Source organism: Streptomyces sp. Z423-1 (assembly GCF_013009255.1).
Taxonomy (GTDB): domain Bacteria; phylum Actinomycetota; class Actinomycetes; order Streptomycetales; family Streptomycetaceae; genus Streptomyces; species Streptomyces gossypiisoli.
The window spans coordinates 2,614,391-2,729,733 of record NZ_CP053109.1 but is presented as its reverse complement, the minus strand read 5'-3'; the positions used below and the strand labels follow the sequence as shown (position 1 = coordinate 2,729,733).

95 protein-coding genes and 1 pseudogene (2 of these 96 running past the window's edge) are annotated in these 115,343 nt (G+C 70.9%); 53 read left to right on the top strand and 43 right to left on the bottom strand.

Going from position 1 to position 115,343, the window contains the following annotated elements; translation table 11 throughout:
- Nucleotides 1-33, top strand: the 3' portion of a protein-coding gene (locus HJD23_RS12185) for a DUF2550 domain-containing protein (RefSeq protein ID WP_171118070.1). It extends 414 nt beyond the left edge of the window; 33 of the gene's 447 nt are visible here — the last part of the coding sequence; the start codon falls outside the window, past its left edge; its stop codon occupies nt 31-33.
- Between the two features lie 17 nt (nt 34-50).
- Here the strand turns inward: HJD23_RS12185 and HJD23_RS12180 are convergent, their stop codons facing one another.
- The 3 genes from HJD23_RS12180 to HJD23_RS12170 form a co-directional block, all read right to left on the bottom strand.
- Nucleotides 51-1,877: a glycoside hydrolase family 18 chitinase gene (locus HJD23_RS12180; RefSeq protein WP_171118068.1), complete on the bottom strand. Its 1,827-nt coding sequence runs from the start codon at nt 1,875-1,877 to the stop codon at nt 51-53.
- A 132-nt stretch (nt 1,878-2,009) separates the two neighbouring features.
- On the bottom strand, nt 2,010-2,651 hold the full coding sequence (locus HJD23_RS12175) for a response regulator transcription factor (protein WP_171118066.1): 642 nt from the start codon (nt 2,649-2,651) through the stop codon (nt 2,010-2,012).
- Nucleotides 2,648-3,835, bottom strand: a complete 1,188-nt coding sequence (locus HJD23_RS12170) for a histidine kinase (RefSeq protein ID WP_171118064.1) — start codon at nt 3,833-3,835, stop codon at nt 2,648-2,650. Before HJD23_RS12170 ends, HJD23_RS12175 begins: the two co-directional genes overlap by 4 nt.
- A gap of 152 nt (nt 3,836-3,987) precedes the next feature.
- Between HJD23_RS12170 and HJD23_RS12165 the strand changes: the two genes are divergently transcribed.
- Complete coding sequence (locus tag HJD23_RS12165) at nt 3,988-4,614, top strand: hypothetical protein (RefSeq protein WP_171118063.1); 627 nt, start codon at nt 3,988-3,990, stop codon at nt 4,612-4,614.
- On the opposite strand, the gene HJD23_RS12160 is transcribed toward HJD23_RS12165, so the two are convergent.
- On the bottom strand, nt 4,531-5,103 hold the full coding sequence (locus HJD23_RS12160; RefSeq protein WP_171118061.1) for a cob(I)yrinic acid a,c-diamide adenosyltransferase: 573 nt from the start codon (nt 5,101-5,103) through the stop codon (nt 4,531-4,533). The genes HJD23_RS12165 and HJD23_RS12160 overlap by 84 nt on opposite strands.
- 206 nt (nt 5,104-5,309) lie before the next feature.
- On the opposite strand from HJD23_RS12160, the gene HJD23_RS12155 reads away from it, so the two are divergent.
- From HJD23_RS12155 to HJD23_RS12145, 3 genes are all read left to right on the top strand, one after another.
- Nucleotides 5,310-6,158 (top strand): 3-hydroxyacyl-CoA dehydrogenase family protein, encoded by an 849-nt coding sequence (locus tag HJD23_RS12155; RefSeq protein ID WP_171118059.1) that lies wholly within the window; start codon nt 5,310-5,312, stop codon nt 6,156-6,158.
- Nucleotides 6,159-6,305: 147 nt separating this feature from the next.
- Nucleotides 6,306-6,629 (top strand): STAS domain-containing protein, encoded by a 324-nt coding sequence (locus tag HJD23_RS12150; protein ID WP_141313208.1) that lies wholly within the window; start codon nt 6,306-6,308, stop codon nt 6,627-6,629.
- 263 nt (nt 6,630-6,892) lie between these two features.
- Complete coding sequence (locus HJD23_RS12145; protein ID WP_171118057.1) at nt 6,893-9,460, top strand: ATP-binding protein; 2,568 nt, start codon at nt 6,893-6,895, stop codon at nt 9,458-9,460.
- A 63-nt stretch (nt 9,461-9,523) separates the two neighbouring features.
- On the opposite strand, the gene nucS is transcribed toward HJD23_RS12145, so the two are convergent.
- Nucleotides 9,524-10,195, bottom strand: coding sequence for an endonuclease NucS (gene nucS, locus HJD23_RS12140; protein WP_171118055.1), 672 nt, complete (start codon nt 10,193-10,195; stop codon nt 9,524-9,526).
- Between the two features lie 298 nt (nt 10,196-10,493).
- Here nucS and HJD23_RS12135 point away from each other — a divergent pair, with 298 nt between their 5' ends.
- Complete coding sequence (locus HJD23_RS12135) at nt 10,494-10,886, top strand: SCO5389 family protein (RefSeq protein WP_171118053.1); 393 nt, start codon at nt 10,494-10,496, stop codon at nt 10,884-10,886.
- An 84-nt stretch (nt 10,887-10,970) separates the two neighbouring features.
- Here HJD23_RS12135 and HJD23_RS12130 read toward each other — a convergent pair whose 3' ends face one another.
- Entirely contained in the window at nt 10,971-11,999 is a 1,029-nt protein-coding gene (locus HJD23_RS12130; RefSeq protein ID WP_171118051.1) for an LLM class flavin-dependent oxidoreductase, read from the bottom strand.
- 220 nt (nt 12,000-12,219) lie between these two features.
- Here HJD23_RS12130 and HJD23_RS12125 point away from each other — a divergent pair, with 220 nt between their 5' ends.
- The gene (locus HJD23_RS12125; RefSeq protein WP_171118049.1) at nt 12,220-12,561 is read left to right on the top strand and encodes an ATP/GTP-binding protein; all 342 of its coding nucleotides are present in this window, start codon (nt 12,220-12,222) and stop codon (nt 12,559-12,561) included.
- Nucleotides 12,562-12,579: 18 nt separating this feature from the next.
- Here the strand turns inward: HJD23_RS12125 and HJD23_RS12120 are convergent, their stop codons facing one another.
- The 7 genes from HJD23_RS12120 to mce form a co-directional block, all read right to left on the bottom strand.
- Entirely contained in the window at nt 12,580-13,428 is an 849-nt protein-coding gene (locus HJD23_RS12120; RefSeq protein WP_171118047.1) for an ABC transporter permease, read from the bottom strand.
- The gene (locus HJD23_RS12115) at nt 13,425-14,744 is read right to left on the bottom strand and encodes an ABC transporter ATP-binding protein (protein WP_171118045.1); all 1,320 of its coding nucleotides are present in this window, start codon (nt 14,742-14,744) and stop codon (nt 13,425-13,427) included. Before HJD23_RS12115 ends, HJD23_RS12120 begins: the two co-directional genes overlap by 4 nt.
- A gap of 124 nt (nt 14,745-14,868) precedes the next feature.
- On the bottom strand, nt 14,869-15,639 hold the full coding sequence (locus HJD23_RS12110) for an ABC transporter permease (protein ID WP_171118043.1): 771 nt from the start codon (nt 15,637-15,639) through the stop codon (nt 14,869-14,871).
- 1 nt (nt 15,640) lies between these two features.
- The gene (locus HJD23_RS12105; RefSeq protein WP_171118041.1) at nt 15,641-16,594 is read right to left on the bottom strand and encodes an ABC transporter ATP-binding protein; all 954 of its coding nucleotides are present in this window, start codon (nt 16,592-16,594) and stop codon (nt 15,641-15,643) included.
- An 85-nt stretch (nt 16,595-16,679) separates the two neighbouring features.
- Nucleotides 16,680-17,615: a cellulose-binding protein gene (locus HJD23_RS12100; RefSeq protein WP_171118039.1), complete on the bottom strand. Its 936-nt coding sequence runs from the start codon at nt 17,613-17,615 to the stop codon at nt 16,680-16,682.
- A 371-nt stretch (nt 17,616-17,986) separates the two neighbouring features.
- Nucleotides 17,987-21,835 carry a polarized growth protein Scy gene (scy, locus tag HJD23_RS12095; protein WP_171118038.1) on the bottom strand — a complete coding sequence of 1,283 codons (3,849 nt, stop codon included), beginning with the start codon at nt 21,833-21,835 and terminating at the stop codon, nt 17,987-17,989.
- Nucleotides 21,836-22,046: 211 nt separating this feature from the next.
- Entirely contained in the window at nt 22,047-22,487 is a 441-nt protein-coding gene (mce, locus tag HJD23_RS12090) for a methylmalonyl-CoA epimerase (protein ID WP_171118036.1), read from the bottom strand.
- Nucleotides 22,488-22,636: 149 nt separating this feature from the next.
- Here mce and HJD23_RS12085 point away from each other — a divergent pair, with 149 nt between their 5' ends.
- Complete coding sequence (locus HJD23_RS12085; protein WP_171118034.1) at nt 22,637-23,842, top strand: acetyl-CoA C-acetyltransferase; 1,206 nt, start codon at nt 22,637-22,639, stop codon at nt 23,840-23,842.
- 43 nt (nt 23,843-23,885) lie between these two features.
- Nucleotides 23,886-24,860, top strand: coding sequence for a methylmalonyl Co-A mutase-associated GTPase MeaB (meaB, locus tag HJD23_RS12080; protein WP_171118032.1), 975 nt, complete (start codon nt 23,886-23,888; stop codon nt 24,858-24,860).
- Nucleotides 24,861-24,936: 76 nt separating this feature from the next.
- Here the strand turns inward: meaB and HJD23_RS12075 are convergent, their stop codons facing one another.
- Nucleotides 24,937-25,638, bottom strand: a complete 702-nt coding sequence (locus HJD23_RS12075) for a PepSY domain-containing protein (protein ID WP_171118030.1) — start codon at nt 25,636-25,638, stop codon at nt 24,937-24,939.
- Between the two features lie 117 nt (nt 25,639-25,755).
- Here HJD23_RS12075 and HJD23_RS12070 point away from each other — a divergent pair, with 117 nt between their 5' ends.
- Nucleotides 25,756-26,421 (top strand): response regulator transcription factor, encoded by a 666-nt coding sequence (locus HJD23_RS12070; RefSeq protein ID WP_171118028.1) that lies wholly within the window; start codon nt 25,756-25,758, stop codon nt 26,419-26,421.
- Nucleotides 26,418-27,899, top strand: coding sequence for a HAMP domain-containing sensor histidine kinase (locus HJD23_RS12065; protein ID WP_171118026.1), 1,482 nt, complete (start codon nt 26,418-26,420; stop codon nt 27,897-27,899). The genes HJD23_RS12070 and HJD23_RS12065 overlap by 4 nt, the downstream gene beginning before the upstream one ends.
- Nucleotides 27,900-27,920: 21 nt before the next feature.
- Here the strand turns inward: HJD23_RS12065 and HJD23_RS12060 are convergent, their stop codons facing one another.
- From HJD23_RS12060 to HJD23_RS12045, 4 genes are all read right to left on the bottom strand, one after another.
- Complete coding sequence (locus HJD23_RS12060; RefSeq protein ID WP_171118024.1) at nt 27,921-28,397, bottom strand: MarR family transcriptional regulator; 477 nt, start codon at nt 28,395-28,397, stop codon at nt 27,921-27,923.
- Between the two features lie 92 nt (nt 28,398-28,489).
- Complete coding sequence (locus HJD23_RS12055; RefSeq protein ID WP_171118022.1) at nt 28,490-29,290, bottom strand: AIM24 family protein; 801 nt, start codon at nt 29,288-29,290, stop codon at nt 28,490-28,492.
- On the bottom strand, nt 29,287-29,937 hold the full coding sequence (locus HJD23_RS12050) for an AIM24 family protein (RefSeq protein WP_171118021.1): 651 nt from the start codon (nt 29,935-29,937) through the stop codon (nt 29,287-29,289). Before HJD23_RS12050 ends, HJD23_RS12055 begins: the two co-directional genes overlap by 4 nt.
- A 1-nt stretch (nt 29,938) precedes the next feature.
- Nucleotides 29,939-30,571, bottom strand: a complete 633-nt coding sequence (locus HJD23_RS12045; RefSeq protein WP_141313188.1) for an AIM24 family protein — start codon at nt 30,569-30,571, stop codon at nt 29,939-29,941.
- Nucleotides 30,572-30,800: 229 nt separating this feature from the next.
- On the opposite strand from HJD23_RS12045, the gene HJD23_RS12040 reads away from it, so the two are divergent.
- The 8 genes from HJD23_RS12040 (at nt 30,801) to HJD23_RS12005 (ending at nt 36,670) form a co-directional block, all read left to right on the top strand.
- A complete protein-coding gene (locus tag HJD23_RS12040) occupies nt 30,801-31,145 on the top strand; it encodes a DUF3817 domain-containing protein (protein ID WP_171118018.1) in 345 nt (114 codons plus the stop codon).
- Nucleotides 31,142-31,435: an MTH1187 family thiamine-binding protein gene (locus HJD23_RS12035; protein ID WP_171118016.1), complete on the top strand. Its 294-nt coding sequence runs from the start codon at nt 31,142-31,144 to the stop codon at nt 31,433-31,435. Before HJD23_RS12040 ends, HJD23_RS12035 begins: the two co-directional genes overlap by 4 nt.
- 155 nt (nt 31,436-31,590) lie before the next feature.
- Nucleotides 31,591-32,352 carry a hypothetical protein gene (locus HJD23_RS12030; protein WP_171118014.1) on the top strand — a complete coding sequence of 254 codons (762 nt, stop codon included), beginning with the start codon at nt 31,591-31,593 and terminating at the stop codon, nt 32,350-32,352.
- The gene (locus tag HJD23_RS12025; protein WP_171118012.1) at nt 32,349-33,029 is read left to right on the top strand and encodes a DUF4166 domain-containing protein; all 681 of its coding nucleotides are present in this window, start codon (nt 32,349-32,351) and stop codon (nt 33,027-33,029) included. The genes HJD23_RS12030 and HJD23_RS12025 overlap by 4 nt, the downstream gene beginning before the upstream one ends.
- Nucleotides 33,026-33,676 (top strand): TetR/AcrR family transcriptional regulator, encoded by a 651-nt coding sequence (locus HJD23_RS12020; protein ID WP_171118010.1) that lies wholly within the window; start codon nt 33,026-33,028, stop codon nt 33,674-33,676. The genes HJD23_RS12025 and HJD23_RS12020 overlap by 4 nt, the downstream gene beginning before the upstream one ends.
- Before the next feature lie 214 nt (nt 33,677-33,890).
- A complete protein-coding gene (locus HJD23_RS12015; protein ID WP_141316621.1) occupies nt 33,891-34,400 on the top strand; it encodes a MarR family transcriptional regulator in 510 nt (169 codons plus the stop codon).
- Between the two features lie 43 nt (nt 34,401-34,443).
- A complete protein-coding gene (locus HJD23_RS12010) occupies nt 34,444-34,782 on the top strand; it encodes a DUF3817 domain-containing protein (protein ID WP_171118008.1) in 339 nt (112 codons plus the stop codon).
- A 187-nt stretch (nt 34,783-34,969) separates the two neighbouring features.
- Nucleotides 34,970-36,670 carry a methylmalonyl-CoA mutase family protein gene (locus HJD23_RS12005; RefSeq protein WP_171118006.1) on the top strand — a complete coding sequence of 567 codons (1,701 nt, stop codon included), beginning with the start codon at nt 34,970-34,972 and terminating at the stop codon, nt 36,668-36,670.
- Between the two features lie 155 nt (nt 36,671-36,825).
- Here the strand turns inward: HJD23_RS12005 and HJD23_RS12000 are convergent, their stop codons facing one another.
- The gene (locus tag HJD23_RS12000; RefSeq protein ID WP_171118004.1) at nt 36,826-37,497 is read right to left on the bottom strand and encodes a TetR/AcrR family transcriptional regulator; all 672 of its coding nucleotides are present in this window, start codon (nt 37,495-37,497) and stop codon (nt 36,826-36,828) included.
- Nucleotides 37,498-37,741: 244 nt separating this feature from the next.
- Here HJD23_RS12000 and HJD23_RS11995 point away from each other — a divergent pair, with 244 nt between their 5' ends.
- From HJD23_RS11995 to HJD23_RS11980, 4 genes are all read left to right on the top strand, one after another.
- Nucleotides 37,742-38,716 (top strand): tetratricopeptide repeat protein, encoded by a 975-nt coding sequence (locus HJD23_RS11995; protein WP_171118002.1) that lies wholly within the window; start codon nt 37,742-37,744, stop codon nt 38,714-38,716.
- A gap of 647 nt (nt 38,717-39,363) precedes the next feature.
- A complete protein-coding gene (locus HJD23_RS11990) occupies nt 39,364-40,023 on the top strand; it encodes a DUF6230 family protein (protein WP_171118001.1) in 660 nt (219 codons plus the stop codon).
- Between the two features lie 125 nt (nt 40,024-40,148).
- On the top strand, nt 40,149-40,697 hold the full coding sequence (locus HJD23_RS11985) for a DUF6114 domain-containing protein (protein WP_171117999.1): 549 nt from the start codon (nt 40,149-40,151) through the stop codon (nt 40,695-40,697).
- Entirely contained in the window at nt 40,687-42,081 is a 1,395-nt protein-coding gene (locus HJD23_RS11980) for a hypothetical protein (RefSeq protein WP_171117996.1), read from the top strand. Before HJD23_RS11985 ends, HJD23_RS11980 begins: the two co-directional genes overlap by 11 nt.
- 95 nt (nt 42,082-42,176) lie before the next feature.
- Here HJD23_RS11980 and pyk read toward each other — a convergent pair whose 3' ends face one another.
- The 3 genes from pyk to pta all read right to left on the bottom strand — a co-directional run bounded on the left by pyk (nt 42,177) and on the right by pta (nt 47,007).
- Nucleotides 42,177-43,607, bottom strand: coding sequence for a pyruvate kinase (pyk, locus tag HJD23_RS11975; RefSeq protein ID WP_171117995.1), 1,431 nt, complete (start codon nt 43,605-43,607; stop codon nt 42,177-42,179).
- A gap of 107 nt (nt 43,608-43,714) precedes the next feature.
- On the bottom strand, nt 43,715-44,920 hold the full coding sequence (locus HJD23_RS11970; protein WP_171117993.1) for an acetate kinase: 1,206 nt from the start codon (nt 44,918-44,920) through the stop codon (nt 43,715-43,717).
- Nucleotides 44,917-47,007, bottom strand: coding sequence for a phosphate acetyltransferase (gene pta, locus HJD23_RS11965; RefSeq protein WP_171117991.1), 2,091 nt, complete (start codon nt 47,005-47,007; stop codon nt 44,917-44,919). The genes HJD23_RS11970 and pta overlap by 4 nt, the downstream gene beginning before the upstream one ends.
- A gap of 207 nt (nt 47,008-47,214) precedes the next feature.
- Here pta and HJD23_RS11960 point away from each other — a divergent pair, with 207 nt between their 5' ends.
- Nucleotides 47,215-48,240, top strand: coding sequence for an ATP-dependent 6-phosphofructokinase (locus tag HJD23_RS11960; protein WP_171117989.1), 1,026 nt, complete (start codon nt 47,215-47,217; stop codon nt 48,238-48,240).
- Here the strand turns inward: HJD23_RS11960 and HJD23_RS11955 are convergent.
- On the bottom strand, nt 48,237-48,968 hold the full coding sequence (locus HJD23_RS11955; RefSeq protein WP_171117988.1) for a helix-turn-helix transcriptional regulator: 732 nt from the start codon (nt 48,966-48,968) through the stop codon (nt 48,237-48,239). The genes HJD23_RS11960 and HJD23_RS11955 overlap by 4 nt on opposite strands.
- A gap of 111 nt (nt 48,969-49,079) precedes the next feature.
- Between HJD23_RS11955 and HJD23_RS11950 the strand changes: the two genes are divergently transcribed.
- On the top strand, nt 49,080-49,529 hold the full coding sequence (locus HJD23_RS11950; RefSeq protein WP_171117986.1) for a PPOX class F420-dependent oxidoreductase: 450 nt from the start codon (nt 49,080-49,082) through the stop codon (nt 49,527-49,529).
- A gap of 193 nt (nt 49,530-49,722) precedes the next feature.
- Nucleotides 49,723-51,726 carry a tetratricopeptide repeat protein gene (locus HJD23_RS11945; protein ID WP_240980690.1) on the top strand — a complete coding sequence of 668 codons (2,004 nt, stop codon included), beginning with the start codon at nt 49,723-49,725 and terminating at the stop codon, nt 51,724-51,726.
- Here HJD23_RS11945 and HJD23_RS11940 read toward each other — a convergent pair.
- Both HJD23_RS11940 and HJD23_RS11935 read right to left on the bottom strand, forming a co-directional pair.
- Nucleotides 51,716-53,731 (bottom strand): tetratricopeptide repeat protein, encoded by a 2,016-nt coding sequence (locus HJD23_RS11940; RefSeq protein ID WP_240980689.1) that lies wholly within the window; start codon nt 53,729-53,731, stop codon nt 51,716-51,718. The genes HJD23_RS11945 and HJD23_RS11940 overlap by 11 nt on opposite strands.
- Nucleotides 53,732-53,759: 28 nt before the next feature.
- A complete protein-coding gene (locus tag HJD23_RS11935; RefSeq protein WP_180687774.1) occupies nt 53,760-54,629 on the bottom strand; it encodes a 5'-methylthioadenosine/S-adenosylhomocysteine nucleosidase in 870 nt (289 codons plus the stop codon).
- A 66-nt stretch (nt 54,630-54,695) separates the two neighbouring features.
- On the opposite strand from HJD23_RS11935, the gene HJD23_RS11930 reads away from it, so the two are divergent.
- Entirely contained in the window at nt 54,696-55,229 is a 534-nt protein-coding gene (locus HJD23_RS11930) for a hypothetical protein (RefSeq protein WP_171117984.1), read from the top strand.
- Nucleotides 55,230-55,241: 12 nt separating this feature from the next.
- Here HJD23_RS11930 and HJD23_RS11925 read toward each other — a convergent pair whose 3' ends face one another.
- Nucleotides 55,242-55,928 carry a response regulator gene (locus HJD23_RS11925; protein WP_171117982.1) on the bottom strand — a complete coding sequence of 229 codons (687 nt, stop codon included), beginning with the start codon at nt 55,926-55,928 and terminating at the stop codon, nt 55,242-55,244.
- Nucleotides 55,925-57,568 carry a sensor histidine kinase gene (locus HJD23_RS11920; protein WP_171117980.1) on the bottom strand — a complete coding sequence of 548 codons (1,644 nt, stop codon included), beginning with the start codon at nt 57,566-57,568 and terminating at the stop codon, nt 55,925-55,927. The genes HJD23_RS11925 and HJD23_RS11920 overlap by 4 nt, the downstream gene beginning before the upstream one ends.
- Before the next feature lie 255 nt (nt 57,569-57,823).
- Here HJD23_RS11920 and HJD23_RS11915 point away from each other — a divergent pair, with 255 nt between their 5' ends.
- The 4 genes from HJD23_RS11915 (at nt 57,824) to HJD23_RS11900 (ending at nt 62,509) form a co-directional block, all read left to right on the top strand.
- Nucleotides 57,824-59,242: a cation:dicarboxylase symporter family transporter gene (locus HJD23_RS11915; RefSeq protein WP_171117978.1), complete on the top strand. Its 1,419-nt coding sequence runs from the start codon at nt 57,824-57,826 to the stop codon at nt 59,240-59,242.
- 164 nt (nt 59,243-59,406) lie between these two features.
- On the top strand, nt 59,407-59,787 hold the full coding sequence (locus HJD23_RS11910; RefSeq protein ID WP_171117976.1) for a MerR family transcriptional regulator: 381 nt from the start codon (nt 59,407-59,409) through the stop codon (nt 59,785-59,787).
- Entirely contained in the window at nt 59,784-60,098 is a 315-nt protein-coding gene (trxA, locus tag HJD23_RS11905) for a thioredoxin (protein ID WP_171117973.1), read from the top strand. Before HJD23_RS11910 ends, trxA begins: the two co-directional genes overlap by 4 nt.
- A 179-nt stretch (nt 60,099-60,277) precedes the next feature.
- Entirely contained in the window at nt 60,278-62,509 is a 2,232-nt protein-coding gene (locus tag HJD23_RS11900) for a UvrD-helicase domain-containing protein (RefSeq protein WP_171117971.1), read from the top strand.
- A 4-nt stretch (nt 62,510-62,513) separates the two neighbouring features.
- Here HJD23_RS11900 and HJD23_RS11895 read toward each other — a convergent pair whose 3' ends face one another.
- A complete protein-coding gene (locus HJD23_RS11895; RefSeq protein WP_171117969.1) occupies nt 62,514-65,132 on the bottom strand; it encodes a glycosyltransferase family 1 protein in 2,619 nt (872 codons plus the stop codon).
- Nucleotides 65,133-65,400: 268 nt separating this feature from the next.
- Between HJD23_RS11895 and HJD23_RS11890 the strand changes: the two genes are divergently transcribed.
- From HJD23_RS11890 to glgB, 5 genes are all read left to right on the top strand, one after another.
- A complete protein-coding gene (locus tag HJD23_RS11890; RefSeq protein WP_171117967.1) occupies nt 65,401-66,603 on the top strand; it encodes a S8 family peptidase in 1,203 nt (400 codons plus the stop codon).
- A 216-nt stretch (nt 66,604-66,819) separates the two neighbouring features.
- Nucleotides 66,820-68,910 (top strand): alpha-1,4-glucan--maltose-1-phosphate maltosyltransferase, encoded by a 2,091-nt coding sequence (locus HJD23_RS11885; protein ID WP_171134019.1) that lies wholly within the window; start codon nt 66,820-66,822, stop codon nt 68,908-68,910.
- Nucleotides 68,907-70,607 (top strand): maltose alpha-D-glucosyltransferase, encoded by a 1,701-nt coding sequence (gene treS / locus HJD23_RS11880; RefSeq protein ID WP_171134018.1) that lies wholly within the window; start codon nt 68,907-68,909, stop codon nt 70,605-70,607. The genes HJD23_RS11885 and treS overlap by 4 nt, the downstream gene beginning before the upstream one ends.
- A 133-nt stretch (nt 70,608-70,740) precedes the next feature.
- On the top strand, nt 70,741-72,150 hold the full coding sequence (locus tag HJD23_RS11875) for a maltokinase (RefSeq protein WP_171110972.1): 1,410 nt from the start codon (nt 70,741-70,743) through the stop codon (nt 72,148-72,150).
- Nucleotides 72,151-72,171: 21 nt separating this feature from the next.
- Nucleotides 72,172-74,919 (top strand): 1,4-alpha-glucan branching enzyme, encoded by a 2,748-nt coding sequence (glgB, locus tag HJD23_RS11870; RefSeq protein ID WP_171110974.1) that lies wholly within the window; start codon nt 72,172-72,174, stop codon nt 74,917-74,919.
- Between the two features lie 23 nt (nt 74,920-74,942).
- Here glgB and HJD23_RS11865 read toward each other — a convergent pair whose 3' ends face one another.
- The 3 genes and pseudogenes from HJD23_RS11865 to HJD23_RS43735 form a co-directional block, all read right to left on the bottom strand.
- Nucleotides 74,943-77,246, bottom strand: a complete 2,304-nt coding sequence (locus HJD23_RS11865) for a hypothetical protein (protein ID WP_171110976.1) — start codon at nt 77,244-77,246, stop codon at nt 74,943-74,945.
- A gap of 145 nt (nt 77,247-77,391) precedes the next feature.
- On the bottom strand, nt 77,392-77,592 hold the full coding sequence (locus HJD23_RS11860; RefSeq protein ID WP_171110978.1) for a hypothetical protein: 201 nt from the start codon (nt 77,590-77,592) through the stop codon (nt 77,392-77,394).
- A 380-nt stretch (nt 77,593-77,972) separates the two neighbouring features.
- Nucleotides 77,973-78,278: pseudogene (locus HJD23_RS43735) on the bottom strand (ATP-binding domain-containing protein); the annotation flags it as partial.
- Between the two features lie 29 nt (nt 78,279-78,307).
- Here HJD23_RS43735 and HJD23_RS11850 point away from each other — a divergent pair.
- Nucleotides 78,308-78,604 carry a hypothetical protein gene (locus HJD23_RS11850; protein ID WP_171114359.1) on the top strand — a complete coding sequence of 99 codons (297 nt, stop codon included), beginning with the start codon at nt 78,308-78,310 and terminating at the stop codon, nt 78,602-78,604.
- Between the two features lie 131 nt (nt 78,605-78,735).
- Here the strand turns inward: HJD23_RS11850 and HJD23_RS11845 are convergent, their stop codons facing one another.
- Entirely contained in the window at nt 78,736-80,076 is a 1,341-nt protein-coding gene (locus HJD23_RS11845) for a tetratricopeptide repeat protein (RefSeq protein WP_197972648.1), read from the bottom strand.
- An 851-nt stretch (nt 80,077-80,927) separates the two neighbouring features.
- On the opposite strand from HJD23_RS11845, the gene HJD23_RS11840 reads away from it, so the two are divergent.
- On the top strand, nt 80,928-82,400 hold the full coding sequence (locus HJD23_RS11840) for an asparagine synthase-related protein (protein ID WP_171114360.1): 1,473 nt from the start codon (nt 80,928-80,930) through the stop codon (nt 82,398-82,400).
- Nucleotides 82,397-83,143: a class I SAM-dependent methyltransferase gene (locus HJD23_RS11835; RefSeq protein WP_171114361.1), complete on the top strand. Its 747-nt coding sequence runs from the start codon at nt 82,397-82,399 to the stop codon at nt 83,141-83,143. The genes HJD23_RS11840 and HJD23_RS11835 overlap by 4 nt, the downstream gene beginning before the upstream one ends.
- A gap of 5 nt (nt 83,144-83,148) precedes the next feature.
- Here the strand turns inward: HJD23_RS11835 and HJD23_RS11830 are convergent, their stop codons facing one another.
- The 7 genes from HJD23_RS11830 to glgX all read right to left on the bottom strand — a co-directional run bounded on the left by HJD23_RS11830 (nt 83,149) and on the right by glgX (nt 95,634).
- The gene (locus tag HJD23_RS11830; protein WP_171114362.1) at nt 83,149-83,655 is read right to left on the bottom strand and encodes a DUF1990 domain-containing protein; all 507 of its coding nucleotides are present in this window, start codon (nt 83,653-83,655) and stop codon (nt 83,149-83,151) included.
- A gap of 63 nt (nt 83,656-83,718) precedes the next feature.
- Nucleotides 83,719-85,767 carry a M4 family metallopeptidase gene (locus tag HJD23_RS11825; RefSeq protein ID WP_171114363.1) on the bottom strand — a complete coding sequence of 683 codons (2,049 nt, stop codon included), beginning with the start codon at nt 85,765-85,767 and terminating at the stop codon, nt 83,719-83,721.
- A 254-nt stretch (nt 85,768-86,021) separates the two neighbouring features.
- Nucleotides 86,022-87,797: an ABC transporter ATP-binding protein gene (locus HJD23_RS11820; protein WP_171114364.1), complete on the bottom strand. Its 1,776-nt coding sequence runs from the start codon at nt 87,795-87,797 to the stop codon at nt 86,022-86,024.
- Nucleotides 87,794-89,539: an ABC transporter ATP-binding protein gene (locus HJD23_RS11815; RefSeq protein WP_171114365.1), complete on the bottom strand. Its 1,746-nt coding sequence runs from the start codon at nt 89,537-89,539 to the stop codon at nt 87,794-87,796. The genes HJD23_RS11820 and HJD23_RS11815 overlap by 4 nt, the downstream gene beginning before the upstream one ends.
- A gap of 55 nt (nt 89,540-89,594) precedes the next feature.
- A complete protein-coding gene (locus tag HJD23_RS11810; protein WP_171114366.1) occupies nt 89,595-91,469 on the bottom strand; it encodes an ABC transporter ATP-binding protein in 1,875 nt (624 codons plus the stop codon).
- On the bottom strand, nt 91,466-93,250 hold the full coding sequence (locus HJD23_RS11805) for an ABC transporter ATP-binding protein (protein WP_171114367.1): 1,785 nt from the start codon (nt 93,248-93,250) through the stop codon (nt 91,466-91,468). The genes HJD23_RS11810 and HJD23_RS11805 overlap by 4 nt, the downstream gene beginning before the upstream one ends.
- Before the next feature lie 134 nt (nt 93,251-93,384).
- Entirely contained in the window at nt 93,385-95,634 is a 2,250-nt protein-coding gene (glgX, locus tag HJD23_RS11800; protein ID WP_171114368.1) for a glycogen debranching protein GlgX, read from the bottom strand.
- Between the two features lie 151 nt (nt 95,635-95,785).
- Here glgX and HJD23_RS11795 point away from each other — a divergent pair, with 151 nt between their 5' ends.
- The 5 genes from HJD23_RS11795 (at nt 95,786) to HJD23_RS11775 (ending at nt 101,188) form a co-directional block, all read left to right on the top strand.
- Nucleotides 95,786-97,012 carry an Ig-like domain-containing protein gene (locus tag HJD23_RS11795; protein ID WP_171114369.1) on the top strand — a complete coding sequence of 409 codons (1,227 nt, stop codon included), beginning with the start codon at nt 95,786-95,788 and terminating at the stop codon, nt 97,010-97,012.
- A gap of 190 nt (nt 97,013-97,202) precedes the next feature.
- Complete coding sequence (locus HJD23_RS11790; protein WP_240980983.1) at nt 97,203-98,465, top strand: Ig-like domain-containing protein; 1,263 nt, start codon at nt 97,203-97,205, stop codon at nt 98,463-98,465.
- 111 nt (nt 98,466-98,576) lie between these two features.
- On the top strand, nt 98,577-99,344 hold the full coding sequence (locus HJD23_RS11785) for an enoyl-CoA hydratase-related protein (protein ID WP_171114371.1): 768 nt from the start codon (nt 98,577-98,579) through the stop codon (nt 99,342-99,344).
- Between the two features lie 270 nt (nt 99,345-99,614).
- Nucleotides 99,615-100,118, top strand: a complete 504-nt coding sequence (locus HJD23_RS11780) for an ATP-binding protein (protein ID WP_171114372.1) — start codon at nt 99,615-99,617, stop codon at nt 100,116-100,118.
- 116 nt (nt 100,119-100,234) lie between these two features.
- The gene (locus HJD23_RS11775; RefSeq protein ID WP_171134016.1) at nt 100,235-101,188 is read left to right on the top strand and encodes an IS481 family transposase; all 954 of its coding nucleotides are present in this window, start codon (nt 100,235-100,237) and stop codon (nt 101,186-101,188) included.
- An 87-nt stretch (nt 101,189-101,275) separates the two neighbouring features.
- Here the strand turns inward: HJD23_RS11775 and HJD23_RS11770 are convergent, their stop codons facing one another.
- Entirely contained in the window at nt 101,276-101,926 is a 651-nt protein-coding gene (locus HJD23_RS11770; protein WP_171112704.1) for a GNAT family N-acetyltransferase, read from the bottom strand.
- A 67-nt stretch (nt 101,927-101,993) separates the two neighbouring features.
- Here HJD23_RS11770 and HJD23_RS43730 point away from each other — a divergent pair, with 67 nt between their 5' ends.
- Nucleotides 101,994-102,227, top strand: coding sequence for a hypothetical protein (locus HJD23_RS43730; RefSeq protein ID WP_232107782.1), 234 nt, complete (start codon nt 101,994-101,996; stop codon nt 102,225-102,227).
- A 50-nt stretch (nt 102,228-102,277) separates the two neighbouring features.
- Complete coding sequence (locus HJD23_RS11755; RefSeq protein WP_171118600.1) at nt 102,278-102,490, top strand: EF-hand domain-containing protein; 213 nt, start codon at nt 102,278-102,280, stop codon at nt 102,488-102,490.
- A gap of 58 nt (nt 102,491-102,548) precedes the next feature.
- On the opposite strand, the gene HJD23_RS11750 is transcribed toward HJD23_RS11755, so the two are convergent.
- Entirely contained in the window at nt 102,549-103,469 is a 921-nt protein-coding gene (locus HJD23_RS11750) for an AraC family transcriptional regulator (RefSeq protein ID WP_171112706.1), read from the bottom strand.
- 102 nt (nt 103,470-103,571) lie between these two features.
- On the opposite strand from HJD23_RS11750, the gene HJD23_RS11745 reads away from it, so the two are divergent.
- Nucleotides 103,572-104,570: a zinc-dependent alcohol dehydrogenase family protein gene (locus HJD23_RS11745; RefSeq protein WP_171112708.1), complete on the top strand. Its 999-nt coding sequence runs from the start codon at nt 103,572-103,574 to the stop codon at nt 104,568-104,570.
- Here HJD23_RS11745 and HJD23_RS11740 read toward each other — a convergent pair.
- On the bottom strand, nt 104,567-106,474 hold the full coding sequence (locus HJD23_RS11740) for a beta-N-acetylglucosaminidase domain-containing protein (RefSeq protein WP_171112711.1): 1,908 nt from the start codon (nt 106,472-106,474) through the stop codon (nt 104,567-104,569). The two genes, HJD23_RS11745 and HJD23_RS11740, sit on opposite strands and share 4 nt — an antisense overlap.
- A 268-nt stretch (nt 106,475-106,742) precedes the next feature.
- On the opposite strand from HJD23_RS11740, the gene HJD23_RS11735 reads away from it, so the two are divergent.
- From HJD23_RS11735 to HJD23_RS43040, 6 genes are all read left to right on the top strand, one after another.
- Nucleotides 106,743-107,630, top strand: coding sequence for an adenylate/guanylate cyclase domain-containing protein (locus HJD23_RS11735; protein ID WP_171112713.1), 888 nt, complete (start codon nt 106,743-106,745; stop codon nt 107,628-107,630).
- Nucleotides 107,627-109,918 (top strand): hypothetical protein, encoded by a 2,292-nt coding sequence (locus tag HJD23_RS11730; RefSeq protein ID WP_171112715.1) that lies wholly within the window; start codon nt 107,627-107,629, stop codon nt 109,916-109,918. The genes HJD23_RS11735 and HJD23_RS11730 overlap by 4 nt, the downstream gene beginning before the upstream one ends.
- Entirely contained in the window at nt 109,915-111,672 is a 1,758-nt protein-coding gene (locus HJD23_RS11725; protein ID WP_171112717.1) for a hypothetical protein, read from the top strand. Before HJD23_RS11730 ends, HJD23_RS11725 begins: the two co-directional genes overlap by 4 nt.
- A 64-nt stretch (nt 111,673-111,736) precedes the next feature.
- A complete protein-coding gene (locus tag HJD23_RS11720; RefSeq protein ID WP_171112718.1) occupies nt 111,737-112,417 on the top strand; it encodes a hypothetical protein in 681 nt (226 codons plus the stop codon).
- A 1-nt stretch (nt 112,418) separates the two neighbouring features.
- Nucleotides 112,419-113,543, top strand: a complete 1,125-nt coding sequence (locus HJD23_RS11715; protein WP_171112720.1) for a protein phosphatase 2C domain-containing protein — start codon at nt 112,419-112,421, stop codon at nt 113,541-113,543.
- Entirely contained in the window at nt 113,540-115,297 is a 1,758-nt protein-coding gene (locus HJD23_RS43040) for a lipopolysaccharide kinase InaA family protein (protein WP_206326255.1), read from the top strand. The genes HJD23_RS11715 and HJD23_RS43040 overlap by 4 nt, the downstream gene beginning before the upstream one ends.
- Before the next feature lie 7 nt (nt 115,298-115,304).
- Here HJD23_RS43040 and HJD23_RS11705 read toward each other — a convergent pair whose 3' ends face one another.
- Nucleotides 115,305-115,343, bottom strand: the 3' portion of a protein-coding gene (locus HJD23_RS11705) for a Crp/Fnr family transcriptional regulator (RefSeq protein ID WP_171112722.1). The gene runs 639 nt beyond the window's last position; only the last 39 of its 678 coding nucleotides appear in the window; the start codon falls outside the window, past its right edge; the stop codon is at nt 115,305-115,307.

Below are 115,343 nucleotides of genomic sequence, written 5' to 3'. Positions count from 1 at the left end.
GCCCCGCCCGGTCAGCGCGTCAATGTCGCCTAGGACCTACTCGAAAAGGGCTAGTTCAGCCCGTTTCTGATGGCGTTCACCAGTTCACCGTTGCTGGTGTCACCGCTGAACTCCCAGAAGAACGCGCCGCCCAGGCCCTGGTTCTTGGCCCAGGTCATCTTCCCGGCGATCGTCGACGGGGTGTCGTACGACCACCAGTTGCTGCCGCAGTGCGCGTACGCCGTACCGGCGACGGTGCCGGTGACCGGGCAGGAGTTCTTGAGCACCTTGTAGTCCTCGATGCCCGCCTCGTAGGTGCCGGGTGCCGCGCCGGTCGCCGTGCCGCCGGGGGCGGACTGGGTGACGCCGGTCCAGCCGCGGCCGTAGAAGCCGATGCCGAGCAGCAGCTTGGCGGACGGGACTCCCTTGGCCTTGAGCTTGGCGATCGCGTCCGCGGAGTTGAAGCCCGCGGTCGGGATGCCGGGGTAGGAGGTGAGCGGCGAGTGCGGGGCGGTCGGGCCGGTGGTGGCCCAGGCGCCGAAGTAGTCGTACGTCATCACGTTGTACCAGTCGAGGTACTGGGCGGCGCCGCCGTAGTCGGCCGCGTCGAGCTTGCCGCCGGAGGAGCCGTCGGCGGTGATGGCCGCGGTGACCAGGTAATTCGAGCCAAATTCGGTACGCAGGGCCTGCATGAGGTTCCGGAACGCCGCCGGGCCCGAGGTGTCGCAGGTCAGGCCGCAGGCGTTCGGGTACTCCCAGTCGATGTCGATGCCGTCGAAGATGTCGGCCCAGCGCGGGTCCTCCACGACGGCCTTGCAGGACTTGGCGAACGCGGCCGGGTTCTGCGCGGCCTGGCCGAAGCCGCCGGAGTAGGTCCAGCCGCCGAACGACCACAGCACCTTGATGTGCGGGTACTTGGCCTTCAGCTGGCGCAGCTGGTTGAAGTTGCCGCGCAGCGGCTGGTCCCAGGTGTCGGCGACACCGCTGACGGACTGGTCGGCGGTGTAGGCCTTGTCGGTGGCGGCGTAGGCGTCGTCGAGGACGCACTGGCCGTTCTTGACGTTGCCGAACGCGTAGTTGATGTGGGTGATCTTGGATGCGGAGCCCGACGTCACCAGGTTCTTGACGTGGTAGTTACGGCCGTAGACGCCCCACTCGGTGAAGTAGCCGAGGTTGATCTTCTCGCCGGGCTGCGGGCCGGGGTCGGTGCCGCCGCCGGTGGTGCGGACCGCGCGGGCGCCGGAGACCGGACCGGTCTGGTTGGCGGTGTCACGGGCCTGGACGGTGTACGAGTAGTCGGTGCCGGCGGTCAGGCCGGTGTCCGTGTAGGTCGTGCCGGTGACGGTGGCGACCTTGGTGCCGCCGCGCAGGACGTCGTAGTTCTTGATGCCCTTGTCGTCGGTGGCGGCGCTCCAGGTGAGCTTCACCGAGGTGTTGGTGATGTCGGAGGCGGAGGGGGTGCCCGGGGCGCTCGGCGGGTTGTCGCCGGGGACCGAGCCGCCGTCACAGCTGCCGCCGTTCAGCTTGCAGTTGGCCGGGGCGCCGGAGCCGGTGCCGTTGAAGCCGAAGGAGACGGAGGCGCCGGGGGCGAGGGTGCCGTTCCAGGACTTGTTCTTGGCGGTCCAGTGGGTGCCGGACGAGGTGACGTCGGCGTCCCAGGCGGAGGTGACCGAAGTACCGGAGGGGAAGTCCCACTCCACGGTCCAGGAGTTGATGGTGGTGGTGCCGGTGTTCTTGACGGTCCACTTGCCTTCGAAGCCGGTGCCCCAGTCCTGGGTTTTGGCGTAGGTGGCGGTGGCTTCGGTGGCCGCCTGGGCGGGACTGGCGAGACCGACCAGACCGGCCAGCGGGAGCAGCAGGGTCGCGAATCCTGCCGCGGCTCTGTGTCTGAAGCGCATGCTGCGCCTCCTTATGGGATTGTCGGGGGCATGACTGAGCCATCAGGCCCACAGTGCCGCGAGAATAGAAAGGTCTGGACCACAGGTCAATAGGTCTGGACCACTACTCCCTATGTGCGCTGGTTCAGCGCGCTAGATCCCCAACTCCTGCGCCAGTACGGCGGCTTGCACCCGGCTGCGCAGCTCCAGCTTCCCCAGCAACCGGCTGACGTGCGTCTTCACCGTCGCCTCCGCCATGTCGAGGCGGGCCGCGACATCGGCGTTGGACAGCCCCTCGCCGAGACAGGACAGCACCTCGCGCTCACGCCGGGTGAGGGTGTCCAGCACCGAGGGGTCGGCCTTCGGCTCCCGTACCGGCTTGGCGGCGAACTCGGCGATCAGCCGGCGCGTGACCGCCGGTGAGATCAGGCCCTCGCCGCGCGCCACCGTCCGTACCGCCTCCAGCAGATCCTTCGCGTCCGTGTTCTTCAGCAGGAACCCGGACGCGCCCGCGCGCAGCGCGCCGAACACATACTCGTCGAGGTCGAAGGTGGTCAGCACGAGAACGTCGGCCAGCCCCTCGGCCACCACCTGCCGGGTCGCCGACACCCCGTCCAGACGCGGCATCTGAATGTCCATCAACACCAGGTCCGGCCGCAGTTCGCGGGCCAGTGCCACCGCCTGCTCGCCGTCGGACGCCTCGCCGACCACCTCGATGTCGGGCGCGCTGCGCAGGATGAGCACGAGCCCGGCGCGCACGGCGGACTGGTCCTCGGCGACGAGCACGCGGATCATTCGGTCTCTCCTTCGGTGATGGGGAGGGTGGCCCGTACGGCCCAGATCTTGCCCTCGGGCGAGTCCTCCGGCGCCGCCTCGAAACGGCCGTCCAGCAGGGCGGCCCGCTCCCGCATCCCGACCAGCCCCGCCCCGGAGCCGGGTGCCCGGGGCCCGTCCCGGTCGCCGTACGGGCTGGTCACCGTGATGTCCAGCGAGCCGTCCCGCTGCCGCAGAGCGACCGTGACGGGGCCGGGACCGGCGTGCTTGAGGGCGTTGGTGAGGGACTCCTGCACGATCCGGTACGCCGCGAGCTCCACCGGCGCCGGCAGCCCCTCGCCGCGCTCGGCGGCGAGGGCGACGTCGAGGCCGTTGGCGCGCGCGGTGTCGACGAGGGCGCCGAGGCCGTCGAGGGTGGGGGCGACGGCCGGTGCGGTGTCGCCGCTGGAGTCCCGCAGCAGCCCGATCAGCCGGCGCATCTCCGCGAGCCCCTCGACGCTGTTCTCACGGATGACGCCGAGGGCCTCCCTGGAGGTCGCGGGGTTGTCCAGGGAGAGCGCGGCCGTGGAGTGGATGGCGATCGCGGAGAGATGGTTGGCGACCATGTCGTGCAACTCGCGTGCCATCCGGGCGCGTTCCGCGGTGACGGCCTGGACGCGGTCCATCTCGGCGAGCAGCGCGGTCTGCTCGGCGCGCAGCCGTGCGGTGTCGGCGGCCTCACGGTGGTTGCGCACGATCAGGCCGGTGCAGGCGGGCGCGACGGCGACGACGCCGACGGCCACGCCGATCAGCAACGCCTCCGGCGCCCGCCACAGCGCGAACGGCACGATCGTCCCGGCCACCGCCACCAGACCGGTGATCCAGGGGATACGGCGGGCCGAGCCGGGGGTGCCGTACAGGACGGCCGCGTACATCACGTCGGTGTACATCACGATGGTGACCAGGTTGCCCTGCGTGATGGTGTCCGCGGTCAGCGTGACCGTGGCGGTGAGCAGCGCGGTGCGCGGGGCGGCCCGGCGCAGCACCTCGCAGCCCGCCATCACGGCGAGCGGCACCAGCAGGGGCCAGCGCCCGGACCACAGCACGATGGGGTCGTCGGCCGGGCGGACGCCGAGGCCGATGCCCCACACCAGCAGCCCGCCGAGCAGGCCGGCCAGCCCGACGTACACGTCGAAGCGGTGCGGGCGGGGGAGTCGTACGGCCATGGCACCATCCAACACGGCGGATCCGCCCCGCGCCTGATCCTGCGGCACGGTCCGCGAGTACATCGAAGGATGCAGTGGCGGTTCGTCACAAGCGACGACGATTCCGGCCGGTCCGGACGGGAGCCTTGAGGGGTGACCGAGAGGAGTGTGCCGTGATCGTCACGCTGATCATCGTCTGCGAGGTCGGCTTCTGGGTGCTGCTGGCCGCGGGGCTGTTCTTCCGCTACGTGCTGCGGATGCGCCGCACGGGGCTGGGCCTGCTGCTGCTCGAACCGCTGCTGGAGGTCGTCCTGCTGGTCGCCACCGCGATCGACCTCAAGAACGGCGCCGACCCCAGCTGGAAGCACGGCCTGGCCGCCCTCTACATCGGGTACACCGTCGGTCACGGCCACCGCACGGTGAAGTGGCTCGACGGCCACGCCGCCCACCGCTTCGGCGGCGCCGCGCCGCCCGTGGAGCCGCCCCGCTACGGGATGGCCCGGGCCCGGCACGAGGGCAGGGTCTGGCTCGGTTCGGCCGTCGGCGCGGCGGTGGCGAGCGTGCTGCTGCTGATCGCCGGGTGGTACGTGGACGACCCGAGCCGCACCGGCTCCCTGGAGAGCTGGATCCTCACCGCCTGGCGCGCGGCCGGCATCCACGGCCTGGTCGCCCTGTCGTATGCCGTCTGGCCGAAGAAGGCGCCCCGCGAGGAGGCCTCAGCGCTCCCCGCCCGGGACCCAGAGCACGTCACCGACGTCCTTGTTGGCCGTCCTGGCCAGGATGAAAAGCAGGTCCGATAGCCGGTTGAGGTAGGTGGCCGTCAGAGGGTTCATGGTCTCCCCGTGGACCTCCAGGGCCGCCCACGTCGAGCGTTCCGCCCGGCGTACGACCGTGCAGGCCTGGTGGAGCAGGGCGGCGCCCGGGGTGCCGCCCGGCAGGATGAAGGAGCGCAGCTTCTCCAGCCGCTCGTTGAAGCGGTCGCAGTCCGCCTCCAGACGGTCGATGTAGAACTGCTCGACCCTCAGCGGCGGGAACTGAGGCTTCTCCACCACCGGTGTCGACAGGTCCGCGCCCACGTCGAACAGGTCGTTCTGGACGCGGGTGAGGACCTTGACGATCTCCGTGCCGAGGTTGCCCAGCGCGATCGCCGTGCCGATCACCGCGTTGGCCTCGTTGGCGTCCGCGTACGCCGAGATCCGCAGATCGGTCTTGGCGACCCGGCTCATGTCACCGAGGGCGGTGGTGCCCTGGTCGCCGGTGCGGGTGTAGATGCGCGTCAGATTGACCATGTGACCAGCGTAGTCCCGGACGACCGGGGGGGAGCAGTTGAGGGCGAAGGCGCCCAACTGGGCCGTAAGAGGCGTGGGGTGACCCGTGTCGGTGTGATGTCCGTCATCTGAGACGTGACGCGCATTACTTACCGGCCACACCGGCCCTCACGGGCGCTAGTGTCCGCCGGAGAGAAGAACGACAGCGCGTATCAGGGGAGTCGTCAGTGGCACGGAAGCTCGCCGTCATCGGGGCCGGTCTCATGGGTTCCGGCATCGCCCAGGTCTCCGCCCAGGCGGGCTGGGACGTCGTCCTGCGCGACGTCACCGACGAGGCGCTGACCCGTGGCACCGACGGCATCAAGGCCTCGTACGACAAGTTCGTCAGCAAGGGCAAGCTTCAGGCGCAGGACGCCGAGGCCGCCCTCGCCCGGATCACCGCGACCACCGACCTGGACGCGGCCGCCGACGCCGACATCGTCGTCGAGGCCGTCTTCGAGAAGCTGGACGTCAAGCACGAGATCTTCCGCACCCTCGACAAGATCGTGCGCCCGGACGCCGTGCTCGCCTCCAACACCTCCGCCATCCCGATCACCAAGATCGCGGCCGTGACGGAGCACCCGGAGCGGGTCGTCGGCACGCACTTCTTCTCGCCGGTGCCGATGATGCAGCTGTGCGAGCTGGTGCGCGGTTACAAGACGAGTGACCAGACCCTCGCCGCCGCGCGGGAGTTCGCCGAGTCGGTCGGCAAGACCTGCATCGTCGTCAACCGCGACGTGGCCGGCTTCGTCACCACCCGGCTCATCTCGGCGCTCGTCGTCGAGGCGGCCAAGCTGTACGAGTCGGGCGTCGCCTCCGCCGAGGACATCGACCTCGCCTGCAAACTGGGCTTCGGTCACGCCATGGGCCCGCTGGCCACGGCCGACCTCACCGGCGTCGACATCCTGCTGCACGCCACGAGCAACATCTACACCGAGACCCAGGACGAGAAGTTCGCTCCGCCGGAGCTGATGCGCCGGATGGTTGACGCCGGTGACATCGGACGCAAGAGCGGGCAGGGCTTCTACAAGCACTGAAGCGGCGCGCACGCCCCTGAGACATCACACCTCGGGGTGAATTCGGTATCGGTTCGCTTACAACCAGCAACCGCGCCGCCACAGAAGCAGTCAGACGTTGCACAGCCACCGTCTTGGAGTACGTCACCGCACTCACGGGGAGCGCATATGCACATCAGGGGCGACCACGCCGAGGTGGTCGTCGGGGGCCGCCTCGACGTCCGCAGCGCGGCGGACGCCCGTACGGTCCTGCACTCGGCCGTCGACGACGGAGACGGCGACCTCGTCCTCGACCTGTCCGAACTGGACTCGTGGGACGCCACCGGCCTCGGGGTCATCATGGGTGCCCACCGGCGGGCCGGCCGCTGCGGCCGGCGCCTGGTGCTGCGCGGCGTACCGCCGCAGATGCAGCGCCTGCTGGTGGCCACCCGGCTGCACCGGATCCTGGCGATCGAGGGCGGCATCGGGGTGGAGTCCCTGCCCCGGGTGTGACGCCTCGACCGGGGGTGTCACCAGGGCCGGGGGAGACCGGGCGGCTCACGGCGAAACGCCCGACGCACGCAATCCTCACGAGACCGTGACGTCTCGGACCGGGCGGCACCCCGGGCTGTCGTAGATACTGAGCGAAGGTTTAGGGTTCGGTCGCCCGCGTCTGATCGACCCTCGTGCGGGCCCGGACCAGAAGCGACAGCGCGGTGTGCGGCAAGGCCGGGAGGGCACTCGACGCACCCGACGCTTTTGGGGGGCTTGAACCTATGGACCCGAACAACCGGGGACCCGAGGAGTACGGCCATGACGGTGACGGCAACCCGCCGCGCCAGCGCCCGCCCAGGGACTCCCTCACATCCGACTTCGGCCAGCCCGCGCCCGCACTCGCCCGCACGGTGCGGCTGGTCTCCGGTGACCTCCTGCTCACCGTCAACCCCGTCGACGGCAGCGAGATAGAGCTCTGCCCGCCCGGCGAACGCCCCGGCAGACCCGGCAAACTGACCCCGGCCCAGCGCGCCGAGGTGGAACGCGCCGCCGCCCCACCGGTCCCGCCCGGCCCGAGCCGCCCCACCCTGCCGCTCCTCGGCCGCCAGGACGAACGCGAGCGTCTGGTACGGCTGCTCGCCCGTGGCCGCTCCGTGCGCCTGACCGGCCCCGGCGGATCCGGCCGCACCACCCTCCTCGACACCGTCGCCGAGGACTGCTCGGACCTCGCCCCCGACGGCGTCGTCCGCCTGACCGGATTCCACCGCACCACGACCGATCTGCTCCACGACCTGTTCTACGCCGTTCACAGCGCGCCCCTGCACCGCCCGGAACGGGACGAACTGCTCGCATGCGTCCGACAGATCGGCGCGGTCGTCGTCCTCGACGACATCGAGTTCGGCGGCGCCGCGCTCGACGAACTGCTGGACGCCACCCCCGAGTGCGCCTTCCTGATCTCCGCCACCCCGGACGTGCCCGCGCCGTCCGCCGAGGCGGCGATCGAGGAGGTCTTCCTCGACGGCCTCGACCGCGCCGGCGGCCTGGAGCTGCTGGAGTTCGCCGTCGGCCGGCCGCTCACGGAGGACGAGACCAACTGGGCCGGCGACCTCTGGTTCGAGTCCGAGGGCCTGCCGTTGCGGTTCGTGCAGGCCGGCGCCCTGCTGCGGCAGCGCGACCGGCTGCGGGCCGGCGCCGAGGCGCTCGACGAGTTCGGCGTCTTCCAGGACGTCCCGGTCGACGAGCCGCTCGACGCCGTCCCCGGCCCGCCCGTGGGCGCCGACATCCCCCTGCCCTCGCTCGCCGAGGGAGCCGCGCCCGCCGCGCTGCTCGCCTCCCGGATCAGCGCGTCCGCCCGGGCCACTCTGCGCATCGCCGTGGCGCTCGGCGGGGAGGTGCCCCACCAGGCCCATCTGCCCGCCCTCGTCGGCGACACCCACGCGGACGCCGCGCTGGGCGAGTTGCTCAGCTGCGCGCTGGTCTCACCGGTCGGCTCCCGCTACCGGCTCGCTGCCGGCGTGCAGACCCAGCTGGAGGCCGCCGGATACGCCGACGACCCCGAGGGCCACGCCCTGACCGCCGCCAAGCACTACGCCTGGTGGGCCGGACACCCCTCGGTCACGCCCGAGCGCGTGTGCGCCGAGGCGGACGCCCTGCTCACCGCGCTGGGTGTGCTCGTACCGACGACGACCGCGCCCGCCGAGGGCGAGGAGAGCCCCACCGTCCAGCTGGCCCGCACCGCCGCGCCCGCGTTCGCCGCCGGGCTGCACTGGAGCGCCTGGGAACGGGCGCTGCGCTCCGGCGCCGAGGCCGCCCGGCTCGCCGGGGACGTCGCCGAACAGGCCTACTTCCACCACGAGCTGGGCATCCTCGCGCTCTGCGAGGGACGGCTCGACCGGGCCCGCGCCGAACTGGAGGCCTCCATCGGGCTGCGCGGCGCCCTCGCCGACAAGCGCGGCACCGTGGCCGGCCGCCGCGCCCTCGCCCTGGTGACCGACCGGGAGGGCACGACACCAGACGCCGTGGCGACGCTCGCGCTCGGCGCCACCGCCGGCGAGGAGGTGCCCGACGCCCGCCACGAGGAGTCGGCGTCGCCGCCCGGCGGAGTCCCGGCGGCCCTGGCGGAGTTCCCGCCGCTGCAACGGCCCGACAGCGCCCCGGACCTCATCACCCACCGCTCCACGCCCGGAGCGGCGTCCGGACGCGTCCGGGGCGGCGGCCTGCGCGGCCTCGCCCGGCGCAACCTCGTCGCGGCCGGCGCGGGCGCGCTGCTCGTGGCGGTGCTCGGTACGGTCGTGACGCTCGGCGCCACCTCCAGCAACGACGCCGACAGCCCGTCCGACCACGTCGGCGTCAATCCGTCCGCCAGCCAGGACCCCGGCGACGACAGCCTCGGCGCGGACCAGGCCGGCCAGAACGACGACGGCGACACGGGCAGGGCGACCAGCCGGCCGACGGATCCGGGCCCCGACGGCACGCTCGGTACGACGGACGATCCGACGCCGGTGGACCCGGGGGCGGGGGGTTCGGGGGCGGGGGAGCCGTCGGGCGAGCCTAGCGGGACGTACGAGCCGGGTGGGGGCGGTTCTCCGGAGCCGTCGACTTCGCCTACGAAGCCGCCGTCGACGTCGCCGACGAGGCCGACGTTCCCTGGCACGCCGCCGACCGGCGGGACACCGACGTCCCCGGATCCGACGGACTCCGAGACGCCGGAGCCCACGCCCACCGAAACGCCGACGACAGACCCCTCCACCTCCGACACCGCCGGCGCCCCCATCGAAACCAGCAGCACCGCCAGCGCCCCGGAATCCAGCGCCGCAGGCACCCCCAGCAGCTCGGAACAGGTGATCTGAGGCCGCGACGACACAAGAGGGCCGGGTCCGAACCAACGGACCCGGCCCTCGCAGCCGTACGCCTCAGAACAACCGCAACTTGTCGTCCTCGATACCCCGCAGGGCGTCGTAATCCAGCACCTGGCACCCGATCCCCCGATCGGTCGCCAGCACCCGTGCCTGCGGCTTGATCTCCTGGGCGGCGAAGATGCCCCGGACCGGCGCCAGATGGGGATCGCGGTTGAGCAACTCCAGATAGCGCGTGAGCTGTTCCACACCGTCGATCTCGCCGCGTCGCTTGATCTCGACCGCGACCGTCCGGCCCTCGGCGTCCCGGCACAGGATGTCGACCGGCCCGATGGCCGTCATGTACTCGCGGCGGATCAGCGTGTAGCCCTCGCCGAGGGTCTCGATGCGGTCGGCGAGCAGTTCCTGCAGGTGTGCTTCCACGCCGTCCTTGATCAGGCCGGGATCGACGCCCAGTTCGTGCGTGGAGTCGTGCAGGACCTCTTCCATCGTGATGATCAGCTTCTCGCCCGCCTTGTTGACGACGGTCCAGACCCCGGCCTCCTCGCCCGTCCCCTCCTTCAGCGTGCAGGGCGGCGACATCCAGTTCAGGGGCTTGTAGGCCCGGTCGTCCGCGTGGATCGAGACGCTGCCGTCCGCCTTCACCAGGATCAGACGGGGTGCGGTCGGGAGGTGGGCGGTGAGCCGGCCCGCGTAGTCGACGGAGCATCGGGCAATGACGAGACGCATGGTCGGCAACGCTACTCGACGGGCTGGTGTGCACGCGATTCGCCCACCCGTCTCCCGCCACCACCCTCAAGGGAGGTCCTGCGGGCCGCCCCTGTTGTCCAGGAAACCCCTTGTTCGTTAGTGGCCGATTGTGTGCCTACTGGGATCTGCCTGTGTCTGCATTCTTCTGGTGCGGTCACCGGCGGTTGCCTACCGTATAAACGGGAGGTCGCGAGGTATGCACACAGCGTGTTCGCTTTCGCGTGCTCCCACATCTGTCCGGCAACCCCTGCTGGTTGGGGGTGCGAGAGGAGAACCCATGTCGCTCGACGTCTCACCGGCCCTACTCGAACAGGCCGAGCGAGGCGAGGTCGACGAAGCAGACTTCGTCGACTGCGTCCGGACCTCCCTGCCCTACGCATGGGAGATGATCAGCTCCCTGGTGGCCCAGCTGAAGGTGGACGGCGGAGAATTCGCCGACAACCAGACGCCCCCGCCGGACGAGCAGGCGCGCGGTCAGCTGCTGCGTGCGCTCGCGAGTGACGCCATCCGTGGTGCGCTGCAGCGGCACTTCGGTGTGCGGCTGGCCTTCCAGAACTGCCACCGCGTGGCGGTGTTCCCGCTGGACGCCTCGGCGGACGACAGGCTGGCCCGCTTCACCTCGATCCGGGGCCAGCTGCTGAACCAGTCCCCGGAGCTGCGGGACTGCTGAGGCGGTGAACCGCTTGCTTGCCGCTCCGTACGCGGGAGGTGCGATCTGTACCGGAGCGGCAAGCCTCCCGGGCCGCAGGGCCGTTCACGTCAACTGGGGCAGCACCTCGGCGCCCAGCCGCCGTACGTTCTCCTCCGTCGCCGCGAGATCCCCGGAGCCCTCGACGAGCAGGGCGAAGCGGGAGACTCCCGTGCGTTCGCTGGTCGCCGCCAGCCGGTCGGCGCACAGCCGCGGGGTGCCCACCGGGTGCAGCCCGCAGAGCAGTTCGGTGTAGGCCAGCGGATCGCGCATCTGACGCTCCCGGCCGTCCACCGTGACATGGGCGTCGAGCCCCTGCTTCAGCCATCCCGGCATCGCCTTCAGCAGCGTCTCCGCCGCGTCGGTGCGCCGGTCCGCGATCTGGCAGACGCCGGCCGACACATGGGCGGCACCGCGGATCTCCTCCGCGGGACGCCCCACCGCCCGCGCGTGCTGCCGCCACAGGGCGACCATCTCGGCCTTTTCCTCGTCCCCGACGTGCATGCCGAGCAGCATCGGCAACCCGCGCTCGGCGGCCATCCGCACACTCGCCGGGGACGTGCACGCGACGAGCACCTCCGGCCCCTCGGCCTCCGTCAGGCACTCCGACGGCCTGGGCACGACGGGGACTTCACGGAAGGCGAAGCGGCCGCCGGGGCCCGCCACCGCCGGTTCGCGCAGCCAGCGCATGAGCAGATCGAGTGATTCCGGGTACTGCCTCTCGTACGCCTCCAGCCCGGCGCCGAACACCTCCAGGTCCACCCACGGGCCGCCGCGCCCGACGCCCAGCGTGAAGCGGCCGCCGCTCGTAACATGCAGCAGCGCGGCCTGCTCGCCGAGCGCGACCGGGTGGGTGGTGGGCAGCACGCTGACCGCCGTACCGACCCGGATACGGCGGGTGCGGCCGAGCACTAAGGCGGCCAGTGTGATCGCCGACGGGCAGGTGCCGTACGGCACGAAGTGGTGCTCGGCCAGCCAGACCGAGTCGAGCCCCGCCTCCTCGGCGACCTCCGCCGACCGGACCGCGCGGTACAGCGCCTCCCCCTGGCCCTGACCCGGGAACTGGGCCGCCAACACGAACGTTCCTACACGCATCGCTCTTCCTGCTTCCTTGGCTCCGACACGGAGCTCCCCCACTCGGCATAACCGTCTGACACGTGCCGAGGACACGGTCTGGCGAAGGGATTTGCGGATTGTCGGCAGAATGAACGGTCCGAGAGGGGGACTTGTGAGGTTCGCCGCTTTCCGCGTACCCCTCTCCGGGCCGCGTAGGCTGGATGCAACCCGGTTCCTGTATAGCTCCGTGAGGTGTCCCGTGTCCCCGCGTCGCAACCGTCCGAAGGGCCCGAAGACCGCCGGCTCGTCCGGCCGGAGCGCCGAGGACGACCGCCCGGGCCGCTACGGGGGCTGGCAGTCCACGGAGGACTGGCAGGGCGAGGACTGGAGCGTGCGCCATGTGGCCGGGGCCAGTTCCGAGGGCAAGACGTACCGCTGCCCCGGCTGCGACCAGCTGATTCCGTCCGCCGTACCGCACGTGGTGGCCTGGCCCGAGCACGCGGGTGTCGACGACCGCCGGCACTGGCACAAGGCGTGCTGGAACGCACGGGACCGCCGCACCACGCGGGTGCAGCGGTCCCGTAACGCGCCGAAGTTCTAGGACATTCGGTCCTGTGTGCTACACGTCCCGCTTCTCCAGCAGGGCGTAGGCGCCGACGAACGCGGCGGCCGTGACGCCGAGCATGATCCACAGCGGGTCCCAGCCGGACGGGCCGGACTCGGTCAGCGAGTTGGCGTAGAAGACGCTCAGCTGGTTCGGGATCGAGTACTCGAACAGCGCCTGGCGGAGGTCCTCCAGTGAGGACGCGAACATGAACATCGCGATGACCAGCGGGGCGAGCACCGTGGCGATCATGATGGTGATGGCGCCCGCCGAGTGCCGGACGATGGAGCCGACGACCAGCGAGAGCAGCCCGAGCAGCGCGATGTAGAGCGAGATGCCGACGGTCCCCTTCAGCCACTCCGCGCCCGACGGCTCCCGCGCGTCGCTGAGCATGCCGACCTGGGCGAAGGCGACGAAGCCGACGGCGACCAGCGTGACCACGAACGCGACCGAGAAGAACACGATCGCCTTCGCCGCGAGCACCCGCCCGCGCGTGGGGCAGGCGGTCATCGTCGTCCGGATCATCCCGGTGCCGTACTCGGACGCCGTGGTCAGGACGCCCAGCGTGATGATGCACATGCTGCCGAGCAGCAGTCCGAAGAAGCCGAGGGACAGCGGGTTCTCGCCGCCGAGCTCCGCCTCCGAGGAGTTCGCGACCAGCGCGCCGGCGAGCAGTCCGATACCGACGACGAGCAGGACGAACACGCCCAGCGTCCACATCGTGGAGCGCACCGACTTGATCTTCGTCCACTCCGAGGCGAGCGCGTGCCCGAGGTGCGTGCGGACGACGGGGATCGGCGAGGTGTAACCGGCGTACGGCGCGCCGGGCGCGGCCTGCTGCATGGTGGGCTGGGGCGTGCTCATCGGGCGTCCTCGGGCTTGGTCTCGTCGGAGGGGGCGGCGGGGGAGGAGGCGGGGGACTGGGCAGTGGTCGCGGCGGCCGGGGGCTGCGCCTGCGGGGCGGCGGGCGCGGGCTGAGGCGCGGGCTGGGCGGTGGGTGCCTGCGGGGCGGCCTGGGCGGCCGTCTGCGGGGCCGGGTGGGCGATGGGATGTGCCTGGCCCGCCCAGGGCGCGCCGGGCGCGGAGGGGGCGCCGTACGGCCCCGGAGGCACCGCCCCCGGCTGCCCCTGCGGCATCGCGAACGGCTGCCCGCCCTGCTGGGGCGGCGGCGGGGCGTACCAGCCCGGCTGGCCCTGTCCCGGCACCGGCAGCGGCGGCTGCGCGCCCGGCGGCAGCGGCTGCTGCAGCCCGGCCTTCTGGTCGACGGTCGAGCGGTAGTCGACGGCCGCCTGCGTCATCCGCATGTACGCCTCCTCCAGCGAGGCCTGATGCGGCGACAGCTCCCACAGCCGTACGTCCGTTTCGTGCGCGATGTCGCTGATGCGCGGCAGCGGCAGCCCGGTCACCCGCAGTGCGCCGTCCTGCTCCGGCAGCACGTGCGCACCCGCCTCGGCGAGCGCGGACGCCAGCTTCTCGCGCAGCTGCGGCTCGGTGTCGGGCGTGCGCACGCGCGCGAAACCGGCGGAGTTCGCGGCGATGAAGTCCTTGACGCTCATGTCGGCGAGCAACTGGCCGCGCCCGATGACGATCAGGTGGTCGGCGGTCAGCGCCATCTCGCTCATCAGATGCGAGGAGACGAAGACGGTACGGCCCTCCGCCGCGAGCGACTTCATCAGGTTCCGCACCCAGAGGATGCCCTCGGGGTCGAGGCCGTTGACCGGCTCGTCGAACAGCAGCACCTGCGGGTCGCCGAGCAGCGCGGCGGCGATGCCGAGCCGCTGTCCCATACCGAGGGAGAAGCCCTTGGAGCGCCGCTTGGCCACGTCCTGCAGGCCCACCACGCCGAGCACCTCGTCGACACGCCGGGCCGGGATGCCGGACAGCTGGGCCAGGGACAGCAGGTGGTTGCGGGCGCTCCGGCCGCCGTGCACCGCCTTGGCGTCCAGCAGGGCGCCGACCTGGCGGGGCGCGTTCGGCAGCTTGCGGTAGGGGTAGCCGCCGATGGTCACCTGGCCCGCCGTCGGATTGTCCAGCCCGAGGATCATCCGCATCGTCGTCGACTTGCCCGAGCCGTTCGGCCCGAGGAAGCCGGTGACGGCCCCTGGCCGCACCTGGAAGGAAAGGTTGTACACAGCGGTCTTGTCGCCGTAGCGCTTGGTCAGGCCGACTGCCTCGATCATGCTCCGCACCCATCGAAAGGTTCAGGACAGCGGGGCACACGCCCCCCGTAAGGGTTAGGAGGATACCCAGGCGCTGACGGTTCCCTCCAAGACCGGGTAAAACCGCCGACGGCCGGGGCCGGCCCTAGGCGTCCCGTTTCCTGAGCGTGACGTAACCGCCGACGAGCGCCGCGATCACCCACAGCGCCATGATCCCCAGCCCGCCCCAGGCGCCGTAGGGAGTGTCTTCGCCGACCGGGGTGACCACCTGCATGATCTTGCTGCCGGCCTGGTCGGGCAGGTACTGGCCGACCTTCTTCGTCGCCGAGACATTGCCGAGGATGCTGGAGATCAGGAAGAAGAACGGCATCAGGATGCCCAGCGACAGCATCGGCGAGCGCAGCATCGCGGCGACGCCCATCGAGAACATCGCGATGAGGGTCATGTAGAGCCCGCCGCCGATCACCGCGCGCAGCACACCCGGGTCGCCGAGGTCCGCCCTCAGGTCGCCCAGCATGGCCTGCCCGAGGAAGAAGGCGGCGAAGCTGGTGGCCAGGCCGACGACCAGGGCGAGCAGCGCGGCGACGGCGATCTTGCTGAACAGGAACGTGCCGCGCTGCGGTACGGCGGCCAGCGAGGTGCGGATCATGCCGGTGCTGTACTCGTTCGAGACGACGAGCACCCCGAACACGATCATCGCCAGCTGACCGAGGCTCATGCCGGCGAAGCTGATGAAGGTCGGGTCGAAGGAGAGCCGGCCGGCCTCGTCCAGGTTGTCGAACTCGTTCTTCGACAGTGCCGAGATCAGCATGCCGAGCGCGATGGTGACGACCACGGCGAGGGACAGCGTCCACACCGTGGACGCGACGGAGCGGATCTTCGTCCACTCGGACCGGATGACCTGCGTCGCCGCCATGTCAGCCCTTCCTCCAGCCGTTGCCCCACTGCTGCCGCTCGGTCGCCGGGTCGGAGTGCGCGTGGTACTCCACCGACTCCGCCGTCAGCCGCATGAACGCCTCCTCCAAGGAGGCCTGCTGGGTGCTCAGCTCGTGCAGCACGATCTGATGCTGCGCCGCCAGCTCCCCGATCCGCTCCGGCTTGCCCCCGTCCACCTCGAACGCCCCGCTGCCGGTCTCCACCACCGTGATCCCGGCCCCGTGCAGCACATCGAGCAGCCGCTCGCGCTGCGGGGTGCGGATCCGGACGGAGCTGCGCGAGTTCTGCGCGATGAAGTCCGCCATGGAGGTGTCCGCGAGCAGCCGGCCCTGGCCGATGACGACCAGGTGATCGGCCGTGAGCGCCATCTCGCTCATCAGATGGGACGAGACGAAGACCGTACGGCCCTGCGCGGCCAGCGTCTTCATCAGGTTGCGGATCCAGTGGATGCCCTCGGGGTCGAGCCCGTTGACCGGCTCGTCGAACATCAGGATCCGTGGATCGCCGAGCAGCGCGCCCGCGATGCCGAGCCGCTGCCCCATGCCGAGGGAGAATCCCTTGGCCTTCTTCCTCGCCACCGCCGTGAGGCCCACGGTGTCGAGGACCTCGCGCACCCGCTGCCTGGGAATGCCGTTGGCCTGGGCCAGGCACAGCAGATGGTTGAAGGCGCTGCGCCCGCCGTGCCAGGCCTTCGCCTCCAGCAGGGCCCCGATGTACTTCATCGGGTCCTTGAGCTGGTCGTAGTGCTTGCCGTCGATCCGGACGTCCCCGGCGGTGGGGTGGTCGAGGCCCAGGATCATGCGCATGGTGGTCGACTTGCCGGCGCCGTTGGGACCGAGGAAGCCCGTGACGACGCCCGGTCTCACGGTGAACGTCAGGTGGTTCACCGCGACCTTCTCGCCGTACCGCTTGGTCAGTCCCGCCAGCTCGATCATGCGGCAACGCTAAAACGGCACAAAGCCCTCTGCCACCTGAGTGGCAGAGGGCTTCGCAGGTGTTCAGCAGCTGTACGCCGGGTGGTTACCGGGACTGCTGCGCGGGCACCCCGCGGGAGATCGGCTCGTCCTCGGCCGGGGAACCGGCCGCGGCCACCGCGGCGCCGGTGAGCGTGGCGAGCATCTCGCGCACGTTCGTCAGCTGGGCGTTGATGGAGTCGCGGCGGTTGGTGAGGGCGGCCAGCTCGCGCTCGGATTCCGAACGGATCCGGTCGGCCTTGGCGTTGGCGTCGGCCACGATGTCCTCGGCCTGGCGCTGGGCCGTCTCCACCGTCTGGCGGGCGCGGCGCTCGGCGTCGGTGCGCAGCTTCTCGGCCTCCAGGCGCAGCTGCTCGGCGCGGTGCTCGATCTCGGCCAGGCGCTTCTCGGCCTTGGCCTGACGGGACGCCAGGTCGCGCTCGGACTGCTCGCGGCGCTTGGCGAGGTTCGTCTCGAAGTCGGCGGCGGCCTGCGCGGCCTTGGCGCGGGTCTCCTCGAAGAGCGCGTCCGCCTCCTCCCGCTTGGACTGCGCGTCCTTCTGCGCCTCGGCGCGCAGCTGGGAGGCGTCGCTCTTGGCCTTCTCGACGATCCGGACGCCCTCGTCCTCGGCCTTGGACTTGCGCTCCGCCGCGAACGCCTCGGCGTCGTTGCGTACTTGCTGGGCCGCCGACTCGGCGAGTTCGCGGTGCTGCTCGGCCGCGCGCCGGGCCTCGTCGCGCAGGTCCTTGGCCTCTTCCTCGGCGAGCCGCAGGATCTTCTCGACGCGTGCGCCAAGACCGGCGTACGACGGCTCGGCGTCGCTGACCTGCGCCTGGGCGTTCTGCGTTTCGAGGTGGAGCTCCTCGATGCGCTTTTCCAGAGCGGTGATGCGGGCGAGAGCGCTGTCACGGTCGGAGACGAGCTTGGAGATACGTTCGTCCACCTGAGCGCGGTCGTATCCACGCCGCACAAGCTCGAAGCCGTAGGGGGAAGTGTCGCTCATGGGGTTCCTGTCGAATGAGACCGGTGAGGTGATAGGTGGAATCCTAGGGGCCGAAGCGGTGTGTCATCGAGCGGATGCGTGTTTGATCTGGAGAATGAGACCTCTTTTGAGTGGCTAACCGCAGGACCACTTGCCAAGGACCATGCCAAAGACTTGGTCAAAGCCCCCCGAAGGTACCGGAATCGACCCTCGTCGCCAGAGCCTGTCCGGCGGATCATGCCGCGGACGCGGGGTCTGGCACGCGCGTCTGCCGCGTTGTCGTCACTCTTCCCCATGCTCGAACATGCTCGCGCGGGGGCACCCCCATCGCCTCCGCTCACCCGCACTGATCAGTCACCGCTCCTATCCTGCGACCTGATCCGCCGGACAGGCTAGCTTTCCGACGACTTGCCACCCGATCGAGGGGCGCCGATCGTCGCGCCCGCCTTGACCGTGTTGTCCTTTGCGGCTGACGGGGCCTCAAAGGACTCCAGTGCCTCCAGGACGTCCTGCACGCGGGAGATCTCGGCGTTGATGTCCTCGCGGCGGCGCACCAGGATCTCCAGTTCGCGCTTGCCCTCCTCGACCGTGCGCCTGGCCTCCTGGATGGCCTCCGCCTTGAGCTCCTCGGCCTCCTTCACGAGCGCCGCCTTCTTCTGCTCGGCCTCCTTCAGCAGACCCTCCGCCTTCTTCACGGCGGCGATACGCACCTTGCCAGCCTCGGAGTTGGCCTCCGACACCAGCTCCTTGGCCTTCGCCTGCGCCTTGGCCAGCTGCTCCTCGGCGGCCTTGATGAGCGCGTCGCAGCGGTCACCGGTCGACTTCATCGTCTCGGCGGCCTCACGGCGGGCCCGCTCGTGCAGCTCCTCGATCTCCGCGGTGATCCGGGCCCGCAGCTCCTCCGCCCGCTCCCTGATCGCGGTCGCGTCCCGGCGCGCGCCGACGAGGAGTTCGTCGGCGTCCGTACGGGCCTTCTCCACCATCGCGTTGCCCTCGACCGTCGCCTCGGACACCAGCCGGTCGGCCTCCTTGCGGGCCGCGCCCACCATGGTGTCGGCCTGCGCCTCGGCGTCCGCGGTCGTCTTCAGCGCCTGCTGCTGCGCCTCGCTGAGCAGCTTGTCGGCCTCGGCGGTGGTCTCCGTGATGAGCTTGTCGACCTGCTCGGCGGCCTCGGAACGCCGCTTGTTGGCGTCCTTGCGGGCCTCGTCCAGCGTCCGCTCGGCCTCCTCGCGCGCGGCCGTGGTGACCCGCTCCGCCTCCTGGGCGGCCTGCGCCTTGACCCGCTCGGCCTCGGTGCGGACCCGCTCCGCGTGCTGCTGTGCCGACCCGACCGTCTCGGCGGCCTCGGCACGCAGCCGCTCCGCCTCGCCGCTCGCGTCCCCGACCAGCTTCTCGGCCTTGGCGAGCGCCTCGGTGCGCACCCGCTCGGCCTCGGCGGCGGTCTCCGACTGCAGCCGCTCGGCCTCGCTGCGCGCCTCGGTGATGAGGGTGTCCGCCTGCGTCGCCGCGTCCGACCGGATCCGGTTGGCGTCCTCGCGGGCGTCCGCACGCGTGCGTGCCGCCGCATGGTCGGCCTCGGCGATGGTGTCCGACGCCTCGGTGCGCACCCGCTGCGCGTGCTCGGCCGCGTCGGTGCGCAGCCGCTCGGCCTCGGCGATCGCCTCCGCCATGGTGCGCTCGGCCAGCGCCTTGGCGGCCTCGGACTCCTCGCTCGCCTCCCGCCGGAGCCGGCCCGCGTCCTCGGCGGCCCGCTCCCGCTCGGCGTAGGCGTCGGAGCGGACCCGGTCCGCCTCCTCCTGCGCCTCCCGCCGGGTGCGGTCCGCCGCGTGCTCGGCGGCGTTGCGCAGCCCGGCGATCTCGTCCTGCGCCTGCTCGTGCAGCCCGGCGACCGAGTCCCGTACCTGCTGGGCGTGCTGCTCGGCCGCCGACACCATCTCGGTGGCGCGCCGGTCGGCCTCCTCCACCAGACGCACGGCCTCGGCCTGCGCCTCCTCCACGCGGTTGCGCGCGGAGGCCAGCAGCTCCTCGCTCTGCTCGCGGGCCCGCTTGCGCTCCTGGTCGGCCTCCTGGCGGGCCGCGCCGAGCAGTTCCTCGGCCTCGCGGCGGCGCCGGGCGGCCTCCTCCTGCGCGGCGGCCAGCGTCTCGGACGCCTCCTGCGCCAGCCGCTCGGCGGCGGCCTGCGCCTCGGCCCGTACCCGGTCGGCGGTGTCCTGCGCCTCCGACTTCAGCCGCTCGGCCTCCGCCGCCGCCTCCGACCGCAGGCGTACGGCGATGGCCTCGCCCTCCGCCCGAGAGGCGGACGCGTCGGACGCGGCCTCGTCGCGGAGCCGTTCGGCCTCCGCCTCGGCCTGCGCCTGGAGCGTACGGATCCGCTCGGCGGACTCCGCGCGCAGCCGCTCGGTCTCCTCGGCGGTCTCGCGGCGGATCCGCGCGGCCTCCTCGCGCGCGTCGGTCAGCGCCTGCTCGGCGGCGGCGAGCCGGGACTTCGCCTCCGTGTGCAGCCGCGTCAGCTCCTCGGCGGCCTCCGCGCGGCGGGACTCCACGGCCCGCTCGGTCTCCTCGCGCAGCTCCCGCGCGGCCCGTTCGGCGTCGGCGCGGATGCCCTCGGACTGCTCCAGGACCTCCGCGCGGTGCCGCTCGGCCTCGTTGCGGGTGCGCTCCAGCGTCTCCTCGGCCTGCCGGCGCAGCGTGGTCGCCCGCTCGATGGCCTCGGTGCGGACCTTCTCGCTGTCGGCGGTCGCGCTCTGCCGCAGCTCGTCGGCGTCGGCCTTCGCCTTGGCGAGCAGCTCCTCGGCGGTCTTGGCCGCCTCCTCGATCTGCGCCACGGCCTGCTTGCGGGCCTCCGCGCGGATCTTCTCGCCCTCGGCGACCGCGTCGGCGCGCAGCTGCTCGGCCTCGCCGCGCAGCCGTCGTGCCTCCTCCTGGAGTTCGACGGTCTTGGCGCGGTACTCCTTGGTGTCGTCCTTCGCCGCGCCCTTGAGCTGCTCGGCGATGTCGTGCGCCTCGGCGCGCAGCCGGTCAGCCTCGGCCTCCGCCTCGCGGCGGATCCGCTCGGCCTCCTCGGTGGCCGCCTTTGTGGTCTTCTTGGCGTCCTCCGACGCCTTGTTGAGCACGTCCTCGGCGGTCCTTGCCGCCTTGGACAGCTGGCTCGCGGTCTCCTCGGCGGTGATCGTACGGGCCTTCTCGGCGGCCTCCGCGACGATCTTCTCGGCCTCGGCGCGGGCGTCGGCGACGACCTGCTCGGCCTCCTCCTTGGTGGCCTCGGCCTCCTTCGTGGCCTCGCTGACGAGGCGGGCGACCTGCTCCTTGGCGGTCCGCGTGCGGGTCTCGTTGGCCGCCTCGGCGCCGGCGAGGGTCTTGGCCGCGGCCTCCTTGGCCTCGGTGACCAGCTTCTCCGCCTCGGACTGCGCCTTGCGCAGGGCCTCCTCGGCCTCGGCCATCCGGGTTTCCGCGGCCCGGCTCAGCTCGGCGGCCTGGCGGCGGGCGGCGTCGGACTCCGAGACCGTGGACGTGCGCAGCTGCTCGGCGTGCTCGGTGGCCTCCTGGGCCTGCGTGGAGGCGGCGTTCAGCAACCGCTCGGCGTCCGTACGGGCCCGGCGCAGCAGCTGCTCGGCCTCGGCGCGGGCCGCCTCGGCCTCGCTCTGCAGCCGCTGCCGGGCCTCGGCGGTCAGCCGCTCGGCCTCCGCACGCGCGGCCGACATGGCCTGCTCGGCCTCGGCCCGCGACTCCTCCAGCAGGCGCCGGGCCTGCTGCTCGGTGCGGGCGCGCAGCTGCTCGGCCCAGGCCACGTTCTCGTTGACGTGCGACTCGACGGTCTGCCGGCGCTCGGCGAGCTCCTGGTCGAGCTGCTGGCGGCGGGCCACGGCCTCGGCGTGCAGCTCGGCCTGCAGGCGGGCCGCCTGCTCGGCGTGCTCCTGGAGGATCCGCTGGGTCTGCGCCCGGGCCTGGCTCAGCTCGCGGTCCGCGTCGGCACGGATCTGGTCCGCCTGCATCTGGGCGTTGCGCAGCAACTGCTCGGCCTGATAGCCGATGTCGGCGCTGTCATAGGCAGGCCGGGTCATGAGCGTGCGCCGCGCCTCGTGCAGCTTGGCGCGCAGCACCTCGACCTGGTAGCCGAGGTCCTCGGCGTGCTGGATGGCCTTTTCCCGCTCGGTCCTCAGCCGCTTCATCTCGGCTTCGAACCGAGTGAGGTGGTCGACGTCAGCCGCCGGCTCTCGCTCCTGGCTCTCGTAGCCCCGCACTGCGCGGTCCCATCCGTCCCCTGGTCGCAAGTCTCTCCAAACGAGCTCCGTCCATCCGCCGAACGGGGCCCCCGGGGAATGGTGTCAGATCAACGACGGAGCATGGGCTGCTGCCCCGACGCTCGTCCCCCGAAACCCGGACCCCGGCAATGCGGTCGCCCTGGGCTGAGCGGCGACCGCCCCCAACCCTACCGGCCCATATGTACGAGCATCAGTGCTCAGGTGACTCAACGGGTGCCGAAGTGACCAGTTCTGTCAGTACGCCATGACAATCCTTGGGGTGCAGGAAGGTGATCCGTGACCCCATGGAGCCGCGCCGGGGCTCCTCGTACAGCACGCGTACGCCCTTGTCCCTGATCGCGGCCGCGTCCCCGTCGACGTCCGCCGTGCCGAAGGCGATGTGGTGGACGCCCTCGCCGTTCTTGGCGAGCCACTTCGCGACGGTGGAGTCCTCGCGAATGGGTTCGAGCAGTTGCAGGTACGAGGACCCGCCGTCGGACGTATCGTTGATCTTGAGCATGGCCTCGCGCACGCCCTGCTCCTCGTTGACCTCGGTGTGGAACACCTCGAAGCCGTAGGTGGCCCTGTAGAACTCGACAGTCGCGTCGAGGTCGTGGCAGGCGATCCCGATGTGGTCGATTCGCGTCAGCATGGATTCAGTGCAGCGCTTGGGAGGTGGTTACGCAACGTGCGCGCGATCACACCGACAGCCCGATGACGGGGTGGAGTACCGGTCAGTACATTCGAAGTAAACCCTCGTTCACTCCTCGGCCAGTGCAGGCCGGAAGGGGATCGCAGCTCATGTCTTCTGCAACGAACGGCTCGACATCCGTCATCGTCGCGGGTGCCCGTACCCCGATGGGACGGCTGCTCGGCTCGCTGAAGTCCTTCTCCGGAGCCGACCTCGGCGGCTTCGCGATCAAGGCCGCCCTCGACCGTGCGGGGATCGGCGGCGACCAGGTGCAGTACGTGATCATGGGCCAGGTGCTCCAGGCCGGGGCGGGCCAGATCCCGGCGCGCCAGGCCGCGGTCAAGGCCGGCATCCCGATGAGCGTCCCGGCGCTCACCATCAACAAGGTGTGCCTCTCCGGCCTCGACGCCATCGCCCTGGCCGACCAGCTGATCCGGGCCGGCGAGTTCGACGTGATCGTGGCCGGCGGCCAGGAGTCCATGACGAACGCCCCGCACCTGCTGCCGAAGTCCCGCGAGGGCTACAAGTACGGCGCGGTCCAGATGCTCGACGCGATGGCCTACGACGGCCTGACCGACTCCTTCGAGAACATCGCCATGGGCGAGTCGACGGAGAAGCACAACACGCGCCTCGGCATCGCCCGCGAGCCGCAGGACGAGATCGCCGCCCAGTCCCACCAGCGCGCGGCCGCCGCGCAGAAGAACGGCATCTTCGAGGCCGAGATCACCCCGGTGGAGATCCCGCAGCGCAAGGGCGAGCCGGTCGTCTTCAGCAAGGACGAGGGCATCCGCGGCGACACCACGGCCGAGTCGCTGGCCAAGCTGCGTCCGGCGTTCTCCAAGGACGGCACGATCACCGCGGGCTCCTCGTCGCAGATCTCGGACGGCGCGGCCGCCGTCGTGGTGATGAGCAAGGCCAAGGCCGAGGAGCTCGGCCTGGAGTGGATCGCGGAGATCGGCGCGCACGGCAATGTCGCGGGCCCCGACAACTCCCTCCAGTCCCAGCCGTCCAACGCCATCCGGCACGCCCTGAAGAAGGAGGGCCTGGAGGTCTCCGACCTCGACCTGATCGAGATCAACGAGGCCTTCGCCGCCGTGGCCGTGCAGTCAATGAAGGACCTCGGGGTGTCCACCGAAAAGGTGAATGTCAACGGCGGTGCCATCGCCCTGGGTCACCCGATCGGGATGTCCGGCGCCCGTCTCGTCCTCCACCTGGCGCTGGAGCTGAAGCGGCGCGGCGGCGGGGTCGGCGCGGCGGCGCTGTGCGGTGGCGGCGGCCAGGGTGACGCCCTGATCGTGCGGGTACCGAAGTCCTGAGCAGGCGTCGGTCTGTTACGTCGGTGATCTGAACGGAGCTGTGATGCAGGACGTCTCCACACTGGTGGCCCAGGCGAGGGAGGGCCGGCCGCGTGCGGTCGCCCGGCTGATCTCCCTGGTCGAGGGGGCGTCCCCGCAGCTCAGGGAGGTCATGCGGACGCTCGCGCCCCTGACGGGCGGGGCGTACGTCGTGGGGTTGACGGGCTCTCCGGGCGTCGGCAAGTCCACGTCGACGTCGGCGCTGGTGACGGCGTACCGCAAGCAGGGCAAACGGGTCGGCGTCCTGGCGGTCGACCCGTCGTCCCCCTTCTCCGGCGGAGCCCTGCTGGGCGACCGGGTCCGTATGTCGGAGCACGCCTCCGACCCCGGCGTCTACATCCGTTCCATGGCCACCCGGGGCCACCTCGGCGGCCTCGCCTGGGCCGCCCCGCAGGCGATCCGCGTCCTGGACGCCGCAGGCTGCGACGTGATCCTGGTGGAGACGGTCGGCGTCGGCCAGTCGGAGGTGGAGATCGCCTCCCAGGCCGACACCTCGGTGGTCCTGCTGGCCCCCGGCATGGGCGACGGCATCCAGGCGGCCAAGGCCGGAATCCTGGAGATCGGCGACGTCTACGTCGTCAACAAGGCCGACCGCGACGGCGCCGACGCCACGGCCCGCGAACTGAACCACATGCTCGGCCTCGGCGAGTCCCGCGCCCCCGGCGACTGGCGCCCACCGATCGTCAAGACGGTCGCGTCCCGCGGTGAGGGCATCGACGAGGTCCTGGAGGCGCTGGAGAAGCACCGCGCCTGGATGGAGGAACGGGGCGTCCTGACGGAACGCCGCCTGGCCCGGGCCTCCCGCGAGGTCGAGACCATCGCGGTGACGGCCCTGCGCGAACGCATCGCCGACCTCCACGGCGACCGCCGCCTGAGCGCGCTGGCGGAGCGGATAGTCGCCGGGGAGCTGGATCCTTATCGGGCGGCCGATGAACTCGTATCGGGCGTGACGGAATCAACCAGCCCGTCCGGCGTGTGAGGACGAGGCCCGTTCAGGGCCGAAGCGGGGGGCTGGGGGCGGGCAGCCCCCAGAAGACCCCCGCCTCCACACACGGTCAGTCGTCGCCGCGGTCGTCACCCTGGTCGTCGTCGTTGCCGTGGTCGTCGTCCCGGTCGTCGTCACGGTCCGCAGTGACCTTCCCCGACTTCACGTCGACCTTCCAGTCACCCTGCTTGCCGTTGCCGCCACGGGTCTCCACGTCCCACGACCGACCCCGGTCGTCGTCATCCAGGCCGACCGAGGTCACGAATCCCTTCGCGGACGCGGCGTTCGCCGCCTCCGCCGCCGTGACCTGCGCGCCCTTCAGCGCCGCACGGTCGTCCCGGTCGTCGTCATCGTCCCGCTCGGTCTCCGTACCGAGCACCTTCCCCGACGCCGGGTCCACGTGCACCGTGTAGGAGGTCGTGCCCCGGCCGAGCACCTCGACCTCCCAGCCCCGCCGGTCGTCACCGCGGTCGTCGCCGTCATCACCGTCGTCGTCGCTGTCCAGGTCCGCCGACACCACGGTCCCCGGCCGCGCCTTCAGCGCCGCCTCGATGGCCTGTGCGGCCGTCACCTTCGCGCCGCGCTCGCCGGTGCCGTCGTCGTCCCGGTCATCGGCACTGTCGTCGTCCCGCTGACCGGCGTTCACCGCGTCGGCGGACGCCGCCGACGACGTACCCGACGATTCGCCGCCACCCCCGGCGAACGCCAGCGTCGTACCACCGCCGATCACGGCGGTCGCGACCACGGCGGCGATGACGATGTTGCGCTTCATGGTTCCTCCCCGAGTTGGGCTCGTCGCTTCGACGTCCACCACGCTGCCGTTCGCCGCCTGAAGCCACGCTGAAGCCACCTGAAGATCGCTTCAGGTTCGGTTTGGGACCCTTGGTCCATGCGGCTGCTGATCGTGGAGGACGAGAAACGCCTCGCGCTGTCCCTGGCCAAGGGCCTGACGGCGGAGGGCTACGCCGTGGACGTCGTCCACGACGGCCTGGAGGGCCTGCACCGGGCGACCGAGTCGCCGTACGACCTGATCATCCTCGACATCATGCTCCCCGGCATGAACGGCTACCGCGTCTGCTCCACCCTCCGCGCCGCCGGCAACGACGTACCGATCCTGATGCTCACCGCCAAGGACGGCGAGTACGACGAGGCGGAGGGCCTGGACACGGGCGCCGACGACTATCTGACCAAGCCGTTCTCGTACGTCGTCCTGGTCGCCCGCATCAGGGCGCTGCTGCGCCGTCGCGGCCAGCAGGGCGCCTCGCCGATCCTCACGGTCGGCACCCTCCGCGTCGACACCGCAGCCCGCCGGGTCACCCGGGACGGCGACGAGATCGCCCTCACCGCCAAGGAGTTCGCCGTACTGGAGCAGCTCGCCGTGCGGGCCGGCGAGGTGGTGTCCAAGGCGGAGATCCTGGAGCACGTCTGGGACTTCGCCTACGAGGGCGATCCGAACATCGTGGAGGTGTACGTCAGCGCGCTGCGCCGCAAGCTGGGCGCGGCGCTGATCCGGACGGTGCGCGGCGCCGGGTACCGGCTGGAGGCGCCGAGATGAGACGCCTGTTCGGTTCCGTGCGATCCCGGGCCACGCTCGGCGCCACCCTCGTCGTCGCCGTGGCACTGGTCGCCGCGGGGGCCGCCGTGCTGCTGTCCCTGTACTCCAACCTGACCGAGCAGGCCGACACCCAGGCGGAACGCTCGGCGCGCGCCGTCGCGGCCGACCTGGCCGGGGGCAAGCGGTACGACCAGCTGTCCCTGGACGACGACGACCGACCCGTCCAGGTCGTCGACGAGGACGGCAGGCTGGTCGCGGCCAGTGAGGGCCTGGAGCGGATCAGCGGCACGGGGACGGACGCCGTACGGCCGGAGAAGCGGACGCCGGCCGTGCGCGAGCCGGGCACCGGTTCGGGCGACGCCGACTCAGACGACTCGGGCGCGTCGGACGACTCGGATGACTCGGGCGACTCGGACGACGATTCCGACGACTCCTCCGGCGCCACTCTCCAGCCGGGTGAGATCGCCGAGGACGCGGCCATCTCGGACGGCTCCGCGACGATCGGCGGCGAGGCGGCGGACTACCGATTCGCCGAGGTGGCCGTCGAGGTCCCGGGCCAGGGCACGTTCACCGTGTACGCGGGCGGTCCGCTGGCCGCCGAGCAGAACGCCGTGAGCACCGCGCAGACCGTCATGCTGATCGGCTTCCCGCTGCTGCTGGCCGTCGTCGCCGGCACGACCTGGCTGGTCACCGGGCGCGCACTGCACCCGGTCGAGGGAATCCGGCGTGAGATGGCGGAGATCACCGCCTCCGAGGACCTCTCCCGACGGGTCCCCGAACCGGGCACCCACGACGAGGTCGCCCGCCTCGCCCGCACCACCAACGAGACGCTGGCCGCCCTGGAGACCTCGGTGGAACGCCAGCGGCGTTTCGTCGCCGACGCCTCGCACGAGCTGCGCAGCCCCATCGCGTCCTTGCGCACCCAGCTCGAAGTGGCCGCCGCGCATCCGGAACTGCTGGACCTGGACGGCGCGGTCGAGGACACCGTACGACTGCAAAGGCTCGCCGCCGATCTGCTGCTGCTCGCCCGGCTGGACGCGGGGGAGCGGCCCACCGACACACGGGTCGACCTGGCCGAGCTGGCGCGCGAGCAGGCCGCGGGCCGCAAGGGCGTGTCGGTCGAGGCCGAGTCCCTCGACGTGGCCGGATCGCGCGGGCAGCTGGGGCGGGTGCTGGCCAATCTGCTGGACAACGCCCAGCGGCACGCCCGCTCGGCGGTCACCGTGGCCGTGCGCCGGGACGGCGACCGGGCGGTCGTCCAGGTCGCGGACGACGGGGACGGCGTACCCGAGGGGGACCGGGAGCGGATCTTCGAGCGGTTCGTACGGCTGGATGCGGCCCGCAGCCGGGACGAGGGCGGCGCCGGTCTGGGCCTCGCCATCGCCCGCGACGTGGCCGCCCGCCACGGCGGCACCCTCACGGTCCATGACGCGCCGACAGGCGGAGCCCTGTTCGAAGTCCGCCTGCCGCTCGCCTAGGGGTTCCGGAGGGTCTCCTGGTCAGGGGCGCCCGCGCTGTCCGCGCAGATGCTCCGCGATGGGCTTCAGGGCCTTGTCGAGGTCCGTGAGGGACTCCGGGGCCAGCAGGTCGATGAAGTGCCGCCGCACGGACGCAACATGGTGGGGAGCGACCTTCTGCATCGTCTCCATGCCGTGGTCGGTGAGCACCGCGTACAGTCCGCGGCGGTCGGACTCGCAGTTCTCCCGCCGCACCAGGTTGGCGTTCTCCATGCGCGTGATCTGGTGCGAGAGCCGGCTCTTGGACTGCAGGGTGGCGGACGCGAGGTCGCTCATCCGCATCCGCAAATCCTCCGACTCGGAGAGATTCACCAGGATCTCGTAGTCGTTCATCGTCAGGCCGAACGGCTGCAGGTCCTTTTCGAGCTGGTACGTCAACAGCCTGTTGACCTCCAGGTGGGTGCGCCAAGCGCACTGCTCCGCATCGGTCAGCCAGCGCGTGGCCGTCTCGGTCTCCATAAATGAAGTCTACCTAAGAAGTTGAAAGGTGAACTACTGAGGGTGGTGTGACAGTGCGCACGCGTTCGACGTCACACTCCGCAGACTACCGCTCACAGCCCGAAGCGACGCTGGAGGTCCCCCAGCTGTCCGGGAAGGCGCGGTGCGCCGCCTTGCGTTCCGTGCCCTCCGGGTACCCCACCACCGCCCGGCACGCCGGCCTGGTGCGGGGTCGCCCCCGTGGCCTGCTCGGCCATCAGGGTCTCGGTCGACTGGAGCAGCACCGTACCGGCTCCCACGAACTCGAACTGATGCTCCTCCCCGGAGGCCCCGCCGAGGCCCGTCATTGCACGTAGACCGCCCATTACACCCGTCATATAGCCATGGTCGTAGTGGTGGCACGGCGAGGGGCAGTCGGCCCATCCGACAAGCGCTTGCGGGTCCACCCGGATCGGCGGCTCCATGAACACCACCGGACCGTTAGAGGCGGCCACGAACTTTCCGGTTCCGATGAGCGTCAGAAAGCCCGGCACGATCGACTGCTTGAGTGCAAGAGTTGGCTGAAAAGCGAGCAGGTTGCCCGAGCGAATGGTCAGATTGCCCTCGTCCAAGTCGTACGAATTCACGTCGAAGGCCCGGTCGGCGAGGAGCATCTTGCCCGAGCCCTCCGCCACGACCCAGTCCGCGGCGTGCAGTGGCGAATGGAACGACGTACGGACAAGCCGGTCCAATCGCCCGTGCCCCACGCCGTTGAACTCGACGGAGCCGTAGTAGGCGATCATCTTCCCCTTCTGCAGGAACCACTGGGTCCCCTTCAGCTCCACACAGAAGGTGTACGCGTTCACGTTGTCGTCGGCGGGCAGCGTCACCGGGTCGTGCACGACGGGCCCGGCGCCCGGAGTTCCGTAGGTCAAAGCTTCTCCTCCGACGCCTGGACGTACACCGCACCGTTGCCGCTCAGCTCCAGCTGGAACGCCTCGCCGGAGCCGCGCCCCACCATGTCCCGCCAGCCCAGTGCGGTCGACAGCTTGTTGCGCACGTCGCCGTGGTGGGCGACGTAGGCCTGTGGGTCGACATGCACCGGCCGCTGCGGGCTGATCGGGATCTCGAAGACACCCCCATGAGCCATCACGGCCACCGCCCCATGCCCCTTCAGCGTGGTCGTGAACAGTCCCTGCCCGGTGACCTGCCCCCGCACCATCCCCATGACCCCGCCCTGCGCGCCCAGGAACATCGTCCCCTGCTGCAGACTCCCCTCGAAGGCGAGCAGCCGGTCGGCCTCGACGTACAGGGTGTCCCCGGCGAGGTTGATCACCTGCACGTGGTGCCCACCGTGCCCGAACAGCACGGTGCCGCTGCCCTCGACGGTCATCAGAGGCGTGTCCTCGTTCGCGACCCGCCGCCCGATCATCGACATGACCCCGCCCTGACCGCCGCTCATGTTGGGCGTGAAGGTCACCTCACCCTTGTAGGCGAGCATGGCGCCGCGCTGACTGAACAGCCGCTGCCCGGGCATGACGGTCGCCTCGATCATCGTCGAATTGACCTCGCGGAAGCCCATGTCACACATCCCCCGCGATCGTGTTCCGCTCACTGGGCTGGACGTACACCAGCCCGTCCCCCTCGAACCGCATCTGGAAGGCCTCGCCCCCGCCCTCCCCGATCAATGTGCGAAAGGTCACACCGGACTGGAACGACTGCCGCAGATTCCCCTGATGCGCCACATACGCCCCCGGATCCACGGTCAGCGGGTACTGCGCGCTCACCCGCAGCACCACCGCCGGCCCGTCCGACATGATCGCCACCTGCCCATGACCCTCGACGGTCGTCGTGAACAGCCCGTTGCCCTGCGAGGCGCCGCGCAGCCCCGTGAAGGACGTGCCCGTCCGCAGCCCGCCGTCGGTCGCCAGCAGATTGCTCGACTCCACGTACAGCTTGTCCCCCTGGAGGCCGACCAGGTTGATCTCCGAGGCCCGGTCCGCGAACCAGCACGTCCCGTGCCCCTTCACCTCCATCACGGTCATCTGCTCACCGGTGATGCGCCGGGTCACCATCCCCCGTATGCCCTCACCGCCGCCGCTCAGCTTCTTGAACGCCATCTGTCCGTCGTACGCGACCATCGACCCGTTCTTCGCCTTCACGGCGTCACCGGTCATGTCGACGGCAAGCACCTTGCTGCCTTGAAGTCGGAACATCGCCACGGATGTGAAGGTATCGGTCGATTGGCTCCGCCAACAGGGCCCGAGACCGGAGACGACCCCGGAACGCGCCCTTAGGGGAAAGCGCACCCGCACCCCCGAGCCCTGCCCTCGCCCGACCGTTTGCCACAATGGCCGAGCGTTTGTGCTTCCGTTCACAAACCGTTTTTGTGCTTCCGTTCACAAAGCGCCGCCTCGTCAGCGACTCTCCCACCGAAGGTGACCCGTGGATCTCAAGACCGCCACCGCCCTCCGCCGCCTCCGCCTGGTCTCGGCCCCGGAGGCCGTGTCCTTCCTGATCCTGCTCGTCTGCTCGGTGCTCAAGCGGACCACGGACTTCAACGCGGTCCCCGTGATGGGCGCGATCCACGGCGTCCTGTTCATCCTGTACGTGATCTTCTGGGCGGACGCCTGGAACCGCACCAAGTGGAGCTTCGGCACGGCCGCCCTCTACTTCGTCCTCTCCGTGCTCCCCGCCGGCGGCTTCTTCGCCGAGCGCAAGCTGCGCCGTGAGGCCGAGGACGCGGTGATCGCGGAGCGCGCCCGCAAGGAAGGGGTCGTGAACGCGTGATCGTCGCCTTCTCCGTGACGCCGCTGGGCGTCGGCGAGGACGTGGGGGAGTACGTCGCCGACGCCGTCCGAGTGGTCCGCGCATCGGGCCTGCCCAACCGCACGGACGCGATGTTCACATCCGTCGAGGGCGAGTGGGACGAGGTCATGGACGTCGTCAGGCGCGCGGTGGCCGCCGTGGAGGAGAGGGCGCCGCGCGTGTCCCTGGTCCTCAAGGCGGACATCCGCCCCGGAGTGACGGACGGCCTGACGTCCAAGGTCGAGACGGTGGAACGCCACTTGGCGCAGTAACCCGCGCGCGGGACCGCACCCGGGACAAACCCCGGCCCAATGGGCCGGGGTTTTCTTCCGGTCACTCTTTGAGCGATTGCTCAAATGGGTGTACGGTCATGCCCACACCACTTGAGCACTCGCTCAAACAAGCGGCTGAGCTGGGGGAACAAGCAATGAGTCATGGCAGCCTCTACATAGAGACACGCATCCGTGCGGACCTGGACACCCTCTGGACGCGCACCCAGCACCCCTCCCAGCACCAGCGCTGGGACCTGCGCTTCACCGAGATCGACTACCTCCCGCGCGCGGACGGCGAGCCCCAGCACTTCCGCTACGCCACGCGTGTGCTGCCCTTCCTCACCGTCGCCGGCACCGGGATCTCGGCGGGCGAGAAGGAACGCCCCGACGGCACCCGCACCTCGGCCCTGCGCTTCGCCTCCCCGCACCCCCTCTCCCTGCTGGCGGAGGGCAGCGGCTACTGGCGCTACGTCCCCGACGGCGACGGCGTCCGCTTCCTCACCGGCTACGACTACCGCCCCCGCTGGGGCGCCTTCGGCGCACTGGCCGACCGCGCCCTCTTCCGCCCCCTGATGGGCTGGGCGACGGCGTGGTCCTTCGACCGCCTCCGCCTCTGGCTGGAGCGCGGCATCACACCGGAACGCGCACTGCGCAACTGGCTGGCGGAACTGGCCGTACGCGCCACCCTGCTCACCCTCGCCTGCACAGGCCTGGCCACCGAAACCGTCCTCAACCACCTCGGCCCGCTCGCGGCACCAATGGCATACCTCTGGCCGCTCCTCCTCGTCGTGACCGCCTGCTTGGCAGTCCTCGCATCCCCCCTCCCCTGCACACCGGCCGCCCGCCGCTGCCTACGCACCCCACCCACACGCGCGTGTGCCCCGCGCCTGCTGCGCACCCTGGAGACCCCGCGATGACGTCGATCTTCTCCACGGTCATGGGCGCCGACTTCGACCGCCTCCACCCCCAGCTCCGGCGCCGCTTCTCGGTCGGCCTGACCAGTGGCGAGGCCTGCACAGGCAGAGGCGTCATGCACCGCATCTGGCACGGCGGCCCCCACGTCAAGCCGTTCCTGGCCCTCGGCGCGACCCGCAACATCCTCGTCCCGCGCACCGGCCGGAACGTCCCCTTCACCATCGAGAACGTGCCGTACACCGACAGCTTCGGCCGTGAGACGGTGACGTTCGTGCGTACTTTCGACCTACCCGGACGCCGGCGCCGCTTCGACGCCCAGATGGTGCTCAGCCCCAAGGGCGACCGCATCCTCGACTACCTGGGCACCCACCAGCACCTCGCCACCGACCTCCGCTTCAGCGCGGAACCCGACGGCTCCCTCCTGATCCGCTCGGGCGAACACCGCTTCCGCGAGGGCCCGGTGGACGTACGGGTCCCCGACCTGATCGGCGCGACGGCGGAGGTCCGCGAGTCCTACGACGACTCGACGGCCCGCTTCCGCATCCAGGTCAAAGTCATCAACAAACACTTCGGCCCCCTCTTCGGCTACGAGGGATGGTTCACGACGACATACACGGACATCCGCACCTGCGGCACCCGCCCCGGCCTGCGCCCGGTCCGCGAGGAGCCCCGAGCATGAGCCCGGAAACGGCGAAGTCCGCCGACACAAAAGCCAAACTCCTCGAAGGCGCACTCCGCACCCTCACGGAACAGGGCATCGCGAAAACCTCGGCCCGCACGATCGCGGCAACAGCAGGGGTCAACCAGGCGCTGGTCTTCTACCACTTCGGCTCGGTGGACGAACTCCTGGCAGCGGCCTGCCACTACGGCGCGGAACAGTCGGTCTCCCGCTACCGCCTCCGCATCGCCTCGGTAGGGACACTCTCCGAGCTCCTGGCCGTAGGCCGCGAGATCCACGACCAGGAACGCAAGGACGGCCACGTCGCCCTCCTGGGCCAGCTCCTGGCCGGCGCCCAGACCCACCCCACCCTCGCCCCTGCCACCGCGGCGGGCCTCGACCTGTGGATCACGGAGATCGAAAAGGCCCTGACCCGCGTCCTGTCCGCAACACCCTTCGGCGACTTCACGGACCCCAGGGGCCTGGCGAGGGCGGTGGCGGCCTCCTTCGTGGGCATCGAACTCTACGAGGGCGTGGACGCAGAGGGCGCCACAGCGGCGCTGGACGCCCTGGAACAACTGGGCGCCCTGGTGGCAGCCCTGGAGGCCCTGGGCCCGGTAGCCCAACGAGCGGTCCGCCACCACCTCCGCAGAACGACGCGCGGCTGACGTCTCGGCGCGGCCCCGACCCACCACCCGGCAAGAGGCGCCACCGCACCCACCCACCGCACCCACCCACCGCACCCACCGCACCCGCCACAGGCCGCCGCAGGCACGGGCGCCACACCCACCACGGCCCCTCAGCCGAGAAGAACGGAACCGCACAGCCCGAAGAGCGAGACGGGGCTGACCAAGATGTGACCGGCGGGTAAGGTCTGGTGACGTGCCGAAGCCGCTCAGCCTCCCCTTCGACCCCATCGCCCGCGCCGACGAATTGTGGAAGCAGCGCTGGGGCAACGTGCCGTCCATGGCCGCGATCACCTCGATCATGCGCGCGCACCAGATCCTGCTCGCCGAGGTCGACGCGGTGGTCAAGCCGTACGGACTGACGTTCGCCCGGTACGAGGCGCTGGTACTGCTCACCTTCTCCAAGGAGGGCGAGCTGCCGATGTCCAAGATCGGCGAGCGTCTCATGGTGCATCCGACGTCCGTGACGAACACCGTCGACCGCCTGGTGAAGTCGGGCCTGGTGGCCAAGCGCCCCAATCCCAACGACGGCCGCGGCACCCTCGCCGTGATCACCGACAAGGGCCGCGAGGTGGTCGAGTCGGCCACCCGCGACCTGATGGCGATGGACTTCGGCCTCGGCGCGTACGACGCCGAGGAATGCGCCGAGATCTTCGCGATGCTCCGCCCGCTACGGGTGGCCGCACACGACTTCGAGGAGCAGTGACCCGAAGGAAGATCGCCCGGAACGGGCGGTTACGCTCGTTCGCATGAAAAAGAGCGTGCTGACCCGCTACCGCGTCATGGCCTACGTCACCGGTGTGCTCCTGGTCCTGCTGTGCCTCTGCATGATCGGCAAGTACGGCCTGGAGATGGACGGCGCCGCGGAAGCGACGCAGGTCGTCTCCATCGCGCACGGCTGGCTGTACGTCGTCTACCTGATTTTCGCCTTCGACCTGGGCTCCAAGGCGAAGTGGCCGGTCGCCAAGCAGGTGTGGGTCCTCCTGGCAGGAACCATCCCGACGGCGGCGTTCTTCGTGGAGCGGAAGATCTCGCGCGAGCTGGACGCCAAGGTCGCGCAGCCGACGCCCGCCCCGGCGAAGGCGTAAGCGCAGGCCCCCGCCACAGCACCACCCCCGCACCACCACGCCGCAGCACCCCGCCGCACGCGTGCGTGTGTGCGGCGGTGCCGTTTCACCCGATTGCCAGGCCGCTGCCGGGCCGCTGCCGGGCCGCCCGGATAAATCATCCGCCAGCCGTCGACATTTACTAGGACGTCCAAGTAAATTCGAAGGTATGGACGCTGACGCCATCGAAGAGGGTCGCCGACGCTGGCAGGCCCGGTACGACGCGGCGCGTAAGCGCGACGCGGACTTCACCACGCTCTCCGGCGATCCCGTGGAGCCGGTGTACGGACCCCGACCCGGGGACACTTACGAAGGCTTCGAGCGGATCGGCTGGCCGGGTGAGTACCCCTTCACGCGGGGCCTGTATCCGACCGGCTACCGAGGGCGTACGTGGACGATCCGGCAGTTCGCCGGGTTCGGCAACGCCGAGCAGACCAACGAGCGCTACAAGATGATCCTCGCGGCCGGCGGCGGCGGCCTCTCCGTCGCCTTCGACATGCCGACCCTGATGGGCCGCGACTCCGACGACCGCCGCTCGCTCGGCGAGGTCGGCCACTGCGGGGTGGCCGTCGACTCGGCCGCCGACATGGACGTACTCTTCCGCGACATCCCGCTCGGCGACGTCACCACGTCGATGACGATCAGCGGCCCGGCGGTCCCGGTCTTCTGCATGTACCTGGTCGCCGCGGAGCGCCAGGGCGTCGACCCGTCCGTCCTGAACGGCACGCTTCAGACGGACATCTTCAAGGAGTACATCGCCCAGAAGGAGTGGCTCTTCCAGCCGGAGCCGCATCTGCGCCTGATCGGCGACCTGATGGAGTACTGCGCCGCACGCATCCCGGCGTACAAGCCGCTGTCCGTCTCCGGCTACCACATCCGCGAGGCCGGCGCGACGGCCGCGCAGGAACTGGCGTACACGCTCGCGGACGGCTTCGGCTACGTCGAGCTCGGCCTCTCCCGCGGCCTGGACGTGGACGTCTTCGCCCCAGGCCTGTCCTTCTTCTTCGACGCGCACCTCGACTTCTTCGAGGAGATCGCCAAGTTCCGCGCCGCACGCCGCATCTGGGCCCGCTGGTTGCGGGACGTCTACGGCGCGAAGTCCGACAAGGCCCAGTGGCTGCGCTTCCACACCCAGACCGCCGGTGTCTCGCTGACCGCCCAGCAGCCGTACAACAACGTCGTCCGCACGGCGGTGGAGGCCCTCGCCGCAGTCCTCGGCGGCACGAACTCCCTGCACACCAACGCCCTGGACGAGACCCTGGCACTCCCCTCCGAACAGGCCGCGGAGATCGCCCTGCGCACCCAGCAGGTCCTCATGGAGGAGACCGGCGTCGCCAACGTCGCCGACCCGCTGGGCGGTTCGTGGTACGTCGAGCAGCTGACCGACCGGATCGAGGCGGACGCGGAGAAGATCTTCGACCAGATCAAGGAACGCGGCCTGCGCGCCCACCCCGACGGCCAACACCCCATCGGCCCGATCACCTCCGGCATCCTGCGCGGCATCGAGGACGGCTGGTTCACCGGCGAGATCGCCGAGTCCGCCTTCCGCTACCAGCAGGCCCTGGAGAAGGGCGACAAGAAGGTGGTCGGCGTCAACGCCCACACCGGCTCGGTCACCGGCGACCTGGAGATCCTGCGCGTAAGCCACGAGGTGGAACGCGAACAGGTACGGGCACTGGCGGCACGCCGAGCGACCCGCGACGAAGCGGCGGTACGGTCCGCCCTTGCCGCAATGGTCGACGCCGCCAGGGACGGCTCCAACATGATCGAACCGATGCTGACGGCCGTACGAGCAGAAGCCACCCTCGGCGAAATCTGCGACGCGCTGCGCGAGGAGTGGGGGGTGTACACGGAGCCGGCGGGGTTCTAGGCCGGTCCGACGACAGCCGTACACCGACGTGTCTACCTGGAAAGGGCCCGCGGCGAGGACCGTGTTCTCCCGGCCACGTCTGGGACAACTGGGACGGCACCGTCACTGTCTGGAAATCCGGAGTGATCCGCTGAGACAGTGGCGATCCCTCGGCGTCAGGACTTGACCGCGTCGTTTTCGTCCGACACGTGGCTTTCGGGTCCCCTGGTCGCCGCCGCCCCCGCCAGCCCCAGCAGCAGCACCCGCGTCAGTGAGCGCGCCCACTCCGCGTCCGCCGGTTCCGCGCTCACCAGGCAGCGGTGGACGACCGCGCCCGCCACCATGTCGAAGATCAGGTCCGCGGTGCGGGCCGCATCCTCGGGGTCGGATTCCGTCGGGAGTTCGCCGCGGGCCTGTGCGCGGGCCCGGCCCTCCACGACCAGTCGTTTCTGGCGGTCCACGATCGTGGTGCGGATGCGTTCGCGCAGTGCGTGGTCGCGGGTCGACTCCGCGACCACCGCCATCAGGCCGCTCTTGGCCTCCGGCCGGTCCAGGATCGCCGCCAGCTGGAGCACCACGCCCTCGATGTCGGCGGCGAGAGTGCCGCGGTCGGGGAGGCGCAGTTCGTCGAAGAGTTCTGCCACCGCGTCGACGACCAGTTCGTTCTTGCCCGCCCAGCGGCGGTAGAGCGTCGTTTTCGCAACGCCGGCGCGGGTTGCGACGTCTCCCAGGGTGAGCTTCGACCAGCCCAGTTCCACCAGCGCCGCCCGCGTCGCGGCCAGGATCGCGGTGTCGGCGGCGGCGCTGCGCGGGCGTCCCGTGCGGCCGGCTGGGGTGCGGCTCTGCATCCCTCGACCATATCCGGCGGGTTTCGGGCGACAGGGTGGGGCAGTGAGGGAGATCACCGGGTGGGGGTGTCGCGAGGGCTCCGCCGACCGTTACGCTACGACTCGTAGCGAAAGCTCTGGAGGCCGAGCTTTCGCGTCGACATGCGAGCGATGATCACCGGCGTGGGGTGGGGACCCGGCGCCGTACGCACGCACGGCTTCACGGCATTTCTCACACGCGCGGGGAACGGGGGAGGATAGACGCATGCAGCCACGGAACATGTCCATGAGCGGCGTCGTCGACCTCGCCGCAGTGAAGGCGGCCCAGGAGGCCAAGGCGAAGGCGGAGCAGGCGCGCGCCGAAGCGGCCCGGCAGGGCGGGGGCGGGGCCGTGTCCCCGGCCGATCTCGTCATCGACGTCGATGAGGCCGGATTCGAGCGTGACGTCCTCCAGCGCTCCACCGAGGTCCCGGTCGTCATCGACTTCTGGGCCGAGTGGTGTCAGCCCTGCAAGCAGCTCAGCCCAGTGCTGGAGCGGCTTGCCGTCGAGTACAACGGGCGCTTCGTCCTCGCCAAGATCGATGTCGACGCCAACCAGATGCTGATGCAGCAGTTCGGGATCCAGGGGATCCCGGCGGTCTTCGCGGTCGTCGCGGGCCAGGCGCTGCCGCTCTTCCAGGGTGCGGCCGGTGAGGCGCAGATCCGGGAGACCCTCGACCAGTTGGTCACGGTCGCCGAGCAGCGCTTCGGCCTGACCGGTCTGACCGTCGACCCGGAGGCCGAGCCGGGCGGCGGCCAGGCGCCCGCGCAGGCACCGGCCGGACCCTACGACGCCGCACTGAACGCCGCCGCGCAGGCGCTGGATGCCGGCGACATGGGCGGTGCCATCCAGGCGTACAAGAACGTCCTCTCCGACGACCCTGCCAACCCGGAGGCCAAACTCGGTCTGGCGCAGGCGGAGTTGCTCCGGCGGGTGCAGGGGCTGGACGCGCAGCTGGTGCGCAAGGACGCGGCCGACCGGCCGGCCGACGCGCAGGCGCAGATCGCTGCCGCCGACCTGGATCTGGTGGGCGGTCATGTGGAGGACGCCTTCGGGCGGCTCATCGACACGGTGCGGCGTACGGCGGGTGACGACCGGGATGCCGTACGGCTGCGGTTGCTGGAGCTGTTCGAGGTGGTCGGCGCGGAGGATCCGCGGGTGACCGCGGCGCGGCGGGCGCTGGCGCGCGCGCTGTTCTGAGCGGTGCCGGGGGCCCCGTTCTGACCAGTTGCTAAACGTTGGGGCGTGTGAGCCCTGAGTGAAGAATCGACTGATGTGACGCCAGGGCGGCCGCGCTTTGCCAAATCTTGGCAATCGCGGCCGCTGTTACTGCGAGTAAGTCACGGGCGTTGATCTGTCGGATTCTGTCCAGCGATCAATAGTTTTGTCCTGCCTCTAGTTGACACCTAGCGTCGCTGTGTGGGTCCGGCTGGTCGGTGTTCGGTTATCCGGCCGTTACTAGTGAGTAACGAACCCCCTTGTGCGGGCGGCGAGAATGCACCACGATCGGCGACGCTCGGTCCATTCCCGTACCCCGACAGCCAATCGGGCCGCGGGACTTCCTGGGTCCCCACCGAGCAGAGCCGACGTCACTGGCGCCGGCTCTTGGACAGGGGGGTCTTCGCCCACCGGCGAAGCCTGTCCAGCAAGGTTGTGCGTGATGCGTGTCAGGCGCGACCAGTGGTTGTCGCTCGGGGGTGATCGCCGGTGATTCGGGCGCCGTTGTGCGCCGCCGAGCGCGGGCGCTCCCCTTCCCGAGGACGTAGCACTTCTCCCATCCCTGTCTGGTTGAGCCGTCGTCCGAAGGCGATCCGGGGCAGGCGATGTACGTCCGAGAAGGAGGAACTATGGAGTCCCAAGTGCGTGGTGGGACCAGATGGAAGCGGTTCGCTGTGGTCATGGTGCCCAGCGTCGCCGCCACGGCGTGCATAGGTGTCGCTCTCGCGCAGGGTGCTCTCGCGGCGTCGTTCAGTGTGTCCGGTCAGTCGTTCAAGGTCACCGCGAAGGAGCTCAACGGCACGGGCTTCTCGCAGTACGGGGCCGTCGATTACGGGACCAGCCTCGACGGCAAGAAGGAGGGGCACGCCGTAGCGGTCTCGGCGTTCGAGACTGCGCGCATCGAGAAGATGTGCCAGTCCGTGGTCACGCCGAACATCCCGCTCGTCGGCACGGTCACCCTGAGGCTGGAGGCCGGTGACAGCTCCGACGAGAAGCAGCAGGTCACGGCCGACAATCTGTACATCGATGTCGAGGACCTCGCGGCCAACGCCAAGTTCACGAACATCGACATCGGTGTGGCCGCCGGTGGGATGAAGGACGGCCCCGGCCCCGGCATGAAGGGTGGCAAGGAGGTAGCCAACCCTCACGGCTTCGGCCAGCAGGCGGAGACCGTGCAGCTGACCAACGTGAAGCAGACGGCGTGGGCGACCACCGCCGGAACCTTCACGCTCCCGAAACTGTCGATGAAGCTGAAGCGCGGCAGCGGGGCGGGCGTCGAGTGCTACTAGGCACTCGATGAGGGGCGGGGGAGCCGACGGCGCCCCGCCCGCCCACTCTCCGCGCGCCGCGCACCATCCCCCCACATCGCACAACACCCTCACCACAGCAACGCCGCACCAGGGAGCTGTTTTCCATGAGCGCCGAGACTCCTGCCGCCACCGGCCAGTTCACCCGCCGGAGACTGCAGTTCCGCGCCTGGCGGGGCACGCGGCCGTTCTGGGCCGGCCTGTTCGTCATGATCGGTGGCGTGCCGATCATGTACTTCCCGTATGCGAACCTTCAGATCGGTCACTTGACGCTGGCGATGTCCACCACCGCGGGCGCCGGGTCCCTGATCATCGGCGTGCTGCTCGTCGTCCTGGGCTTCACCCTCTGGTTCCAGAAGCACATCCAGATCTTCGCCGGTGTCGCGGCGATCCTGCTGGCGCTGGTGTCCATCCCGGTGTCCAACTTCGGCGGTTTCGTCGTCGGCTTCCTGTTCTCGCTGATCGGCGGCGCGATGGCGGTGTCCTGGGCGCCGGGCGTGCCGCCCGAGCCGGAGACGACGAAGGACGCCGAAGAGGGCGACGGCACCCCCTCGGGCGCGATCCCCGAGGCGGACGAGGACACGGTGGGCGAGCCGAACGACCTGTCAGGAACGAGCCCGGCGAACGGGGCGAACGGGAGGCACAGTGCCGGCTGACGAGGTGGCCCACGTGGCCGATCTGGACGGGCCCCGGGCGAGAACCGGGCCGCGTCACGCGGCACCCAGGAAGCCGCTGTTCACCAGGCTCAACATGCCGGCCGGCAAGGCGATAGCCCTGGCGGCGATGCCGACCGCGGTCCTCATGGGCATGGGATTCACGCCCAAACTCGCCCTCGCCGACGAACAGCCGGCGTCCCGGAGCCTGCCGGCCGACGAGTACGCGGACCAGGTCGACCAGTTCAAGGACTGTGTCGCGGCCCTGGACCCCGAGGCGAGCGAGGATGCGTCGGCCACGCCGTCGCCGTCCGCCTCGGCGAGCGAGAGCGAGTCCGCCGAGCAGGCGGAGCCGAGCCCTTCGGCATCGTCCGACGACAACTCCTCGGACGAGTCAGGGACTTCGGGCGAGGACTCGTCGTCGGATTCAGGTTCCGACGACGAGGCCCAGCCCAAGCCTTCCCCCTCGTCCTCGGCACCCGCCGCGGAGAAGGAGAGCGAGGCCGAGGCGCCCACGCCGAGCCCGTCGGCCTCCGAGAGCGACAAGGGCGTGCTCGACACGATCGGCGATGCGATAACCGGCGTCGTGGACGGCATAACCGGCGGCGGCGCCAAGGAGTCCGCGAGCCCGACGACGTCCCCGTCCGCCTCCCCGAGCGCGAGCGCCGACGCGCAGGCGCCGTCCGGGAATACGGGCGACACGGGCGACTCGGGCAGCTTCAGCAACTCCGACAGTGGCAATGACCCGTCCGGTGCCGACGGCGATGCCGCCGGAAAGGCCACCGACACGGTCGAGGACACCGTGGGCGAGGTGACCGAGGAGGCCACCGAGGAGGCCACCGAGTCGCCCGACCCCACCGGCGAGGCCACCGCCACGCCGAGTCCGTCCGCGAGTTCCACGGTGGACCCCGAGGACTGCCCCAAGGCCACGGACGCCGAGGGCGGCGTGGACAACCCCATCGCCGTGGCGGACGACCCCTGGTATCTGGAGGCCAGTTCGCTGCTGCTGAAGGGCGCGGACTACCAGGGCGTCGTCGAGGTGAGGACCGCCAGCGGCAAGACCAAGAAGGCGCTGAAGTACGTCATCTCGGGCGGCACCGACATCGGCGATCTGCACCAACTGGTGAAGGACAAGCAGGCGGGAAAGACCTACCACGTGCAGGCGGCCAAGGGCTCGATGTCCACGATCACCGACGGCGACACGGTGATGTACACCGAGAGCATCTCCGGCAACCTCTTCGGTCTGATCCCGATCACGTTCAGCCCGGAGCACCCGCCCCCGCTGAACATCCCCCTGATCTACTTCACCGACGTGAAGGTCACCCAGGCCGCCCAGTTCGGCGGCACGCTGACCGTGCCGGGGATGCATCAGTACATAACCGACTGAGCGCCCTTCAAAGCCCATCCGGGAGCCGCAAGTAAGGGCGCCCCCCGCCACAGGGGGGCGCCCTCACTGTCGTACGCGAAGTGCCGAACCCGGCCTCAGTCGCGCGCCCCGCCGCCCAGGTGGTGCACCCGCACCATGTTCGTCGTACCGGGGACCCCCGGAGGCGAGCCCGCGGTGATGATCACGATGTCGCCGGGGTTGAAGCGGCTGAGCTTGGCGATTTCCTGGTCGACCAGGTCGACCATCTCGTCGGTGCTGTTCACGAACGGCACGACGTGCGACTCCACGCCCCAGCTCAGCGTCAGCTGGTTGCGGGTGGACTCGTCCGTGGTGTACGCGATGATCGGCTGGACCGCGCGGTAGCGGCACAGGCGGCGGGCCGTGTCGCCGGACTTGGTGAAGGCCACCAGGCCCTTGCCGCCGAGGAAGTCGGCGATCTCGCAGGCGGCACGGGCTACCGAACCGCCCTGCGTACGCGGCTTCTTGCCGGGGACGAGGGGCTGGAGGCCCTTGCTCAGCAGCTCCTGCTCGGCCGCGGTGACGATCTTCGACATCGTCTTGACCGTCTCGATCGGGTAGGCGCCGACCGAGGACTCCGCGCTCAGCATCACCGCGTCCGCGCCGTCCAGGATCGCGTTGGCCACGTCGGAGGCCTCGGCGCGGGTCGGGCGGGAGTTGGTGATCATCGACTCCATCATCTGGGTCGCCACGATCACCGGCTTGGCGTTGCGCCGGCACAGCTCGATCAGGCGCTTCTGCACCATCGGGACCTTTTCGAGCGGGTACTCGACGGCCAGGTCACCACGGGCGACCATGACACCGTCGAACGCCATCACGACGTCCTCCATGTTGGCCACCGCCTGCGGCTTCTCCACCTTGGCGATGACCGGGACGCGCCGGCCCTCCTCGTCCATGACCTTGTGGACGTCGTTGATGTCCTTGGCGTCCCGGACGAAGGAGAGGGCGACCAGGTCGCAGCCCATGCGGAGGGCGAAGCGGAGGTCCTCGACGTCCTTCTCCGACAGTGCCGGGACGTTCACGGCCGCGCCGGGCAGGTTGATGCCCTTGTGGTCGGAGATGACGCCGCCCTCGATGACGATCGTCCGCACCCGGGGGCCCTCGACGTCCACGACCTTCAGCTCGACGTTGCCGTCGTTGATCAGGACCGGGTCGCCGATGGCGACGTCACCCGGCAGGCCCTTGTAGGTCGTACCGCAGATCGTCTTGTCGCCGGGGACGTCCTCGGTGGTGATGGTGAACTCGTCACCGCGCACCAGCTCCACCGGACCTTCGGCGAAGGTTGCGAGCCGGATCTTCGGGCCCTGCAGGTCGGCGAGGACCCCGACGGCCCGGCCGGTCTCCTTGGCGGCGGCACGGACGCGGTCGTACCGCCCCTGGTGCTCGGCGTGCGTGCCGTGGCTGAAGTTGAAACGGGCCACGTTCATGCCCGCCTCGATCAGCGCGACGAGCTGCTCGTGGGAGTCGACCGCGGGGCCGAGAGTACAGACGATTTTCGAACGGCGCATGGGGCGATCCTATCGGTTTGTTTCGCTGCGGAATATTCCGTCTGGCGGAAAATACAAAAGGGCGGGATGCCGCTCAGGTGAGGACCTGCTATCGGCCCAGGACAGTCCTAAGACGCCTTTACCAACGCGTACGTCTGTGTCGCAATCTCCAGCTCCTCATCGGTCGGCACCACGGCCACCGCCACGCGCGCGTACTCGGGCGAGATCAGTCGCGGTGCCTCGCTGCGTACGGCGTTCAGCTCGCCGTCCACCGCGAGGCCCAGCTCCTCCAGGCCCGCCACGGCGGCCTCCCGCACCGGCGCCGCGTTCTCGCCGACCCCGGCGGTGAACGCGATCGCGTCCACCCGGCCGAGCACCGCGTAATAAGCGCCGATGTACTTCTTCAGACGGTGAATGTAGATGTCGAAGGCGAGTTGCGCCTGTTCGTCACCCTCGTCGATCCGGCGGCGGATCTCCCGCATGTCGTTGTCACCGCACAGGCCGATCAGGCCGCTCTTCTTGTTGAGAAGAGTGTCGATCTCGTCGGCGGACATTCCGCCAACACGCATCAAATGGAAGATGACGGCCGGGTCCATGTCACCGGAACGCGTACCCATCACCAGCCCCTCCAATGGCGTCAGTCCCATGGAGGTGTCCACGCACTTCCCGCCGCGTACGGCGGAGGCGGACGCCCCGTTGCCGAGGTGCAGCACGATGACGTTCACCTCCTCGGGGGCCTTGCCCAGCAGCTCGGCCGTGGCCCGGGAGACGTACGCGTGCGAGGTGCCGTGGAAGCCGTACCGCCGGATCCGGTGCTCGTCGGCGGTCTTCACGTCGATCGCGTAGCGGGCGGCCGACTCCGGCATCGTCGTGTGGAACGCGGTGTCGAAGACGGCGACCTGCGGCAGGTCCGGGCGCAGCGCACGGGCCGTGCGGATACCGGTGAGGTTGGCCGGGTTGTGCAGCGGGGCGACCGGGATCAGCCGCTCGATCTCGGCGAGGACGGTGTCGTCGATGACGGTCGGCTCGGTGAAGTGCTTGCCCCCGTGCACCACCCGGTGCCCGATCGCGACCAGCTCCGGCGAGTCGAGGCCGAGCCCGTCCTTGGCCAGCTCCGCCGCCACGGCCTTCAGCGCGGCGTCGTGGTCGGGGATCGCGGCGGTGAAGCCGCGGGTCTCGCCGGTGCTCAGGGGGGTGTGCTTCAGCCGGGAGGACTCCTCACCGATCCGCTCGACGAGGCCCACCGCGAGCCGGCTGCCGTCGCTCATGTCGAGCAGCTGGTACTTCACCGACGAGGAGCCGGAGTTGAGGACGAGGACACGGGACGAACTCACAGCTGGGACGCCTTCTCGCTGGGGGACTGGGCCTGGATCGCCGTGATGGCGACGGTGTTGACGATGTCCTGGACGAGCGCGCCCCGGGACAGGTCGTTGACCGGCTTGCGCAGACCCTGCAGCACCGGGCCGACCGCGATCGCGCCGGCCGAGCGCTGCACGGCCTTGTAGGTGTTGTTGCCGGTGTTGAGGTCGGGGAAGATCAGCACGCTGGCCTGCCCGGCGACCTCCGATCCCGGCAGCTTGGTCGCGGCGACGCTCGGCTCGACGGCGGCGTCGTACTGGATCGGCCCCTCGATCTTCAGATCCGGCCGGCGCGTGCGTACCAGCTCGGTCGCCTCGCGCACCTTGTCGACGTCGGCACCCGACCCCGACGTACCGGTGGAGTACGACAGCATCGCGATCCGCGGCTCCACGCCGAACTGCGCGGCGGTGGACGCCGACTGGATGGCGATGTCGGCCAGCTGCTCGGCGTTCGGGTCGGGGTTGACCGCGCAGTCGCCGTAGACGAGCACCTTGTCGGCGAGGCACATGAAGAACACGGACGACACGATGGAGGCGTCCGGCTTTGTCTTGATGATCTCGAAGGCCGGGCGGATGGTGGCGGCCGTGGAGTGCACGGACCCCGACACCATGCCGTCGGCGAGGCCCTCCTGGACCATCAGGGTGCCGAAGTAGTTGACGTCGGAGACGACGTCGTACGCCAGCTCGACGGTCACGCCCTTGTGGGAGCGCAGGGCGGCGTACTGCTCGGCGAAGGCGTCGCGCAGCTGGCTGGTGGCCGGGTCGATCAGCTGGGAGTCGCCGAGGTCGATACCGAGGTCGGCGGCCTTCTTGCGGATCCGGTCGACGGGGCCGAGGAGGGTGAGGTCGCAGACCCCCCGGCGCAGCAGCACCTCGGTGGCGTGCAGCACGCGCTCCTCGGTGCCCTCCGGCAGCACGACCCGCCGCTTGTCGGAGCGGGCCTGCTCCAGCAGCTTGTGCTCGAACATCATCGGCGTCACCCGGTCGCTGCTCGGCGCGCTCACCCGCTTGAGCAGGTCGCCGGTCTCGACGTACCGCTCGAACAGCCCGAGCGCGGTCTCCGCCTTGCGCGGGGTGGCCGCGTTGAGCTTGCCCTCCAGGGAGAACAGCTGTTCGGCGGTGGGAAAGCTGTTGCCGGACACCGACAGCACCGGGGTGCCCGGGGCGAGGCGGGCGGCGAGGGTGAGGATGTCGTCGCTCGGCACCTCGTTCAGGGTGAGCACCACGCCGGCTATGGGCGGGGTGCCCGCGCTGTGCGCGGCGAGTGAGCCGACGACGATGTCCGCACGGTCGCCCGGGGTGATGACCAGGCAGCCCGGGGTCAGGGCGCCGAGGAAGTTCGGCAGCATGGCCCCGCCGAAGACGAACCCGAGCGCGTCGCGCGCCAGCCCCGAGTCGTCACCGAGGAGCACCTTGGCGCCGAGGGCGTGGCCGATCTGGGCGACCGTCGGGGCCGACAGGGCGGGCTCGTCGGGCAGGACGTAACAGGGCACGGGCAGCCGGGTGGCGAGCCGGTCGGCGATCTCGTCGCGGTCCTCGCGGGCGACCCGGTTGGCGACCATGGCCAGGACGTCGCAGCCGAGCCCGTCGTACGCCCGGTAGGCGTTGCGCGTCTCGGCGAGCACGGACTCGGTGGTCTGCTTCCGCCCGCCCACCACCGGGATCACGGACGCGCCGAACTCGTTGGCGAGGCGGGCGTTGAGGGCCAGCTCGTCCGGGAACTGGGTGTCGGCGTAGTCGGTCCCGAGGACCAGGACGACGTCGTAGTCCCGCGCGACCAGGTGGAACCGGGTGACGAGCGTGGACACCAGCTCGTCCGTCCCCTGTTCGGCCTGCAGCGTGGAGGCCTCCTGGTAGTCCATGCCGTAGACGGTGGCCGGGTCCTGCGACAGCCGGTAGCGGGCGCGCAGCAGCTCGAAGAGGCGATCGGGGCCGTCGTGGACGAGCGGACGGAAGACGCCCACCCGGTCGACCTGCCGGGTCAGGAGTTCCATGACCCCCAGTTCGACGACCTGCCGGCCGTCGCCGCGGTCGATACCGGTCACGTACACGCTGCGCGTCACGCGTGCTCTCCGTTTCATCTTGATTGGGAGGATTTGGTGGGGAAGGGGCCGCAAAAATCGCCCACCGGAGTGAGCGGAACCCTCTTGACAATACCTCTCGACATAGCTAAGGCGCCCGTCAAGGTGTCGTCGTGCTGAGCGCCTGAGGGACATGAAAGAATCGGGAGTGGCTCACCGGTGTCCACAGCGAGCAGGAGACACAGCACGATGCGTATCGGAGTTCTCACCGCAGGCGGCGACTGCCCCGGCCTGAACGCCGTGATCCGGTCGGTCGTGCACCGAGCGGTCGCGCAGTACGGCGACGAGGTGATCGGCTTCGAGGACGGTTACTCGGGTCTGCTGGACGGCCACTACCGCAGCCTCGACCTCGACTCGGTCAGCGGCATCCTGGCCCGCGGCGGCACCATCCTCGGCTCCTCCCGGCTGGAGCGCGACCGGCTGCGCGAGGCCTGCGAGAACGCCTCCGACATGATCCGTGACTTCGGTATCGACGCGCTGATCCCGATCGGCGGCGAGGGCACGCTGACGGCGGCCCGCATGCTGTCGGACGCGGGCCTGCCGGTGGTCGGGGTACCCAAGACGATCGACAACGACATCTCGTCGACGGACCGGACGTTCGGCTTCGACACGGCCGTGGGCGTCGCCACGGAGGCGATGGACCGCCTGAAGACCACGGCCGAGTCCCACCAGCGGGTGATGGTGGTGGAGGTCATGGGCCGCCACGCGGGCTGGATCGCGCTGGAGTCCGGCATGGCGGCCGGTGCGCACGGCATCTGCTTGCCCGAGCGGCCGTTCGACCCCGCCGATCTCGTCAAGCTGGTCGAGGAGCGGTTCGCGCGCGGCAAGAAGTTCGCCGTCATCTGCGTCGCCGAGGGCGCCCACCCCGCCGAGGGCACCATGGACTACGGCAAGGGCGAGATCGACCAGTACGGCCACGAGCGCTTCCAGGGCATCGGTACGGCACTGGCGTACGAACTGGAGCGCCGCCTCGGCAAGGAGGCCAAGCCGGTCATTCTCGGCCACGTCCAGCGCGGCGGCACGCCGACGGCGTACGACCGGGTGCTCGCCACCCGCTTCGGCTGGCACGCGGTGGAGGCGGCGCACCGGGGGGAGTTCGGGCGGATGACCGCGCTGCGGGGCACGGACATCCTGATGGTGCCGTTGGCGGAGGCGGTCACCGAGCTGAAGACGGTGCCGAAGGACCGGATGGACGAGGCGGAGTCGGTGTTCTAGTAGCCGTGGCCCTGGGCGGTGTTGCTGTCGACGGCCGTCCAGAAGTGGTCGACGATGCGGTCGAGGAAGTCGCGGCCGTTGTCGCTGGATTCCCGGCTGCCGCCGCCCCAGCTGAGGGTGGCGACCATCTGCCCCTGGTACTCGCCGTGCAGTTCCTGGAGTACGACCTCCAGGACGCCGCGGTCCAGGGGCACCGTTTTGCCCACTGGACGGACGTAGGCCTGCCAGCGGGTGGTGACGGCGCTGCGCAGCAGGTCGGCGAGTTTGGCCTCGCGGCCCGTGACGGTGACGAAGTCGGGCAGGCCGAGGTCGAGGATGTCGGCGAGTGCGGCGGACTGCCGCTCGTTGCCGCGCCAGGTGTCGCTGTCCTCCATCCGCAGATAGGCGGAGAGTTCGAGTCCGACGCCGCGGGCGACGTCCTCGGGGGCGAGGCCACGGGAGACGCGGTGCTCGCGGAGGGTGCGGGGGCGTCCGATGAGTTCACCGGGGGAGCACCACAAGACGCCCGCGAGGGCGGTGAGTTCGGGGCTGCTGGGGTAGGTGACCCCGCGTTCCCAGGCGATGACGAGGTCCGGGGTGACGTACGGCAGTCCGTACGAGGCACGCATGCCGTAGGCGACGTGCTCGGGGCCCATGCCGAGGGCGGCACGGAGCCGGCGGGCGGCGGGGGCGTTGAACGGTGGGGTGGGCGGGGTGGACTGGTTCGGTTGGGCTGGGGGTTGGCGCACGGGCACAAGCTAGGGGGATGGGGGTGCGGTGACTACGGGCTGTTCGGCCAGGATTACGGATTGTAGGATCGTACGGTTCCGGTCCTGTGGGGAATCCGAGAAGGGTGTCGCGTGTACGAGGTGAAGGGCAAGGTCGAGGGCCATGTGCGCGAGCGTCTGCTGGCGCCGAACTTCTGGCACCTCGCGACCGTCGGCCCCGACGGTGCGCCGCAGGTGTCGCCGATGTGGGTGGACCTGGAGGGCGAGTACGTCATGGTCAACACGGCGATCGGGCGGGTCAAGGAGGAGAACCTGCGGCGCAATCCATGGGTGTCGCTGTCCCATCACGACGCCGGGAACCCCTACGACCGGGTGGAGATCCGGGGCCGGGTGGTGCGGTTCGTGGAGGGGGAGGAGGCGGAGCGGTCGATGGACCGGCTGACGCGGAAGTACATCGGGCAGGAGCGGTATCCGTGGCTCCTGCCCGGGGAGCGGCGGGTGATGGTGCTGATCGAGCCGGTGAGGGTGCGCAGGGTCGTGGGGGTGGAGCCGTTTCGGCGGGGGGTGCTGCCGGAGGGGTGACCCCAGGCAGTGCAAAGGGGGCGTACCGTATGGGCCGCGAGGTTCGGAGGCGGTGCGGGGGACGGCGCGGTGGTCGGCGGGAGCGGCGGGCGGTACGACGGGGATCACCTTGACTTCCGGGGAGGGGAGTTCAACGGGACGTTCGTCGCGAAGGGAAACGTTCACCAGCAGGCGGCGGCCCCTACTGCCCTGGATGCCCTCCCCGCGCGGGTCGCCGGGTTCACCGGTCGGGGAGGTGAGCCGGGGCGACTGCTCGACGTGCTCGACCCGGCTGCGGCCAGCAGTGGTTCCGAGGGGGTGCCGGTGCTGGCTAGCCGCACTGTCCGGGCTGGGCGGCATCGGGAAGACCGCGCTCGCTGTGGAGGCCGCTCACGCGGCCTGTGCGAAGGGGTGTTTTCCGGGCGGGGTGCTCTTCCTGGACCTGCGCGGGTACGACGACGATCCCGTGACGGGGGACCAGGCGCTGGAGGCGTTGCTGCGGGCGCTGGGGACGGAACCGGACCATATTCCGGCCGGGGTGGAGGAGCGGGCGGCGCTGTATCGGTCGGTGCTGGCGGAGCGCGGGCGGGAGCGAGGCCCGCTGCTGGTGGTGGCCGACAACGCCTCGTCGTCCGAGCAGGTACGGCGCCTGCTGCCCGGTGAGGCACGGCACCGGCTTTTGGTGACCTCGCGGACCAAGCTGCCTCAACTCGGCGCACGACTGCTGCCCTTGGGTGAGCTGACGCCGCAGGAGGCGTACGACCTTCTCGACCGCGCCCTGCGGATCGCCGACCCGGCGGACCGCCGTGCGGCTCAGGAGCCGGAGGCGGTCAGGGACGTGTCCGCGCGGTGCGGCCATCTGCCGCTCGCGCTGGGGATCGCGGCGGCGCTGCTGGTGCTGGACCGGGACAAGCCGGTAGCGGAACTGGCCGATGAACTCGCCGAGTTGCGTGGCCGGCTCGCTCATCTCGACGACGGTGAACGCAGTGTGCGCGCCGCCTTCGACGTGACGTACCGGAGGCTGCCTGCGGAGCAGGCCCGTTTGCTGCGGCTGATGGCGGTGGCTCCGGGGGCTGATGTGAGTACGGAGGTTGCGGCGGTTCTGGTGGGCGCGGATACGCCGCCGATCCGTGATTTGAACGCGCTCGCGCGCACGCATCTCGTGGAACGCGGGAGCATGCGGGGGCGATGGCGGTTGCATGACCTGGTGCGGGCGTTCGGGGTGGCCTTGGTCGAGGAGGACCCGCAGGAGGGGGAAGCGGCACGGGAGCACCTGCTCGCCTTCTATGGCGCACGGGCGCGGGCAGCCGCCGACTGGGTGCGGTGGCTGCCGGGAAACACGGCGCCGATGGGCTTCAGCGACCGGACGGAGGCGCTCGGCTGGATGGACGCGGAGCGCACGGGACTGGTGGCGGCCGTGCAGTGGGCGGATGAGGGACGGTTCGCCGTCGGGGCCCTCGGACTGGCGGACGGCCTCGGGGAATACCTGGAGTGGCGCCGGTTCTTCGACGACTGGATCACCGTGACCAGAGTGGCTCTGCAGGCCGCGTCCCGTCTGGGCTCCCGTCGAACCGAGGCCGGTGTGTGGAACGACCACGGCATCGCTCTCAGGCGTGTGGGCCGGGTGGAGGAGGCCATGGAGGCGTTCACACGGGCCCGCGACCTCCACCAGGAGCTGGAGGCGGACCCCGACTTCGATGCGAGGACGTGGAACAACCTCGGCAATGTCCTGGGTGTGTCGGGTCGCACGGCGGAAGCCATCGATGCCCTGACTCGTGCCCGCGACCTGTACGGGACCTTGGGGGACCAGCATCGCGAGGCCTTCGCGTGGAACAACCTCGGCAATGCGCTGCAGGAAGCGGGCCGGGCAGAGGAGGCGATCGACGCGCTCACCAACTCCTGGCGCCTTTACGAAGAGGTCGGGGACCGTCACGGCCAGGGCATGGCGTTGAACAATCTTGGCGTTGCCCTGGGCGCAGAGGGCCGGATGGGCGAGGCGATGGAGGTCTTCACCAAGGCGCTGGCCATCCGCCGGGAGTTCGACGACTGGTACGGCATCGGCACAACCCTCGGCAATCTCGGGATCGCCCATCAGATCAGCGGTGACACGGCGTCGGCGCTTGCTTCCTACCTCCAGGCCGCCGAAGCCTTCACCAGCGCCAGCGCCCTCACCGATGCCGCCCAGTGCCGTACCCGGGCCGGCGAACTCACCCCTTGACCGCCCCGTCCAACGCAGTCAACGCGTCTGCGGCGGATCGGGCTTCGGCGGCGTCTTCGTCGTGGGCATGGGCCCGGGTGAAGGCCTCGGCGGCCTGGAGGTAGTGGGCGCGGGCTTCGGTGGGTCGGTGGCTCAGCTCGTGGGCGACCGCCAGATTGCGGAGCACATTGCCCACTCTGGGCCAGTCCTCGAAACCCCGGTGGATGTCCAAGGCGCGGGTGAAGGCGCCGATGGCCTCGCGGATGCGGTCTGCCGTGCCCAAAGCCGCTCCGAGGTTGGTCCACGCCAGGGCCTCACGGTTGAGGTCTCCGACTGCCTGGTACAGGTCGCGGGCTCGGATGTGCGCTTCGATCGCCTTCTCCGTCTCGCCCGCGTCCTGCAAGGTGGCGCCGAGATGGTTCCAGGCGTTGCCCTCGCCGCGGCGATCCCCGAGTGCCTGATACAGATCGCGGCTACGGACATGTGCTTCGATCGCCTCCTCCAGGCGGCCGCTCACCGCCAGGGCGTTGCCGAGGTCGTCCCAGGAACAGGCCTCGCCAGGCCGGTCGCCGATGTCCTGGAACAGGTCGCGGGCGCGGAGACAGGCGTCGATCGCCTCCGTTGTCCGGCCGGCCGATCGCAGCACCATGCCCAGGCGGTTCCATGCCACGGCCTCGCCTGGGCGATCGCCCAGACGCTGAGCGGTCTCCAGGGCGGTACGGGCCACGGTGAGCCCGTCGTCGAGGTACCGCCACCATTCCAGGTACCGGATCAGGCGTCCGGCCAGCCGCACCGCCATCGCCGCGTACCGCTCCTCGCGCGCCCACTGCACGGCCGCGACCAGCCCGGTGCGTTCGGCGTCCAGCCAGGCGAACGCCTGCACCCGGTCCGTGAACCGCTCCGGCTCCGCCGTCCCCGGCAGCCACTGGAAGCGCAGGTCGGCCGCCTCGGCCCAGCGGTGGTAGAACGCCAGCAGCCGCTCCCGGGCTGCCTCCCCCTCCTCCCGCACGTCCGCGTCCCCCGCCACCACAGCCACCCCGAACGCCCGCACCAGGTCGTGCAGCCGCCACCGCACATCCTCACCCGCCGGCACCGGCGTGACGAGGTGGGCGCAAGCCAGCCCCTCCAGCAGGGCGAACGTCTCCTCCTCGGGCAGCCCGGCCAGTGCCACCGCCGCCTCGCTGCTGATCTCCGCCGTGGGAGCGACGGACAACAGGCGCAGCAACCTGGCCTGCTCCGCCGGAAGGTGTCCGTACGCCACGTCGAACACCGGCCGCACACCCAGCGCCCGCGTCCTGTCCTCGGCCCTGCGCAGCTCCGCCACCAGCGAGGCGATCGACCGGTACCGTCGCTTGCGCAGCATGCCCACCGTGATCCGCAGCGCCAGCGGATGATGGCCGCACAGCACGCCCAGCTCAGCCAGGGCTTCCGGCTCCCGCCCCACACGATCGTCACCCGCGTCACTGAGCCGTAAGGCCCTGCCGACGAGATCGGCCGCCTCCTCCGGTTTGAGCACGTCCAGGTCCATCAACCGAGCGTCCAGGTCCGTGAGCCGGTCCCGGGACGTGATCAGGACGCGGTGACGGTCCGCGCCGGGGACGAGGGGCGACAGCTGGGCCGGGTCCGAGGCGTTGTCCAAGAGCAGCAGCATCGAGCGGTGCTCCTCGGAGAGCAGCCGCCGGTAGAGGGCGTACTGGGCAGCCGTCGTCCGCGGAAGGTCGTGGCCTCGCACACCGAGCCCCTCCAACAGTGCGATCAGCGCCTGATCCGCCGCAACGGGATCCTCGTCGTACCCCCGGAAGTCGACGAACAACGTCCCGCCCGGAAACCACCCCTTCCGCACCGCCCGATGCGCGGCCGCCAACGCCAGCGACGTCTTCCCGATCCCGCCCAGCCCGGACACCGCGCAGATCACCACCGGCAGATCGGACTCGGCCGCCGGATCCAGCACCGGCATCAGCCGGGCCAGGTCCTCCTCCCGCCCGGTGAACCCGGCAGGCACCGCAGGCAGGTCGGCGGTAGCCACCGGCACCGGCCCATGAACGGAGCCCCGTCTACCGCCCCTCGTCCCCCCGGTCGACCCGCTTGGCGACGAACGGCCCGTGGAAGGAGCTCCAGCGAAAGTCGAGGTGGTCCCCTCCGTACCGCGGCCCTCCGTACCGCGGCCCCCGATGGGGCCCCTCCTCGGAGTCGCCGGTCCCACGCGGCCGTTGCTTGCGCAGCACCGCCACCGCCACCGACGCCGCCTGCGCGGCCGCCCGCTCCTGCGAGCCCGACGCGTCGGCCGCGGGCTTGCCGGGGTCGGCGCGGTCGCTGATTCCCCGGATCACCAGCGTGTCCAGCCGGCCACTGAGATGCGCCGCGTGAGCCGCCCCGGATCCCTCCGTCTCGATCGCGTACGCGTCGTTGTAGGTCCGCCCGATGTACTCGGCGAAGGCGGACCTGTCGTCGGCCAGGACGACATCCCCGCAGGCGATGGGCTTACGGTGTCCCCGCACCCCCTCCAGGTCGCGCAATGCCGAACGGGCGGCCTGCACCAAGCGGTGCGAGCCGTGCCAGACCTCCGGCCTGGCGAGGAATCCCGACGGCGTCTGCTTGCCGCCCTGAACGGCGTACACCTTGGTGCCGACCACGACGTCACCGATCTCGACATCGTCATTGAGCCCTCCGGCGACCCCCACGAACAGCAGCGCCTCGGGTCGCAGCCAGGAGACGATCCGCATCGTCAGCGCGGCCGCGTTCACCGCACCTTCGCCCAGCTCGGCGATCGCCACCGTCCACGGCGTACCCCGGAGGTGACCACGCTCGACGCGCGTCCCGTCGTCGTGGACAAGCTCCTCGGCGTCCTCGATGTGCGCGCGCATCGCGTCGTACTCGACGTGGAGCGCGGTCAGGACGACGACGGTGGGTGATGTCTCGGGCACCCGTTTAAGGTACTTCCAAGTCGCCTGCCGACAGGCAGGGTTGGCACCGACAGGGGGGACAGGCGAGTGCCGGAACGAGACGTCACCGTCGGCCAGCTGCTCCTCGCCGAGTACCAGACCGTCAAGGACGAGCAGAAGACCCGTATCGGCTTCCGCGACAACCTCCTCTACGTCACCCTCACCATCGTCGCCGCCGTCATCGCCGCCACAGCCCAGGCGAAGCGGCCCGACATGCTGCTCGCGCTCCCGCCGGTCTGTGTCGTCCTCGGCTGGACCTACCTCGTCAACGACGAGAAGATCTCCGCGATCGGCAAGCACATCCGCGAGGACCTCGGCCCCCGCCTCGCCCGACTCGCCCAGGCACAAGAGGCCTTCACCTGGGAGACCGCCCACCGCTCCGACGCCCGCCGCCGCTCCCGCAAGGCCGTCCAGTGCGCCGTGGACCTGCTGGCCTTCTGCGTCGTCCCCCTCGCCGGACTCGCCGTCTACTGGTGTGCGGGGGAGACGGAGACCGGGCTGATCGTCCTCTCCGCTGCCGAGGCGGCCATCGTCACCGGACTCGGCTGGCAAGTCGTCAGCTACGCACGCCCGTTCCGCTGAACGACGGCGAAGCTACTGCCCCTTGACCCACCGATACTGCAACTCGGGCCGCCCCACCGTCCCGTACTGCGGACTCCGCGCAGCCCTCCCCGCGTCCACCAGATGCTCCAGATAGCGACGGGCCGTGATCCGCGAAATGCCCACCGCCTCCGCGACCCCCGTCGCCGTCAGACCCTCCCCGCAGTCCCGCAACGCCACGGTCACCCGCTCCAGCGTCGGCGCGCTCAACCCCTTCGGCAGTGCCGCCGGCGTCGGCGCCCGCAGCGTCGCCAGGGCGCGGTCGACCTCGTCCTGGCCGCTGGCCTCCCCGGCCGCTCCCCGGAACTCGGCATAGCGCACCAGACGGTCCCGAAGCGTTGCGAAAGTGAACGGCTTCAGCACGTACTGCACAACGCCCAGCGACACTCCCTCCCGCACCACCGTCAGATCCCGCGCCGACGTCACCGCTATGACGTCCGCGTGATACCCCGCCGCCCGCAACGACCGCGCCAGCTGCAAGCCGTGCACATCGGGCAGGTGCAGGTCCAGCAGCAGCAGATCAACCGGCGTCCGCTCCAGTGCCCGCCGCGCCTCCGCGCCCGTGTGCGCCTTCCCGACCGCGACGAACCCGGGCACCCGGCCGACGTACATCACATGCGCGTCCGCGGCCACGGGATCGTCCTCGACGACCAGCACACGGATCGGCTCCTCGACTGTCATGCGCGGCCTCCCGCAGCCGTACCACCAGCACCCCGGGCTGTCGCGGCGCCCTCCGTCAACGGCAACCGCACCTCGAACTCCGCCCCACCCCCAGCAGCCGCCGCCACCGACAGCGTCCCCCCATGCCGATGCACCGCCTGCCGCACCAACGCCAGTCCCAGCCCCCGGCCCCCGGGCCCCGCCGACTTCGTCGTGAAGCCCCGCTGGAAGACCAGCTCCGCGTGCGCCGGATCCACGCCCTCCCCGGTGTCCGCCACCCGCAGCACCAGCTCACCGCCCTCCAAGTACGCCGTCACCGTCACCCGCGCCCGCACGCTGCCCTGCGCCGCGTCCACCGCGTTGTCGATGAGGTTGCCCAGGATGGTCACCAGGTCCCGGGCGGGCAGCGACGGCGGCAGCAGGCCGTCGTCCAGGCGGCTGTCCTCGGACACCACCAGCTCCACGCCCCGCTCATTGGCCTGGGCCGTCTTGCCGAGCAGCAGCGCCGCCAGGACCGGCTCGCTCACCGCCGCGACCACCTGGTCGGTCAGGGCCTGGGCCAGCTCCAGCTCCGCGGTGGCGAAGTCGACGGCCTCCTCCGCCCGGCCCAGTTCGATCAGGGAGACCACGGTGTGCAAGCGGTTCGCCGCCTCGTGCGCCTGCGACCGCAACGCCTGCGTGAAGCCCCGCTCCGAGTCCAGTTCGCCCATCAGCGACTGCAGTTCGGTGACATCCCTGAGCGTGACGACCGTTCCCCGCCGCTCCCCGCCCGACACCAGTGACGTGTTCACCACCAGCACCCGGTCCGCCGTCAGGTGCACCTCGTCCACCCGCGGCTCCGAGGACAGCAGCGCACCCGTCAGCGGGGCCGGCAGGCCCAGATCGGCCACCGAGCGGCCCACGACATCGCCGGTCACACCGAGCAGTTCCCGCCCGCCGTCGTTGATCAGCGCCACCCGGTACTGCCCGTCCAGCATCAGCAGCCCCTCACGCACCGCATGCAACGCCGCCTGGTGGTAGTCATGCATACGGCTGAGCTCGGCCGCGTTCATACCGTGCGTGTGGCGGCGCAGGCGGGCGTTGACGACGTACGTGCCGACCGCGCCCAGGACGAGGGCGCCGCTCGCGGCGCCGATCAGGGCGGTCAGCTGGCCCCGTACGCGCTCGCTGATCGCCTCGACCCGGATGCCGGCGCTGACCAGGCCGACGATGCGCGGGCCGTCGTAGACGGGGGTGACCGCGCGGACGGACGGGCCGAGGGTGCCCGTGTAGGTCTCGGTGAAGGACTGACCGCGCAGCGCGGGCTCGATGTGGCCCAGGAAGCGGCCGCCGATCCGGTTCGGGTCGGGGTGGGTCCAGCGGATGCCCCGCGGGTTCATGATCGTGACGAAGTCGACGTCCGTGTCGCGCATGACACGCAGGGCGTACGGCTGGAGGGATGCCGTCGGGTCGGGGGTGCGGATCGCCTCCTGTACGGAGGGCGAGTCGGCGATCGAGCGGGCCACCGCCATCGCCTGGCGGCCCGCCGCGTCCTCCGCCTGGTTGCGGTCGCTGACGTACGAGAACAGCGCGTATCCGGCGACGAGCACGGCGATCAGCACGGCCTGCACGGCGAACAGCTGGCCGGCCAGGCTGCGGGGTCTCGGGACACGGATGTGCATGTCGCCAGTGTGCCCCCGACGTCAGGGCCTGTCGGGCGGATCATGCCGGAGACGCGGGGCGGCACTGTTGGTTCCCTCCGACCTGATCCGCCGGGCAGGCCCTGAGCGTGAACTAAATGAACGGAAGGGTGACCGCCCTCACAGCTCGGGAGATAGTCACGGCATTCGTTCATGTACGGGCAACGCCCCGGACAGTTTCCCCCGGACGTGAGCCGCACGCCGGTGATGCCGATGACGTCGTCAAGGAGGGCAGCCGTGACCAGCGCAGCCGATACGGCACCTGCCACACCCGCCGCGAAGCGGGACCGCACCCACTATCTCTACATCGCGGTGATCGTCGCGGTCGCACTCGGCATTGCCGTGGGCCTGGCCGCGCCGGACTTCGCCGTCGAGCTGAAGCCCATAGGCACCGGCTTTGTGAACCTGATCAAGATGATGATCGCGCCGATCATCTTCTGCACGATCGTGCTCGGCATCGGTTCCGTACGGAAGGCCGCCAAGGTCGGCGCGGTCGGCGGTATCGCCCTCGGCTACTTCCTGGCGATGTCCCTGGTGGCGCTCGGTATCGGCCTGGTCGTCGGCAACATCCTCGAGCCGGGCACCGGCCTCGCCGTCACCGACGCCGTCCGCGAGACCGGTCATGCACAGGTCGACGCGGAGGCCAAGAGCACCACCGACTTCCTGCTCGGCATCATCCCGACCACCATCGTCTCCGCCTTCACCGGGGGCGAGGTGCTGCAGGCCCTGCTCATCGCGCTGCTCGCCGGGTTCGCGCTGCAGGCCATGGGCCCCGCCGGACAGCCGATCCTGCGCGGCATCGAGCACATCCAGCGGCTCGTCTTCCGCATCCTCGCGATGATCATGTGGGCCGCCCCGATCGGCGCCTTCGGCGCCATCGCCGCCGTCACCGGTTCCGCGGGCCTCGACGCGCTCAAGAGCCTCGCCGTGCTGATGCTCGGCTTCTACGTCACCTGCGTGCTGTTCGTCTTCATCGTGCTCGGCGCGCTGCTGCGGATCGTCTCGGGCCTGAACATCCTCACGTTCTTCAAGTACCTGGGCCGTGAGTTCCTGCTGATCCTGTCCACCTCATCCTCCGAGTCCGCGCTGCCGCGGCTCATCGCGAAGATGGAGCACCTGGGCGTCAGCAAGCCGGTGGTCGGCATCACCGTCCCGACCGGCTACTCCTTCAACCTCGACGGCACCATGATCTACATGACCATGGCGTCCCTGTTCATCGCCGACGCCATGGGCACGCCGATGGGCATCGGCGAGCAGATCCCGCTGCTGCTCTTCCTGCTGGTCGCCTCCAAGGGCGCCGCCGGTGTCACCGGCGCGGGCCTCGCCACCCTCGCGGGCGGCCTGCAGTCCCACAAGCCCGCCCTGGTGGACGGCATCGGCCTCATCGTCGGCATCGACCGCTTCATGAGCGAGGCCCGCGCCCTGACCAACTTCGCGGGCAACGCCGTCGCCACCGTGCTGATCGGCACCTGGACCAAGGAGATCGACAAGGAGCGGGTGGGCGCGGTGCTCGCGGGCCGGCTGCCGTTCGACGAGAAGACGCTGCTCGACGACGGCCACGGCGGCGGTGGCGCGGCTTCGGCCGACGACGCCGAGGTGCCCCGGCAGATCGCGGGCGGAGAGAAGGACGGCGAGAAGGCGCTGGCCAAGGCCTGATCCGATCCGCCGGTACTGCCCCCACCCCGGGTACCCCCCACACGCCCGGGCGGCTGAGATGCTCCCCCGTCGCTCAGCCGCCCGGGCTCACCCTTGCCCAAATCTGCGGGCCTTGCCTTGACGCCCTTGCCTTGACCCCGACGTCAAGGCTTACGTTCCTACGCATGCGAATCGGCGAGCTGGCCGAACGGGCCGGAACCACCACGCGGACACTCCGGTACTACGAGGCGCGAGGGCTGCTGCCCGCACGCCGGGACGCGAACGGCTACCGGGACTACGACGAGCGGGACCTGAAGCTGCTGCGGCAGATCAGGACGTTGCAGGACTTCGGGTTCGACCTGGAGGAGACGCGGCCCTTCGTCGAGTGTCTGCGGGCCGGGCACCCCGAGGGCGACTCCTGCCCCGCCTCGCTCGCGGTCTACCGGCGCAAGCTGGACGAGCTCGATGCGCTGATCGGCGAGTTGCAGGCGGTGCGGGCGCAGATCGGGGTACGGCTGGCACTCGCCGAGGATCCGAAGTGCGAACTGGGAGGGCAGCAGTGGTGAACGACGTGACGGACGCGGATTTCGCGACAGAGGTGCTGGCTGCGGACCGGCCGGTGCTGGTGGAGTTCACCGCCGACTGGTGCCCGCCGTGCCGGCAGATGGCGCCCGTGCTCCGGGCGGTGGCCGCCGAGGAGGCGGAGCGGCTGAAGGTGGTGCAGCTGAACGTGGACGCCAATCCGGAGACGACGAACGCCTACAAGGTGCTCTCCATGCCCACGTTCATGGTGTTCCGCGCGGGTGAACCCGTGCGGTCGATGGTCGGCGCCCGCCCCAAGCGGCGGCTCCTGGAAGAGATCTCCGAAGTCCTGTGACCTGAGCAGACCCCGAACCGAACGTAAAGAAATCCCCCGAGCAATTGCGCTCGGGGGATTTCTCTGCGTATATTCAATGATTCGCGACTTCGTGGGAATTGGGTCGCGAAGAAGTTCAGTAGCCACAGTATATCCGGGCGGGAGCGGAATTGTCAAACAGCGGAATTCCAGACGACGAAATGCGCCGCGAGCAGGAATTCATCGACGACCTGTACGCGCGCGTCGACGTGCTGCGCGGCGACGCCGAGGCCTCCGTCACGGACGCGCTCGCGCAGGGCGACAAGCCGATGCAGGCCCGCCTGGAGCGGGACATCCTGGTCGCCGAGCGGTCCGGGCTGCTCGCCGCGCTGAACGCGGTGGACGGCTCGCTCTGCTTCGGCCGGATCGACCTCACCTCCGGTACCAGCCACCACATCGGCCGGATCGGCCTGCGCGCCGACGACGCCGAGCGCACGCCGATCCTGATCGACTGGCGGGCCGAGGTCGCCCGCCCCTTCTACCTGGCCACCGGCCACACCCCGATGGGCCTCAGCCGCCGTCGGCACATCTCCACCGACGGCCGCCGCGTCACCGCCCTGCACGACGAGTTCCTCGACGTCGACGACGCCACCAGGACCGGTTACGAGGACCCCAGCGGGGACGCCGTCCTGCTCGCCGCGCTGAACTCCGCGCGCACCGGCCGGATGGCCGACATCGTGCAGACCATCCAGGCCGAGCAGGACGAGATCATCCGCGCCCCGCACCGGGGCATCCTGGTCGTCGAGGGCGGCCCCGGCACCGGCAAGACCGCGGTGGCCCTGCACCGGGCGGCGTACCTCCTCTACGAACACCGGGAACTGCTCGCCAAGCGAGCCGTCCTCATCGTCGGCCCCAACCCCGCCTTCCTCGGCTACATCGGCGAGGTGCTGCCCTCGCTGGGCGAGACGGGCGTGCTGCTGGCGACGGTCGGCGAACTCTTCCCCGGCGTCAAGGCGACGGCGACCGACACCCCGGAGGCGGCCGCGGTCAAGGGCCGCGCCGAGATGGCCGACGTCCTCGCCGCCGTCGTACGGGACCGGCAGGCGCTGCCCGACCCGGTGATCGCGATCGAGCACGACCGCGAGATCCTGATGCTCGACGACGGCCTCGTCGGCGTCGCCCGCGAACGGACCCGCGCCGCGAAGCTGCCGCACAACGCGGCCCGCGAGCACTTCGAGGGGCACATCCTCAACACCCTCACCGAGCTGTACGCCGAGCGGGTCGGCACCGACCCGTACGACGGCTCCAACCTCCTCGACGCCAGCGACATCACCCAGATCCGCGACGACATCGCCGAGAACCCCGAGGTCTGGTCCGCCATCGACCAGCTGTGGCCGGTGCTCACCCCGCAACGGCTGGTCGCCGACTTCCTCGCGGAGCCGGAGGGGTACGTCAGCGATGCCGACGCCGCGGCCGTCCGGCGGCCGGTGACGCGGGCGTGGACCGTGGCGGACGTACCGCTGCTCGACGAGGCGGCCGAGCTGCTGGGCGAGGACGACCGGGTGGCACGGGCGCGGGCGGAACGCGAGCGGGAGCGGCAGGTGTCGTACGCCCAGGGCGTCCTGGACGTCTCGTACGCCTCCCGGACGTACGAGTTCGAGGACAAGCACGACGACGACAGCGAGGTCCTGTCCGCGCACGACATCATCGACGCCGAGCGGTTCGCCGAGCGGCACGAGGAGGACGACCACCGCAGCGCCGCGGAGCGGGCGGCGGCCGACCGTACCTGGGCGTTCGGGCACATCATCGTCGACGAGGCGCAGGAGTTGTCGCCGATGGCGTGGCGGCTGCTGATGCGGCGCAGCCCGACGCGGTCGATGACGCTGGTCGGCGATCCGGCGCAGACGGCGGAGGCGGCCGGGGTCGGCTCCTGGTCGAAGATCCTTCAGCCCTATGTCGAGAACCGCTGGGAGCACACGCGCCTGGGCGTCAACTACCGCACCCCCGCCGAGATCATGGACCTCGCGGCGGCGGTCGTACGGGCGGAGCACCCCGACTTCGAACCGCCGAGTTCCGTACGGTCCACAGGGGTACGTCCCTGGATCCGCGCCACCGACGACCTGCCCGGCGCGGTCGCCAAGGCGGTCGAGGAACTCACCCCGGCCGAGGGCCGGCTGGCCGTCATCGCCCCGCGCGCCCTGCACCGGCGCCTCGCCGCACACCTGGACGGCGTGACGGCGGGCGCCGAGCCCGACCTGACGCACACGGTCGTCCTCCTGGACCCGCGCCAGGCCAAGGGCCTGGAGTTCGACTCGGTCCTGGTCGTCGAGCCGGGCCACTACGGCACGAGCGACCTGTACGTCGCCCTGACCCGCGCGACCCAGCGACTGGGGGTGCTGCACACGGGGCCGCTGCCGCGGGGGCTGGCCGAGGGGTTCCCGGCGTCGGCCTGACGGCTCACCTCAGCAACACCCCCGCCCCCTCCACCACATCCCCCGACGGCACCGCCACCAGCCCCAGCTCCGCGCTCGTCGCCAGCAGCCGGTGCGCGGGCAGGATCCGCACCGTGTAGCCGTACGGCCCCGTCCGGTCCAGGGACAGCGGACCCTCGTACATCCACCGCCCCTCCAGGTCCGGTCCGCCCGCCGGTTTCAGCGGCACCGTCGACGCGTCGGCGATGCGGTCCTCGGAGTCCACGCGGCCGGAGACCGCCTGGACCTCCACGTCGTCGGGGGCCAGGTCACCCAGGGCGACGCGGACGCGGAGGGTGAGGGTGGAGCCGAGTTCGGCCGTCGCCGTGGTGGCGGAGGTCTCGACGTGGTCGACCCGCACACCGTGCCAGGACCGGCGCAACCGGGTCTTCCACTCGGCCAGTTCGCGCGCCGCGTCCGGGTCCATCGTGCGATGGGCGCGGGCCGCGGGGGCGTACAGCCGCTCGACGTACTCGCCGACCATCCGGCCCGCCAGCACCTTCGGGCCGAGCAGCATGAGCGTCTGGCGGACCATCTCGATCCAGCGGTCGGGCAGGCCCCCGGGCCCCTGCTCGTAGAAGCGGGGGGTGATCCGCTGTTCGAGCAGGTCGTACAGCGCCGCCGCCTCGATGGCGTCACGGCGGTCGGGGTCGGTGCCCGCGCCGTCGGCGGTCGGGATCGCCCAGCCGAAGTCGGGCTGGAACCACTCGTCCCACCAGCCGTCCAGCACGGAGAGGTTGAGGCAGCCGTTGAGCGCCGCCTTCATGCCGCTGGTGCCGCAGGCCTCCAGCGGGCGCAGGGGATTGTTCAGCCAGATGTCGCAGCCGGGGTAGAGCTTCTGCGCCATCGCCATGCCGTAGTCGGGCAGGAACACGATCCGGTGCCGCACCCGCGGGTCGTCGGCGAACCGCACCAGCTCCTGGATCAGCCGCTTCCCGCCGTCGTCCGCCGGGTGCGCCTTGCCCGCGACGACGATCTGGATGGGCCGCTCGGGGTGCAGCAGCAGGTCCATCAGACGGTCGCGGTCGCGCAGCATCAGCGTCAGACGTTTGTACGACGGGACGCGCCGCGCGAATCCGATGGTGAGGACGTCCGGGTCGAGCACGCCGTCGATCCAGCCCAACTCGGCCGTACCGGCCCCGCGTTGCCGCCAGGAGGCCCGCAGCCGCTCCCGTACCTCGGTCACCAGCTGCTCCCGCAGGTTGCGGCGCAGCTCCCAGATGTCCTGGTCGGGGATGTCGGCGACGGCGTCCCAGCGGTCCTCGCCGCCGCCGGTGAAGGCGTCCTCGGCGCGCTGCGGGCCGACCTGCCGGGCGCCGAGCTGGAAGACCTCGGGGGCGATCCAGGTCGGGGCGTGCACGCCGTTGGTGACGGAGGTGATCGGCACCTCGTCGGGGTCGAACCCCGGCCAGAGCCCGGAGAACATCTCACGGCTGACGTTGCCGTGCAGCAGGGAGACACCGTTGGCGCGCTGGGCCAGGCGCAGGCCCATCACGGCCATGTTGAACAGGTTGGGCTCCCCACCCGGATACGTCTCCATGCCGAGCTGGAGGATGCGCTCGACGTCGATGCGCGGGAGTTCGGCGTCGGGCCCGAAGTGCCGGGCGACCAGCTCGCGGTCGAAGCGGTCGATGCCGGCCGGGACGGGCGTGTGGGTGGTGAAGACGGTACCGGCGCGGACGGCTTCCAGCGCGGAGTAGAAGTCCAGCCCGGCATCGCCCAGCTCGGCGATCCGCTCCAGCCCCAGAAAACCGGCGTGCCCCTCGTTCGTGTGAAAGACCTCGGGCTCGGGGTGCCCGGTGAGCCGGCAGTACGTCCGCACGGCCCGCACACCCCCTATCCCCAGCAGCATCTCCTGCAGCAGCCGATGCTCACTGCCACCGCCGTACAGCCGGTCGGTCACGCCCCGCTCGCGGAGGTCGTTCTCCTCGACGTCCGAGTCGAGCATCAGCAGCGGCACCCGGCCGACCTGGGCCAGCCAGATCCGGGCACGCAGGTGCCGGCCGCCGGGCAGGGCGAGGGTGACCTGGGCGGGCGTCTCGTCCTCCTCCTTGAGCAGGACGAGGGGCAGCTCGTGGGGGTCCAGGACGGGGTAGTGCTCCTGCTGCCAGCCGTCCCGGGAGAGGGTCTGCCGGAAGTAGCCGTGCCGGTAGAGCAGCCCGACCCCGATCAGCGGTACGCCGAGGTCGCTGGCCGCCTTGAGATGGTCACCGGCGAGGATGCCGAGGCCGCCGGAGTACTGCGGCAGGGCTGCCGTGATGCCGAACTCCGGGGAGAAGTAGGCGACGGCGGTGGGCAGTTCACCGGACTGCGCCTGATACCAGCGCTCCCCGGTGACATAGTCGTCGAGGTCGTCGGCCACGGTGGTCAGCCGGCGCAGAAAGCGGCGGTCCTCGGCCAGCTCGGCGAGCCGGGCGGGCGGGACGCTGCCCAGCAGCCGAACCGGGTCACCGCCCGACGCGGCCCACCGCTCCGGATCGACGGACTGGAACAGCTCGCGCGTCTCCGTGTGCCAGGACCAGCGCAGATTCCGCGCCAGATCACTGAGCGGCCGTAGGGGTTCGGGGAGAACGGGTCGGACGGTGAATCGACGGATCGCCTTCACATTCCACCTCGTCAGCGTGCGGAAGAAGGACGCACAGCGGTGTGCGTCCCGTCATCGATATCGACGGTAGTGGCTACCCGGCGTCGCCGTGGCCGACTCCGGGCGTGGCCCTGAAACCGCCTTCATCCGCCCTCCGTGAACGATATGGCCGATTCCGCCCGTACACGCGTCCTTGTGGTGGTTCACACCGCACGAGAGGCTGCCAACCGGCGTGCCGCGCCGCGCGGGCGGGGCGGTGGGCGTCGAGGTGAGGAGGGGAACGCAGACCATGGCACGGACGCGAATATTTCGTCTGCGCCGGGTGGGGGGCCTGACCGCGGTGACGTGCGCCGTGGTCCTCTTGGCCGGTGTCCCGCCCGCGCAGGCCGCGCCGGAGGGGCGGATCGTCGGGGCCGGAGCACCCGGTTCCGTCAGCGGCAGTTATGTGGTGACGCTCAAGGAGGGCACGACGGCCTCCTCGGCGGGCGGTCAGGGCATCGCCGACCAGTACGGGGCGAGAATCAGCCATGTCTACGGCACCGCGCTGAACGGGTACGCCGTACGGGCCGACGACAGACAGGCGAAGCGGCTCGCGGCCGATCCGCGCGTCGCCTCCGTCGTCCAGGACACCCGCGTGGTCGCCGAGCACACCCAGAAGAACCCGCCGTCCTGGGGGCTGGACCGCGTCGACCAGCCGAATCTGCCGCTCGACCAGCGCTACACCGCACCGCGGTCGGCGGGCAGCGGAGTCACGGTGTACGTGATCGACACCGGGATCCGGATCAGCCACAAGGAGTTCGGCGGGCGGGCCAGTTACGGCTGGGACTTCGTCGGCCGGGACAGGAGCGCGGGCGACGGCAACGGCCACGGCACGCACGTCGCCGCCACCATCGCCGGCAGAAGCCTGGGCATCGCCAAGAAGGCCGAGGTCGTCGCCGTACGCGTGCTCGACAACGCAGGCGGCGGTACGACCGCCCAGGTCATCGCCGGGATCGACTGGGTGACCCGACACGCCCGCAAACCGGCCGTCGCCAACCTCAGCCTGGGCGGCTTCCACAACGCCCAACTGGACGCCGCCGTACGCACCTCCATCGCCTCCGGCGTGACGTACACCGTCGCCGCGGGCAACGACGGCCTCCCGGCGGGGCTCTCCTCCCCGGCGGGCGTCCGCGAGGCGATCACCGTCGGAGCCACGAGCCGCACCGACGCCCGGCCGTCGTTCTCGAACTACGGCTCGGCACTGGACCTGTTCGCGCCAGGCGTGTCGATCACCTCCGCGAGCCACCGGAGCGACACCGCCAGAGCGACCTTCTCCGGTACGTCGATGGCGTCGCCGCACGTCGCGGGCGCCGCCGCGCTCCATCTGGCCGACCGGCCGAAGTCCACACCGGCGCAGGTCTCCAGGGCGCTGGTCGCGGGCGCGGTCTCCGGAAAGGTCTCCGGGCGGGGGCTCGGTTCACCGAACAAACTTCTTCAAGTACCGCGGTCGTAGCGGTGCATTCCAGACCTGGTGCCAGCATCGGCCCCGTTCCTGCCGAACGGGGCCGGTCTTGTGCGTAGACATACGCGTGAGTAGTTAACAAAGTGCCGGATTGCCCACCCGAATAGGGTGGGAAGGCTCCTGCGGTACGCCCCACCGGTACACCCGCGCACGACCCCACCTCCCCACAGCCATCCGCCCACCCAGTTGACGCGGAACGGAGCGGTGATGCCCGCAACGCACCACTCGTCAGCACCCCTGACAGCCAGCACCGACAGCACCGAAGCACTCTCCGTGCGCCCGGTCGACGCCGGTTCGCCGGCCCCGGAGTCACCCTCCGCGGGCGACGTCACCGCCGTCGGGCGCATACCGGTCCTCGACGTCCGCCCGATCGTCCAGCACGGGCGCCGGCCCGCGAAGGCGGTGACCGGCGAGACGTTCGAGATCTCGGCCACCGTGTTCCGTGAGGGCCATGACGCGGTCGCCGCCAACCTTGTGCTGAAGGATCCGGACGGCCTGCCCGGCCCCTGGACCCCGATGCGCGAACTCGCCCCCGGCACCGACCGTTGGAGCGCCGATGTCACCGCCGGCCGGCCCGGCCTGTGGACGTACACCGTGGAGGCGTGGGGCGATCCGGTCAGCACCTGGCGCCACCACGCCCAGATCAAGATCCCCGCGGGGATCGACACGGACCTGGTCCTGGAGGAGGGCGCACGGCTGTACGAACGCGCCGCCGAAGGGACGCCCGACAGCGAGCGGTCCGTACTGCTCACCGCCGTCGCCGCGCTGCGCGACGAGACCCGCACCGCCGCCTCCCGGCTGGCCGCCGCGTTGACGCCGGAGGTCGATGCGGTGCTCGCGGTGTACCCGCTGCGGGAGTTGGTGACCGCGTCCGAGCCGTTGCCGCTGCTGGTGGAGCGCGAGCGCGCGTTGTTCGGGTCGTGGTACGAGTTCTTCCCGCGCTCCGAGGGCACGCCCGAGCGCCCGCACGGCACCTTCCGCACCGCCGCGCGCCGCCTTGCGGCCATCGCCGCGATGGGCTTCGACGTCGTCTACCTGCCGCCGATTCACCCGATCGGCAGCACCTTCCGCAAGGGCCCCAACAACACCCTGTCCGCCGGCCCCGACGACGTCGGCGTGCCCTGGGCGATCGGCTCGCCCGAGGGCGGCCACGACGCCGTCCACCCCGACCTGGGCACCCTGGAGGACTTCGACTGGTTCGTCACCCAGGCCAAGAGCCACGGGCTGGAGATCGCCCTCGACTTCGCCCTGCAGTGCTCCCCGGACCACCCCTGGGTCGACAAGCACCCCGACTGGTTCCACCACCGGCCCGACGGCTCGATCGCCCACGCCGAGAACCCGCCGAAGAAGTACCAGGACATCTACCCCATCGCCTTCGACCGCGACATGGACGGCCTGGTCACCGAGACGCTGCGGGTGCTGCGGCACTGGATGGCCCACGGCGTGCGCGTCTTCCGCGTCGACAACCCGCACACCAAGCCGGTGATGTTCTGGGAACGCGTCATCGCCGACATCAACCGCACCGACCCGGACGTGATCTTCCTGGCGGAGGCGTTCACCCGCCCCGCGATGATGCACACCCTGGCCCAGATCGGCTTCCAGCAGTCGTACACGTACTTCACCTGGCGCAACACCAAGCAGGAGCTGACGGAGTATCTGACCGAGCTGTCCGGTGAGGCGGCCGCCTACATGCGGCCGAACTTCTTCGTCAACACCCCCGACATCCTGCACGCCTACCTCCAGCACGGTGGCCGCCCCGCCTTCGAGGCCCGCGCCGTCCTGGCGGCCACCCTCTCCCCCACCTGGGGCGTCTACAGCGGCTACGAGCTGTGCGAGAACACCCCCCTGCGCGAGGGCAGCGAGGAGTACCTCGACTCCGAGAAGTACCAGCTCAAGCCCCGCGACTGGGACGACCCGAACAGCATCGCCCCCCTCATCACGCAGCTCAACGCCGTCCGCAGGCGGAGCCCGGCTTTGCGGCAGTTGCGGGACCTGCACTTCCACCACGTCGACAAGGAAGCGGTGATCGCGTACTCGAAGCGGTCGGGGTCGAACACGGTTCTGGTGGTCGTGAACCTCGACCCCCACCACACCCAGGAGGCCACGGTCTCGTTGGACATGCCGCAACTCGGCCTGGACTGGCACGAGTCGGTGCCGGTGCGCGACGAGCTCACCGGCGAGACCTATCACTGGGGCAGGGCCAACTATGTGCGCCTTGAGCCGGGCCACAGGCCCGCGCACATCTTCACGGTTCTGCGACCGTCCACCCCGCAGATCGGAGGGTCACCCACAACATGATCGTCAACGAGCCCGTCCCGGACACCTTCGAGGACACACCCGCCAAGGACCGGGACCCTCAGTGGTTCAAGCGTGCCGTCTTCTACGAGGTCCTCGTCCGCTCCTTCCAGGACAGCAACGGCGACGGCGTCGGCGACCTCAAGGGCCTGACCGCCAAGCTCGACTACCTGCAGTGGCTCGGCGTCGACTGCCTCTGGCTCCCGCCCTTCTTCAAGTCCCCGCTGCGCGACGGCGGCTACGACGTCTCCGACTACACGGCCGTCCTGCCCGAGTTCGGTGACCTCGCCGACTTCGTCGAGTTCGTCGACGCCGCCCACCAGCGCGGCATGCGCGTCATCATCGACTTCGTCATGAACCACACCAGCGACCAGCACCCGTGGTTCCAGGAGTCGCGACGAGACCCCGACGGCCCCTACGGCGACTACTACATGTGGGCCGACGACGACAAGCAGTACCAGGACGCCCGGATCATCTTCGTCGACACGGAAGTGTCCAACTGGACCTTCGACCCGGTGCGCAAGCAGTACTTCTTCCACCGGTTCTTCTCCCACCAGCCGGACCTCAACTACGAGAACCCGGCCGTCCAGGAGGAGATCCTCTCGGCGCTGCGCTTCTGGCTGGACCTGGGCATCGACGGCTTCCGCCTGGACGCCGTGCCCTACCTCTACGCGGAGGAGGGCACCAACTGCGAAAACCTTCCGGCGACCCACGACTTCCTGAAGCGGGTGCGCAAGGAGATCGACGCCCACTACCCCGACACGGTCCTGCTCGCCGAGGCCAACCAGTGGCCGGAGGACGTCGTCGACTACTTCGGCGACTACACCTCCGGCGGCGACGAATGCCACATGGCGTTCCACTTCCCGGTCATGCCGCGGATCTTCATGGCGGTGCGGCGGGAGTCCCGCTACCCGGTCTCGGAGATCCTCGCCAAGACCCCGGCGATCCCGTCCGGCTGCCAGTGGGGCATCTTCCTGCGCAACCACGACGAGCTCACGCTCGAAATGGTCACCGACGAAGAGCGCGACTACATGTACGCGGAGTACGCCAAGGACCCGCGCATGCGCGCCAACATCGGCATCCGCCGCCGACTGGCGCCCCTGCTCGACAACGACCGCAACCAGATCGAGCTGTTCACCGCCCTGCTGCTGTCCCTCCCCGGCAGTCCGATCCTGTACTACGGCGACGAGATCGGCATGGGCGACAACATCTGGCTCGGCGACCGCGACGCGGTGCGCACACCGATGCAGTGGACGCCGGACCGCAACGCGGGCTTCTCGTCCTGCGACCCGGGCCGCCTGTTCCTTCCGGCCATCATGGACCCGGTCTACGGCTACCAGGTCACCAACGTCGAGGCGTCCATGGCGTCGCCGTCGTCGCTGCTGCACTGGACCCGCCGGATGATCGAGATCCGCAAGCAGAACCCCGCCTTCGGACTCGGCTCGTACACCGAACTGCAGTCCTCCAACCCGGCCGTACTGGCGTTTCTGCGGGAGCACGGCGACGACCTCGTGCTGTGCGTGCACAACTTCTCCCGCTTTCCGCAGCCGACCGAACTCGACCTGCGCGCCTTCAGCCGACGCCATCCGGTCGAGCTGATCGGCGGGGTCCGTTTCCCGGCCATCGGTGAACTGCCGTACTTGCTCACCCTCGCGGGGCACGGCTTTTACTGGTTCCGGCTCCGCAAGGACGCCGCCTAGAAGGTCCGGGGCGGGGCGGTTTCTCCCGTCCCGCCCGGGGCACGCATCAGTAAACCCCCGTCCGCCCGCGTGAGCCGACACCGGCTGACAGCGCCCCCGTAGGCGAACCGGAGAAGGGGAAAGGACGCACGCCATGTCGGAAGCCGTCATCCGCCCCGCCACGACGACCGGCCCCGGGCTCCTCGCGTCGCTGGATCCGCTGCTGCGGGACTGGCTGCCACGGCAGCGCTGGTTCGCCGGCAAGGGCCGTCCGGTCGCCGGGTTCTCGCTGGTGGCGTCCACCGAACTGCTGCCGGCCGGCGGCAAACTGGGCCTGTACCACCTGCTCGTCCAGGTCCACCAGCCGCCCACACCGGCCCCGGGCACAAGCACAGGCACCGGCCCGGCCCCCGGCGACTGCTACCAGCTCCTCGTAGGAGTGCGCGAGGCCCTGCCGCCCCGCCTCGCACCCGCGCTGATCGGCCACGTCACCGAGGGCCCGCTCGCCGGACACACGGTGTACGAGGCCCTGTACGACCCCCGGCCCGCCGAGGTACTCCTGGAAGCTCTGCGCACCCAGGCCCGTATCGGCGGCCTCCGCTTCGAGCGCGAACCGCACCAGGAGATCCGGTCGGGCCTGGTCAGCCGAGCGGTGACCGCCGAGCAGTCCAACTCCTCGGTCATATACGGGGATACGTTCATCTTGAAGCTGCTCCGCCGTATCGTTCCCGGCGTCAACCCCGACCTGGAGCTGCCGCTCGCGCTGGCCCGCGAGGGCTGCCCCCGGGTACCCGCGCCGACGGCATGGCTGGGGGCGGAGCTGGCCGGGCAGTCGTACGTCCTCGGCGTCCTCCAGCCCTACGTCCAGGGCGCCACCGACGGCTGGGAGCTGGCCCTGCGCGAGCTGGCCAAGGGCGAGGACTTCGGCGCCGACGCGCGGGCCCTCGGCCGGGCCACCGCCGAGGTGCACACGGCGCTGGCCCGCGCCCTGCCGACCGTCACCCTCGGCCACACCCAGCTGCGCTCGATGGTCGACGGCATGCTCGGACGCCTCGACCTCGCCGCACAGGCGGTGCCCGCGCTGCGGCCGTACGTCCCCGGGCTGCGCTCCGCCTTCGAGGCGCTGGGCGACCTGGCCTCCGAGGGGCAGACCTGGACCGCCCAGCGCGTCCACGGCGATCTGCATCTCGGGCAGTGCCTGCGCTCGCCGACCGGCGAGTGGTCGCTGATCGACTTCGAGGGCGAACCGGCCCGGCCGCTCGCCGAACGCCGGATGCCGCAGCCGGCCGTGCGGGACATCGCCGGAATGCTGCGCTCCTTCGACTACGCGGCCCACTCCGTGCAGCACTCGGTGCCGGGCTGGGCGGAGCACTGCCGGGCCGCGTACTGCTCCGGCTACGCCGAGATATCCGGCCGCGATCCGCGGACCGACCCGGTGCTGCTGCGTGCCCTTGAGACCGACAAGGCCGTTTACGAGGTCGTCTACGAGGCCCGGCACCGCCCCGACTGGCTCCCCGTGCCCCTGTCGGCGATACGCCGCCTCGCCTCGAACCGACCGACCTGACCCTCCCAGGAGGCTCCGCCCGTGACCCCCCGTACCACCTCCTCCTCCAGCGGCTCCGACCCGAACGTGACGGCCGAGGAGACCCCGGCCCACCAGGAGAAGGCCGCCGTACCGAAACAGGCGACCGCACCTGAGGGGACGGCTGCGCCGACGACGACGGCGAAGACGGCGGCCGCCGAGAAGGCGGTTGCCAAGAAGGCCGTTGCGAAGAAAGCGACGGCGAAGAAGGCCGCGGCGAAGACGGCCACCGCCAAGAAGGCGCCTGCGAAGAAAGCGACGGCGAAGAAGGCGAGCGCCGAGAAGGCCGTCGCGAAGAAGGCTGTCGCGACGAAGGCCGTCGCGAAGAAAGCGACGGCGAAGACGGCTGCGGCCAAGACGGCGGCAGCGAAGAAGGCCACGGCCGCGAAGAAGGCCACGGCCGCGAAGAAGACCACCGCTGCGAAGAGCGCGTCCGCGAAGAAGACCGCACCCGCCAAGACAACGACGACGGCTGCGGCCAAGAAGGCCCCCGCCACCAAGGCCACGACCCCGAGGAACAAGACAGCCGCCAAGAAGACCACCCCCCAGCCCAGGGTTGCCACCCCCGCCCTGGACCCCGTCGACCGCGAGCGTCTGCTCACCGGCACCCACCACGACCCGCACTCCGTCCTCGGCGCGCACCCGGCACCGGACGGCGGCGGCGTGATCTTCCGCGCCTTCCGCCCTTACGCCCTCTCCGTCACCGTCGTGGCCGACGGCCTGCGCGCCGAGCTGCACGACGACGGCGACGGCTTCTTCTCCGGGCTGCTGCCGCTCACCGACGTCCCCGAGTACCGGCTCAGCGTGGAGTACGAGGGCACGGTCCTGGACACCGAGGACCCGTACCGCTTCCTGCCCACCCTCGGTGACCTCGACCTGCACCTGATCGGCGAGGGCCGGCACGAGCAGCTGTGGCGGGCGCTCGGCGCCGAGCCGATGACGCACCAGGGCGTGATCGGCACCCGCTTCACGGTGTGGGCGCCGAACGCGCGCGGCGTGAGCCTGGCCGGCGGCTTCAACTACTGGGACGGCACCGGCTTCCCGATGCGCTCACTGGGCGGCACCGGCGTCTGGGAGCTCTTCGTGCCCGGCATCGGCGAGGGTGAGCTGTACAAGTTCGAGATCACCCGGCCCGACGGTTCGAAAACCCTGCGCGCGGACCCGCTGGCCCGCCGCGCCGAGGCCCCGCCGGACACATCGTCCATCGTGCACGCCTCGCACTACGAGTGGGACGACGCACAATGGCTGGAGCGCCGGGGGGAGATCCCCGCCCACGAGGCCCCTTTCTCCGTCTACGAGGTCCACCTCCCGTCCTGGCGTCCCGGACTCACGTACCGCCAACTCGCCGAGCAGCTCCCGGCGTATGTCAAGGACCTCGGCTTCACTCACGTCGAGCTGATGCCGGTCGCCGAGCACCCCTTCGGGGGCTCCTGGGGCTACCAGGTCACCGGCTTCTACGCGCCGACGGCCCGGCTCGGCACCCCGGACGACTTCAAGTACTTCGTCGACGCCTGTCACCGGGCGGGCATCGGCGTCCTCATGGACTGGGTCCCGGCCCACTTCCCGCGGGACGACTGGGCGCTGGCCGAGTTCGACGGGCGTCCGCTGTACGAGCACGAGGACCCGCTGCGCGCCGCGCACCCCGACTGGGGGACGCTGGAGTTCGACTTCGGCCGCAAGGAGGTCCGCAACTTCCTGGTCGCCAACGCCCTCTACTGGTGCGAGGAGTTCCACATCGACGGTCTGCGCGTGGACGCCGTCGCCTCGATGCTCTACCTCGACTACTCGCGCGAGCCGGGCCAGTGGACGCCGAACGAGCACGGCGGCCGGGAGAACCTGGACGCGGTGGCGTTCCTCCAGGAGATGAACGCGACCGTCTACCGGCGCAACCCCGGCGTGGTGACGATCGCCGAGGAGTCCACGGCCTGGGACGGCGTCACGCGCGCCACCCACCACAAGGGCCCGAGCGGCTTCGGCGGCCTGGGCTTCGGGCTGAAGTGGAACATGGGCTGGATGCACGACTCGCTGCAGTACATGGGCCATGAGCCGATCCACCGCAAGTACCACCACCACGAGATGACGTTCTCGATGGTGTACGCGTACAGCGAGAACTACGTCCTGCCGATCTCCCACGACGAGGTGGTGCACGGCAAGCGCTCGCTGGTGTCGAAGATGCCGGGCGACTGGTGGCAGCAGCGCGCCAACCACCGCGCCTACCTGGGCTTCATGTGGGCCCACCCCGGCAAGCAGCTGCTCTTCATGGGCCAGGAGTTCGCGCAGGGCGCGGAGTGGTCCGAGGCGCACGGCCCCGACTGGTGGCTGCTCGACCCGCAGTACGGTGCCCAGGCCGACCACCGCGGCGTCCGCGACCTGGTCCGCGACCTCAACACCGTCTACCGCCACACCCCCGCCCTCTGGCAACGCGACGCCCACCCCGAGGGCTTCCAGTGGATCGTCGGCGACGCCGCGGACGACAACGTCCTGGCCTTCCTCCGCTACGACGCCACGGGCACCCCGCTCCTCGCGATCAGCAACTTCTCCCCGGTGGTCCGCCACGACTACCGCGTAGGCGTCCCCGACGACATCCCGGCCTGGCACGAAACCCTGAACACGGACGCCGCGCGCTACGGCGGCAGCGACGTGACGAATCCCGACCCGATCAAACCGGAGGCAACGCCCTGGCACGGCCGCCCGGCCGGCATCCGCCTGACGTTGCCGCCGCTGGCGACGGTGTGGCTGCGGCCTGCCTAAGCGGTACAGGCAGGCCGGTGCCTTCAGTCCGCGGGTTCGGCCAACGCCTCGACGAGTTCCGGAAGTTCCCTGAGCGTTCGGAGCGTGCGGGGGACCTCACGGGCGATCGCGTCGGCCTGCCCGCGACTGAACACGTAGGGCACGTCCTCCTCACGAGCACGATCGGTCATGCGGTCGAGTACCTCTTTGGCCAGCCGGGACTCGTCGAGCAGCCTGCTGACCCGCAACTTCAGTTCATCGGCCCACTGCTGCAGGCGAGCGGTGCCTTCCGGGCCGGGTGCGGGGATGGTGAGGGACTCGGGGACCAGTCCGGACGGGTCCGCGATGGACTGGGCTTCGGGCATGTCACACGTCGCTGAGCCAGGGTCCGGGGTCCTGGTGGTTGAGGTGGTGTTCTGGCCCGCGTCTTGGTGCGCGGTCTGAGACTCCGGGGCACCTCCGACCTCCAGCAGCGGCAGGGCCGAGGGCCGACCGGTCCCGTCGGCGTCATTGTCCGGCCGACTGGACTGTGGCACCACGACCGGCGGTGGTGCCGTCACCGTGCCCGCGCCCGAGACCTTCGACCTGCTGGGCCGCTTCCCTGTCGCTTTGGGGAACTCCAGATTGAACCAGGTGCGGTTCATCGTTTCATACAGCAGCTCTCCGGAGGCGCTCACCTTTCTCGGTTTGCGGTCCCCGTGGTCCATGGCTGAGGCCAGTTCCCTGAGCACCGCGACAGCTTGCTTCCGGTTGTTGTTCCGAAGCGCGTTGAGCGTGTTCCGTACAGTGCGCCGTACACGCGTTGCTTCCGTGCCGTCGTCCTCGTCGGCCTTCTGCCCCGTCAGCGAACCACGGTCGGCGTCGATGATGCCGAATGCAGCGAGCCAGTGCGCCGCACGATAGCTCACGAGTTCCTCGAACGCGGCGTCGTCCGTGTCGGCCGCCGCGAGCAGGTCCCGCAGTGGGCGGTCGGAGGGCTTGACGCCGTCGCGTACGTCCGAGGCCTGGAACATCTCCCCGATGCGCGGGTTCCAGGCCTTGGGATAGCTCTCCGACGTGAGGGCAGACCAGGCGCGTGCTCGCCGGTTCACTTCCATGGCGGTGAGCTGGGAGGGTGGTGATTCACTGAGGACGCGTCGGATCACGAAGCGCTTGTGGCGGTCGGCTGGAAAGAGCTCCCGTAGCAGCAGCATCGAGCGCAGGTCTCTGAGCTCACTCACCTTGGCGTCGCTCGGTGCATCCGGGAGGTCCACGACGGGTGCGGAGCCAGAAAGGACTTCCGCGGTCTTCTCGTCCAGGAGCCCGGCCGCCACATACGCGCCGAGAACGCTGCGCGCGAGCGCCCGCCCGCGGTCGTTCTGGGTGAACTCTAGAGGCGGGTGGACATGATCACGCCGGTTGCTCATCTGCGCGATGCGGTACAGGCGGTGGGGCGTGCTGCTGCCCACGACTAGATGGGCGTCGACGACAGCCACCTTCATCGCCCGGACCGCACGGGAGGGCCTCTCCGGATCCCAGCCGCCTGCGGCCGCGTACTCGTCGTTGAGTGTTTCCGACAACCTTCTCAGCCAGTCGTCGGGGTCGAAGACGAGCGTCTCGCCCTCCCCGCCGAGCCGCTTCAAGGGAACGCCCGTCAGCACCTCAGCGGAACTGACTCCGAAGATCTCCTGGCGTTCCTTCGTCCGGTTGTTGCCCCGGACAGCCATCCACCCCCAGTGCTCAGCCGGGTGCAGCGGCTGTCCGTCGTCCCCCACCAGCGGTGGCTCGACCAGCTGGAACTGCTGGGCGACGAACAGCCCTGGTTCCAACTGACCGTTGAGCACGAGGTCCTGCTTCAGGTCGTACGGGCGATGGCCTACTCGCTTTCCCAACGCCTCGGACGCCAGGTTGACATCGGCGATCAGCTCCGCCCTGCTCGCCACGGAACTACGCAGTGCCGCGAACGCCTGCTCCCTGCCGTCGGATGCCGCTCCTGTCCAGGCGTGGATCTGGGGCAGGGAGCGCCGCTCCTTAGTGGACTTGGAAGGATCGGCCAAGGAGTGCCAGGCTGAGCTGATCCGTTCGTTGTTTTCCCATACCACCCCGCCGACACCATGCATACGGACGGCCACGACCGTCATGCCCCCGGCGTCCGTGACAATCCGGCGAAGTGCGTTCTCCGTCAGCTTCCGCCGCCCCGCGCCATCTGCCACGGTCAGCAAAGCGTGCGGCTCCACCAAGAAGGGAGCGATATTGCTGAGCGCCTCCCGCGGCACATTGACACCCGGGGTGGCAAGTACAGCGTCGATCCACTCCTCCTGTTCCTCTTTCGCAACGGGCAACGGAAAAGGACGTTCGACCTCGGCCATCAAATCCCCCAATTCCCTGGACTGGATACGGTATTAGAGAATGAAGGGAAGGATGGCGTCCACCCAAAGCATCCCAGTATCACTGATACGAGGGAAATGATCGACGTTTCATGATCAGAAGCGATCGCTTGAGACCACTTCTGACTCAACCCTTAAGGATGTCGACCAAGAAGCCCACAAGGAGAGTGACGACAGAAATCCCTACTGCTCGGATTCCACGCCTACTCTCCTGCTTCTTCACCTCCTCAAGTCGCCCTATCAGTTCCGCCAGCTGCTTACTCAGCCCGTCAAGCTGCTTCCTCACCCCTTCTAGGCTCTTCGAGTCGTCGTCGCTTGATGTGGACATGGTCGATCCTTAGGGCACGCGCTCCGACGCCGGAACCTCCGCCCCGGCCGTGTGCAGAGATTTGCATCTCAACTGCCCATTGTCGACCCCCAGTCGAGCTCTCCAATGAAAGCCGACTACTAGCTCAAAAGACGGCCGCAGGTCGAATGGAAATGAACATGACACACAGCTGGATCACTCACGTGCGAGTTCACATTCTTGTACGTCACCGCGACATCGCCCACATGACGCACAGTTCAGCGAAGGCCAAACATTCCAAATACTAACTTCCTGTGAATCCATCCTCTCGACTGAAGGCCCGAACAAAAGAACCTCCAGCACGAGCGGGTGGTCACGGCCTGAATTCGCTTGACTGTGAGGTCAATTCTCGATATATGTGCCGCGTCGGCCAGCTCTCGCGGCAGCGGCCCCGTGTGCAGCACCCCCAGTCGCTGGGTCGCGCGGGTCAGGGCGACGTACAGGTCGCTCGTGCCGTAGTGGCCCGGCTCGACGACCAGGACCGAGTCGAACTCCAGGCCCTTGGCCTGGCGCGGGTCCAGGAGGACGACCGTGTGCGTCAGGTCGGGCTCGGCGCCCGCCGTCACCCCGTCCAGGTGTGCGGCGAGGCGCCGGTGCAGGGCGCGCGGGGCGATGACGGCCAGCCGGCCCTCGGCCGGGGTGATTTCCTCGACCGCATTGGCGAGCGCATCCGCGAGAACGTCCGAGGGGGCACCGCATGACGGAGCAAGAGATCATCGAGATAGAGCGCATGGACGGACCGGCCGCGGTGCGGGCCGAGGACGCGTTCAGGCTGGTCTACGCCGAAGCCTTCGCGGAACCGCCGTACAACGAGACCGCCGACGACGTCGCGGCCACCTTCCGTCGCTTGGCCGAGCGGGTGCTGCTCAACGTCCACCCGGACAGCAAGGCGGCGGCGTCCGCCTACCGGGCTTGGGGGTACCGGAAGGTCGGCGAGGCGCGGCCGTGGGAGGGCGCGGATCTCCATGACGTGATGCTGCTCTACCTGCGCTGAACGCCGTTCCTGGCTTTCCCTGCCGTAAGCCCAGCCCGCGTGGCGGTATTCGGACCGTGTTCCAGACGGCGCGGCAGGGGGGCCGCTCCCTCGCCGATCCGGGTACGCACGTGCTTGAAGGCGTGACGGGATCAGGTGGCCGGCGGCGGTGGCGCGATTGCCTGTGCTCGGTCGTACAGGTCGCGGGCCGCCGGGTTCTTGAGATGAGGGCGCAAGTGGCCGAACATCGCCTTCACGCGGTCGTCGGCGCGGCCGGACTGCACCTTGGGGTAGTCGTCGAGGGCCTGGTGCCAGGTGGCGCAGGCCGCTTCGAGGTGGCCGAGTTCCAGCTGTCGCTCGGCCAGCAGGCCACGGCGGTGTACGCGTGTGCGCTGGTACACGCTGGGGCGTAGCTGGTCCGCTTGCTGCATGGCTTCGACGGCTCCGGTCTTGTCGCCGAGTTCGTAGCGGACCTGGCTGACGTGGTAGTTGAGCGACGAGGGGTCGTAGGAGCCGAACGTCTTTCCGCGTGACTCGGCGCGGTCCATGGCCGCTTCGGCCTCGCGGATGTATCGCAGAGCACCCGTGCGGTCGCCGGTCTGTGCGGCGGCGTGCGCCTGTTGGCCGGCGAGGAAGGCCCGCATGCGGGGCCCGGCTTTCGGGGAGGCGGTGGCAGCGGCATCGGCCAGTTCCATGGCCTTCGCTCCGTGGTGGAGGTCGACTGCCTGGACGCTCATCCCTCGCAGGGTGGTGCAGTACGTCAGGTGGTCCTCGGCGGCGCCCGCCAGTTCCAGGGCCTTGACGTAGTAGCGCTGCGCGAGACCGTGCAGCCCTTCGTCGACGGCCATGTAGCCGGTCAGGTAGAGCAGGTCCGAGGCGGCGGACAGCATCGCCTTGCGTACGTCCTCCGGTGCGTCGGCGCGCAGGTATGAGGCCACGGTGTTGACCATGAACGAGGCCGCCATGGGGCGTGCGTGACGGCCGCCGAACTCGTCGTCCAGCTCCGAGACTCGCTCGGTCATGGCGATGACCATGTCCACTTCGTTCATGCCGATGCGTGTCGTGCGGCCGGACTGTACGGCCTCGGCCCGCCCGATCACATCAGGCCAGCCGGGAATGGTGAGGGCGACGGAGAACAGGCCCACACCCAGGACGCTGCGGCGGGACGGGTCCATATCCAGCCTCCCCAGGTCGATCACCCCCTCCACGGTATCCGTAGCCCTGGAGGAGCGATTGCGGGGAAGGGGCAGTCCGGCTTCGGCGTGGGTGACGGGGCGGCCAAGGCGGCGCGAGAGGGCTTCGAGGATGCATGCGCGCACCGCACCGCGGGGGATGGTGCCTGCGAGCCAGTGGCTCACCGCCGACTCGTCATAGCGCAGGGGAGTTCCGGTCTCGGTGCCGATGCGGTTCACCGCCCGCGCGAACTGGCGGTGAGTCCAGCGGCATTCGGCGAGCAGGCGCCCGAGCGCCACGTTCGGTTCACGCTTGGCCATGCCCTCAACTCCCCGTGTCTTCAGGAACTTTCAAGGCTTTCAAGTCCTGGCGCTGCGGCAACGGTACCGCTGTGCGTGGTCGTGCGGTTGCGTAGAGGCAGCAGGGTACGGCGAGTCCTCGCCGCGGCCGTCGTCTGAGGGACTCAAGGGATGAGAAGCGAAGCACGGGCGCGACTGGCCCGGATGACTGAGGAGCGGGGTATGGACGGGATGTTGAGGATCGACACCGACGACGGCGCGGACCTGCCGCCGGGGTCGAGCCGGTTCTCGCCGTGTCGCTGCCGGCGGCACCGCCCGACGCCGTCGGAGGACTGGGCTGCGAGGCTGAGCGCTGCGGTACGCGAGGTCAACGAGCGTAGTCGCGGAGAGCGGCTGTGAGGCGGTTAGCCGCTGTCGTCGGCCGCTACGCCGGACCGCTCCTGATCATCACCATCTCGGGGTCGGTCGGCTTCGTCCTCGGCGTGGCCGCCGCATCCACACCCACCTGACTCCTCCCCGTCACGCATTCAGGTACCCCACCCGTGACGAGGGAGGGCCGCCGCCGGAAGCGGTGGGCACCCCGTCCGGCTGCCTTCTTCGCAAGGGTCCGGCAGCCGGACGGGTCCAAACTCCGCAGCATCAGCCGCGGAGTCCACTGAAAACCGTAAGGGAGAAAGCAATGAACGTGGACGAGCTGTTCACTGGCGACCTGATCACCGGTGTCCCGGCCGTCGAGGCCGCGCTGCTCGACAAGATGCCGGGCGGCGGCGACAACAACGGCGACCACTGCAGCAAGTGATCCAGGGCTGACGCCAGGCGGGGCGGGGCCGTCCGTGGCCCCGCCCCGCCGCACGACTCCGGAAAGGGACGACATGCTGTCGATGCGTCTGCGCCTGGACGATCTCCATAAGCCCAAGTGGAGGCCGGAAGGCGGCTGTTGGATCAACGGCGAGAGCTGGATCGAGCCCGCGAACGTGTCCACGTTGGTCATGGAGGTCAACGACGACCAGGCGCCGCGCGTACGGGTCCAGGTGAAGGAGTGCAAGCGGGACGAGGCCGACTTCGTCGAACTAACCATGGAGCCTGGACAAGCCCGCCTGACAGCAGGTGCCTTCGGCACAGCCCCGCTCTACCTGACAGAAAGCGCCGGCGCACTGCACGCATCATGGGACCTGACTCTGCTGCGGCCCCATCTGCGGGCCGACTGCCTGGTGCCGCGCGTCGTCGCCCGAACGCTGACGAGGCAGCATCGCTACACGTCCGAGACGCTGTTCGAAGGCGTCTACCGCCTCACCGAACGGGCATCGGCCACGTTCACCACCTCGGGACTCGGCATCCACTACCCCGAGCCCGCCGAACACGTACTTGAGCCACGTACGTTGCGACCCGGAGTTGATCCACTCGCGGCTCTGGACGAGTTGCTGACAGACGTGATCCGCCAGGCGCCGACAGCAACCGGATGCGTGGGCGTCGAGCTGTCCGGCGGCGCTGACTCCGGGAACGTCGCCCTGGCCGTGAAGGCGGCCCGCTTCCACGAGATGCACAGCTTTGGCCTGCTGGTGGGAGGAAGCCCCCGCAGGCAGCAGAGCAAGCGGCGCCGGGCCCTTGTGGAGCACTGCGGCTTCCGAGACACGGCCACCCCCGCCATGCAGTACCCACCCTTCTGCCCCGGAGGCGTACGCGCTCTGCGCAAGCCGCACGACCCGGCGGGAGCCTTCTACCAGGAGGCGTTCGATGTCGTGCGAGAGCAGGCAGCCGCCCGGCGGTGCGAGATCATGTTCACGGGCAGCGGCGGGGACGAGATCAACGCCTACCACTCCAGGACGCAGGCCGAACTGCCGACGCCGGAACCCGTACCGTGGCTCGCACCCATGGCAGCCCGAGCGCTCGCCGAGGTGAACGAGCACCTGGCGCCCATCCCGGTGCTGCCCGTACCGACCCTGATGGCGTTCGGGATGCACAACCCCGGATTCCTCCGGGCCGGAATCTGGCCGGTGAGCCCGCTCGCGCACCCGCGGATCGTGCGGTTCATGGAGCAGCTACCGCACGAACACAAGCGCGGCAAGGCGCTGTTCCGCGAACGGATCAGGCGGGCCGTGCTGCCCGAGTGGGTGGCCGCGCCGGCCGAACCGGAGAACTTCCTGGCTGTCCTGGAGAAGGGCCTGCGGTCCTACGGACTGCCCGTACTGGACGGCATGCTGAAGGAGTCCATCCTGGTGGACCTCGGCTACGTTGACGGGAAGGCGCTCGCCGAGGCGCGGAGGGACGCCGACGCCGCCCCGGTCGTTCCCGATCTGCTGTGCGATGTGCTCGCCCTGGAGGTCGGACTGCGAAGCCTCATGTGACCAGCCCCGACACGGAAGCCGAGCACGTGGAAGCCACCAATCTCCTGTACCGCGATCCGGCGCTCTACGACGTGGTCCAGTCCGACAGCACGGGCGCCGGAATGTGCCAGACCCTGATCGAGTTGCACCGGCCGGACGCCCGGACTCTGGTCGACTTCGGATGCGGTACCGGCAGGGACCTGGAGATCCTGGCCAAGCACTACGAGTGCATCGGCGTGGACGTTCAGCCCGGCATGGTCGACTACGCCCACCAGGCCCGGCCGTGGCTGGACATCCGCACCGGGGACATGCGCACCGTACGACTGGGCCAGCGCGTGGACGTGGTGACCTGCATGGGCAACAGCCTCGCCTACGTGCACGACAACACCGAGGTCGGCCAGGTCTTCGCCACCTTCGCGGCCCACGCCCGGCCGGGCGCGCTGCTCGTGCTGTGCTCCCCCGTCACCCCGATCACCCAGTCCCAGCCGACCACCGCCACGGTCGACACCCCGAACGGACCCGCTACCGTCACCATCCGACATGAGTGGGACCTGCGCACCCAGATCAACACCGTGTACCGGCACTGGGTCCTCTCCTCGGGCGACGAGGCCCGAGACGAGATCCGCAGGCGCGTTCTGTTCCCCCGCGAACTGGAGCGCTACGCGGAGTGCGCAGACTTCGAGGTCCTGGACATGCTCGACGGCACAGGGGCAGGGCTCACCGGCCCTACCGCGTACACGGTGGCCCGGTACACCCGGTGGTGAACGGGTCAGTCGTCGAGCGGCGCGCACAGGCGGCGCAACGTCGTGCCGCACCTGCGGGCATACGCCGCCTGGAATCCCCGAGTCGCCGCCCCGCCCAGCCGGGCGTACCACTTCGCGCCCCGGCTGAACGCCGACACCGTCAGCCACACCGTGCCGTCCCCGGTCCGTTCCACCACGAAGGCCTCCTCGCCGCACTCCGGGTGGCCGGTCAGCGTGCCGTACGCCCAGCCCGCGCGGCGGTATTCGGACAGCGTCCAGACGACTCGGCAGGGTGCCTTGATCAGGCCGGCGAGGGTGACGGTGACGTCGACGCCGGGGGCGGCGCGGTCGGCGGTGGCCTCGATGCCGACGCCCATCGCGCGGTGCATCTCCCAGGTGCACAGGGCCTCGGCGGCCCGGTGGAACACCCGCTCGCCCTCGCCGATCCGGGTACGCACGTGCAGGGGGTGGAAGCCGGGCGGGCAGAAGCCCGTCTCACGGGTCGCGCCGACATCCTCGTACGTGAACGACATGCGCCAAGAGTAGGGCGGCACCCGGCGTCGCCTTCCCGCCGGGTGCCGCCGCCCGCAACTGGCTTACGGGAACGTCAGTTTCCAGCTGTTGATGTAGCCGGTGTCGTACCGTGCCTGGTCCTGCACCCGCAACCGCCAAGTGCCGTTGGCGGTTTCGGAGGAGGCGTTGACCGTGTAGGTCGTCTGCACGTTGTCCGCCGAGTCCGAGGAGCTGAAGTTCTTCAGGCGGTACGCCGTCCCGTCCGGGGCCAGCAGATCGATCACCAGGTCACCGCGCCAGGTGTGGATGATGTCCACGCCGACCTGGAGGTTCGCCGGGGCGTTGCCCGCCCGTCCGGTCACCGCGATCGACGAGGTCACGGCCGCCCCGTTGTCCGGGATCGACACGTCGGTGGTGTTCTCGAAGGACGTACCCCCGCCCGGGCCGCCGGGCCGCGAACCGACCGCGACGCCCGCCCACGCGTCCTGCACCGCCTTGTACTCGGCGCTCGTCGTGCCGTACAGCTCACCGGCGACCGCCAGCGTGCCGGTGCGGGCGCCCGCGTAGTTGGTGGTGGAGGTGAACTTCGTGGTGAGTGCCTTGAACCAGATCTGCTCCGCCTTCGCCCGGCCGATGCCGGTGACCGGAAGCCCGTCCGCGGTCGGCGAGTTGTAGCTGACGCCGTTGATGACCTTGGCGCCGCTGCCCTCCGACAGGAGGTAGAAGAAGTGGTTCGCGGGGCCCGACGAGTAGTGCACGTCGATCGAGCCGATGCCCGAGTACCAGTTGTCCTTGGACGCGCCGTCCTTGCTCGGCCGGTCCATGTAACGCAGCGGCGTGCCGTCGCCGTTGATGTCGATCTCCTCGCCGATGAGGTAGTCACCGACGTCGGAGGAGTTGTTCGCGTAGAACTCGACGGCCGCGCCGATGATGTCGGAGGTCGCCTCGTTCAGGCCGCCCGACTCGCCGCTGTAGATCAGGCCCGCGGTCGCCGAGGTCAGGCCGTGCGTCATCTCGTGCGCGGCCACGTCGATCGAGACGAGCGGGTTGGCGTTGCCCGATCCGTCGCCGTACGTCATGCAGAAGCAGCTGTCGGACCAGAAGGCGTTGACGTAGTTGTTGCCGTAGTGGACCCGCGAGTAGGCGCCGACGCCGTCGCCGCGGATGCCGTTGCGGCCGTGCACGTGCTTGTAGTAGTCCCAGGTCAGCGCGGCCCCGTAGTGGGCGTCGGCGCCGGCCGACTCCAGGTTGGACGGGCTGCCGTTGCCCCAGACGTCGTCCGGCCCGGAGAAGAGCGTGCCGGTGCCGGAGGTGCCGCGGTTCAGGTTGTACGTGCGGTGGTTGCCGCGCGCTCCGTCGGTGAGGTTGTACGTCGAGCCGGACTGGGTCGTGGTGAGCGGGACCGTTCCGCTGTACACCGTGTGCCCGGTGCCGTTCTTGACGGCCTCCCACTCGTACAGCTTCTCGCCGGTGGTGGCGTCGGTGATGACGTGCAGTTCCTGCGGGGTGCCGTCGTGCTGGAGGCCGCCGACGACCGTCTCGTAGGCGAGGGTCGGCTTGCCGCTCGCGGCCCAGACGACCTTGCGGGGCTCACGGCTGACGTCGGGGCTCTTGGCGTCCTCGGCGCGGGCGGCGCCGAGCGCCTGCCGCTCCGCCGCCGCGGGGGCGACGACCGGTTTGAGCGAGGGCACCTTGATGGTGGCGCGGGTGGCCTTGGTGACGCTCTCGGTCGCGCCGGTCTTCGACGTCTCGACGACCAGGTCGCCGCCGAGGACCGGCAGGCCGGCGTACGTCCGCTCGTAGCGGGTGTGGACCGTGCCGTCGGCGTCCTTGACGACGTCCCGGACCAGGAGCTTCTCCTGGGCGCCCAGGCTCAGCTCCCGTGCGGTGTCCGCCTTCCCGACGTCCGCCTCGCGGATCAGCGCCGCGCGCTGGGCCGGGGTGAGCTTCATGGGCAGGGCGCCCGGGTCCGCCGTGGCCGACGCCGACGGTGCCTTCTCCGGGGCGGCGGTCGCGGCGCCGGACTGTACGGCGGCGGCGAGGAACGCGGCGACGCCGACCAGGGCGACGGCTGCTGCGCGGGGGGTGCGTCTGTGGGAGGAACCGTTGCTCGATGAGGAACTGCTGCTCAACACTGACTCCTTCTGCGTGGCCGCGGATCGCGCGGCCAGGGGAGATCCGGACGGCGAGGGGCCGTCCGGGCAGAACGCGAAACCAGGTGCACGCGGCCACGGGAACAACACAGCGGTGTGGACGTGGGGTTGCTGTGGGGTGGCCGTCAGAAGCGTGACATCGCGAGCGTGAACTGTCAGGAGCGCGTCAAGAGTTTGGCCGGAAATCGTTCGTTGTCCGGGAGTTCACGTTCGGTATACGAACAGGACGCCTGTTACCCGGCGATCTCCCCGTGCCACGTCCGCCACAGCCGTGCGTACGCCCCATCCGCCGCCACCAGCTCCTCGTGCGTGCCGAGTTCGGTGATCCGCCCGGACTCCATCACCGCCACCCGGTCCGCGTCGTGCGCGGTGTGCAGCCGGTGCGCGATGGCGATGACCGTACGGTCCTTCAGTACGGCGGCCAGCGCACGCTCGGTGTGCCGGGCGGTCGTCGGGTCGAGCAGCGCGGTGGCCTCGTCGAGGATCAGGGTGTGCGGGTCGGCCAGGACGACACGGGCGAGGGCGAGTTGCTGGGCCTGCGAGCCGTCGGTGCCGCACGCTCCCGTACCCAGCTCGGTGTCGAGGCCGTCGGGCAGCTCGCGCACCCAGGCGTCGGCGCCGACCGCGGTGAGCGCGGCCCACAGCTGCTCGTCCGTGGCGGCCGGTTCGGCGATCAGGAGGTTGTCGCGCACCGTGCCGAGGAAGACGTGGTGCTCCTGCGTCACCAGCACGACCTGGCGGCGCAGCCGCTCCGGCCCCAGACCGGCGACCGGCACGCCGCCCACCGTCACACTGCCCGCGCTCGGCGCGTCGACACCGGCCAGCAGCCTGCTCAGCGTGGACTTGCCCGCGCCGGACGGGCCGACGACCGCGAGCCGCTCCCCGGGCCGGATCGTCAGGTCGACGCCCCGCAGCACCTCGCCGCCCCGGTCGTAGGCATAGCGCACGCCGGTCACGTCGATGCGGTCACCGGCCGGGTCGGGGGAGTCGGCCGGGGCCGTCCGGGGCGCCAGCGCCAGCCCCTCCACGCGGGCGAAGGAGGCGTTGCTCATCTGCAACTGCTCGACCCGGATCAGGATCACGTCCAGCGGCTCGGTGACCTGCCGCAGATACAGCGCGGCCGCCACCACCGCCCCCAGGGTCACCGTCCCGCGCTCGTGCAGGAAGCCCCCGACCAGCAGCACGCCGACGACCGGGAAGGCGTACGCGAAGTCCACGGGCGGGAAGAACACGCTGCGCAGCCACAGGGTGTGCAGGCGGGTGCGTCGCGCGTCCTCCAGCGCGTCCCGGCTCGCCGCGATCCGCCGTTCCTGCAGCCCGAACGCCTCGATCGTGCGGGCGCCGGTCGCCGTGGCCGCGAGCACCTCGGCGACGTCCGAGGTGGCCGCGCCCTCGGCGAGGTAGGCGGAGCGCGCCCGGCGCATGTACCAGCGCAGCGGGAACCAGATACCGAGCCAGCCCAGCAGCGCGCAAGCGCCCAGCAGCGGGTCCAGCGCGACGACCGCGCCGCACAGGAGCAGCACCTGCAACGAGGCGATGAGCAACTCGGGACCGGCGTCCCGCAACGTGGTGCCGACGGCGGTGACATCGGCGGTGCCCCGGGCCGTCAGGTCCCCGGTCCCGGCACGCTCCACCACCGACGCGGGCAGCGACAGGGCCCGGTCGACGAACCCCTCCCGGATCCGCGCCAGCGTCCGCTCCCCGAAGCGGTGCCCGGCGTACCGCGCCCACCGCGACAGCAGCATCTGCGCCAGCGCGCACCCGACGAGCGCGAGCGCCAGCCGGTCGACGACAGCGACGCCGCCGCCCGCCCGCACCTCGTTGATGATCAGCCCCAGCAGCCACGGCCCGGCCAGTCCGACCCCGGCGGCCAGCGCGTTCAGCGCCAGTACGGCGGCGAAGGCCCGCCCGTCGACCCGGATCAGCCCCATCATGGCCCGCCGCACCTCGGCGGGCCCGGCGACGGGCAACTGGCCCGCGCGGTCCGTCGTAACGGCCACCGACGTCATCGCACGGCCTCCTCGGCGTCCAGATCGTCCATGTCGGTCACGTCGTCCTCGGCGTCCCGCGCCACCAGCGCCCGGTACCCGGGCGCGTACGCCAGTAGCTCCTCGTGGGTCCCGCTGGCCGCGACCTTGCCGTCGATCAGGAAGTGCACGGTGTCCGCCCGGTCCAGCAGCAGCGGCGAGGTGCTGGTGACGACGGTCGTACGGCCCGTGCGCGCCTCCCGCATCCGCTCCGCCACCGCCGCCTCGGTGTGCGCGTCGAGCGCGGACGTCGGCTCGACGGTGAGCAGGACCTCGGGGTCGGCCAGCAGCGCCCGCACCAGCCGTACCCGCTGCTGCTGACCGCCGGAGAGGTTGCGCCCCTGGGCGTCGATCCGCGAGTCCAGCCCGTCCGGCAGCCCCCGCACGATGTCGTCGGCCACGGCCGCATGCACGGCCCGCGCCACGGCCGTGTCGTCGACGTCGGACCGCCGCCCGCCGACCACGTCCCGCAGTGTCCCGGCGAACAGGTCGGCCTCGTGGTCCGCCACCAGGATCCGCTCCCGCACCTGCGCGAGCGCGATCTCGTCCAGCCGTACGCCGCCCCAGGTCGCGTCCGACGGCGTGTACCGCCCGAGCCGGTCGACGACCTCGGCCGCGTCGGCGGGCCGTTCGCAGGCCAGCGCGGTCAGCCGCCCCGGCAGCACGCGCACGCCCGAGGCCGGGTCGTGCAGCACGGACGGCTCGGCCGGGGCGTCGTGCGCCCCGCCGTCGTCCAGCGGGTCGAGCCGCAGGAACCGTACGACCCGGCGCGCGGCCACCAGCCCCCGGCTGACCCGCTGGCCGAACTCCAGGAAGTACGCCACCGGCACCACCAGCACCGCGACATAGCCGTACACGGACACCAACTCGCCCACGGTGATGTCCCCTTGGGCCACCAGCCGGGCCGCGAGCCAGGTCACCACGGCCAGGAACACCGTCGGCAGGCCAAGACCCAGCGCCTGGATCCAGCTGGTCACCGCCCCGACCCGGTACCCCTCGGCGCGCAGCCGCTGCGAGTCGCGGCGGAAGGCCTCCGCGACCAGCTCCTTGCCGCCGAGCCCGCCCAGCACGCGCAGCCCGCCGGCCAGGTCGCCGATGCGGGCGGTCAGCGCGCCCTGCCGTTCCCGGTAGGCGGTCTCGGTGCCCTGCAGACGGCCCATCAGCGGCCCGACCAGGACCCCGATCACCGGTACGCCCAGCACGATCACGGCGGCCAGCAGCGGGGACACCGCGAGCAGCAGCACGGCGACGACGGCGTACCCGACGACCGCGCCGACGCCCGGGCCGATCACGGTCAGGGAGGTGGCGATGGTCTGCACATCGCCCACGCCGATCGTGACGACCTCCCCGGCGGCGACCTGCCGGCGCAGCGAGGCACCGAGCCGGACCGCCTGCCCGACCACCACCTTGACCGTGCGGAAGTTGGCGTCCATCCGCACCCGGGTCATCGTGCGGTGCCGGGCGATGTTCAGCCAGGCGTCGAGCGCCCCGGCCACCAGCACGGCCGCCGCCCAGCCGATCAGCGCGGCCCGGTCACCGGGTTCGAGACCGTCGTCGACCGCGCGGGCCAGCAGATACGGCACCATCGCGAGCAACGCCAGCGACGCGATCCCCAGCAATGCCCCTGCCACCGACCGGCCCGGCTGACTGCGCACCAGCCACCACAGATAGCGGGCGGGACTTCGGCTGTCGGGCGTGCCGGGATCCTCGTACGCGTCGATCATCGCTCCCCGTTCCTGTGCCCGTGCCCGTGCCCGTTCCCGTCCACGTTCCCCGCGCTCACGCCAGACTGTCCCGCCACGCCCGGTGCAGCCCCGCGAACCGCCCCGTCCCCGCGATGAGTTCGGCCGGGCTGCCGTCCTCCACGATCCGGCCGTGCTCCATCACCAGCACCCGGTCCGCGATCTCCACCGTGGACAGCCGGTGCGCGATCACGACGGCCGTACGCCCCTTCAGTACGGTCGCCATGGCGCGCTGCACGGCCCGCTCACCGGGGATGTCCAGCGAGCTGGTCGCCTCGTCGAGGATCAGCACCGCCGGATCGGCGAGCAACGCCCGGGCGAATGCGACGAGTTGACGCTGACCGGCCGAGATACGGCCACCCCGTTTGCGCACGTCCGTGTCGTACCCCTCGGGCAGTGCCGCGATGAAGTCGTGCGCGCCGATCGCCTTCGCCGCGCCCTCGATCTCCTCGCGGCCGGCGTCCGGCCGCCCGATGGCGATGTTCTCGGCGACCGTGCCGGAGAACAGGAACGACTCCTGCGTCACCATCACCACCCCGCGCCGCAGCTCCGGCACGGCCAGCTCGCGCAGGTCCACCCCGTCGAGCAGCACCCGCCCGTCGGTCGGGTCGTAGAAGCGGGCCAGCAGCTTCGCGAGCGTCGACTTGCCCGCGCCCGTCGAGCCGACCACCGCGACCGTCTGCCCGGCCGGGAGCGTGAGGTCGAAGCGGGGCAGCACCTCGCCGCCGGTGCGGTAGGTGAAGCGGACGCCGTCGAAGACGACCTCGCGGCCGGGGTGTTCGGAGGCGAGGGCCGGGAGCTGCTTCGGAGCCGACGGCTCCGGCACCGACGGCGTCTGGGCCAGCAGCCCGGCGATCTTCTCCAGGGAGGCCGCCGCCGACTGGTACGAGTTGAGGAACATGCCGAAGCGGTCGATCGGGTCGTACATCCGGCGCAGATACAGCACCGCCGCCGCGAGCACGCCGAGCGCCAGTGTGCCGTCCGCGACGCGGTACGCGCCCCACAGCACGATCAGCGCGACCGCCGTGTTGCCCACGATCCGTGAGCCGACGACATAGCGGGCCATCTCCAGCAGCGCGTCGCCGTTCGTCCGCTCGTGCCGCCGGTTCAGCACGCGGAACTCCGCGTCGTTGGCGGCCTCCCGGCGGAACGCGCGCACCGGGCGGATGCCGTTCATCGTCTCCACGAACTTCACGATCACCGCGGCGATCGCGGTCGACCGCGTCGTGTACACCCGCCGCGCCCGCCGCCGGTACAGCCGCACGAGCCACCACAGCGGCCCGAACGACGCCACCGCCACCGCGCCGAGGCCCAGGTCCAGCCAGAGCAGGATCGCCGCGACGTACACGCAGGAAAGGATCACCATCACCAGCTCCTGGAGGCCCTCCTCCAGCAGTTCGCGCAGCGACTCGACGTCCGTGGTGGAGCGGGAGATCAGGCGGCCGCTCGTGTATCGCTCGTGGAAGTCGATGCTCAGCGCCTGCGCGTGGCGGAAGATCCGGCCGCGCAGATCGAGGAGCACGTCCTGGCTGACCCGGGCGGAGGTGACGACGAAGGCGTACTGGAGTCCGCCGGAGGCGGCCGCGCACAGCAGATAGCCGACCGCCACCGCGATCAGCGGGCCGCTGTCGTGGGCGCGGAACGCGGGTACGGCGTTGTCGATGGCGTACGCCACCAGCAGCGGGCCCGCCTGCACCGCCGCCTGTTGCAGGAGCAGCAGCAGCGTGGTCAGGGCGACCCGGGCCTTCATCGGCGCGAGCAGGGAGCGCAGCAGGGCGCCGGTGGCGCCGGGCGGGGCGGGCAGGACGTCCTTGTCGAACGGGTCGTCGGCCTTGCGTGGCTCGTGCGGCTGTTGCGGCGGCTGCGGCTCGTCGTCGGCGACCGGGACGGAGGTGGGTGTGGACGCGGTCATCGGGCTGCCTCCAGTTCCGTCCCGGACATCAGATGGGCGTACTCGGCGTTGTCGCGCAGCAGTTCGTGGTGCGTGCCGACGGCGGCGATCCGGCCGCCGGACAGCAGGGCGACCCGGTCGGCGAGCAGCACCGTGGACGGCCGGTGCGCCACGATCAGGGCGGTGGTGTCGGCGAGCACATCCCGCAGCGCCGCCTCCACGGCGGCCTCGGTGTGCACGTCCAGCGCGGACAACGGGTCGTCCAGGACCAGGAAATCCGGCCGTCCTACGACCGCCCTGGCCAGCGCCAGCCGCTGCCGCTGACCGCCGGACAGGCTCAGCCCCTGCTCGCCGACCTGCGTGTCCGTGCCCTGCGGCAACGCGTGCGCGAAATCGGCCTGGGCGACGGCGAGGGCGCGGTTCAGCTCGGCGGCTCCCGCCTCGTCGGGGGCGCCCATGAGGACGTTCTCCCCGACGCTCGCCGAGAACAGCGTCGGCTCCTCGAACGCGACGGCGACCTTGGCGCGCAGCTCCTCCCGGGACATGGCGGCGATGTCGACACCGTCGAGGGTGATCCGCCCCGAGGTCAGCTCGTGCAGCCGGGGGATCAGCGCGGTGAGGGTCGTCTTGCCGCTGCCGGTGGCGCCGACGAGGGCCATGGACTCGCCGGGGCGGATGTGCAGGTCGATGTCCTCAAGGACGGGAGGGGAGCCGACGGGGGCGTCGGGGTAGCGGAAGCTGACGGCCTCGAAGCGAAGGCCTCGCTGCGGGGAGGCCTTCGAGGCGCGCGCCGGGGCGGTGGCCGTCTCCGGCTCCGCGTCCATCACCTCGAAGTACCGCTCCGTCGCCGTCGCCGCCTCCTGGCTCATCGCCAGCAGGAAGCCGATCGAGTCGACCGGCCAGCGCAGGGCGAGTGCCGTGGACAGGAAGGCCACCAGAGTGCCCGCCGACAGGTCCCCGTCCGCGACCCGCACGGACCCCAGCACCAGCGCCGCCCCGATGGCCACCTCCGGCAACGTGACGATGACGCCCAGGATCATCGCCAGCAGCCGGGCCTTGCGCAGCTCCGTCCCCCGCAGCGTCCGCGACAGCTCCCAGAACGCCCGCGCCTGACTGCGATGCCGCCCGAACCCCTTGATGATCCGGATGCCGAGCACGCCCTCCTCGACGACCGTCGTCAGATCACCGACCTGGTCCTGCGCGCGCCGCGCCACCTCGGCGTACCGCTTCTCGAAGACGAAGCAGCTGACGACCACCGGCACGGCGGGACCCAGGATGACCAGACCCAGCGTCAGGTCCTGCACCAGCATGATGATCACGCCGACGAGGATGGTCACCCCGTTGACCAGCAGGAACGTCAGCGGAAAGGCCAGGAACATCCGAAGCAGCATCAGATCGGTGGTCCCCCGGGACAGCAACTGCCCCGACGGCCACCGGTCGTGGAACGCCACCGGCAGCCGCTGCAGATGCCGGTACAGATCCGCCCGCATCGCCGCCTCGACCCCCGCCAGCGGCCGCGCCACCAGCCACCGCCGCAGCCCGAACAGCAGCGCCTCGGCCAGCCCGAGCAGCAGCAGGAACAGCGCGCCGAGCCACACGCCCGCCGGGTCCCGGCCGGCGATCGGCCCGTCCACGAGCCACTTCAGCACGAGCGGGATCACCAGCCCGGCGCAGGACGCGAGTATCGCGACGAACGCGGCGGTGAACAGACGGGCCCGCACCGGCCTGACGTAGGGCCACAGGCGCAGCAACGAGCGGACGGCGGAGCGGTCTCGGGTCGTGGTGGCACGTGTCGTGGGCATCAGGGGCGAGCCTACGGATTGCCACTGACAACGCCCACCGAGTTTCGGCCGGACCAGGGTCCGCCGATGGTCCTACGACCTGCGTGTTCGAGCAGCCGAACCCCGAGCAGCCGACTCCCGAGGAGTCGCCCGTTTCACCCCGCCACCCGCAACAACAACACCGCCCGCCCCGGCACCGTCACCGCAGCCCCCGCCCGATGCGTCACCCCCGGCGCCTCGGCCTGCTCCTCCCGCGAGGTGTCGACGACCACCTCGTACCGCTCCGCCCACGGCGGGCCCGGCAGGACGAAGCTCACCGGGCGTTCCCCGGCGTGCAGGACGGCGAGGAAGCTGTCGTCGAGGATGGGCGCGCCCCGCTCGTCCCGGCCCGGGATGTCCCGCCCGGACAGGTACATGCCGACCGTCGCCGCCGGGGCGTACCAGTCCCGTTCCGTCATCTCCGTGCCCCGCGCGGTGAACCAGGCGAGGTCCCTGAGCCCGTCCGCCGAGTGCGCCCGGCCGGAGAAGAACGCCCGGCGACGGAGCACCGGATGCCGGTGGCGCAGTTCGATCAGCCGGGACGTCAGGTCGAACAGCGCCCGCCACCCGGGCTCCTGAAGCAGCCCCCAGTCCACCCAGCTGATCTCGTTGTCCTGGCAGTACGCGTTGTTGTTGCCCCGCTGGGTGCGCCCCAGCTCGTCGCCCGCGACCAGCATCGGCACGCCCGTCGACAGCAGCAGCGTCGTCAGCAGGTTCCGCAGCTGCCGCCTGCGCAGAGCCCGTACCCGCTCGTCGTCGGTCTCGCCCTCCGCCCCGCAGTTCCAGGCCCGGTTGTCGTCCGTGCCGTCCCGGTTGCCCTCGCCGTTCGCCTCGTTGTGCTTGCGCTCGTACGACACGAGGTCCCGGAGCGTGAAACCGTCGTGCGCGGTGATGAAGTTGACCGAGGCGTACGGCCGCCGCCCGCCCCAGGCGTACAGGTCGCTGGAGCCCGACAGCCGGTAGCCCATCTCGCGTACGTCCGGCAGCGCGTGCCGCCAGAAGTCCCGGACGGCGTTGCGGTAGCGGTCGTTCCATTCCGTCCACAGGGGTGGGAAGGCGCCCACCTGGTAGCCGCCGGAACCCACGTCCCAGGGCTCGGCGATCAGCTTCACCCGGCGCAGCACCGGGTCCTGCGCGATGACGGCGAGGAACGGGGACAGCATGTCCACGTCGTGCATGGACCGGGCCAGCGCCGCCGCCAGGTCGAAGCGGAAGCCGTCCACGCCCATCTCCGTCACCCAGTAGCGCAGCGAGTCGGTGATGAGCCGCAGCACGTGCGGCTGGACGACGTGCAGCGTGTTCCCGCAGCCGGTGTAGTCGGCGTAGCGGCGGGCGTCGGACTGGAGCCGGTAGTAGCCGCGGTTGTCGATGCCCTTCAGGGACAGCGTCGGGCCCAGTTCGCCCGCCTCCGCGGTGTGGTTGTAGACGACGTCGAGGATGACCTCGATCCCGGCCGCGTGCAGCGCGCGCACCATCCGCCTGAATTCGCCCACCTGCTGCCCGCGCGTGCCGGACGCGGCGTACGCGGCGTGCGGGGCGAAGTAGCCGATGGAGTTGTAGCCCCAGTAGTTCTTCAGGCCCCGGCGCAGCAGATGGTCCTCGTGCGCGAACTGGTGGACGGGCAGCAGTTCGACGGCCGTGATGCCCAGCCGGGTGAGGTGCTCGATCGCCGCCGGGTGGGCCAGGCCCGCGTAGGTGCCGCGCAGTTCCTCGGGGATGCCGGGGTGCAGCTTGGTGAAGCCCCGCACATGCAGTTCGTAGATCACCGAGTCCCCCCACGGCGTCTTGGGGCGGCGGTCGTCCGCCCATTCGTCGTCGGGGGCGTCATCGTGGACGACGACACCCTTGGGGACGTACGGCGCCGAGTCCCGTTCGTCGCGCACGGTGTCCGCGACCTGCTGCTGGGGCCAGTCCCGGACGTGCCCGTAGACCTCCGGCGGCAGACCGAAGTCGCCGTCCACCGCGCGCGCGTACGGGTCGAGCAGCAGCTTCGCCGGGTTCCAGCGGCCGCCGGTCCACGGATCCCAGCGGCCGTGCACCCGATAGCCGTAGCGCTGCCCCGGCATGACCCCCGGCACGAAACCGTGCCAGATCTCATGGGTCAGCTCGGTCAGGCGGTGCCGCCGCTCCGTGCCCTTCTCGTCGAACAGGCACAGCTCGACCGCCTCCGCCCCGCCCGCCCACAGCGCGAAGTTGGTCCCCGCCACCCCGTCCGGGCCGACCCGGAACCGGGCCCCCAGCGGGGTCGGCGCACCCGGCCACACCGGCACCGCGGCGGCCGGCGCGGCGCGCGGCGCGCCGTTCAACGCGGCGGCCGGGCGTCCGCCCTGCCCGGCCACCGTCTCCTGCTCGGCTGCGCTGGACACCTGTCAGCCTCCCGCGGCTCGTGGCGACGACGTCGGCGGGCGCACGGCGTCCCTTCCGCGGAGCCCGTCCCGTCGTCCTCCCCACTGTTCTGCCCAGAGCTTGGCTCGCACTCACGTTTCCCCAGGGCGGGCCCGGTCGTTGGACACGTTTGTGAGGCACGTACATGGGCGCGCGCGGCGCGCGAGGGCCGCACTGGCCGCCGTACTGACATGGGCAGGGCTGCTGGCCGGGGCCACCGGCTGCACCACGGACGGCTTGAGCGGGCTCGGCACGCTCGGCAAGCCACGGTCCCCCAAGGACGTCATCCAGATTTCTCCGGACGACCGCAGCAAGGGCGTCCGCCCCGACGAGACGCTGTCCGTACGGGTGTCCAGTGGACGCCTGGAATCGGTGCGGGTCGTCAAGTCCCAGGACGCCCAGGAGCAGCCGGTGCCCGGCCGGCTCTCACCCGACGGGCGGCGCTGGGAACCCGCCGACCAGAGGCTGGCACTGGCCGCCGAGTACACCGTCGACGCGGTGGCCCGGGACGACCACGGCCGCCGCTTCGCCCGGCACACCACCTTCACCACGTACGTCCCCGAGGAGCGCTTCATCGCGTACGTCACCCCGGAGCACCGCTCGGTGGTCGGCACCGGAATGATCGTCAGCCTGGGGTTCAACCGGGAGATCACCGACCGCGCGGCCGTCGAACGGGCCGTACGCGTCACCGCGAAGCCCGCCGTCGAGATCCGCCCGCACTGGTTCGGCCGGGACCGTCTCGACTTCCGGCCCGAGCACTACTGGAAACCCGGTACCGAGGTCACCGTCGACCTGCGGCTCAGGGACGTCGAGGGCGCACCCGGGGTCTACGGGCTCCAGTACAAGACGGTCGCCTTCACCGTCGGACGCAGCCAGGTCTCCCTGGTCGACGCCGAGAAGCACACCATGGAGGTGCGCCGGGACGGCGAGCTGCTCGGCACGGTGCCGATCACCGCGGGGGCGCCCAAGACGCCGACGTACAACGGGAAGATGGTGGTCACCGACATGTACGAGGTGACCCGGATGAACGGCAGCACGGTCGGCTTCGGCGGTGAGTACGACATCCCGGACGTCCCGCACGCCATGCGCCTCACCGAGTCCGGCACCTTCCTGCACGGCAACTACTGGGCGGCGGCCCGCACCTTCGGGGACACGAACGTCAGCCACGGGTGCATCGGGCTGCGGGACGAGAAGGGCGGCAGTTCGGAGACCCCGGCGGGCTGGTTCTTCGACCGCACGCTGGTGGGGGACGTCGTCGAAGTCGTCAACAGCAAGGACAAAAAGGTCGCTCCCGACAACGGACTCGGCGGCTGGAACATGGGGTGGAACGCGTGGAAAGCGGGCAGTGCTCCGATGTGAGCCTGCCGGGGGGTGGGGTGGCCCGTGGCGGCCGGTCGATGTTGGGACTGAACGGTGACAATCGTGCGGCCTCGACCGCGCCGACCATGTGGTTAATATGCGCCGAACGCGCGGGACGCGCAGGGGAGGGGGCCCGACGGGGTCCGATGAGGGCCCGGTCAGAGGCCCGTTGAGGGGAGACAACTTGAACGTGCGACCGATATCGGGGGCGTCGGTTGACGCGCGCGCGAACCGAAAGAGGGGCGGGAGCGGACGCAAGGGCCTGGCGCTGGTCGCGGGCGTACTGCTGCTGTCCGTCACGGCGTGCGGCGGGGGATCGGACTCCGGGTCGGGCTCCGCGGCCGGGTCCGGGGACGGCAAGGGCAAGGGTGCGGCCACGGCGCAGAGCAAGCAGTCCGAGGCGGCCGTGACCATCACCCCCGAGGACGGCGCGGAGTCCGTCGACACCAGCGGGGCCCTCAAGGTCACCGCCGCCAAGGGCAAGCTGACCGAGGTCGTCGTCAAGGACGCCAAGGGCAACGAGATCGCCGGTGAGATATCCAAGGACGGCGCCACCTGGACGCCGTCCACCCACCTGGCCGCCGCCACCAAGTACCAGGTGCACGCGGTCGCGAAGGACTCCGCGGGCCGCGAGGCCGCCGAGGACGCCGACTTCACCACGCTGACGCCGCAGAACACGTTCATCGGCCACTTCACCCCCGAGGACGGCTCCACCGTCGGCGTCGGAATGCCCTTCTCCCTCAACTTCACCCGGGGTATCACCAACCCCGAGCAGGTCGAGAAGGCCATCGAGATCAAGACCGAACCGGCGGTCGACGTCGAGGGTCACTGGTTCGGCAACGACCGGCTCGACTTCCGGCCCGAGAAGTACTGGAAGGCCGGCACCAAGGTCACCGTCAAGCTCAACCTCGACGGCGTCGAGGGCCGCCCCGGCGTCTACGGCGAGCAGGCCAAGACCGTCTCCTTCACGATCGGCCGCAACCAGGTCTCCGTCGTCGACGCCAAGAAGCTCACGATGAAGGTCATGCGGGACGGCAAGGTCGTCAAGACCCTCCCCGTCACCACCGGCAAGGCCGGTATGGAGACCTGGAACGGGCAGATGGTCATCAGCGAGAAGCACGTGGTGACCCGGATGAACGGCGAGACCGTCGGCTACGGCGGCGAGTACGACATCAAGGACGTCCCGCACGCCATGCGCCTGACCACCTCCGGCACCTTCCTGCACGGCAACTACTGGGCGGGCGGCGCCTTCGGCAACTACAACGCCAGCCACGGCTGCATCGGCCTGCGCGATGCGCGCGGCGGCTGGGACAAGGGCGCACCGGGCGCGTGGTTCTTCAACAACTCCCTGATCGGCGACGTGGTCGTGGTGAAGAACTCCAACGACCGGATCGTGGACCCGGACAACGGGCTCAACGGCTGGAACATGTCGTGGGAGAAGTGGAAGGCGTGACCCGCTGACGAGGACGGGCCCGGTGCGACGCACGGCACCGGGCCCGATGTCGTCGGTGGTGTGAGCGACCGCACCGGGCCGGTCCCCGTTAGTCCCCGTTAACCTGCTGGCATGACCGTGAATCTGGAAGTCGCCGAGGGCGTCGGCACCCTCCGTCTCGACCGCCCGCCCATGAACGCGCTGGACACCGCCACGCAGGACCGGCTGAAGGAACTCGCCGAGGAGGCCACGCGCCGCGACGACGTGCGCGCGGTCGTCGTCTACGGCGGCGAGAAGGTGTTCGCGGCCGGCGCGGACATCAAGGAGATGCAGGCCATGGACCACACGGCGATGGTCCTGCGCGCCCGCGCCCTGCAGGACTCCTTCACGGCGGTGGCGCGCATCCCCAAGCCGGTGGTTGCGGCCGTGACGGGTTACGCGCTCGGCGGCGGCTGCGAACTCGCGCTGTGCGCCGACTACCGCATCGCCGCCGACAACGCCAAGCTGGGCCAGCCGGAGATCCTGCTCGGCCTGATCCCGGGCGCGGGCGGCACCCAGCGGCTGGCCCGGCTGATCGGCCCGTCCAAGGCCAAGGACCTGATCTTCACCGGCCGGATGGTGAAGGCCGACGAGGCGCTGACCCTGGGCCTGGTGGACCGGGTGGTCCCGGCGGCCGAGGTGTACGACACGGCGCACGCGTGGGCGGCGAAGCTGGCGCAGGGCCCGGCGCTCGCCCTGCGCGCGGCGAAGGAGTCGATCGACACGGGCCTGGAGACGGACATCGACACCGGCCTCGCCGTCGAACGGAACTGGTTCGCGGGCCTGTTCGCCACGGAGGACCGTGAGCGGGGGATGCGCAGCTTCGTGGAGGAGGGGCCGGGCAAGGCCAAGTTCCTGTAAGTCGCGCGTCAAGCTTGCAATTGACGCGCTGTCTGATCCGGTCCCTCGATGGGGCGGTTTATGGCAGCCTTATGGCAGCCTTAAGCCTGCCTTGTCGAGGGAGATCGTCCATTGCCGCCGGCCGACCCTTCTTCGCAGGTCACAGGGGCTGTTGGCGGCTCCGAACCGCCACCGGCATATGCCAACCGAAGCGCCCGGAACGACGATCCGAGGGAGGCGTATTCCGCGGGAACGGCCCCGCAGGACGCGCCGGGCGGCCATGATGGGGGCATGGCGGGGCTGGAGGGCATCGAACAGCCGCAAGGACGCGGCCGTACGACCGCGGCGCGCTGGTCGCCGGCGGCCGAGGACGAACGAGCGCTCAAGGCGCTGGAGTTGTTCGGCAATCCGACGGAGGCGGAGATTCCGCTGCCGTCCCGTCCCGAGTCCGCCGCGACGGCACGCCGGCTCGCCCAGGTCGTCGTACTGCGCCAGTGGGGCCTGTCCGCCAAAACGACCGAGGAGGCCGTTTTACTGGTCTCCGAGCTGGTCGGCAATGCCGTACGTCACACCGGCGCCCGGGTGTTCGGTCTGCGGATGCGCCGGCGCCGGGGCTGGATCCGCGTCGAGGTCCGTGACCCGTCCCGGGGGCTGCCCTGTCTGATGCCGGTCCAGGAGATGGACGTCAGCGGCCGGGGCCTGTACCTCGTCGACAAACTCTCGGACCGCTGGGGCGTGGACCTGCTGCCGCGCGGCAAGACGACCTGGTTCGAGATGAGGGTGGCCGACCACTAGGTGTTCTGCCCACGGAGGTTGGTGACAGCGATCACTGCCGTGTGATCTTGAAATGGGTGAGGGCCTTCTGGCCTGGTGTGGATTGCGACATCTGCACCAGCAACAGAAAGGCCCTCGTGCCCCACCGTAATGCACCCCTGACCGAGACCGGCCGCCTGCGCCTGGCCCGCTGCGTCGTAGACGACAACTGGAGCCTGCGACGGGCCGCAGAACGCTTCCAGGTCTCGCCGACCACGGCCCAGCGGTGGGTCGACCGTTACCGTCGGCTCGGCGAGGCCGGCATGGCCGACCGCTCCAGCCGTCCGCGCACCAGCCCGCGCCGCACCCCGACCCGCACCGAGCGCCGGATCATCAAGGTCCGCATCCTGCGCCGGTGGGGACCGGCCCGCATCGCGCACCTGCTGCACCTGGTGCCCTCAACGGTGCACCGCGTCCTGGCCCGCTACGGCCTGGCCCGCCTTGCCCACCTGGACCGGGCCACCGGCCGTGTCATACGCCGCTACGAACGCGACCGGCCCGGCGAACTGGTCCATGTCGACATCAAGAAGCTCGGCAACATCCCCGACGGCGGCGGCCACAAAGTCCTCGGCCGCGCCGCAGGCCGCAAGAACCGCACGAACGCCGGCTACAGCTACCTGCACACCGCCGTCGACGACCACTCCCGCCTGGCCTACAGCGAGATCCACGCCGACGAGAAGAAGGAGACCGCCACCGCCTTCTGGACCCGCGCCCACGCCTTCTTCATCCAGGCCGGCATCACCGTGGAACGGGTACTGACCGACAACGGCTCCTGCTACCGCTCCCGCAACTGGCGCGACCTGCTGGCAGCGGCCGGGATCACCCACAAACGAACCCGGCCCTACCGGCCACAGACGAACGGCAAGGTCGAACGCTTCAACCGCACCCTGCTGGACGAGTGGGCCTACGCCCGCCCCTACCGGTCCGAGGCCGAACGACGGCAGGCGTTCGACGAGTGGCTGCACACCTACAATCACCACCGCGGACACACCGCGCTCAAGGGCCAACCACCCGCCAGCCGCGTCCCCAACCTCACAGGGCAATACAACTAGGGCGTCCCGCGGACGGCTGAGGCGGGCCGCAGCCGGATGCGTGGGCCCGCGCAAGGGTGTTTGGGCGGACACGCCGCCGCGTCGCCGTCAGCCCTCACTGCGAGGCCTGGCACTGAGCAGCGCCTCCGACCCGACCGGCCGGAAACCGGCCGCCTGGAACGCCCGCAGACTGCGGGCGTTCCCCGGGGAGATCTGGGCCCACACCGGCTCGCCCCCGGCCAGGTGCCGCGCCGCCAGCGCCAGGGCCCGCCCCAGCCCCCGGTGCCGTACCGCCTCCGCCACCTCCACCGCGGCCTCCAGCCGTCCCGCGATGCCGCGTCCCAGCACCAGCACACCGCCGTCGGCGGCCCACACCCGCACGTCGTCACGGCGCCGCAGCGAGCTGACGACCCGCGGATGAGCGGGGTCGCGGATCTCCCGCAGCGCGAGCGGCGGCTCACCCGGCAGCGGCGAGGCCACCGTCATCACGTCGATCGTGTCCGTGGTGCGTCCCGTGCGGTCCATGAAGGCGGCGAGGAAGCGGGCGTTCATCGTCGCCGCGAGCGCGTCGCAGTCGAGGGCGCCCAGGGTGTCGTACACCCACTGGGGGTCCTCGTCGGTGAAGACGACCGAGCGGCCGGTGAAGGCGATCACGCCCGCGTCCCGGGGGCAGTGCTGGGGCACGACCGTCGTCCGGCCGTCCGCCGGTGGGAAGACGCCCCGCGCCGCCGCGTCCAGAATGTCCCGCAAGGTCTCCACCGCAGCGCTCCTTGAGTCTCCACCCACTGGAAGGCACAGACTCGCAGACGAGGGCGTCCTGCACCCGGTGGCCCACTTCGCGGGCGGCTACCGGCTGTACGACGCGGCGTCCGTGGCCCGCCTGGAGCTGATCCGCTCGCTGCGCGCCGACCGGGGGCCGGACGTGCCCGCCGGGGCGTCGATGTGGTTCGCGCGCTACCGCGAACTGCTCGCCGTGGTGAAGGGCCTGGAACCGGCCGCGGCGCACCGCGAGGAGTTCGTGTGGGTGGTCGCCGCACTGGAGGCCCGCGTGGGCAGTTAATCTGACCTGCGTCAGTACGACGGCAAGAGCACGAGATGAGGGGCGGATCGGTGGCGGACATCGAGGAAGCGCGCAAGCAGTTCGAGCGGATCGACGCGGACGGTGACGGACGGATCACCGCCCAGGAGTTCAAGACCGCTCTGGCGCAGGGGGGCGACTGGAACGTCACCGAGGCGGTCGCCGAGGCCATCATCGCCGGCCGCGACCTCGACGGCGACAAGCTCCTGTCGTTCGACGAGTTCTGGGCGCACCTGAACAAGTGAGCCTGCCCGAAGGGGCGCCTCTCGCCGGGAGCGGCCTGGGCGCCCCTTCGTCATACGGTCAGGAGACCCGCCGCCGGTACTGCCCCGGCGCCATCCCGAACGCCCGCTTGAAAGCCTTGGCGAACGCGAACTCCGAGGTGTAGCCGGTGCGCTGGGCGATCAGGCGCAGGGGCGTGTCGTCGTCCCGCAGGAGGCGGCCGGCCGTGGTCATGCGCCACCACGTCAGATAGCCGAGCGGGGGCTCGCCGACCAGGGCGGTGAAGCGGCGGGCGAAGGCCGCGCGCGAGAGGCCGCCGGTGGCGCCGAGTTCCTCGACGGTCCAGGGGTGCGCCGGGTCGGCGTGGATGGCGCGCAGGGCGGCCGCGACGGCCGGGTCGGCGAGCGCGGCCGACCAGCCCGTCGGATGCCCCGAGCCCTGCCGCTCGCGCTCCCACCAGGCCCGCAGGATGTACAGCAGCAGCGTGTCGAGCAGCGCGGTGACGATCGTGTCCGCTCCCGGCCGGGGCTCCGCCAGCTCCGTGCCCAGCAGGTCCACCGCGGCACGGAGCTGACCGTGCGCACCGACCCGGGCGGGCAGGTGCACGACCTCCGGCAACTCGGTCAGCAGCGGATGGGCCCGGCTGCGGTCCAGCAGGTACGCCCCGCACAGGATGACCGCGTCCGGCTCCGACTCCCGTGGCTCGGCGGGGACTTCGGGCCACAGGCCGTCCGGAGTCCGTCGTACGTCCTCCAGCGGTACGTCGAGATCGGCGGCCAGCGCGTGCCCGCGCCCGTGGGCCAGGAACGCCACATCGCCCGGCGCCAGCGCCACCGGCTCGCCCTCGGCCGGGATCAGCCACGCCGACCCGCGCAGCACCACGTGGAACCCGGCGCCGTCCGAGGCCTCGAAGTGCAGCCCCCACGGTGCGTACATGTCCTGGCGTCCCGAGTGCGGCCGTCCGGTGCGCATGGCGGCGACCGCGTCGCTGAGCACGTCCATGTCCGTACCGTAGCCCGCAGGCCCGGCAGCGAAGACGTACGGACAGGAAATCGAGATCGGTGGACATGGTTCGTCTCTTCCGGCGCGCCTAGCGTCGACGGCATGTCAACCACCGCACGTGCAGTGCTCTTTCACGAAACCGGCGGCCCCGACGTGCTGAGGGTCGAGGAGACCGAGCTGCCCGAACCCGGCCCGGGCGAGGTCCTCATCGACGTGGCCGCTGTCGGGCTCAACCGCGCGGACCTGTTGTTCCGCGCCGGACAGTACTTCTACGCGCCGACGCTGCCCGGCTCCCGCAACGGCTACGAGGCCGCGGGCGAGGTCGTCGCCGTCGGACCCGGCGTGACCGCGTTCGCCCCCGGCGAACCGGTGCTCACCGGCGGCAACTTCGAGCTCAGCGCCCGTGGCGTGTACGGCGACCGCATCCTCATGCCCGGGACGGCGGTGCTGCCGCGCCCCCGGGAGGTGGACGCGGTGACGGCGGCCGCCGCGTGGGTCACCTACTCGACGGCGTACGGCGCCCTGGTCCGGCAGGCCGCCCTGGCACCCGGCGACCATGTCCTGGTCACCGGCGCATCCAGCGGCGCCGGTACCGCCGCGATCCAGGTGGCCCGCCGCACCGGCGCCGTACCGATCGCCACCACCCGCACCGCGGCCAAGCGGCGGCGGCTGCTCGATCTGGGCGCCGAGCATGTCGTCGTCAGCGACGGCGAGGACGTGGTGAAGGAGACCCGGCGGCTCACCGGCGGGCGCGGCGTCGAGGTCGTCTTCGACGCGATCGGCGGGCCCGGCTTCCGCACCCTCGGCGAGGCCGTCGTCCCGGGCGGCACGCTGATCAGTTACGGCTGGCTGGACGGCCGGCCCACGGAACTCCCGGTGCACTGGCCCCTCACCGTCCACGGCTACAACAACCTCGCCGCCGCCGACACCGCGGAAGGCCGCCGCCGGGCCTCCCACTACGTCAACTCCGGCCTCCTCGACGGCACACTGCGCCCGGTCGTCGCCGAGGTCCTCGACGGACTCGACCGACTCCCCGACGCCCACCGGCTGATGGAGCGCAACGCACACACCGGCAAGATCGTCGTACGGGTCCGAAGCTAGTCCAGGGCCCGCGCCACGAACGCGTCCAGCACCCCCGCTCCCACCTCCACCGTGCGCTTGCGGCCCTGCCAGTCGGTGACCGTGTGGGAGCGGGCGGTGTCGCGCAGGGTGCGGACCTGGGTGCGGGTGCCCGTGCCGTCCTGGAGGGCCAGGGCGGCCAGGGCCGCTCGTGCCCAGTCGTGGGTGGCGTCCAGCCAGGGGGCGGCGGAGGTGCGCAGCGCCGGTGGGACCGTGTCGCGGGCCGAGGCGAGGGTGGTGAGGTGTGCGCGCAGGGCCTGCCGCGCGTTCGGGGCGCCGCGCCGGTAGGCCTCGATCAGCGCGGCCAGCTTCGGTGCCTTGGTCGTGTCGATGCGGGAGGCGTGGTTGAGGTCGGCGAAGGCGCGCAGGGCGGTGAGGGCGCGGCGGTCGCCGGCGGCGAGGAGTTGCAGGCCCGCGTCGAGGGCGGCGGTGGGGCGGTAGGCCTCCGGATGCCAGGCGTAGGCGGCGAGCGAGAAGAGGGCGGGGACGGAGGCGCTGGCCTGGTTCATCGGGTTGGCGGTGATGCCCGCCACCGCGCCGGGGACGCCGGAGTCGCGGCCCACGTAGGGGCCGAGCAGGAGGTTGCCCGGCGTGTAGTCGTTCACCGGGTAGTTGTCCCAGATCAGCACCGGGTGCGCGTAGCGGCGGGCGGCCTCGCGGGCCTGGTCGGTGCGCAGGGTGGGGGAGACGACCAGGGGGCCCGTCCACATCACGGTGATGTCGGGGGAGAGGGCCGAGGCGAGGGTTGTCTTGTAGTCGGTGGCACGCGTGCCGTCGTACTCCGTGGGGACCGTGATCAGGGGGGCGGCTTCCGGGCGGGGGGCCAGGAAGTCGCGCTGGATGTCGTTCAGCAGGTCCGCCTGGGCGCGGGCCACCGCTGCCCGGCCGTGGCCGTACGTCGTCCCGTCGGCGGCGCAGTTCCAGCGGGTGATGTCGATGTCGTCGAGCGGGACGGCGTACGAGCGCACTCCGATGTCCCAGAGCTGGCGGAACTTGCGCAGCAGGGCGGCGCGGTCGGCGGCGGAGGAGTAGCAGACGGTCGGGCCGGGGGAGAGGGCGTAGACGAAGGAGACGTGGCGGGCGGTGGCGCGTTGGGCCAGGGCGCGCAGGGCGGTCAGGCGTGACTGCGGGTACGGGTCGCGCCAGCGGGAGCGCAGGTAGGGGTCGTCCTTGGGGCTGTAGAGGTAGGTGTTGAGCTTCCAGCGGGCGGCGAAGTCGAGCTGGGCCAGGCGCTCCTGGTGCGTCCAGGGGGTGCCGTAGAAGCCCTCGACGATGCCCCTCGTGCCGGTGGCGGGCCAGTCCCGGATGCGGACGGCGGGCAGGGCGGTGCGGGCGGTGGCCGCGCCGACGGGGCGCACCAGCTGGGCGAAGGTCTGCGCGGCGTGGAAGGTGCCGGTCCGGTCCGCTCCGGCGAGGACGACGCGCGGGGCGTCGTCGGCGTGGCCGACGGCGAGGACGTAGCCGCCCTTGGGCAGGCCCTTCGGTGAACCGGCGGCCAGGTCCGCCGTCGTCCCGTCGGTCACCACCAGCAGCTCCCCGGAGCGCGGCTCGTCGCCGATACGGATCTCGCGGGCGCCGCCCGCGCGCAGCGCCCGGACGACAGTGTCGAGGGTGGCCGGATCCGTCGTGTCCCCCGTGCGTACGGCCACGCTGCGGCCGATGGCCACCGAGCCCCCGTCGTCGCGTACGACGCGCGGTGGGGGCCAGAGGGCGGGCACCGATGTGCTGTTCTCGGCGTGCGGCCGGGCATCGCCCCCGGTGGGCGAGGCCGCCGCCCGCGTGCCGTCGCCTTCGGTGCCGCCCGTGCAGTCGCGCAGCAGCAGCACGAACGCCAGCCCGAGCGCGAAGCCCAGCAGCAGCGGCAGCGGGATGCGGAACGCGCGCACCGGGCCCCTCCCTCGTGCGTCGACGGCCGGACGGCCAACTCACCTGTGAGCAACAGGGTATGACGGTGTGGCAGTTGCGGGCGGATGGGTTGCGTGAACCGGGCGGTGGGCATCGTAGAGGTCCGTGTGGTGTCTTGTCCGGATGCGCCGTGCGGAAGGGGCACATGCGCCGCGTTGTGCGCCAGTTGGCGTAGACAGGGGCACTCGCAGCTTTTATCCAGGTAGTCGCGGGGCGGACGTGGCCCCGGCCGAGCACAGGAGGTCGCCGATGGTCGCGCCGGATCCTCTCAGCCACTGGATCGTCCTTCTCGACATCGAGGACTTCAGTCTGCGCGCGGAGACCGCTCAGGCGACGCTGCACGAAGAGCTGTATCACGTCGTCGAGTTCGCGCTGGCGCGCGCCGGTCTGGACCTCGACGGGTGCTCCGTGCAGGACCGCGGGGACGGCATGCTGATCCTGATCGCGATCGGCACCAGCCCCACCAGGCTGTTGCGTGAACTGGTGCGGGGCCTGGAGGACGCGCTGGTCGAGCACCGGGGCAAGTACAACGACGACCACCGCATGCGGCTGCGCGTCGGTCTGCACCAGGGGCTGGTGATCCAGCGCGGCCAGCGGTGGACCGGCACGGCCGTCAACGACCTGGCCCGGCTGGTGGACGCCGCGCCGGTCAAGCAGGTGCTCGCCCGGGCCACCCGTGCGCACCTCGTGGTGGTCGTCTCCGAGGAGATACACCGGTCGGTGGTGCTGGGCCGCTACCCGGGCATCGACCCCGCGGCCTATCTGCCCGCCGACTTCGTCACCAAGCACGACGAGCAGCGCCGGGGCTGGGTCACCGTGCCCGGCTATCCGGCGCCTCCCGGACTTCCCGCGGACCCGGGGGAGTCGCCACGTGACCGTGGAAGAAACGGGGGAACACCCGGCACGGGCGGCAACGCGGGAGGAGTGGGCGGCGGCACCGACCCGGGGAGCCCGGTACCGCCGCCCACGCTCTACGTGGAAGGCATGACGGGCGGTCAGCTGGCCTTCGGGGACGGTGCGTTGGCTGTCGGGGGCGACTATGTGGAGGGGGACAAGAAGGTCTACGGCTCTCCTCCGACGCCCAGTGCTGCGCCCGAAGCGCCCGCTCCCCGCCGCACCCCCGCGGACGGATCATGAGTACGCCTCCCGGACCCGCCCCCGCCACCCCGTCGCCCGCCCCGCAACCGGGGCCCGCGGCAGCACCGAGGGGCGGTCAGCCCGCCCCAGCCGCTCCCGCCGGGCCCGCCCCGGGCGCGGGTGCCGGAGCCGGTGGTGATGGCCAGCCCCCGGCGGGGCCGCAGGCGCCCACCCCGGAACCCCCCGCCAACAACGTCGGCGCCGGTGCCAGTGCCAGCGTCGCCACCGCCCGCACCGGTCAGGGCAGCCTGCGTGCCGGGCTGCTGCGCGAGGCCTGGACGCACATCGGCGGCGACCGGGTGCAGGGCGACAAGATCGTCATCCAGGCTCCGGGTGAGCGCGGAGTGGTCCTGCGTACGGTGGCCGCCGCCTTGGTGGAGACCGTCCGGCACACCTTCCAGGCGCCGCCCCGCTGGGACGACATCCAGGCCGACGCCTGGCAGCGCCGGTCGGTCGTGCTGCGCGGCCCCGGCGGCGCGGGCAAGACCGCGGCGGCCGTCCGGCTGCTGATCTCCGCCCAGGTCAAGGCCTGGTACCTGCTGGACTCGGTGGCCGAACTGACCCGGCTGACCGAGCTGCGCCAACTCGGCAGCGGCGCCGGTCTGCTCCTCGACCGCCCCCGCGACCTCGGCGAGCTGCGCGGCTCCCAACTGGCCGGACTCGAAGGCCTGCTGGAGCGGGCCGACGCCCGCCTGGTGCTGATCGCCGGGCCGGACGCCGAACTGGACCGCGGCGTCGGCGAGTACGTCCAGCGCGTCACCCGCCCCGACTCCCTGGACGCCGTACTCACCGCCCACCTCACCCACCGCCTCGGCGAGGCGGACGCCGCACGCGCCCTGGCCGCCGACGGCGTCGCCGACCTCACCGCGGAACTCCTGAGCGACGGTCCCGCCTGCCGTGACGCCGCCCGGCTCGCGGAGGTGCTCGCGCACGAGTACGGCGGGGGCGGCATCGACCCGGACCGGGTGCGCGCCCGGATGGACAGCTCCGGCGGCGAGGGCCCCGAGGAGTGGTTCGAGGGGCTCGGCGACACCGGGCTGCGCACCCAGGCCATCGCCCTCGCCGTCCTCGGCGGGCTGCCGCAGGAGGACGTGGCGCTGGCCGCATCCGCCCTTCTCGACCGGTTCCGCAGCGACCGCGGCGTCCTCACCACGAGCGTCGAGCGCGGCCCCGTACCGCTCAGGCAGGACCCGTTCGCGCAGTCCCGCCGGCTGCTCGCCGAGAAGCTGCGCGCCCGTACCGTCTCCGCGGTCACCCGCGGCAGCTTCGGTTGGCTGCCCTGCACCGTCGCCGAGTACCGCAACCCCGACTACCCGGCCCGGATCATCCGGCACGTCTGGTCCGAGTACCGCATCCAGCAGGAACTCGTCGGCTGGCTGGCCGAGCTGGTCGACTCGCCCTCGCAGCAGGTGCGCAGCTTCGCCGGGACCGCGCTCGGCCTGATCGCCACCGAGTCCTTCGACCACATCGCCACGCAGGTGCTGCCCGGCTGGGTGCTGCACGAGGACAGCGGCTCCGCGCGCCGCGAGGCCATCGCCTACGCCCTGCGCGTGTGCGCCCGCGACCCGGCCCTGCGGCCCGGCGTGCACGCCCTCGTCAACGGCTGGTATCTCAGCGGCACCTGGGAGTTCCAGGCCGCCGCCGCCCGCGCGTACGGGCTGTGCCTGGGCGGCGCCGACCTCGACACCGCCGTGCGCTGCCTCACCCGGCTCGGCACCGTCGACCACATCCAGGTCGCCATCGCCATCGGGGACGCCTTCGCCGACCTCGTCGAGGAGGACGTCGCCGCGCACGCCCCGCTGGTGCTGCGGGCCGTCGCCGAGATGGTGCACGAACCGCTCAGCCGCCCGGTCGGCCACCTGGTCTTCCTGATCCTCGCCGACGCCCTCGTCACCGAGGAACCCGCCGCCCCGGGCACCGCCCCGCGCGCCCGCCCCACCCTGCTGAAGCTGGCCGCCGCGGACCCGCCCGGCAGCGAACTGCGCCGCCTGCTCGGCTACCTGTGGTCCGAGGTGATCGGCGGAGAACTCTTCGGCGACGAGTCCGCCAACGTCCTGGAGGCCTGGGCCGCCCAGGCCGAGACCGACCCGCTGCTCCTCGACGATCTGCTCCGCGTCCTCGTCCAGGACGTGGCCGCTCGCAGTCCCCGCGTCGGCGGCCTCCTTCGGCGCTACGTGACGCGCTGGGCCGAACGCGACCGCTTCCGTCCCCTGCCCCGCGCCGCGGCGGTCCTCGGCAGCGCCCTGCGGCCGTCCGCCGACCCCGCTCACTCTGGAGGTGCCCGGTGACCGAGCCGGTGTCGTTGATCGTCAGCCAGACGCCGGTGCCCCGCATGGCCGTGGGGCCGACCAAGGCGACCGAACCCCATCTCGCCGTCGTCTACGCCACCGCGTCCGGCGAGGTGGCCTGCTTCGAGGGCCGCCCGATGAAGCCCTCGCAGCAGATGTTCTCCAAGTACCGCACCCGCTACGAGGTCGACCTGCGCGCCTACCAGCGCTCCGCCGTCCTCGGCCGCAACCCGCTCGTCTCCCGGGACGGCGTGCACGCCTTCGAGGTGACCGTCGACTTCGCCTTCCGCATCGACGGCTGGAAGGGCGCCGAGGACTTCGTACGTTCCGGCCTGCGCGACCCGCTGCCCGTGGTGCACGGCCACCTGGTCTCCCTCTTCCACGGCGCCGGCCAGCGCTTCGCCATCGAGGACTCCTTCGGCCTCCAGCACCACCTCAACCAGCTGTGCGCCCAGCCGGTCGTCTTCCAGGAAGGCCTCAAGCTGTACGGCTGCCAGGTGCACGTCCGACCGGACGCCAAGTCCCTGGCCCATCTGGAGTCCCTGATCGAGGCCGGCCGGCGCGAACACCTCGGCGCGGCCGAGCACATACCCAACAAGGGTGCCGTCGTCCGGCAGACCGAGATCGAGGCCATCCAGCAGCGGGCCCAGATCGAGGCCACGGCCCGGCAGGCGGACGCGCTCGCCGACACCCTCACCACCAGCGACGGCCTGATCCGCCACTACCTCGTCACCCACCCGCACGACGCGGCGGGCGCGTTCGAGATGCGCCGCCAGCTGGAGGAGGCCCGCGCGGCCACCGCCGAACTGCAGAACCAGCGCGCACTCGGCCTGTTCCAGGTGATGGCCGAGAAGGGCCTGATACAGGCCGGCGACCTCGAACAGATGCGCCAGCAGCTCACCGGCACCGTCGGCCGCGCCACCGGCGGCGACGGCGCCCTCCCGCCCCTCACCACCCCCCAGCTCACCGCCGGGCGTCCGTGGGACCCGCCGCAACTACCCCCAGCCGATCAGAGTCCGGCCCCCGGCTACACGCCGACCGTCGTCTCACCCACCGTCGGCCCCGCCACGCCGCCCGGCCCGCTCGTCAGGACCGCCCCCACCGCCCTGATCTACCTCGTCGTCGACGAGTCCCTCGACCGCGCCTGCCTCGACGAACTCCAGCGCGGACTGGACGCCCTGCACTCCGCGCTCTCCGACGCCCCGGACGTCTCCCGCGTCCTGCGGCTGGGCGTCCTCGGCATGGCCGCCACCACCGAACAGCGGCTGTCCCTGGCCGAGGTCGGCCCCGGCACCCGTACCCCCCTCCTCGTGGGCCGGCGCGGGCTGTCGTACAGCCAGGCCTTCCGCACCCTGCGGCCGTTGATCGGGCAGGACGTCACCGTCGTCAAGAACGACGGCGCCCAGGTGCTGCGTCCCCTCGTGTACTTCCTCACCGGCGGCGCACCCGACGAGGGCACCGCCTGGCGCAACGACCACCACGACCTGACCGACACCGACCGCAACCGGGCCGCCCCGCACCTGATCGCGCTGGGCTTCGGCCGGGCCGAGGCGCAGGCCGTGCGGGGCGTGGCGACCCGCCCCGAGTTCGGCTTCATGGCCGCCCCCCACCAGGACGCGGCCTCCGCCGCGCACAGCTGTGCCGCCTTCCTGCGGGACAGCGTCGTCTCGTACGGGCAGCGCCTCGCGTCCGGCGAGGCGAACTTCTCCATCAACCCGCCGGACGGATTCCGGCGGGCCGAGGACGCGCTGTGATCCTCGGACACCTCACCACCAAGGCACCCCACGCAGTCCCCACTTGGAACAGAAACGGAAGACGATGATGGAAAGCAACCGGGGGCACTTGCTCCCCATCTACGTCCTCGCCGACGAGTCGGGCTCCATGGACGAGCACATCGACGACCTCAACGACGGCCTGCGCTCCCTGCACCAGGCGCTGCTCGGCGAGCCGATGGCCGCCGCCAAGGTGCGCTTCTCGGTGCTCGGCTTCTCCGACGACGTGATCGAACGCGTCCGCCTGGTCGACCTGCGCAGCGCGGCCGAGTTTCCGCGGCTCACCACCCGCGGCATGACCAGCTACCGGGCCGCCTTCGAGGATCTGATCAGCCGCATACCCGCCGATGTGAACCGCCTGAAGGCCGAGGGCTACCAGGTGCACCGGCCCGCGGTGTTCTTCCTCAGCGACGGCCTGCCCAACCACGGCGAGGACTGGCACGACCCGCACCGCCGGCTCACCGACCGCAACACCACCCTGGGCGCGCCCAACATCATCGCCTGCGGGATCGTGGACGCCGACGCGAAGACGATCAGCCAGGTCGCCACCCGGCCGGAGTTCGGCTTCGTCGCGAACAAGGGCGTCGACGTCGGCGCCGCCATCGCCAAGTTCTGCACCGCGCTGACCAAGAGCGTGATCTCCTCGGGCCGTTCACTGGGCTCGGCGTCCCCGCAGCTGGTGGTGGACAAGCCCGAGGGCTTCACCGTCGCGATCGATGTGATCTGACGTGAGGTTCCCCCATCGTCGCGCCCCCGACGAACCCCCGAAGCAGACCGGCCCGGCGCCCGCGCCACCCCGCCCGGCACCGCCCCTGCGCCCGCAGCAGCCCGCGCAGGCCGGTGTCTACGACTGGCAGCAGGACGCCGACTGGCAGCAGGAGGCGGCCGACTGGCAGCAGGGGGCGGCCGACTGGCGGCCCCCGCATCAGCCGCCGCCCCGGCCGACGTCGCCGAAGAACATCGGCATGGACCTGTGGCGCAGGATGTCCCTCGACGCGGAGGAGACGGCCGACTTCCCGCCGCGGCCGCCGACGGGCGGGCTGTCGTACCGGCCCGACACGGTGTGCGACGGCTGGTCGACGCACACGCTCGATCTGCGGCTGGCCTCGGTCCGCGGCCAGCAGCACCGCTGGGACGGGCGCCCGCGCGAGGACGACGCCGCGGCGGCCTGGGACCCGAACACCGGCACCGTGGTGATCGCCGTCGCCGACGGGGTGTCCGACGCGCGCCAGCCGCACATCGGCTCCCAACTGGCCTGCCGCAGCGCGGTCGACGAGCTGCTCAAGCAGGTGCGCGAGGGCGGCGGCTTCGTCACGGACTGGCAGAAGCTGCTGTCCACGGTCCACTGGCAGCTGCGCGAACAGGCCGGCCGTCTCCTGCGCACCCCGGACGCCGGGGTCGCGGAGACGGCCGACCTGCTGGCCACCACGCTGGTCGCCGGGGTCGCCACGCCCACCCCGGAGGGCGTCCAGGTCGCCCTGCTGTCGGTGGGCGACTCCGGGGTCTGGCAGATCAAACACGAGGAGCTCTACCCGATGCTGGGCGGCAAGACGGCCGGCGCCGACGGGCTGCTCTCCTCGGCCGTGCAGCCGCTGCCGTACGTCCCCCGGGACTTCCGGCCGCTGGAGTTCAGGCTGGAGCCGGGCAGCGTCCTGCTGGTCGGCACGGACGGGTTCGGCGACCCGGTCGGCGACGGGCGCGGCATGGTCGGCCGGCTCTTCGCCGACCAGCTGCGCCGCCCCGTACCGCCGCTGGGCTTCGCGCACCTGCTCGACTTCGCCCGGGAGACCTTCGACGACGACCGGACCCTGATCGCCCTGTGGCCGCGGGACCGTGAACGGACAGAGCCATGATGACGACGGTGTCCTGGGTCCGGCCGGACCAGCTCGGCGACTACACCGCGCACTCCCTGGGCGCCGGCGGGCAGGGCAAGGTGTACGCCGTGCCCAGCCCGCCCGGCCGGCTCCAGGGCGAGTACCTCGCCTACAAAGAGTACCTGCCGTCCCTCGCGTACGACGCCGACGTCCTGCATGACATGGTGGTGCTGCGCGACCTGCTGAGCCCGTCCGACCGTGCCCTGCTGGACAACCGGCTGACCTGGCCGTGCGCCATGGTCTACACGGGCCGGCCCCCGGAGCGGCTGCCGCCGTCGCAGAACGCCGGGATGCGCGTGGTCGGCTTTCTGATGCCGCGGGTGGCACCGGCGTACGAACTGCACAGCCCGAACCTGTCCGAGGTGAAGCTTCAGGCCCTGGAGTTCCTGCTCAACGACGACGGCTACGCCGCCCGGATCGGCCTGCACGTCGACGACGAGCAGCGGCTGGCGCTGCTGCTCGATCTGGCGCGCACCCTGGACCGGCTGCACCACAACGGGGTGACGGTGGGCGACCTGTCGCCGAAGAACATCCTGTTCACCCAGATCGGCACGCCCAAGTGCCTGCTGATCGACTGCGACTCGATGCGGTGCCGGGGCCGGGATGTGATGCGCCAGGTGGAGACCACCGGCTGGGAGGTGCCGGAACCGGCGAAGGCCACGACGGCCTCCGACTCCTGGAAGTTCGCCCTGGTCGCCGCGCGGGTCTTCAACCGCGACCACGACAGCACCGACCTCGCACCGCTGCGCGCCGTCTCCACCGAGCTGGCCAACCTCGCCTCGCGCGGCCAGACCCGGGACCCCGCGCGACGGCCCGCGATGGCCGAATGGCTGACCGCGCTGGACCTGGCCCAGCACCGGATGCGCCAGCGGCCACCGGCCGCACCTGTCGGCACCCGCTACCAGCCGCCCCAGCAGCAGCCGTTGCCCCCGGAACCCGACCCGGTCCCGGCCCCGGGTCCCGCTCCGGCCCCGGGTCCCGCCCCGGCCCCGGGTCCCGCCCCGGCCCCGGGTCCGGCCCCGTTCCAGGTCTGGACCCCGCCGCAGCGGTCCCCGGCGCCGTCCGGGACGGGCGGCGGCGGGGGGCTGGGCAAGGCCGTCATGGTGCTGCTGCTGGTGATCGGGGGCCTGCTGGTCGCCGTGCAGTACGGGCCCGAGCTCGTGGACTCGCTGACGTCGGGGGCGGGAGCCGCGACCGACAGCCCCTCCGTCCGGTCCGCCCCCGACACCGGCGGCACGGACGGAACCGGGGACACGCCGGACACGCCGGAACCCGAACCGGAACCGGAACCGACCCCGGAGTACCTGGCCGAGGCCCCCGGCGCGTCCGTGGACTACTCCCAGGCGTCCGACGCGCCGCAGGCCCCGGAAGTGGCCGCCATGTTCGCCCACTTCTACGGCGCCATCAACACCAAGGACTACGACAAGGCGCTCGGCCACTACGACCCCGGCACCGCCACAGTGGACCTCGACTCCGCCTCAAGCCGCGACAAGTGGAAGGAGGTCATGGCCACCACGCAGGAGTCCGACATCGCTCTCACGGCCGTACGCGACTCCGGCGACTTCACCCTCGCCACGGTCACCTTCCGCAGCCACCAGGACCCCGGCTACGGCCCCGCCGGCTACGAGAACAGCACCTGCACGGACTGGACGATCACCTACCAACTGACCGCAACCGACGGCTACCGCATCTTCAAGGCACCGAAGGAGGGGGTGAGCCACTCCCCGTGCTGAGCCCGGGTCACCCGCCGAACGCCAGCCTCTTCAACTGGTCCACGGA

What these genes read in the sequence shown, in the direction of transcription:
- HJD23_RS11830 (WP_171114362.1), bottom strand. Translation starts at nt 83,655, where the DNA reads ATGTCGTTCACGTACGAGGATGTCGGCGCGACCCGTGAGACGGGCTTC.
- HJD23_RS12065 (WP_171118026.1), top strand. Translation starts at nt 26,418, where the DNA reads ATGAGACGCCTGTTCGGTTCCGTGCGATCCCGGGCCACGCTCGGCGCC.
- HJD23_RS11960 (WP_171117989.1), top strand. Translation starts at nt 47,215, where the DNA reads ATGCGTATCGGAGTTCTCACCGCAGGCGGCGACTGCCCCGGCCTGAAC.
- HJD23_RS12120 (WP_171118047.1), bottom strand. Translation starts at nt 13,428, where the DNA reads ATGAGCACGCCCCAGCCCACCATGCAGCAGGCCGCGCCCGGCGCGCCG.
- HJD23_RS11735 (WP_171112713.1), top strand. Translation starts at nt 106,743, where the DNA reads ATGGTCGCGCCGGATCCTCTCAGCCACTGGATCGTCCTTCTCGACATC.
- HJD23_RS11865 (WP_171110976.1), bottom strand. Translation starts at nt 77,246, where the DNA reads ATGGCCGAGGTCGAACGTCCTTTTCCGTTGCCCGTTGCGAAAGAGGAA.
- HJD23_RS12000 (WP_171118004.1), bottom strand. Translation starts at nt 37,497, where the DNA reads ATGCAGAGCCGCACCCCAGCCGGCCGCACGGGACGCCCGCGCAGCGCC.
- HJD23_RS11720 (WP_171112718.1), top strand. Translation starts at nt 111,737, where the DNA reads ATGATGGAAAGCAACCGGGGGCACTTGCTCCCCATCTACGTCCTCGCC.
- HJD23_RS12045 (WP_141313188.1), bottom strand. Translation starts at nt 30,571, where the DNA reads ATGTTCCGACTTCAAGGCAGCAAGGTGCTTGCCGTCGACATGACCGGT.
- HJD23_RS11875 (WP_171110972.1), top strand. Translation starts at nt 70,741, where the DNA reads ATGTCGGAAGCCGTCATCCGCCCCGCCACGACGACCGGCCCCGGGCTC.
- HJD23_RS11925 (WP_171117982.1), bottom strand. Translation starts at nt 55,928, where the DNA reads ATGACAGTCGAGGAGCCGATCCGTGTGCTGGTCGTCGAGGACGATCCC.
- treS (WP_171134018.1), top strand. Translation starts at nt 68,907, where the DNA reads ATGATCGTCAACGAGCCCGTCCCGGACACCTTCGAGGACACACCCGCC.
- mce (WP_171118036.1), bottom strand. Translation starts at nt 22,487, where the DNA reads ATGCTGACGCGAATCGACCACATCGGGATCGCCTGCCACGACCTCGAC.
- pyk (WP_171117995.1), bottom strand. Translation starts at nt 43,607, where the DNA reads ATGCGCCGTTCGAAAATCGTCTGTACTCTCGGCCCCGCGGTCGACTCC.
- HJD23_RS43040 (WP_206326255.1), top strand. Translation starts at nt 113,540, where the DNA reads ATGATGACGACGGTGTCCTGGGTCCGGCCGGACCAGCTCGGCGACTAC.
- HJD23_RS12060 (WP_171118024.1), bottom strand. Translation starts at nt 28,397, where the DNA reads ATGGAGACCGAGACGGCCACGCGCTGGCTGACCGATGCGGAGCAGTGC.
- HJD23_RS12070 (WP_171118028.1), top strand. Translation starts at nt 25,756, where the DNA reads ATGCGGCTGCTGATCGTGGAGGACGAGAAACGCCTCGCGCTGTCCCTG.
- HJD23_RS12110 (WP_171118043.1), bottom strand. Translation starts at nt 15,639, where the DNA reads ATGGCGGCGACGCAGGTCATCCGGTCCGAGTGGACGAAGATCCGCTCC.
- HJD23_RS12105 (WP_171118041.1), bottom strand. Translation starts at nt 16,594, where the DNA reads ATGATCGAGCTGGCGGGACTGACCAAGCGGTACGGCGAGAAGGTCGCG.
- HJD23_RS12115 (WP_171118045.1), bottom strand. Translation starts at nt 14,744, where the DNA reads ATGATCGAGGCAGTCGGCCTGACCAAGCGCTACGGCGACAAGACCGCT.
- HJD23_RS11730 (WP_171112715.1), top strand. Translation starts at nt 107,627, where the DNA reads ATGAGTACGCCTCCCGGACCCGCCCCCGCCACCCCGTCGCCCGCCCCG.
- HJD23_RS12025 (WP_171118012.1), top strand. Translation starts at nt 32,349, where the DNA reads ATGACGTCGATCTTCTCCACGGTCATGGGCGCCGACTTCGACCGCCTC.
- HJD23_RS11840 (WP_171114360.1), top strand. Translation starts at nt 80,928, where the DNA reads ATGCTGTCGATGCGTCTGCGCCTGGACGATCTCCATAAGCCCAAGTGG.
- HJD23_RS12135 (WP_171118053.1), top strand. Translation starts at nt 10,494, where the DNA reads ATGTCGCTCGACGTCTCACCGGCCCTACTCGAACAGGCCGAGCGAGGC.
- HJD23_RS12100 (WP_171118039.1), bottom strand. Translation starts at nt 17,615, where the DNA reads ATGAGCGACACTTCCCCCTACGGCTTCGAGCTTGTGCGGCGTGGATAC.
- HJD23_RS11995 (WP_171118002.1), top strand. Translation starts at nt 37,742, where the DNA reads ATGCAGCCACGGAACATGTCCATGAGCGGCGTCGTCGACCTCGCCGCA.
- HJD23_RS11900 (WP_171117971.1), top strand. Translation starts at nt 60,278, where the DNA reads ATGCGCCGCGAGCAGGAATTCATCGACGACCTGTACGCGCGCGTCGAC.
- HJD23_RS11785 (WP_171114371.1), top strand. Translation starts at nt 98,577, where the DNA reads ATGACCGTGAATCTGGAAGTCGCCGAGGGCGTCGGCACCCTCCGTCTC.
- HJD23_RS12150 (WP_141313208.1), top strand. Translation starts at nt 6,306, where the DNA reads ATGCACATCAGGGGCGACCACGCCGAGGTGGTCGTCGGGGGCCGCCTC.
- HJD23_RS11920 (WP_171117980.1), bottom strand. Translation starts at nt 57,568, where the DNA reads ATGCACATCCGTGTCCCGAGACCCCGCAGCCTGGCCGGCCAGCTGTTC.
- HJD23_RS12030 (WP_171118014.1), top strand. Translation starts at nt 31,591, where the DNA reads ATGAGTCATGGCAGCCTCTACATAGAGACACGCATCCGTGCGGACCTG.
- HJD23_RS11745 (WP_171112708.1), top strand. Translation starts at nt 103,572, where the DNA reads ATGTCAACCACCGCACGTGCAGTGCTCTTTCACGAAACCGGCGGCCCC.
- HJD23_RS12085 (WP_171118034.1), top strand. Translation starts at nt 22,637, where the DNA reads ATGTCTTCTGCAACGAACGGCTCGACATCCGTCATCGTCGCGGGTGCC.
- HJD23_RS11860 (WP_171110978.1), bottom strand. Translation starts at nt 77,592, where the DNA reads ATGTCCACATCAAGCGACGACGACTCGAAGAGCCTAGAAGGGGTGAGG.
- HJD23_RS11910 (WP_171117976.1), top strand. Translation starts at nt 59,407, where the DNA reads ATGCGAATCGGCGAGCTGGCCGAACGGGCCGGAACCACCACGCGGACA.
- HJD23_RS11805 (WP_171114367.1), bottom strand. Translation starts at nt 93,250, where the DNA reads ATGCCCACGACACGTGCCACCACGACCCGAGACCGCTCCGCCGTCCGC.
- HJD23_RS12180 (WP_171118068.1), bottom strand. Translation starts at nt 1,877, where the DNA reads ATGCGCTTCAGACACAGAGCCGCGGCAGGATTCGCGACCCTGCTGCTC.
- HJD23_RS11985 (WP_171117999.1), top strand. Translation starts at nt 40,149, where the DNA reads ATGAGCGCCGAGACTCCTGCCGCCACCGGCCAGTTCACCCGCCGGAGA.
- HJD23_RS12075 (WP_171118030.1), bottom strand. Translation starts at nt 25,638, where the DNA reads ATGAAGCGCAACATCGTCATCGCCGCCGTGGTCGCGACCGCCGTGATC.
- HJD23_RS12130 (WP_171118051.1), bottom strand. Translation starts at nt 11,999, where the DNA reads ATGCGTGTAGGAACGTTCGTGTTGGCGGCCCAGTTCCCGGGTCAGGGC.
- HJD23_RS11890 (WP_171117967.1), top strand. Translation starts at nt 65,401, where the DNA reads ATGGCACGGACGCGAATATTTCGTCTGCGCCGGGTGGGGGGCCTGACC.
- HJD23_RS12175 (WP_171118066.1), bottom strand. Translation starts at nt 2,651, where the DNA reads ATGATCCGCGTGCTCGTCGCCGAGGACCAGTCCGCCGTGCGCGCCGGG.
- HJD23_RS11850 (WP_171114359.1), top strand. Translation starts at nt 78,308, where the DNA reads ATGACGGAGCAAGAGATCATCGAGATAGAGCGCATGGACGGACCGGCC.
- HJD23_RS11845 (WP_197972648.1), bottom strand. Translation starts at nt 80,076, where the DNA reads ATGGCCAAGCGTGAACCGAACGTGGCGCTCGGGCGCCTGCTCGCCGAA.
- HJD23_RS12005 (WP_171118006.1), top strand. Translation starts at nt 34,970, where the DNA reads ATGGACGCTGACGCCATCGAAGAGGGTCGCCGACGCTGGCAGGCCCGG.
- HJD23_RS11750 (WP_171112706.1), bottom strand. Translation starts at nt 103,469, where the DNA reads ATGGACGTGCTCAGCGACGCGGTCGCCGCCATGCGCACCGGACGGCCG.
- meaB (WP_171118032.1), top strand. Translation starts at nt 23,886, where the DNA reads ATGCAGGACGTCTCCACACTGGTGGCCCAGGCGAGGGAGGGCCGGCCG.
- nucS (WP_171118055.1), bottom strand. Translation starts at nt 10,195, where the DNA reads ATGCGTCTCGTCATTGCCCGATGCTCCGTCGACTACGCGGGCCGGCTC.
- HJD23_RS11815 (WP_171114365.1), bottom strand. Translation starts at nt 89,539, where the DNA reads ATGATCGACGCGTACGAGGATCCCGGCACGCCCGACAGCCGAAGTCCC.
- HJD23_RS12010 (WP_171118008.1), top strand. Translation starts at nt 34,444, where the DNA reads ATGAAAAAGAGCGTGCTGACCCGCTACCGCGTCATGGCCTACGTCACC.
- HJD23_RS11820 (WP_171114364.1), bottom strand. Translation starts at nt 87,797, where the DNA reads ATGACGTCGGTGGCCGTTACGACGGACCGCGCGGGCCAGTTGCCCGTC.
- HJD23_RS12050 (WP_171118021.1), bottom strand. Translation starts at nt 29,937, where the DNA reads ATGGGCTTCCGCGAGGTCAATTCGACGATGATCGAGGCGACCGTCATG.
- HJD23_RS11945 (WP_240980690.1), top strand. Translation starts at nt 49,723, where the DNA reads ATGCCCTCCCCGCGCGGGTCGCCGGGTTCACCGGTCGGGGAGGTGAGC.
- HJD23_RS12160 (WP_171118061.1), bottom strand. Translation starts at nt 5,103, where the DNA reads ATGGTCAATCTGACGCGCATCTACACCCGCACCGGCGACCAGGGCACC.
- HJD23_RS12145 (WP_171118057.1), top strand. Translation starts at nt 6,893, where the DNA reads ATGGACCCGAACAACCGGGGACCCGAGGAGTACGGCCATGACGGTGAC.
- HJD23_RS12020 (WP_171118010.1), top strand. Translation starts at nt 33,026, where the DNA reads ATGAGCCCGGAAACGGCGAAGTCCGCCGACACAAAAGCCAAACTCCTC.
- HJD23_RS11810 (WP_171114366.1), bottom strand. Translation starts at nt 91,469, where the DNA reads ATGACCGCGTCCACACCCACCTCCGTCCCGGTCGCCGACGACGAGCCG.
- HJD23_RS11780 (WP_171114372.1), top strand. Translation starts at nt 99,615, where the DNA reads ATGGCGGGGCTGGAGGGCATCGAACAGCCGCAAGGACGCGGCCGTACG.
- HJD23_RS12170 (WP_171118064.1), bottom strand. Translation starts at nt 3,835, where the DNA reads ATGGCCGTACGACTCCCCCGCCCGCACCGCTTCGACGTGTACGTCGGG.
- HJD23_RS11990 (WP_171118001.1), top strand. Translation starts at nt 39,364, where the DNA reads ATGGAGTCCCAAGTGCGTGGTGGGACCAGATGGAAGCGGTTCGCTGTG.
- HJD23_RS11885 (WP_171134019.1), top strand. Translation starts at nt 66,820, where the DNA reads ATGCCCGCAACGCACCACTCGTCAGCACCCCTGACAGCCAGCACCGAC.